We start from the raw sequence: 115343 nt of genomic DNA, 5'->3' as shown, positions 1-115343 counted from the left end.
TCGGCCACGAAGAAGAAATAGTTGATGACGTATTCCGGCTTGCCGGTGAATTTCTTGCGCAGTTCAGGATCCTGGGTGGCCACGCCCACCGGGCAGGTGTTCAGATGGCACTTGCGCATCATGATGCAGCCTTCCACGATCAGCGGCGCGGTGGCGAAGCCGAACTCGTCGGCCCCCAGCAGGGCGCCGATGACCACGTCGCGGCCGGTGCGCAGACCGCCGTCCACCTGCAGGGCCACGCGGCCCCGCAGACGGTTGAGCACCAGGGTCTGCTGGGTTTCGGCCAGGCCGATTTCCCAGGGGCTGCCGGCGTGCTTGATGGAGGTCAGCGGGCTGGCCCCGGTGCCGCCGTCGTAACCGGCGATGGTGATATGGTCCGCATGGGCCTTGGAGACGCCGGCGGCCACGGTGCCCACGCCCACCTCGGAGACCAGCTTCACGGAGATGCGGGCCTTGGGATTGGCGTTCTTGAGGTCGTGGATCAGCTGCGCCAGGTCCTCGATGGAATAGATGTCGTGGTGGGGCGGCGGCGAGATCAGGCCCACGCCAGGCGTGGAATGACGCACCCGGGCGATCTGGGCATTGACCTTGTGGCCGGGCAGCTGGCCGCCCTCGCCGGGCTTGGCGCCCTGGGCGATCTTGATCTGGATGTCGTCGGCATTCACCAGGTACTCGGTGGTGACGCCGAAGCGGCCGGAGGCCACCTGCTTGATGGCGGAACGTTCCGGGTTCATGGAACCGTCCGCCAGGGGCAGGAAGCGTTCCGGTTCCTCGCCGCCCTCGCCGGTATTGGACTTGCCGCCGATGGCGTTCATCGCCTTGGCCAGGGTGGAATGGGCCTCGTAGGAGATGGAGCCGAAGGACATGGCGCCGGTGGCGAAGCGCTTGACGATCTCGGCGGCCGGTTCCACTTCGTCCAGGGGAATTTCGGTGTCGGCGAACTTGAAGTCCATCAGTCCGCGCAGGGTCAGCAGGCGCTCGGACTGCTCGTCGATGAGCCGCGAGAACTCGGCAAAACTCCCGGCGTCGTTGGCGCGGGTGGCGTGTTGCAGCTTGGCGATGCTGTCCGGGGTCCAGATGTGGTCCTCGCCGCGGATGCGGAAGGCGTAGTCGCCGCCCACGTCCAGCTGTTTGCGGTAGATCTCCGCGTTGCCGTAGGCCTGCCGGTGCCAGCGCACCGCCTCTTCGGCCACCTGGGGCAGACCGATGCCTTCGATCTTGCTGTGGGTGCCGGAGAAGTACTTGTCCACGAACGGCGTGTTGAGGCCGATGGCATCAAAGATCTGGGCGCCGCAATAGGACTCCAGGGTGGAGATGCCCATCTTGGACATGACCTTGAGCAGGCCCTTGCCGATGGCCTTGATGTAGCGCTTTTGGGCCTCTTCGAAGCTCAGGCGCTCCGGCAGGCGCGGCAGCATGGACTGGATGGTGTCGAAGGCCAGGTAGGGGTTGATGGCCTCGGCGCCGTAGCCTTCCAGGGTGGCGAAGTGATGCACTTCCAGGGCGGCACCGGTCTCCACCACGATGCCCGAGGCGGTGCGCAGCCCCTTCTCGATCAAGTGATGATGCACGGCCGAGGTGGCCAGCAGCATGGGGATCGGGATCCGGTCCCGGTTGGTGTCGCGGTCGGACAGGATGAGGATGTTGAAGCCATCCAGTACCGCCTGTTCCGCCTGGGCACACAGGCGGTCCAGGGCGGCGCCCATGCCCTCGGCGCCTTCGGCGGCGGGATAGCACACGTCCAGGGTGCGGGTGCGGAAGGCACCGCCGGAGTGGTATTCGATGTGACGGATGCGCTCCAGGTCCTGATTGGTCAGTACCGGCTGAGGGGTCTCCAGACGCCAGTGCCGGCCGGCCTCGTTGATGCCCAGCAGGTTGGGGCGGGGACCGATCATGCACACCAGCGACATCACCAGTTCCTCGCGGATCGGGTCGATGGGCGGGTTGGTCACCTGGGCGAAGTTCTGCTTGAAATAGGTCGACAGGTGCTTGGGCCGGGCCGACAGCACCGAGGGCGGGTTGTCCGCGCCCATGGAGCCCACCGCTTCCTGGCCGGTGAGGACCATGGGGGTGAGCAGGAACTTCAGGTCTTCCTGGGTATAGCCGAACGCCTGCTGGTGATCCAGCAGGGTGGCGTCATCGGGGGCCATGGGGCCGACGCCGGTGGGCAGGTCTTCCAGGCGGATCTGGGTCTTCTTCAGCCACTCGCCGTAGGGGCGGGCCTCGGCCAGCTGGGTCTTGATCTCGTCGTCGCTGATGATGCGGCCTTCTTCCAGGTCGATCAGCAGCATCTTGCCCGGCTGCAGGCGCCACTTCTTGACGATCTGTTCTTCGGGGATGTCCAGCACGCCCATTTCCGATCCCAGGATCACCAGGTCGTCCTTGGTGACCAGATAACGGGCGGGACGCAGGCCGTTGCGGTCCAGGGTGGCGCCGATCTGGCGGCCGTCGGTGAAGGCCATGGCGGCGGGGCCGTCCCAGGGCTCCATCAGGGCCATGTGGTACTCATAGAAGGCGCGGCGCTTCTCGTCCATCAGGGTGTTGCCGGACCAGGCCTCGGGGATGAGGATCATCATGGCATGGGCCAGGGAGTAGCCTCCCATCACCAGCAGTTCCAGGGCGTTGTCGAAGCAGGCGGAGTCGGACTGGCCTTCCGGGATCAGGGGCCAGATGGTGTCCAGGTCGTCGCCCAGGATCTCGGAACGCATGGTATGGCGGCGGGCTGCCATCCAGTTGACGTTGCCCCGCAGGGTGTTGATCTCGCCGTTGTGGCAGATCATGCGGAACGGCTGCGCCAGGTCCCAGGTGGGGAAGGTGTTGGTGGAGAAACGCTGGTGCACCAGGGCCAGGGCACTGACGAAGGTCTCATCCTGCAGGTCCAGGTAGTACTGGCCCACCTGGCCGGCCAGCAGCATGCCCTTGTAGTTCAGGGTGCGGGAGGACATGGAGGCGATGTAGCAGGCCTCGAAGCCATGGCCGGCGTCGCGGATCTCGTTGTCCATGCGCTTGCGGATGACGAACAGCTTGCGCTCGAAGGCATCCTGGTCGGTGCAGTGGTCGCCGCGGCCGATGAACACCTGGCGCACCCTGGGTTCGCTGGGCAGCACGCTTTCGCCCAGGTCGCTGTTGTCGGTGGGCACGTCGCGCCAGCCCAGGACGGTCTGGCCGCTTTCCAGGATGTGCTTTTCGATGATGGCCTGCATCCGGGCGCGGATATCCGCGTCCTGGTGCAGGAAAATCATGCCCACGCCGTAGTCTCCGGTCTCGGGCAGGTCGAAGCTCACCTGGGCGCGCAGGAAGGCATCGGGAATCTGCACCAGGATGCCGGCGCCGTCACCGGCCTTGGGATCGGCGCCCACGGCGCCGCGGTGATTGATCCGCTCCAGAATCTCCAGACCCTGCTGGACGATCCGATGACTTTTCTGATTCTTGATATGACAGACAAAGCCGATGCCGCAGGCGTCGCGCTCGTGGGCTGGATCATAGAGGCCCTGCTCGGGCGGTAAGGCATGAAAGCTCATCATTGACCTCGCTGGTATCTGGTCGCTGGCCGGCATCCGCGGCGGTCTGGTGCCGGGGGATCGGGGCGGTGTTGCCGTCGCCGATCTCCTGCTATTGACTTTCCGTGAATACGCCGAATTCCGGCGGGTTGGGGAGATTAAAGCGAAAGTGTCCGAGACGCCAGAGGGCGGCGGGCGCTTCCATCAGGAACTTGCAAAAATGCACTGCTTTGGTGCGCTTATGAACTATTTTGGGGCGCTTTTTGAGCAATTTTTGTGCTTTTAACGGAATCCGGGGCCATTGGTGGTGCGTTTTTTCCGTCGTTCCTGTTCCATATCAAGCTACGTGCCAGATCCGTGCGGATTTCAGGGGGAAAGACACTGGAAGACGGGCGCGGACCGGGCATCGGTCATCGGGATGCACCAATGCCGGGCAATTCGTGCGTGATTCGGTGCAGGTGACAGGGCCTTCCATGGCCTTTTTCAACCTCGGCTCTTCCCGGTTGACCGAATGGGTTTACCTCCGACCGGCGTGGGGATCAATCGCTGCGCTCGCCCGGCTCGCTGCTTGCCGATGGTTCGGAACCCGACGGATCCGGTGCCGGTTCCGGCGCCTCCAGGCCCGGGTCCGGGTCTGCCGCGCTGCGTGTGCGGGGCGGCTGACCGGCGGTCGGCGACTGGGTGGGACCGCCGGGCATGGGGACGATGTCGCGTACATGCAGGTCCATCTGGGGGTAGGCGATCTCGATGTTCAGCGCCCGGAAGCGCTTGATGATGCTGGTGTGCAGTTCGCTGGTGGTCAGCAGACGCTCGCGCAACTGGCTCACGTAGACCCGCAGCTCGAAGTTCAGGGCACTGTCACCGAAGTGGATGAAGAACACGCTGGGGGCCGGTTCCTTGAGCACCTGGGGGTTTTCCGACGCGATCTTCAGCAGGGTTTCCCGTACCAGGTCCACGTCCGCCGAGTAGCTGACCCCCACCGGAATCACCAGTCGGGTCACCGTGTCGGATAGGGTCCAGTTGATCAGCCGTTCGGTGATGAAGTTCTTGTTGGGGATCACCACCTCCCGGTTGTCCCAGTCCACGATGGTGGTGGCCCGGGTGCGGATGCGGGCCACGGTGCCGCTGTATTCGCCGATGGTGATGGTGTCGCCCACCCGCACCGGGCGTTCGAACAGCATGATCAGGCCCGACACGAAGTTGGCCACCACCTCCTGCAGGCCGAAGCCCAGACCCAGGGTGAGGGCCGCGACCATCCATTGCAATTCGCTCCAGCGCAGCCCCAGCAGGGAGAACACGCTGATGATGGCCACCACGGTGAGGGCGTAGCGCAGCAGCATGGTGACGGTGTAACGGCCGGCGGCGTCCATCTGGGTGCTGCGGGAGAGCAGGATCTCCACCAGGCCGGGCAGGTTGCGGGCCGCCAGGGTGAAGACCACCCCCAGGAAGATGGCCATGAGGAAGTTCAGCAGGCTGACGCGGCTGAGCACCTCGGCCTCCCCCACCATGATGGTGCGCGACCACAGGGTGATGCCGTCCAGCCAGGTGAGGGCCGGCAGCACATCGGACCAGGCCCAGAACAGGGCCAGGACCACCGCCGCCCACACGGTGATGCGCATCAGGGTGCGGGTTTGCAGGTTCACGTCTTCCATACTCAGGTGGGGCTCGGGGATGTCCATGCCCCCTTCCGCACCGCCACCGGCACTGCTGCTTTCCATGGCCGCCGCCTTGGCCCGCTGCTCGCGCATGCGCCGTACCCGCAGCCGGGTTTCACTCAGGATCAGGGCCCGGGCGGAGAGGTTATAGCCCAGCCAGACGATGCCCACGATCACCAAAGTGTCGATGCTGCGACCCATGAGTTCGGCCACGGTCAGCAGGTAGCCGGCCAGGATCAGTCCGGTCAGTGCCAGCACCGCCACGCCGATCAGCATCCGCAGCAGGCGCCGGCGGCGTTCCGTCAGGGGCGGTTCCTCGCCTTCGGGGATGGGGCCGAGCAGCCACCAGCCGAACAGGGCACTGATCACCACCGCGGCCAGCAGGGCCATGCGGCCGAAGATGTCGAAGACCAGGTCCGCCGGATGACTGAAGGTCAGGGCCAGCAACAGGATCAGCAGCAGTTGGGTGGGCAGGAACCAGACCAGATGTCGACGCAGACGCCTGACCATGAGCGGGTTCCACTTGAAGTGGGCGGTGCCGACGCCGTTCCTGTGGGTGAGCAGGAGCAACAGGTGACCAGCCAGCCACCAGATGGAGGCGCTGAAGAAGATGGTGGCCAGGACCTCCACTCCGTGACCCACTTCCGGGATGGCCTCCAGGCGCAGGGAGGTGGCCATCAGCAGGACGGGGACCGGCAGCACCCGCAGCAGGCTCCAGCCCAGGGCCTGCAGGGTCAGCTTGACGCTGTCGGTGAAGCGATGTCGGGTGCGGGCGGCCAGGTCTTCCAGGTGGCTGGGGGTGCCCCGGCCCAGCCCGTAGAGTACCAGTGAGAGCAGCAGGGTCAGTCCCAGGGGGATCGGGCTGCCCAGGGTTACCTCCCGTAGCACATGGCGTACCTCCTGCCAGGCCGCCGGGTCCAGCAGGGCCAGGGTGGCGGAGGGGATGCGGGCGATCCAGTCCGTGCCCACGGCCACGTGGCTGGGCCACCAGAGCAGGGTTTCCCTCAGAATCTGGTCCAGTTCGTCCACCAGGGCCACCACCGCCCGCAGCCGCAGGTCGGTCTGGCGCAGCTGATCGGCCAGGTTTTCCTCGGCATGGAGCTGGATGGTCAGGGTCTGTTCCTGCAGTCGTCGCAGCTCAGCCTGGCCCAGGTCGTCGCCGTTGAGGGTCGGGGCGCCCGGCTGAACGCTCAGGTGCTCCCGCAGGGTGATGGCTCGCAGCCTGGACTGTGCCAGTTCCCGTTCGATGCCCCGGACCGCAAAGCGGGCCTCGTCCAGGTCCCGCAGCCGTCGCTGTTCCTCCAGGAACAAACTGCCCAGTGCCTCGGTGAGGCCGCCGACTTCCAGGCGTTCACGCACGTTCGCCAGGGTCTGGGTCAATTCCCGTTCGATACGGGTATAGCGATCCCGTTCCTGTTGCAGGGTGCGAATGCGGGTCTGGGTCTCGGCGATGCGGTCGAAACGATCCCGCAGGGCCTGTATCTCCCCGGCAAAGCGGGTTCGCGCCTCCGGTTCCCGTTCCACCAGCCGCTGCAGGCCCTGTTGCAGGGTCCGCAGTTCCTCCGATGCGCGTTCGTTGAGTTCCTGTTCCAGCGCGGAAAGCGTGGCCCGCAGCCAGCGTAGCTCCAGTTCCAGAGAAGGGATCTCATGGCGCAGGACTTCGATGCGGGGGGGCAGACCCTGGCCGTCCAGCTGGGCGGCGATGACGCGGGCATCGGCGCGCCGGGTGATGGCCTGCCGGGTGGCCTCCACGGCACTGGCCAGTTCGGCGTCTTCCGGATCGGGCGGCAGGGCCTCCAGTTCCTCGGCACGCTGGCGCTGCAGGCGCTCCAGGGTTTCGGCCTGGGTGCGGGACTGTTCTTCCAGGCGGGTGAGGGTGGCGCGTCTCTGATCCAGTTCCAGAGCGGTTTGGTCCCGGCGCCGCTCCAGCAGACCGATGTCGTCCTCGATCTGGCTGATGCTGCGTTCCTGACCCGGGGTGTAGGGCAGGCGCAGGTTCTGATCCAGCCGTTGACGGGCCTCCTGTAGACGCTCGACAGCCGACTTGGCGATGCCGGCACGATCCAGGGCGCCGCGCAGTCGCTCCGCCGCGGAGCGTTCCTGTTCCAGGGCTGTCTGCCAGAGGGCGCGTTCCGCGTCGGACAGTTCCCCGTCACCGGCTCGCTGGCTCAGGCGCTGTTCGGGGCTGGCCCTCAGCCAGGCCTCGGCCGGTCCGGTATCGATGGCCTGAACCTGAGGACGGACGCGGGTGATGCCTTGGTTAAGGGCTTCCCGCTGGGCATCCAGTTCCATCTGGGTGACCGGCGCCGAACCTGTCGGCGGCGCCACGCCGGCCTCCTGAGCCAGGACGGGCATTCCGAGCCCGAGACACAGGGCAAGCATGAGCAGTAGCCGGGTTGTCAGGCGCTGGTGGGTGGACATGAAAAGACGGACCTCTGGGTATCCTGCGAGGGTGCTGGATGTCGGGCTGTGTTCTGCCGGACAATGGCAGTAGGATCGGGGCGTGCACCCCTGAGTGCCTATTGTGCCCCAGTTGGGGGACTTGCGTCAGTGGTCAGGGCTTGAGCGGAACGTTCATGGTAGACAAAGACAAACAGGATCATCGCACCGTCTCGCTGGTACTGGGCTCGGGCGGGGCCAGGGGGCTGGCCCACATCGGCGTGATTCAGGAACTGGAGGCCCGGGGCTATGAGATCAAGGCCATTGCCGGCAGTTCCATGGGGGCGCTGGTGGGCGGGATTCATGCCTTGGGCGAACTGGGGACCTACACGGACTGGGTGACGGGACTGGATCAGACGGACGTGCTGGCCCTGGTGGACTGGTCCCTGTCGGGCGGAGGGATCATCCGGGGGGACAAGCTGATCCGCAAGCTCAAGGAGCTGGTGGGTTGCAGCGACATCGAGCACCTGCCCATCAGCTATACCGCGGTGGCGGTGGACATCGAGCGGGGCAAGGAGGTCTGGATGAGCGACGGTCCGCTGTTCGATGCCATCCGCGCCTCCATTGCCATCCCGGCGGTGTTCACGCCCCATCGTTACCGGGGGCGTACCCTGGTGGACGGCGGCCTGCTCAATCCGGTGCCGGTGGCGCCCACCCTGAGGACGCTGACGGACCTGACCATTGTGGTGGACGTGAACGGACCGGCGCCGGAAGCGGAGGAAGACACCCCCGAATCCGAGCGACTGGGCCGGGAGCCGGAGGCGGGGCAGTCCGGCCTGCTGCAACGCATGCGCGGCTACGTGGAATCCTTCGGCGGCGACAGCGGCGCCAAGGAGGACGGGCTGGCCCTGACCGAGGTGCTGATGCGTTCCCTGGAAACCATGCAGGCGGCCATCACCCGCCAGCACCTGGCGGTGTTCCGTCCGGACGTGGTCATCAGCGTGCCCAAGAACGTCTGCATGATTCACGAGTTCCATCGTGCCCGCCCCGTGATCGATCTGGGGCGGCGACTGGCGCGGGAGCGCCTGGATGCCTTGTCCGGAAAGGCGGACTAGGTTCCCCGCTCCCCCGGCCGTGGTTCGAGTTCATAGGGCTTCACCAGTTGCCACACGTGGTCCGGGATCATGTGTTTCATCCGTCCGGGCTGAGCCCGGCGCAGGTGCAGCACCGTCTCCACCGCCTTCATCTCCACCCGCGCCCGGGCAAATTCCAGACCCCGGGGTCCGATACGGGGCATGAGAAAGGCCGCCAAGGGGCGTGCCCAGTCGGGCATGCCGCGCAGGGGCAGGCCGCCCGCCGCCCGCTCGGTATTCTTCATGAATCCCTTCACCGGCCCCTGCCGCTTGCCGGCACTGGTGCAGGGCGCAGTGCGCACTTCATCACCCAGGAGATCCAGCAGGGCCTCGCCCTTTTCGTTGCGCACCACCAGCCATTGTTCTCCCCGTCCCGCCATGTAACCCACGGTGATGTCCGCCAGCACATTGGTGTAGTCCACACAGGTCTGGCAGGTGAGGGGGAAGAAATCCCGGGGCAGCTTGGAGATGGGGAGCTTGAGGAAGGGGATGGTCTGTACCCGGCCGTCCTCGAACCTCAGTTCCACATGGTAATCGGCACGGAATTCCAGGTAGGTCACCGTTTCCGGACGGTCCGCCAGCAGGGCCAGGAATTCATGGAAATGCTCGGTGGTGGTGTTGTCGGAGCAGGGGGTACCGATGACGTGGAGCGCATCCAGGTCCAGTTCGGGTTCGATGGCGCGCAGGGCATAGATCTGACAGGGCAGGCCGATCACCGCCAGACGCCGATAGCCCTGGGCCAGGGCCGGTTCCAGGTGGGCCAGCAGGGGGGCGTAGCCCATGCGCATGCCCCGGCACCGGGCCATGTCCTCGGCGCGGGTGACCAGCATCGGCTGGGGGCGCCAGCGGTCCTGGGGGTCGGCGGTCATGGTGAGCACCGCATCCACCTGACCGGTCTCCAGCAGGCGTTCGCCGATGCGGGTGGTAATGCCGGTCCACTGGGCGCCATCTCGCGGGGTGTTCATGGCCGCCTGCAGCATCCGGCGATAGGGGCCGAAGAACAGTTCGTCTTCCTGGTCCGGGTTCCGTGCCCGGCCATGAACCTGGGTCTCCAGCCGGTCATATCGGGGGTGGATGAACTGGCAGGCCCGGCCGCAACGCCGGGGATCGGCGGTGCGGGAGAGGCCGCAGTCGGTACACAGGTCGCGGTGGGGGATGGCGGCGGCTTCGGTCACGGCACTGGATCTCTGGATTTTCGTGTTTCGAAAAAAAACCGGGGGCGACGCATCAAACTCAAGGCAGAATGCGGTCAATGGTCAGCCTGACCTTCGGCGCGGGGGCGTCGGCACTGACGGTGACCGGCTCGCTGACGCCTTCCATGTCGCCGCTCTCGGCCTGGGCCATGCCGGTGCGGCTGAGGCGGGCCACCACTTGCACTTCGCCGAACTCGCGCATGGACATGCCCGCCACCATGCCGCCCTCGTCTTCCAGGCGCAGGGTCATGGGGAAGGCGTCCGCCCGGGCGCGGACGATGGCCAGGGGCATGCGGGAGCCCTGGGCCGGACGGGCGAAGACCATGATGAACTCCTCGCCGCTCACCCGCTCCGCCAGCGATTCGTCCAGCACCACTTCCACCTCGATGGCCAGGGTGTCGGCATCGGCACCCGCGTCGGCCGCATCGGTCTGATCACCGGCCGTGCCACCGGTCATGGCCCGGACATCACGCAGGGCCTCGGCCACGGAACGGGCGGAGTCGCTGTCTTCCGGCAACTGGCTCAGCAAACGATCCAGACGCAGGGCGGAGCGAGGGTAATCCCCTTGCTGAAAATCTGCGATGGCCCCCAGCCAAAGACCGTTCTGGTGGTCCGGGTCCAGTTCCAGGGCGCGATCCAGCAGACGGGTCACCTGGCGGGTCACCCGGCCGTCGGCAGCCATCATCAGGGCTTCGGCGTAGTCCACGTTCAGGTCCGGTTGGTCGCCCAGTCGCCGGTAGGCCTCGTCAAAGGCTGCCGCGGCGTCCTCGAACTGCTCGACGAAGCCGTAGGTGCGGGCCAGGAACAGCCAGTTCTCGGTATTGTCCGGGTCCATCTCCAGGCGCTCCCGCAGCTGCACGATCATGCGTTCGATGTCCATCATGTCGTGGCTGGGTTCCTGGCCCATGGCCAGGGTCTGGGTGGGCGACATGCGGGGGGCGGTGTCCAGCTGGAAATAGATCAGCAGGGCCGCCATGGGCACCAGCACGGCGGTGATGCCCAGCAGCACCATGCCCTGGCGCGGGGCGGGTGAGGGGGTGGCCGGGGTTTCCTCCGGCTGTTCCACATCGGTGATGAGGTTGTCTTCCAGCTCCGCCCTGGCGGCCTCGTACTGCTCGCGGGTGAGCAGGCCGTTGGCCAGTTCCTGGTCCAGCTCGGCCATGCGCTGGCGGTAGATGGTGAGGTTCAGGCCCCGGAAGGCCACGTCGGCCTGTTGTTGCCGTCGACGGATGAAGGGCCAGAGGATCACCAGGACCGCCAGGGAGGACAACAGGGCGGCACCGATCCAGAATCCAGTACTCATGCGTCTTTTCCTTCATTCAGCAAGCGGCGGGCACGCTCCCGCGCGGCGGCATCGGCAATGGGCTGCTCATCCCGCTGGCGGCTTTTGCGAGCGGTGAGATACAGGGCCGCCAGACCGATCAGGAGCAGGATGAACGGCCCGGTCCAGAGCAGAAAGGTGGCGGCGGAGAGGGGCGGGCGGTAGAGCACGAACTGACCGTAGCGGGCCACCATGTAGTCGATGATCTGCTCGTCGGTGGCACCGGCCCGGAGCTGGTCCCGTAGCTCCCGGCGCAGGTCCCGCGCCAGCCCGGCGTCGGAGTCCGCCAGGGACTGGTTTTGGCACACGGTGCAGCGCAGTTCGTGGAGCATGGCCCGGTAGCGCTGTTCCAGCACCGGATCGTCGAAATCGGTGGGATCCAGTCCACCGGCAAGACCCGGGCCGGACAGACAGAGCGCCAGACACAGACTCAGGGTGGTGAGCAGGGACTTCACAGGGACTCCCTCCGCAATTGTTCCACCATGGGCAGGATCTTGTTCTGGGCGTCCTGCCAGCTCAGGGGGCCTATGTGCTTGTAGCGGATCCGTCCCTGGCGATCGATGATGAAGGTCTCCGGGGTGCCGTAGACACCCCAGTCAATGCCCACCCGCCCTTCCAGGTCATGAGCGTTCCAGACATAGGGATTGCTCATGCTGCGCAGGTAATTCAGGCCGTCGCTGCGTTCATCCTTATAGTTGAGGCCGTAGATGGGGACACCCCGGTTGGCCATGGCCACCAGCACCTGGTGCTCCTGCCGGCAGGAGACGCACCAGCTGGCCCAGATGTTGAGCAGCACCACTTCGCCGTCGAAGTCGCTGCTGCCCACCAGCCGCTCGGGGTCCTCCAGGGCGGGCAGCTGGAACCGGGGTGCGGGTTGATCCACCAGCGGCGAGGGGACTCGGCGGGGGTCCAGGGTTAGTCCGACCATCATGAATCCCCCCAGGACCATGATGAGGATCAGGGGCAGCAGATAACGCAGACGCTTCATGAGGCGGAACTCCTACCGGCAGCTTCGGACAGGTCTTCGGTGCTTTCCCTGCCGGTGTCGTCGGCGCGGCTTTCGCTGGCGCGGCGGGCGAACACCCGGTAGCGACGGTCCGCCGCGGCCATCAGGCCGCCCAGGACGATGAGGGTGGCGCCGATCCACAGCCAGACCTGGAACGGGTTGTGATAGAGGCGCAGGGACCAGGTGTCGCCCGGCAGGGGCTCGCCCAGGGCGACGAAGATGTCGCGGGTGAAGCGGGTCTGATAGGCGGCCTGTGCCATGGGCTGGGTCTGTACCCGGTAGACCCGGCGTTGGGGGAAAAGCTCGGTGACGAACTCGCCGTCCCGGGTCACGACCACCCGGGCCTCAATGGCCTCGTAGTTGGGGCCGCGCACACCGTAGGTTTCCCGCAGTTCATAGGTGTAGCCGGCCAGGGTGTGGCTCTGGCCGTAACCCAGGCGCACGTCCTGCTCCTGTTCGAAGGCCATCAGCAGGGTGATGCCGATCACCAGGACGGCAAAGCCCAGGTGGCTGACGGTCATGCCATAGTAGCCGGCCGGGGTCTTGCGCAGGGCGGTCAGCGGGTTGCCGCCCCGGTGGGTGGCGCGACCGTAAAGGTCACGGGCGATGGTGAACAGGATCCAGAAGCCCATGGTGGTGCCCAGGATCACCATCAGGGTGACGCTCCCCTGCATGGCGAGGGGAAACACCACCCCGGCCACCAAGGCCGCCAGCAGGGTATGCCACAGGCGACGGGTCACCTCCAGGGGGGAGACATGCTTCCAGCGCAGCAGCGGCCCCAGGCCCACCAGGAAGATCAGCGGGACCATGAGGGGGGCAAAGACCGCATTGAAGTAGGGTGGACCCACGGAGATCTTGCCCATGCCCAGGGCATCCAGCAGCAGGGGATAGAGGGTGCCCAGCAGCACGGCGGCCAGGGCCACCATGAGGATGACGTTGTTGGCCAGCAGGGCGCCTTCCCGGGACACCGGGTCGAACTCCGCGTGACTTCGCACCGTGGGGGCACGCCAGGCGTAGAGGGCGAAGGAGATCCCCGTCACCGCCAGCAGCAGCATGAGGATGTAGACCCCGCGGGTGGGGTCGGTGGCAAAGGCATGCACCGATACCAGGACCCCGGAGCGGACCAGGAAGGTGCCCAGAAGGCTCAGGGAGAAGGCCAGGATGGCCATCAGCACGGTCCAGCTGCGGAAGGCGCCGCGCTTTTCCGTCACCGCCAGGGAGTGGATCAGGGCGGTGGCCGCCAGCCAGGGCATGAGGGAGGCGTTTTCCACCGGGTCCCAGAACCACCAGCCGCCCCAGCCCAGGGTGTAATAGGCCCACCAGCTGCCCAGGGCGATGCCGGCGCCCAGAAAGGCCCAGGCGGTGGTGGCCCAGGGGCGGGTCCAGCGTGCCCAGGCGGCATCCAGACGGCCGCCGATGAGGGCGGCCACGGCGATGGCAAAGGGTACGGCCAGGCCCACATAGCCCATGTAGAGCATGGGCGGATGGATCACCAGACCCGGGTCCTGCAGCAGGGGATTGAGATCCCGTCCGTCCGCCGGCACCGGGAAGATGGGCTCGAACGGGTTGGACGTGAACAGGGTGAAGGAGAGGATGCCCACGCTCACCAGGCCCATCACCGCCACGGTGCGGGCAGCCATCACCGCCGGCAGTCCCTTGCTGAACAGGGATACCGCCAGGGACCAGCCCGCCAGCATCAGCGCCCACAGGACCAGGGAGCCTTCATGACCGCCCCAGACGCCGGAGATGCGGTACACCAGGGGCAGGGCGGAGTTGGAGTGGTTGGCCACATAGGCCACGGAGAAGTCGTGGGTGATGAAGGCGTAGGTCAGCGCCAGGTAGGCGATGGCCAGGAACAGGAACTGCCCCGCCACCGCCGTGTGGGCGGTGGCCATCCAGGAGGTGGTGCCGCGATGGGCGCCGATGAGGGGGATGGTGCCCTGGACCAGGGCCATGAGCAGGGCAAGAATGAGGGCGAGCTGGCCGATTTCGGGCATCATGCTCAGTACGCCTTCTTGCCGGGATGTTCTTCGTAGCCCGCCGCCTTCAGGGCCGCGGCCACTTCCGGTGCCATGTAGTTCTCGTCATGGCGGGCCAGTACCCGTTCGGCGCGGAACACGCCGTCGGCGCCCATGCGACCGTGGGTGACCACCCCCTGGCCTTCGCGGAAGAGGTCGGGGAGCAGGCCCACGTATTCCACCGGGATGCTGTTCTTGGTGTCGGTGACGCTGAAGAAGACCGTCAGGCCCTCCTCGGCATGACGGATGGAGCCGTCTTCCACCAGGCCGCCCAGACGGATGATGCGCTCACCGGGGGCTTCGCCTTCCACCAGTTGAGTGGGGCCGTAGAAATACATGAGGTTTTCCCGGAAGGCGCTCAGGGCCAGGGCGGATGCCCCGGATACCGCCAGGACCACCAGCGCCACGCCGGCCATCCGTCTCTTCTGTCGAGGTGTCATTGCACTCTCCTGCCTGCTGAGGGGTCTTGCGATGGGAGCCTGTGCCCCGATTGCCGCCGGGGCGTCGGTGCAGGATTCACCGGCCCGACGGGTAGCGGGCCATTGATATCACCGATCCGGGTGGAGCCGCAACCGCGCCCACAAGGCCCGGCTACCGCTTCACGAGGCTGTTTTAGTGACACCCGAAAGTTGTTCCGGTTCTAAACCGCTGGACCGGTTCTTGATTTGCGTCAAGCCGCCGGGGCTGTCGCCGTCCACAATGAATTCACCCAAGGCAGCTCCTGTTTGTCTTAACATGGGTGCAAGTCCAGATCATCGGGAGTCTGCTCATGGCGGATCAGCACTGGGGGTCATCCCTGGAATCCAATCGGGTTGCCGGCACCCGTCTCGAGTTGCTGCTGTTCCAGCTGGAAGGGCGGCAGCTTTACGGGATCAACGTTTTCAAGGTGCAGGAAGTCATCCCCTACCAGCCGATGTCGCGGCTGGCGGGGGCACACCCGCTGGTGAAGGGGATCGCCACCCTGCGCGGCATCACCATGCCCATCATGGATCTTTCGCTGGCCATCGGGGGGCCGGCGCTCAGGGAACCGGAAAAGGGCAACATCATCATCACCGAGTACAACCGTTCCGTGCACGGTTTCCTGATTCGGCGGGTGGATCGGATCATCAATACCCAGTGGGACAAGGTGCAGCCCCCGCCCCGCGGTACCGGCCGCAATGCCTACGTGACCGCCGTGACCCTGGTGAATGACCAGATCGTCGAGATCCTGGATGTGGAGAAGGTGCTGGATCAGGTGGTGCATGCCAGTACGGAAGTCTCCCGTGACCTGAGCGAGACCGTGCGGGCGCAGGACTGCAAGGTGTTGGTGGTGGATGATTCCAGCGTGGCCCGCAACCAGATCCGGGCGTCCCTGGAGCAATTGGGGGTGCAGTGCAGCCTGGTGACCGACGGCAAGCACGCCATGGAGCTGATTCTGCGCCTGCAGGCGGACGGTGTGGACGTGGCCCGCTATTTCACCATGATCGTTTCCGACATCGAGATGCCGGAGATGGATGGGTATCAACTCACCACCCGCATCCGCCAGGACCCCAGGCTCAAGGATCTCTACATCCTGCTGCATTCCTCCATCAGCGGCGTCTTCAATGTGGACATGGTGCGCCGTACCGGCGCCAACAAGTTCATCCAGAAGTATCACCCGGATGATCTGGCCCAGGCGGTCCGGGATCGGCTGGGACAGATCGGCGCCGCTCCCGCGGAAGGCTGACAGCCCGGGGGGCTGCGTGTACCATCACCCGTTCGCCGAGTAACCCGTGCCGTCCATGAGTCATGCTTCCCATGTCGTCTTTCCGGCCCATCGGCTGGAAGTGGAAGGCCTCGTCGTTGAACGAGGTGAACGCCTGTTGATCCGGGATCTGGGGTTTTCCCTGGCGGGAGGTGAGCTGTTGCAGGTGGCCGGCCGCAACGGTGCCGGCAAGACCAGCCTGCTGCGCATCCTGTGTGGACTGTCCCGTCCCCTGGAAGGCCGTGTCTGCTGGGATGGTGTCCCGGTTCAGCATCAGGAAGAGGGGCCCACGGCCCACCTGGCCTACCTTGGACACGCCAACGCCCTCAAGGACGAATTGTCCGGCGAGGAGAACCTGCGCATCCAGTCGGCGCTGCAGGGGCGCGGGGTGGGAAGGGACGAGGCCTGGGAAGTGCTCGGACGCATGGGCCTTGGCGGGCATGAGGATCTGCCGGTGAAATTCCTTTCCCAGGGGCAGAAGCGTCGGGTGGCCCTGGCCCGCCTGTTGCTGGTGCGTCGTCCACTGTGGATCCTGGACGAACCCTTTGCCGCCCTGGACGTGCAGGTCATCGAGGTGCTGCGCTCGGCCCTGGAGGCCCATCTGGCCGCCAACGGCATGATCATCCTGACCACCCATCAGGCCGTGCCCATCGAGGGTCGGCAGCGTACCCTGACCCTGGGGAAAGCGGCATGAACGGTCTGGCTACCGCTCTGATCACCCTGCTCCGGCGTGACCTCATCCTGGCCCTGCGCCGGCGCCAGGACGCCCTGGTGGTGCTGGGCTTCTTCGTCGTCGTGGTGTCCCTGTTTCCCCTCGGCGTCGGCCCGGACCCTCAGCTTTTGCGCAGCATGGCCCCCGGCGTGCTGTGGGTGTCGGCCCTGCTGGCCACCATGCTCTCCCTGGAACGGCTGTTTTCCGACGATTTTCGCGACGGCTCCCTGGAACAGATCCTGCTGTCGCCCCAGCCCCTGAGCCTGCTGGTGGGGAGCAAGATCCTGGCCCACTGGTTGATCACCGGCCTGCCCCTGGTGCTGATCTCCCCGCTGCTGGGCATGCAGCTTGGCTTGGACGGCACGGAAATCCTCATCCTGATGACGGCGCTGCTGCTGGGGACACCCATCCTCAGTCTGGTGGGTGCCATCGGCGCGGCCCTGACCCTGGGGCTGCGGGGTGGCGGTGTCCTGATTTCCCTGCTGATCCTGCCCCTGTACGTGCCCGCCCTGGTGCTGGGCGCCGGGGCGGTGGATGCGGTCATGTACGGATCCAGTGCCCAGGCCCATCTTTCCCTGATGGCCGCCCTGCTGATACTGACCCTGTTGCTGGCGCCCTGGGCCATTGCCGCGGCGCTGAGAATCATGCTGGATTGACGGAGGAATAACGTGGCTGAACAGCGCGTGCAGTGGTTCAAGTTCGCATCGCCACCCAATTTCTATGACCTGGCCGGGCGTCTGGCCCCCTGGTTCGGTGGGTTGGCGGCCATCCTGTTCGTGGTGGGTCTCTATATCGGTTTTATCCTGGCGCCGCCGGATTATCAGCAGGGCAACAGCTACCGGATCATGTTCATTCATGTGCCCACGGCCTGGATGTCCATGTTCCTCTACGTGCTGATGGCGGTGTACGCGGCCATCGGCCTGATCTGGCGGGTGAAGACCGCCGAGGTGATGGCCAAGGCCATTGCCCCCACCGGCGCGATGTTCGCCTTTCTGTGCCTGTGGTCGGGTGCCCTGTGGGGTAAGCCCACCTGGGGCACCTACTGGGTCTGGGACGCCCGCCTGACCTCGCAATTGATCCTGTTGTTCCTCTATCTGGGTTACATGGCCCTGCACGCGGCCATCGAGGACCGCCAGCGGGCGGCCAATGCCAGCGCCATCCTGGCCCTGGCGGGGGTGGTGAACGTGCCGATCATCTATTTCTCGGTGGTCTGGTGGAACACCCTGCATCAGGGCGCTTCGATCACTGTGACCAGCGCGCCGACCATGGAGACGGTGATGTTCGTCGCCCTGCTGGTCATGACCTTTGCCTGCTGGATGTATGCCATTGCGGTGGTGTTGTGGCGGGCGCGACTGGAATTGCTGGAGCGTGAGCGACGGGCCGCCTGGGTGCTGGAACGGACGGGAGAGAAGGCATGATCGAGTTTCTTGCCATGGGGGGGCACGCCCCCTATGTGTGGGGTTCCTACGGGGTGGCCCTGTTGGCAATGGTGGTCGAGATGGTGCTGCTCCGGCAGCGCCGCAAGGCGGTGAACCGGCGTCTGGCGCGTCTGGCGCGACTCAACGGGGAAGAGGGCGGCGCGACGTCGCCGGATGTCTGAGCAGGCGGGGCGGCGGGGGCCGTCTCCCGCCTGCCGCGCGCGGTATCACTGGGTGTAGCGGGGGGCCTTGAAGCGCAGGGCCTGCAATGCCGGGTCATGGCCATTGTCGCCGTGACAGGTCAGGCAGGTGTAGCGCCCCCCCGCCATGATTTCGGTGTGCTCCCGGTAGAAATCCGGATCGTTTTCCCGGATGTAGTCACTCAGGTGGCAGGCACTGCAGTTTTCCGAGATCTTTTCCGGATGGGTCTGCGAGGGGGCGTCGTGGTGAGGGTTCACCTGACCGCTGAACATCAGGTAAACCTTGCGTGCGCCCTGGATCTTATCGGTGACGAAGCCCTTGGTGTGGCAGGCCAGGCAGTCCACCTGGGGGTGGCTACCATGGTCCCAGGAAACCTTCTCATAGGCATGGCAGGTGATGCAGAAGTCGTTCTGGGTGGAGACGTGATGCCCGCCCACGCCGCCGGCGACGACCAGGCCCAGGGCCAGCAGGATGATCAGGGTAATCCAGAGTTTGCCCATGGCGACATGCTCCCGGGGAACGTCTTGAGTGAAGCCGTGGACGGGCCTGTCCTTGAAACAACGGTCTGCCAGCCTGCCCCCGGATACTGTTAACTCTTACAAAATGTAGCAAAATTGCATGGGTATGGGAGGTGATGAAGTTGACCCAGTTCCGGAAAGTCTCATTTTTCAGGTGGCTTCCGTGGCAACAGGGTCTGGTTAGCCGACTCGGAAGGCTTCATGCTAATGTCAAGCCGGTTTCGATTCATCCGGAACATTGCCCGAACCGTACGCCCTATCCGGAAACACCATGGACATCACCCTGGGCCGCAAGGCGGTATTGATCATTGATGACTTCCAGAACATGCGGGCACAGCTGGTGCAGATGCTCGGGTCTCTGGGTGTTGAGCGCAAGCCTGACGTGGCCGCATCCGCCGAGGAGGCACTGGAGCATCTGCGTTCCCGGCGCTATGACATCGTCCTGTGTGACTACAACCTGGGTGAAGGGATGCACGGCCAGCAGATTCTCGATCTGGCCCGCCGCGAGGGGTGGGTGGACGTGGCCACCGTGTTCATCATGGTCACGGCGGAAAACTCCACGGAGATGGTCATGGGGGCCCTGGAAAGCGGGCCGGATGCCTATCTGGCCAAACCCATCAGCAAGGAACTGCTCCATGCGCGTCTGCTCAAGGCCCTGCGGCGGCGCATGCCCATGCTGCCCGTCGCCCGGGTGCTCAGGCAAGGAGATACCGGGCAGGCCCTTCAATTGCTGGATACCATGCTCTCGGCCGGGCGCGGAGAGCGTGCCGACATCCTGCGCCTGAAGGCGGAGCTGGCCCTGGACATGGGGGCTCTGGACCTGGTTCAGGAGGTCTGCGAAATCGTCATCAAGGAGCGACCGGTGGCCTGGGCCATCACTTCCCTGGGACAGGCGGCCATGGAGCGTGGTGAACTGCCCCGGGCAGAGACCCTGTTTCGGCAGGCGATTGTGGTGACACCGTATTTCATGGCGGCCTACGACCACCTGGCTGCCGTGCTGGAGCTGCGGGGCCGGTCCCGGGAGGCGATGGAAATTCTGGAGGAGGCAGTGGGTCGCTCCTCCCGTTCCCTACCCCGTCAGCGGCGTCTGGGCTGGTTGGCCATGCAGGTTCGGGAATGGGATCTGGCGCGCTGCGCCTGGCGTCAGGTGATCGAGCTGGGCAAACCCACGCAGACGGTGCGTGCCGAGGACTTCTTCAACCTCGTCTGTGCCCTGATGGAAATGGGTGAGTCGGCCAAGGCCGCTCAGGTGCTCGAAGACATGCGGCAGTCGGTGACGGCGGACCCCTTGGTACGCTGGTGGTCCATGCTGGGGCGGCTTCGGATCGCCGTGGTGAATCACGGCGACAGGGAGGCCGCCCTGGATGCCCTGGATGCCCTCATGCTCAAGGCGATACCCCCCATCGACATTCACCGGCAGTTGATCGAAGTCCTCGAGAGCCTGGGGGAGGTGACACGGGCGGAGCTGCTGCGTCAGCAGCTTCCGGACTGACGACGTAGAGCCAAGGAGGAGACTTGAGCAAGCTGGATTTCAGTACGGTGCTGGCCATCAGCATCCACGACATGAAAAACTCCCTCAATCTGCTCCTGGGTTCCCTGGATGATTTGATGCGGAGGGAGGAGCAGCGTCCCTCGATGGATGCGGAGCGACTGGCGATGCTGCGTTACGAGGCCCGTCGCGTCAATGACACACTGATCCAGCTGCTGGCCTTGTATCGCAGTGTCAAAGGCCTGTATCAGCCCCGTTTCATGCCTGTGCCCATTCATGACCTGCTGGAAGAATACTGGCTCAACAACAAGGTCCTGATGGACCACCGCGGGGTGGAGTGCCTCGTGCAGTGTGATACCGACCTGGTCTGGACCCTGGACCGCTATCTGGTGAACAGTCTGCTGGAAAACGTGGTCAACAATACAGTGCGCTATACGCGTCACAAGATCTGCATGTCCGCCCGTGCGGAGGGTGACTGGCTGCTGGTGCAGGTGACCGATGATGGTCCGGGTTTTCCCAGTGCCATGCTGGGGCGCCAGGCCATCCGGGATGGTGCCCAACTGGACCCCCAGCAGGGCCGTACCGGTCTGGGACTCTATTTCTGTGCCCTGGTTGCCGACATGCACGGCGGCGATGGTGAGCGTGGATACGTCGAGTTGTCCAACGGGGGGGAACTGGGGGGCGGCTGTTTCACCCTGCAGCTTCCCAGGCTGTCGTCCAACTGAAGTACCCCTGACCCTGGAGTGTCCAGCCATGTCTGATGACGATTTCATCAACAAGCTCTCGGAACTGGCCAGCTTTGTGGAATCCACCCGTTCCCTGGAAGCGGGACTGGAGCATCTCACCACCCTGGTGGCCCATGCCATGGCCTGCCAGCATTGTTCCATCATGCTGGTGTCCGACGAGGGCAACAGCACCGAACCCCATCTGCGGGTGGAGGCCCATTCCGGCGGCCTGCCGGCGGAGGTGAGGGATCATCGTCAGCCGCTGGGATCGGGAATCGCCGGTCAGGTGGCCGGTACCGGCAAGCCCCTGCTGATCCTGGATCTGCACCGCTCCGTCTATGCCGGTCTGGCCCGGCGTGAAGAGCCGGGGACGGTGGATGTGATCTCGGTCCCCATTCGTCTGGAGGCGCGGGTGATCGGCGTGATCAACGTGGACAGCCCGCTGGATCGGCCGCGATTGAGCATGACGGATCTGCGTCTGGCCACCATCCTGGCGCTGGTGGTTTCCAAGTCGGTGCAGATTCATCGGCTCAAGGGGTTGCTCAAGACCAACTTCATGCAACTCGCCCTGGCGCGGGAGGCTCAGCGTCATGATGGCGCCATCACCCAGGATCCGGCCAGGGTCGCTCGCCTCATGGCCCATACCCTGTATGACGAGATGATCCAGGCGGGTTTTGCCCGGGATCATGTCCTGATGGTGGCCACCGAGATCCTGTCCCAGGTCCACGATGCCCTGAGTCATCGCTGACTCTCCATCATTCCCATCATTCCCGCGCAAGCGGGAATCCAGTCGCGGGCCGGCATTCCGGACTCCCGCTTTCGCGGGAGTGACGGCAGGAGAGCGATTCGATGCCTCTCTGAACGGGGCGATATCCGTCCTGCTTCCCTTGTGGGCATGGCCTGTGTGTTCCCTCCGTGGGAGCGGCCCTCGGCCACGAAGGGGGGAAGCCCCCCGCCAGTCCCGCAGAGAGTACAATCCCCTCTTTTGTCGCCACAGGAATCTTCATGTTCAAGAATGCCCGCCTGTTCCGTCTCCAGGATGCCCTGGGCCAGGATGCCATGGCCCTGGAGCAGCAGCTCTCCACTCGCCGCTTCCAGCCTTGCGGTCCCCTGACACTGTCCACCATGGGCTGGTCCGAGCCCTTGGGCGGCGAGTCACAGGCCCTGGTCCATGAGGCCGCCGGCTGCCTGCTGATCTGCGCCAAGCGTCAGGAACGCCTGTTGCCCGCGTCGGTGGTGGCGGAGGTGCTGGAAGAACGGGTCTCGGACATCGAGACCGCCGAGGGCCGCACGGTGGGCCGCGCGGAGCGCCGTCAGCTCAAGGAAGCGGTGACGGCCGAACTGCTGCCCCAGTCCTTCACCCGTTCACGACGCATCCTGGCCTATGTGGACACAGTGGCCCACTGGGTGGTGGTGGATGCCGCCAGCGAGCGCATGGCCGAGGATCTGGTGAGCCTGCTGCGGGAGACCCTGGGCACACTGCCCGCCAGTCTGCTGCGTCCCTCGGTGCCGCCGCCGACCCTGATGACCCGCTGGGTTTCCGAAGGTCGCGGCGAGCAGGGTTTCGAGCTGGGAGATGCCTGTGAACTCAGGGATCCCAAGGACAAGCAGTCGGTGGTGCGCTGCCGGGGGCAGGACCTGGCCGGGGACGAGATCGCCACCCACTTGCAGGCCGGCAAGCAGGTGACCCAGCTGGCCCTGGAGTGGGAGCAGCGTCTGAGCCTGGTGTTGGCGGAAGATTTGTCCCTCAAGCGTCTGCGCCTGACCGATGAGCTGATCGAGGACAGCGGCGTGTTGGAGGCCGATGACCCGGCCGCCCGGTTCGATGCCGAGTTCACCCTGCTGATCCACGAGATGCGAGGGTTACTGGCGCGTCTGGACGGACTGTTCGGGCTCTCCGGGTCGGACAGCGCCGAAGTGCCCTGGTGACGGAGCCGGGTATCCGTGGGAGCCTGCCTGCCGGCGAATGAGATGCCGGCAGGCTTTCCGGTGATTAGAACGTGTACTCCACGTTGGCCCGCAGGAAGTGGGCGTCGGAAGTCCCGGACGGGTAGTAGTCTCCCGTATCCAGATACTCCGCCCACAGGTGGGCCCGAAGGCTGGGACTCAGGTTGATGCCCAGCACGGCGGTGAACAGATCGCCCCGGTGGTCGCCGTCGCCGCTGCCGTCCTTCTCGTCCGCGTACAGACGGTGGGCGCGCAGCTTCAGGGAGGTGTTGCCGGACGGGTTCAGGTCCAGGCCGATGAAGGGGGCCTTGAGGTTGGTCCAGCCGGCGATGCTGAACTGGGTGCCCACATAGGAGTAGACATACAGCTCGCTGAACTGGGGCCAGCGGGAGAACACTGGATACCAGGCTTCGTTGTCGCCGGTGCCTGCCTCATTGCCGGACAGGTAGTAATAGCCGGCGGTGAAGGCCGGGCGGGTCTGGCCCCAGATCGCCGGGCGCAGGGTCAACGAGGCATCCAGCAGCCGCCCCTTGAGGTTGGCATCGCCATGGCTGCCGTCCTGGGCCGCCAGCTCCAGGTTGGCCGAGATCGGGCCGTTGCGGGGCATGAAGCGGACACCCAGGGTATGGAAATCCGCGTCGGCCTTGCTTCCATCCGCTGTCCTGGAACCCAGTTCCTCCTTGTAGATCCAGTAATACTCGAACGGCATGGCTTCGGACTGACTGTTTCTGCCATAGACACCCATGGCCCGTTCATTGTGCTCGATGAGGCTCAGCCCGGACTGCCGGTTGATGGTCAGGGCATCCTGCCTGGCGTTGTAGATCGCCAGCAGGTCCAGGGTGTGGCCCTCGTTCACCGTCAGGCCGGCCTTGACCGCATTGAAGAACAGGGAGCGGGAACCATCCAGGGGGGTGCCGTTGAGGATGATGTTGCCGGTGCCGTAGATCAGCTCCTGACGACCCACGCGCAGATCCAGCAGACCGTCGGCCAGGTTGTTGAAGTCCATGTACAGCAGGTCGGGCACCACCTCGCTGAGGAACTTCTGATCTTCGTACCGTGACCGGTCCTCGCCCCGTTCATAGATGCGGAATTCGTTCATCAGGCGCCCGTGAAAGGCGACGTCCTCATTGAACTGATAACCGGCCCAGAGCCGGGTGCGGGTGCGGTTGAAGAGCAGGTCGAACTGGAAGCCGCCGGCTTGAGTGGGAATGCTGTCCAGGTCGGTGACCCGGACCCGCAGGTCCCCACCCCAGTCCCATCCGGCCTGCGCACTGCCCATCCCCATGAGCAGTGCCAGCGCGCCGGCCGATAATGTGGTCTTTTTCAGCATGACTCCCCCTGACAGGTTTTTGTGTATGACGGTTTAACCCCTGGAAAAGGAGGATTATCCCGTCTTTGCCGGTGGATGTCCTGAAAAAATTACCCTTGCGTCACGGTGTCATCGGCGGTCGGCAGCGGGATTTTGTTGCCCTCGTTGTCCAGGCGCACGAAGGTGATGCAGGTGGAAAAGATGGGTTCTTCCGTGCCGCTTTCCAGGTCATCGCAAAAGACGCTCACGGCGTACTGCACCGAGGTGTTGCCTCGTTTGTGCTCACGGGAGTTGAAGCGCAGCACCGCGCCCTGATGCACCCCGCGGTGGAACTCCACCCCGTTCATGGCCACGGTGACGAAACGGCAGCCGGGGTGGTCGCGACTGGCGGCAATCCAGGCGATCTCATCCACCCACTTGAGCAGGAAGCCGCCGAAGAGATAGCCGTAGTGATTCAGATGTTCGGGTCTTACCAGTTTGAAGGTATCCAAGGGTCACTCCTTGTGGAATCCGGTGGGGGGGCTCAGCCCAGCAGACGCCAGCCCAGCCAGACCAGGGAAAAGCTCAGCAGGAAGATCAGCCCTGTCCAGGCCAGGGCCAGCAGGCCCCGGCCCGGCTGGGCGGATATCGGGACGTGCTCGTGGGTGACCACCCGCAGGGTGAGCCAGGCCAGGATGGGGGCCGAGAGGAAGGAAACGGTGGTGGCAAAGTCGATGAATTGGGTAAAGCGTGCCCCGGCAAAGTAGATCATGATCAGGGCACCGCCCAGGACGGTGATCAGGGCCAGCAGATAGGGGACGCGCCGGTGTTCCTCGGGACCGGGGGTGCGACCCCGGTCGCCGGCCCGGGCGGCGTCGAACAGGGCGGTGATGACCCGGGGATAGGCATCCGTCACCGCCAGGGTAGTGCTGAACATGGCGGTCAGTGCCGCCACGGCGATGATGGGTCGGCTCCATTCACCCAGGGTGCCCGCATAAAGGTCCACCAGCTGGGCGGAAAAGCCCACCGCGGAATTGGCAAAGCCCACGCCGCTGGCGTGCATGGTCAGGGCGCCCAGCAGCAGGAATGCCGCGGCCATCAGGGTGGCGGCGATATAGCCGATGCGAAAGTCCGTCAGTGCATGGCGCAGACTGGGACGGGTCCGGGTTTCCCGGGCCCGTTCCAGGGTCCAGAGGGAGTGCCAGGCGGCCACGTCCAGGGGGATGGGCATCCATCCCAGCAGGGCCAGCAGGAAGGCGAAGCCGGCCGCGCTCCAGATCAGCCCCGCGTCCTGCCAGCCGGAGAGCCGGGACCAGTCCGGCTCTCCGCCGAAGGCCAGCGCCACGGTGGCCAGGGTGGACACGGTCAGGGCTGCCATGATGAGCTTCATGCCCAGGTCCACCCCCCGGTAATTGCCGATGGCCAGCAGCAGCAGGCAGGCCCCCATGATCCACGCCGACAGGGTGGCCGGCGAGGCATCCAGCCCGAACACCAGACCGAACAGGCCCGCCGTGACCACGGTGACCACGGCCTGGATGATGAACATGGTCCCCAGGGTGACCAGGGCGAACAGGCCCAGGGCCCAGCGCCCGAGCCGGCGGTAGCCCACCAGCAGGTTCTCTCCGGTGGCGGCGGCGTAGCGGGGGCCGAATTCGATGAAGGGATACTTGAGCAGACAGGCCAGCAGCACCACCGGCAGCAGCAACAGGCCGAATTCGGCACCGGCCCGAGTGGACTGTACCAGGTGGGAGACACCGATGGCCGCGCCGGCCATGAGCAGGCCGGGGCCGATGGCGTGGCGCAGGGTGCTGCCGCGAAGCTCGTTCATCAGGGGTGACCTCAATGACTCAGCAATCCGGACAGGGCAGGCCATTGCCCAGCAGGACCAGTACCGGGCCGTCATCTCCGGCGGGTTGATGGGGGAAGCAGTGCAGTTCCGGATGGACCTGTTGCAGCCAGGCGCGGATGGCTTCGAATTCCTCCAGGCCGCCGCTGTGGCCGCGATAGATCATCAGGCTGATGATCCCGTCCGGCCCCAGCACGGCGCGAGCCGCCTCCAGGGCGGCCAGGCTCGTCTCCGGCCGGGTGATGATGCCATGATCCCCCCCAGGCAGGTAGCCCAGGTTGAAAGTCACCGCCCTGATCCGGCCTCGGGCCTGATCGGGCAAGTGGCGCTCCAGGTGCTGGTGTCCGTCCCGGATCAGGGTGACCCGTTCCGCCACGCCGGCGGCTTCCAGGCGCTTGCGGGTGGCGTCCAGCGCGGCGGTCTGGATGTCGAAGGCCCAGACATGACCGGCATCACCCACCGTCCGGGCCAGGAACAGGGTGTCATGTCCATTGCCGGCGGTGGCGTCCACCGCCAGATCGCCGGGCTTGAGGATTTCGGCCATCTGCTCGTGGGCAAGGCGGGTGAGGGGCTTGGGGTGCATTGTCAGGTCCTTCTGGTGAGGGGTTCAAGGCGTACCGTGGTTTTCACAGGCCCGCAGCATGGTCTGCAGGGAGTCCGGGTCTGCCAGGCGGTGATCCGAGCCGACCGTGATCAGGGTGACGACCGCGGGCCGGCTGTTGTCGACCAGATACCGGGAATCGGTGAAGGGGATGACTTCGTCCGCCGGGGAATGGAGGATGAGGGTTCCCGTCTTCACCCGGTCGGCCGTACCCCAGAGTCGCCAGGCCGGGCAGAGCAGCACCAGCGGGATCCGGTGGCTGTTCAGGGCCATGGCCACGGCGCCGCCGCGGGAGGAACCGACGATGACCTGGGGACGATGGATCTCCAGGGCGGATTGCGCCGTGTCGACGGCGGCCTCGAAGTCGTCGTCGTCCAGCAACGGGTTGATGACTTCGTGACCCCGTGACAGCAGGTATGACGGCTTGAGCCCGCCGGGTCTGGACTGCCAGCCGTGGAGAAAGAGGATCTTCATCGGGTCGAATCCGTGCAGGGGACATGCATGTTGACCGGCCCGCGCCCGTGTCCCAGGCCGGGTGCGCTCTGGATGGCCCGGTGGATGAAGGACTTGGCTTGCCGGACGGCGCTTTCCACGTCCTTGCCCAGGGCCAGGCCGGCGGTGACGGCGGCGGCAAAGACGCAGCCGGTGCCGTGGGTGTGGGGCGTGTCTTGATGGACGGCGGGTAGTCGGGTGACCTGGCCGTTGCTGAACAGGATGTCCGTGGCGGCATCGACCAGGGCGCCACCGGTGATGACCACATGGGCCGCTCCCAGATCGGCCAGGGCCGCGGCGGCCTTGATCATGGTGGTTTCGGAATCCACCGTCAGGCCGGTCAGGGCGGCGGCTTCGTGCAGGTTGGGAGTGACCACGTCGGCCAGCGGGAGCAGCCGTCGGCACAGGGCCTGGCGGGCGGCATCATCCACCAGCGGAGCGCCATGCTTGCTGACCATGACCGGGTCCAGCACCAGGGGAAGACCCGCTGCGTCGGGCCGTGACAGGCGTTCGACCACGGTCTCCACCATGGCGGCACTGCCCAGGGCGCCGATCTTGACGGCCTTGGGCGGGATGTCCTCCAGCACCGCGTCGATCTGCCGCAGGACGAAGGCGGGGTCAATGCCCTGCACGCCGGTGACACCCCGGGTGTTCTGCACGGTCAGCAGGGTCACCACGCTCATGCCGTAGAGCCCGAACTGGTGGAAGGTCTTGAGATCCGCCTGCAGTCCCGCGCCCCCGGAAGGGTCGGAACCGGCGATGGTGAGGGCAGGCGCTTGCATGATGGTCACTCCTGGTCCGCCCGAGGCAGGTATGGGGGCCGGACCTGTTTACGCGGACGGTGGCCCGGGAATATCTTGCGGAATCATGCATCGGCGGGGGATGTGCCGGGAAGACCCGCGCCCCCTTGGGGCGCGGGTGGTCGGGACGATCAGAGACCGGCCGCGGCCTTGAGAGCGTCCGCCTTGTCGGTGCGTTCCCAGGGCAGGTCCACGTCCTCGCGGCCGAAATGACCGTAGGCCGCCGTCTGCCGGTAGATGGGACGCAGCAGGTCCAGCATGCTGATGATGCCCCAGGGGCGCAGGTCGAAATGCTCGCGCACCAGGTCGACGATCTGCTGGTTGGAAATCTTGCCGGTGCCGAAGGTGTCGACGCTGATGGAGGTGGGGCGGGCCACGCCGATGGCGTAGGAGACCTGGATCTCGCAGCGCTCCGCCAGGCCGGCGGCGACGATGTTCTTGGCCACGTAGCGGCCGGCATAGGCGGCGGAGCGGTCCACCTTGGAGGGGTCCTTGCCGGAGAAGGCGCCGCCGCCGTGACGGGCCATGCCACCGTAGGTGTCGACGATGATCTTGCGCCCGGTCAGGCCGCAGTCGCCCACGGGGCCGCCGATGACAAACTTGCCGGTGGGGTTGATGTGGATGTTCTCGTCACGGCAGGTGGCCAGCCATTCGGCGGGCAGCACCGGCTTGATGATGCAGTCCATCACCGCTTCGCGCAGGGCCTTCTGATCGATTTCCGGGGCGTGCTGGGTGGACAGCACCACGGCGTCGATGCCCACCGGCTTGCCGCCTTCATAGCGGAAGGTGACCTGGCTTTTGGCGTCGGGGCGCAGCCAGGCCAGTTCACCGGACTTGCGCACGTGGGCCTGACGGCGCACCAGTTCGTGGGCGTAGTGGATGGGGGCGGGCATCAGCGCGCTGGTTTCGTTGCTGGCATAGCCGAACATCAGGCCCTGGTCGCCGGCGCCCTGTTCCAGACGGTTGCTGACGTCGCGATCCACCCCCTGTGCGATGTCGGGGGACTGCTTGCCCAGGGCGTTGATGACGGCGCAGGTGTGACCATCGAAGCCGGTGTCGCAGTTGTCGTAGCCGATGTCGTTGACCACGTCGCGGACCAGGTTCTCGTAATCCACGTGCACCGGGGTGGTGATCTCGCCGGCCAGCACTACCATGCCGGTCTTCACCAGGGTTTCGCAGGCGATGCGGGCGTGGGGGTCTTCCGCCAGGATGGCGTCCACGATGGCATCGGAGATCTGGTCGGCCATCTTGTCCGGATGACCCTCGGACACGGATTCGGAAGTAAACAGATGGGAATCTTTCATGTTTTTCAGCTACTCCGGCTCTCGGGTGCCCGCCTGGCGGCCCACCCACGGATTGATGATGGTGATCCGCGCCGGATTTTACCCTGAATGCGGTGCTTGTGGTGCGTCGAGCCGGTTTGAGAAATCTCATTATTTATATGTATTTTGCCTTTCCTTATTCGATTTATCGTTGTATCTGAATACTTTATGGGGCAGTGCAGCAAAAAGCCCCCCGTTTCGCTCGGGCTTGCGACAAGCCCCCCTGTCAGGGAAAATGCAGGCCGATAACGCTGTGGTCAATGCATATTCCATGTGGTATTCATGACCGGATGATATGCCCGGGGATTGATTCAACTTGCTGTCCCCGAAGACTTTTTCAGCGACCAGTTTGAGGTGTGCCGCGTCTTTCCCAGTCGTCCGAATAACCAGAACACCGTTGAACGGTGTCAGCGCGGCAGACCATGAAGACCCTTATTTCCACCCTTGTCAGGAGATCTGCATGCCTTCCCGCAAAGAGCTAGCCAACGCTATTCGTGCGCTTTCCATGGACGCGGTCCAGAAGGCCAATTCCGGTCATCCCGGTGCGCCCATGGGCATGGCCGACATCGCCGAAGTGCTCTGGAATGATTATCTCAAGCACAATCCGGCCAATCCCCAGTGGGCGGACCGTGATCGTTTCGTGATGTCCAATGGTCATGGTTCCATGCTGGTGTATTCCCTCCTGCATCTGAGTGGCTACGACCTGCCCATCGAAGAACTCAAGCAGTTCCGGCAGTTCCATTCCCGTACCCCCGGCCACCCGGAATACGGCTACACCCCCGGTGTCGAGACCACCACCGGTCCCCTGGGCCAGGGCATCACCAACGCGGTGGGCATGGCCATCGCCGAAAAGGCCCTGGCGGCCCATTTCAACCGCCCCGGCCATGAGGTGGTGGACCACTACACTTACGTCTTCCTGGGCGACGGCTGCCTGATGGAAGGCATCTCCCACGAAGCCTGCTCCCTGGCCGGCACCCTGGGGTTGGGCAAGCTGGTGGCCTTCTACGACGACAACGGCATCTCCATCGACGGCGAGGTGGAAGGCTGGTTCACCGACGACACCCCCAAGCGTTTCGAGGCCTACGGCTGGCATGTGGTGCCGGGGGTGGATGGTCACGATGCCGAGGCGGTGAAGCAGGCCATCGAGCAGGCCCGGGCAGTGAAGGATCGTCCCACCCTGATCTGCTGCAAGACCATCATCGGTTTTGGCTCCCCCAACAAGCAGGGCAAGGAAGAGTGCCATGGCGCGCCCCTGGGCCAGGACGAGATCGCGCTGGTGCGCGAGACCCTCGGTTGGCCCCATGAACCCTTCGTGATCCCGGACGAGATCCGCGCCGGCTGGAATGCCCGTGACAAGGGGGCCCAGGCCGAAAACGCCTGGCAGGCCCGCTTTGCCGAATATGCCGAGGCCCACCCGGAACTGGCCGCCGAATTCACCCGCCGCATGAGCGGCGAACTGCCCGCCGACTGGGCACAAAAGGCCCAGGCCTTCATCGAGGAGACCGTGGCCAAGGCCGAGACCATCGCCAGCCGCAAGGCCTCCCAGAATGCCATCGGCGGCTATGCCCCGGCCCTGCCGGAACTGTTGGGCGGCTCCGCCGACCTGGCCGGTTCCAACCTCACTCTGTGGAAGGGCTCCAAGGGCATCAGCAAGGAGGACGGCGACGGCAACTACCTGTTCTACGGGGTGCGGGAGTTCGGCATGGCCGCCATCATGAACGGGATCGCCCTGCACGGCGGCTTCATCCCTTACGGCGGCACCTTCCTGATCTTCAGCGACTATGCCCGTAACGGCCTGCGCATGTCTGCCCTGATGAAGCAACGGGTGATCTACGTGATGACCCATGATTCCATCGGTCTGGGCGAAGACGGCCCCACCCACCAGCCGGTGGAGCAGGTCACCAGCCTGCGGCTGATTCCCAACATGCATGTCTGGCGTCCCTGCGATGCGGTGGAGACCGCCGCGGCCTGGAAGGCGGGCATCGAGCGCACCGACGGTCCCAGTCTGCTGAGCCTGTCCCGCCAGAACCTGCCCCACCAGACCCGTACCCAGGCCCAGTTGGCCGACATCGCCCGGGGCGGTTATGTGCTGCACGATGCCGGCGGTCAGCCGGATGCCATTATCCTGGCCACCGGCTCGGAGGTGGGGATTGCCATGGAGGCGGCCAAGGCGCTGGAATCCAAGGGCAAGCGTGTCCGGGTGGTGTCCATGCCCTGCCAGGAAGTGTTCGATGCCCAGGATGCCGACTACCGGGAGTCCGTGCTGCCAGGCGCCGTGCGCGCCCGCGTGGCCGTGGAGGCCGGTGTGACTGTCGGCTGGCTCAAGTATGTGGGTCTGGATGGTCGCGTGGTGGGCATGGACCGCTTCGGCGAATCCGCCCCCGGCGGCGAGTTGATGAAACATTTCGGCTTCACGGCGGACAATGTGATCAGTGCGGTGGAAGCCGTACTGGGCTGAATCCTCGCCCGATATTGAATTTTTCAAAGCAAAAGCTGGAGACAACAAACGATGACAATCAAAGTCGGTATCAACGGTTTCGGCCGCATCGGTCGCATGGTTTTCCGGGCCATTGCCAAGGAATTCCCGGAACTGGAAGTGGTGGCCATCAACGATCTGCTGGATCCGGAATACCTGGCCTACATGCTGCGCTATGACTCCGTCCACGGCCGCTTCGACGGCGAAGTCTCCGTGGAAGGCAACCACATGGTGGTCAACGGCAAGAAGATCCGCCTGACCGCCGAGCGCGACCCCGCCAACCTCAAGTGGAACGAGGCGGGTGCCGAGCTGGTGATCGAATCCACCGGCTTCTTCCTCACCGAGGAAACCTGCCAGAAGCACATCGATGCCGGTGCCCGGAAGGTCATCCAGAGCGCCCCCTCCAAGGATGCCACCCCGATGTTCGTGTACGGCGTGAATCACAAGGAATACGCCGGTCAGGCCATCATCTCCGCGGCCTCCTGCACCACCAACGCCCTGGCGCCGGTGGCCAAGGTGCTCAACGACAACTTCGGCATCAAGCGCGGCCTGATGAGCACCGTCCACGCCGCTACCGCCACCCAGAAGACCGTGGACGGTCCGTCCCAGAAGGACTGGCGCGGCGGCCGCGGCATCCTGGAGAACATCATTCCGTCCTCCACCGGTGCCGCCAAGGCCGTGGGCAAGGTGTTGCCCGCCCTGAACGGCAAGCTCACCGGCATGGCCTTCCGCGTACCCACCTCCGATGTCTCCGTGGTGGATCTGACCGTGGAACTGGAGAAGGGGGCCTCCTATGAAACCATCTGCCAGACCATGAAGTCCGCCGCCACCAGCGGTGACCTGCAGGGCGTGCTGGGGTATACCGACGAGAAAGTGGTGGCCACGGACTTCCGCGGCGTGAACCTGCCGTCCATCTTCGACGCCGAAGCCGGCATCCAGCTGGATGAGACCTTCGTCAAGGTGGTGGCCTGGTACGACAACGAGTACGGCTACACCTGCAACATGCTGCGCCTGGCGCGGCACGTGGGTGGTCAGTAAGCGGTCTGCCCCCGCCCCGACCCCTCTCCCCTTGGGGAGAGGGGCGTTTGCTCCCTGCAAGACCCAGAACAACAATCCGAAAACCATCCAAGGAGTTGCGCATGTCCGTCATCAAGATGACCGATCTGGACCTGAAGGGTAAGCGGGTGCTGATCCGCGAGGATCTCAACGTCCCCGTGAAGGACGGCAAGGTCACCTCGGATGCCCGCATCCGCGCCAGCCTGCCCACCATTGAGCACGCCATGAAGGCCGGCGCCCGGGTCATGCTGATGTCCCACCTGGGCCGCCCGGAGGAAGGCGTGTTCAGCGAGGCCGACTCCCTGGCACCGGTGGCCGCTCATCTTTCCGGTCTGCTGGGCAAGGAAGTGCGCCTGGTACGCGATTACCTGAACGGGGTGGAGGTGGCCGAGGGCGAGGTGGTGCTGCTGGAAAATGTCCGTTTCAACCCGGGTGAGAAGAAGGATGACGAAGCCCTGTCGAAGCAATACGCCGCCCTCTGCGACATCTACGTGATGGACGCCTTCGGCACCGCCCACCGGGCCCAGGCCTCCACCCACGGTGCCGGCAAGTTCGCCCCGGTGGCCTGTGCCGGCCCCCTGCTGGCAGCGGAACTGGAAGCCCTGGGCAAGGCCCTGGACAATCCAAAGCGCCCGCTGGTGGCCATCGTCGGCGGTTCCAAGGTGTCCACCAAGCTGACCGTGCTCGAATCCCTGTCCAAGGTGGTGGATCAGCTCATCGTCGGTGGCGGCATCGCCAACACCTTCATCGCCGCCCAGGGTCACGGGGTGGGCAAATCCCTGTGTGAAAACGACCTGATCCCCGAGGCAAAGCGCCTGATGGAAGCGGCACGGGCCAAGGGCGGCGACATTCCCGTTCCCACCGACGTCACCGTGGGCAAGGCGTTCTCCGAATCCACTCCGGCCACCACACGCAAGGTCAGCGACGTGGCCGATGACGACATGATCTTCGACGTGGGGCCGGACACCGCCGCCAGCTATGCCGAACTGCTGAAGAAGGCCGGCACCATCGTCTGGAACGGCCCCGTGGGCGTGTTCGAGTTCGACCAGTTTGCCGCCGGCACCCAGGCCATGGGCGAGGCCATCGCCGCCAGCGACGCCTTCTCCATCGCCGGCGGTGGCGACACCCTGGCCGCCATCGACAAGTACGGTCTGGCGGACCGCATTTCCTATATCTCCACCGGCGGAGGTGCCTTCCTGGAGTTCCTGGAAGGCAAGACCCTGCCCGCCGTCGCCATGCTGGAGGCCCGGGCCAAGGGCTGAGCGATCATCACCCACCACCTTCGGTACCTACCGAGCAAGGACAAGGCCCGACATGCGTAGAACCAAGATCGTAGCAACCCTGGGACCGGCCACGGACAGCCCGTCCGCCATGCGCGCGCTGGTGAAGGCCGGCGTGGACGTGGTGCGCATCAACTTTTCCCACGGCGATCCGGACGATCACCGCAAGCGGGTGGCCCTGTTGCGGGAGACCGCCCGGGAAGCCTCACGCATCATCGCCGTGCTGGGGGATTTGCAAGGCCCGAAGATCCGCACCGCCCGCTTTGTCTCGGGCAGCGTGGAACTGAAGGAGGGCGATGACTTCATTCTGGACGCGGACCTGGCTCCCAATGCCGGCACCCGGGACCGGGTGGGCATCACCTACAAGGCACTGCCCGGCGACGTCAGCCCCGGCGACAGCCTGCTGCTGGATGACGGTCGCCTGGTGCTGACGGTGGAACGGGTGGACGGGCCGCGGATCCATACCCGCGTGGCCGTGGGCGGCACCCTGTCCAACAACAAGGGCATCAACCGTCAGGGGGGCGGCCTGTCCGCCCCCGCCATCACCGACAAGGACCGGGAGGACATCCGCCTGGCCGCCGAGCTGGACGTGGACTTTCTTGCCATCTCCTTTCCCCGTAGCGCCGCCGACGTCAATCGCGCCCGGGAACTGTTGCGGGAGGCCGGCGGGCAGGGCGCCATCTGCGCCAAGATCGAACGGGCCGAGGCGGTGGACGCCATCGACGAGATCCTCACCGCCACCGATGTGATCATGATTGCCCGTGGCGACCTGGGGGTGGAGATCGGAGACGCGGAGCTCCCGGGGGTGCAGAAGCGCCTGATTCAGCAGGCCCGTACCCGCAACCGGGTGGTCATCACCGCCACCCAGATGATGGAATCCATGATCCAGAACCCGATCCCCACCCGGGCCGAGGTGTTCGACGTGGCCAATGCGGTACTGGACGGCACCGACGCGGTCATGCTCTCCGGGGAGACGGCCACCGGCAACTATCCCCACAAGGCGGTGGAGGCCATGGGGCGGATCTGCGAGGCGGCGGAGCGCCAGCGCAGCGCTCGGGTGTCCACCCACCGCATGGACAGCTACTTTGAGCGGGTGGACGAGGCCATTGCCATGGCCACCATGTACACCGCCAACCACCTGGATGTGCGCGCCATCGCCGCCATGACCGAATCCGGCTCCACGGCCCTTTGGATGTCCCGCATCAGTTCCGGCATCCCCATCTTCGCCATGACCCGTCACCAGTGCACCTGTCGACGGATGGCATTGTACCGGGGGGTCTATCCGGTCCTGTTCGAGAGCGACAATACCAGCCATGCGGCCAACAACCGTCAAGTGGTGGCCATGCTGCAGGAGGCCGGTATTGTCAGGGACGGGGATCTGGTCATCATCACCAAGGGAGATCTCACCGGCGTCATGGGCGGCACCAACGCCATGAAGATCGTCCAGGTGGGGGCATTGCAGGACTTTGCTCCGTAAGCGCCCTTGATTCTCGAACCCATAACGACAACGATACCGAACCGCATAGCGATTCGAAGACCACAACCCACAGGAGGTCCCTCATGGCCCTGATTTCTTTGAGACAGTTGCTGGACCATGCCGCCGAGCACGGTTACGGCATGCCCGCCTTCAACGCCAACAACATGGAGCAGGTGCACGCGGTCATGCAGGCCGCCGACGAGGTGGATGCCCCGGTGATCATCCAGGCCTCCGCCGGTGCGCGCAAATATGCCGGCGAACCCTTCCTGCGCCATCTCATCATCGCCGCGGCGGAACAGTATCCCCACATCCCCATTGTGCTGCACCAGGACCATGGCGGCGAACCGGCGGTGTGCCTGGCTTCCATCCAGTCCGGCTTCACCTCGGTGATGATGGACGGCTCCCTGATGCCCGATATGAAGACGCCTTCCACCTATGAGTACAACGTGGAAGTGACCCGCCAAGTGACCGAGATGGCCCACTGGCTGGGCGTGTCCGTGGAAGGCGAACTGGGCTGCCTGGGTTCCCTGGAGACCGGCATGGCCGGCGAGGAAGACGGTTCCGGCGCCGAAGGCCAGCTGTCCCATGACCAGCTGCTCACCGACCCGGACGAGGCCGCCGACTTCGTCAAGAAGACCGGCGTGGATGCCCTGGCCATCGCCATCGGCACCAGCCACGGCGCCTACAAGTTCACCCGTCCGCCCACCGGCGACATCCTGGCCATCAAGCGCATCAAGGAGATCCATGCCCGCATCCCCAACACCCATCTGGTGATGCACGGCTCTTCTTCCGTGCCCCAGGACTGGCTCAAGATCATCAACGAGCACGGCGGCGACATGGGCGAGACCTACGGCGTGCCGGTGGAAGAGATTCAGGAAGGCATCAAGCACGGCGTGCGCAAGGTGAACATCGATACCGACCTGCGCATGGCCTCCACCGGTGCCATTCGCAAGTTCCTGGCGGAAAACCCCAAGGAATTCGATCCTCGCAAGTTCCTCAAGGTCTCCACCGCCGCCATGAAGGACATCTGCAAGGCGCGCTACGAGGCCTTCGGCTGCGCCGGCATGGCCTCCCGGATCAAGCCCGTGAGCCTGGAAGCCATGGTCAAGCGCTACAAGTCCGGCGAACTGGCGCCCAAGGTGCAGTAAGTGCAGTAAGGTAAACGCCGCGCAAGCCCCTCTCCCCTCGCGGGAGAGGGGCTGGGGTGAGGGGAATGCGGTTCTGCTAAAGTACCAAACAATAGGCACGCCGTTCATTTCCACCCCTTCTCTCTCTTCGGGCGAAGGCTGTCGATATCCTTGGACCCCGCATGCACACACCCAGCCCTCGTTTCCTTGCCTGCCTTCTGCCGCTCCTGCTCCTGCCCGCCACGGCGCCGGCGACCCCGTTGGCTGAAGCCCTGCAGTCCTGCGCCGGCATCACCGATGCCGATGCCCGCCTGGCCTGCTACGACCGTCTGGCGGAACAGCCCGGCGCGGATGGTGACACCCCGGCAACAATGCCACGGGCCAGAACCCTGGCACTGCCCGGAGGGGCTGAGGCACGGGGCTCCGACCCGGCCCGCCGGTCCAGCTCTCGCATCGACGCCGTCTGGGGGTTTGCCCCGGACAGCAGCCGTTACGTGATCGCCTCCCACCGCCCCAGCTACCTGCTGCCGGCCCGTTACAGCGACCGGCCCAACGAACAGCCCTTCTCGCCCCTGGCGGAACTGGCCGATGCCGATCGGGTGGAGCTGGACTCGGTGGAGGCCAGGTTCCAATTCAGTTTCAAGACCCGGCTCTGGACCACGGATGACCGCCGCTGGGGCCTGTGGGGTGCCTATACCCAGCAGAGTCAGTGGCAGGTTTATAACGACCGGGAAGGGGTGTCGCGACCTTTCCGCGAAACCAACTACATGCCGGAGCTGATCCTGAGCTACCGGCCGGATCTGTCCCTGGGGGGCTTCCACTGGCGCCTGTTCAGCGTGGGTTACAACCACCAGTCCAACGGTCGGGCCGAGCCCCTGTCCCGCAGCTGGGACCGCCTCTTTGCCGAAGTGGGTGTGGAGCGGGGCGACCTGGTCCTCAATGCCCGGGTCTGGCACCGGGTCCAGGAAAGCGACACCCGGGACGATAATCCGGATATCACCGACTATCTGGGGTACGGCGACCTCACCGCCTTCTGGCAGCAGGGCGGCCACAGCTACACCCTGATGCTCAGGGGGCGTCCCGCCACCGGCAAGGGCGCCGTCCAGGCCACCTGGATGAGTCCCCCGATACTGGGGCCGCTACGGGCCTATACCCAGGTTTTCAGCGGCTACGGGGAGAGCATGATCGACTACAACTGGCGCCAGAACACCCTGGGTTTCGGGCTGGCCCTGAGTGATCTTTACTGACCCGTGCCATGGGAGCCGGCGGTGGAACCCACCCGGAACACGGGGACGTGTTCCGGGGGCAGCGGCGCCCGTTGCCGCATCCGGTCGGCGATCTTTTCCGCCATCATGATGGTGGGGGCGTTGAGGTTGCCGGTGATGATGCGGGGCATGATGGAGGCGTCCACCACCCGCAGGCCCTCCACCCCGAATACCCGTCCTTCGGCATCCACCACTGCCATGGGGTCCTGGGGCGAACCCATGGCACAGGAACCCGCCGGGTGGTAGGCGGTTTCACCGTGCTCGCGCACGAAGGCATCCAGTGCCGCATCCGAGCGGGCCTCGCTGCCGGGGGACAGTTCCCGTCCCAGATAGGGTGACAGGGACGGCTGGACCATGATCTCCCGGGTGAGGCTGATCGCATCCCGGAATTCCCGCCAGTCCTGGGGGTGGCTCATGTAGTTGAAGCGGATGCGTGGGGCCAGGCGCGGATCCTTGCCGGCCAGGCGGATCCAGCCCCGGCTGGGGGAGCGCATGGAGCCCACATGGGCTTGGAAACCATGGGCCTCCACCGCCTGGGTACCGTTGTAATTGATGGCGATGGGCAGGAAGTGGTACTGGAGATTGGGCCACTGGAAGGCGGGATCACTGCGGATGAAGCCCGCAGCCTCGAAGTGGTTGCTGGCGCCGATGCCCCGCCCCGAGAACAGCCACTGGGCACCGATCCAGGGCTGGTTCCACCATTTCAGGGCCGGATAGAGGGTGATGGGGCATTTGCACTGGTACTGGATGTAGATCTCCAGGTGATCCTGCAGGTTTTCGCCCACGCCGGGCAGGTCATGGACCACCGGGATGTCCAGGGCCTCCAACTCGGCGGCCGGGCCGATCCCCGAGCGTTTGAGCACTGTCGGCGAGAGGATGGCGCCGGCGCAGAGCACCACTTCTCGCCGGGCATGGGCATGTCGGCGCCGCCCCCGGTGGATGAAGCTGACCCCCCGGGCGGTATGCCTTTCGATGAGCACCTGCTCAGTGAGGGCACGGGTCATGATGTGCAGGTTGGGGCGCGGGCGTGCCAGGTCCAGGTAGCCACGTGCGGTGCTGGAGCGGCGCCCACGGGGGGTGGTGGTCCGGTCCATGGGGCCAAAGCCCTCCTGCTGGTAGCCGTTGACGTCCGGCGTATGGGGGTGGCCGGCTTCCTGGGCCGCCTGGATGAAGGCCTGATAGAGGGGGTTGTTGCCCGGCCGGGGTGTGGTCACCCGCAGGGGGCCCTGGTCGCCGTGATAGGCGTCGGCGCCGATATCCCGATGTTCCGCCTTCTTGAAGTAGGGCAGGCAATGGGCATAGTCCCAGCCCGGCAGGTTGAAGTCCGCGGCCCAGTGGTCATAGTCCAGGGCGTTGCCGCGGATGTAGCACATGCCGTTGATGAGGGACGATCCCCCCAGGCCCTTGCCCCGACCGCAGTCCATGCGGCGCCCGTTCATGTGGGGTTCCGGCTCGGTCTGAAAGCCCCAGTTATAGCGACGTCCTTGCAAGGGATAGGCGAGGGCGGCGGGCATCTGGGTGCGAAAGTCCAGTCGCCAGTCCCGTCCACCGGCCTCCAGCAGCAGTACCCGGGTGTCCGGGTCTTCGGTCAGTCGGGCGGCCAGTACGGCGCCGGCGGAACCGGCGCCGATGATGATGTAGTCGTAGGTCATGTCCTGCATGGGGCTCCTGGATCAGGTGGGGGAGGGAGGGTGGGGCGCCGGGCTAGAACACGCTGTCCACCCCGCCGAGTTCCACGTACACCGACTTGCGCTGGGTGTAGTGCTCCAGGGCGGCGCGACCGTTCTCCCGGCCCAGTCCCGACTGCTTGTAGCCGCCCACCGGCATCTCCACCGGTGACAGGTTGTAGGTATTGATCCAGCAGATGCCTGCCTGGAGTTGGTGGATCACCCGGTGGGCCCGGGCCAGATCCCGGCTGAATACGCCCGCGGCCAGGCCGTAGCGGGTGTCGTTGGCCCGCTGGATGACGGCCGCTTCATCCTCAAAGGACTGCAACACCATCACCGGGCCGAAGATCTCCCGGCGTACCAGGGGGTGGTCATCCGGGCAGTCGGCGAACACGGTGGGTGCCACGAAAGCCCCCACCGGGGCGTCGTCGGGGCGCAGTCGTTCCCCGCCGATCAGGCAGTGCAGGCCGTCTTCCCGGGCCTGTCGGATGCGGTCCATGACCTGCTCGCAGTGGGCCTCGCTGATGACCGGTCCCAGGGTGGTGGCCGGGTTCAGCGGGTCCCCGGCGCGGATGCGCCGGATGCGTTCCAGCAGCCGGGCCTGGAAGGTCTGGCGGATGGAGGCCTCCACGAAAACCCGGGTGCCATTGGTGCAGATCTGGCCGCTGCTGTAGAAGTTGGCCATCAGGGCCGCGTTCAGGGCCTGCTCCAGATCCGCGTCGGCAAAGATGATCAGTGGCGATTTGCCCCCCAGCTCCATGGTGACCTGCTTGAGGCTGCTGCGGGCGGCATCGGCCATCACCGCCTTGCCGGTTTCCACCTCTCCGGTGAAGGAGACCTTGGCGATATCGGGATGATGGGTCAGCGCCCGACCCACTTCCCCGTCTCCCTGCACCACGTTGAAGACGCCCGGCGGCAGACCTGCCTCGGTGAAGATGTCCGCCAGCGCCAAGGCGCTCAATGGGGTGAGTTCGCTGGGCTTGAAGACCATGGCGTTGCCGCCGGCCAGGGCCGGGGCCGCCTTCCAGCATGCGATCTGCAGAGGGTAGTTCCAGGCGCCGATGCCGGCGCATACCCCCAGGGGTTCGCGGCGGGTGTAGATGAAGGCCTGCTCGCCCTGGGGGATCTGTTCCCCTTCCAGTCCCATGGCCAGTCCGGCGAAATATTCCAGGGCGTCGGCGCCGGTCTGGATGTCCACGCTGGCGGTTTCGCTGATGGGCTTGCCGGTGTCCCGGGTTTCCAGGGTGGCCAGGGCCTGGTTGCGGTCCCGCAGCAGATCCGCCGCCCGGCGCAGGATACGACCTCGGGCCATGGGGGGCATGGCAGCCCAGGTTTTCTGACCCCGCGCCGCCGAGCGCACGGCCTCATCCACCAGGGCCTGGTCTGCCGCCTGAATACGGGCGATGGTCTGTCCGGTGGCCGGGTTGATGGTCTCGAAATGGGGGGTATCCGGAGACTGGACAGCGCGTCCATGGACGTAGCTGCCCTGAAGGGGAGCGGTGGTGGGCTGGGTATGGGGCATGGGATCTCCCGGTGATTCGCGGGTGGAATGGGGCCTGCTCAGGTTCCGGTGGGCCGGTGGCTCTCCAGCCAGGCCCGGGCGTTGTCCCGGGCCAGCCGCCGACAAGCTTCGATATCAATGCCTTCCGGTGTCAGGGCGCCCCGCAGCCACAGGCCATCAATCAGGGCAGCCACGGATTGGGCGGCATCCCGGGCCTGATTCGCCGGCAGGACCTGGCGGAACTGGTGGCACAGATTGGCGTACAGGCGCCGTTCGTTGACCCGCTGCAGGCGACGCAGGGCCGGTTGATGCATGCTGGCGGCCCAGAATTCCAGCCAGGCCCGCATGGCGGCCACATTGGTCTGGCTGGAGTCGAAATTGCCGTCGATGATGGCGTCCACATGACCGGCAACATCCTCCGGAGGGATCTTGCGGCGCCGCTCCGCTACGGCGTCTCCCAGCTGCTGGAGCAGGTAGCGCATGGTGGCCTCCATCAGCCCCGCCTTGTCCCCGAAATAATGGCTGATGATGCCGCTTGAGACCCCGGCCAGCCGTGCAATACGCGCAATGGTGGCATCCGCCATGCCGTACTGGTGAATCGCCGTGAGTGTGGCTCTGATCAGTTGTCGGCGCCGTCCGGACGCCATGGGGGAAGGTTGCATTCTGTTCTCCATCGGGCGCTTGTGTTTCACTCTAAATCAGATTGAACAATCGTTCAATTATAGTTTGATTGATCGTTCAATCAGGGTTGATTTGTCGGCGGTGACTGGGCATCCTGAAAAGGAAATACTGAATCAGTCAGCCGCTATTACTCCTGTGATCTACAGTCACGAATTGCAGATCTAGTGTGACGGGTTGCGATCTATTGTTACGGATTGCGATCTATTGTCACACTCGCGGACTTCCGTCACTCCCGCGAAGGCGGGAGTCCAGAATTACGATTCTGTGACTGGATTCCTGCCTTCGCGGGAGTGACTGACTCGGAACATCCCGAATGTCATGCCCGTTCCGGGGCGAATGAGGAGAAGAGTCGACATGCATCGTTTGCTGAGCGCAATCACCGTATCCGCCATGAGCCTGACCGGTATCGCCCACGCCGCCGAACCCGATGAATGCGGGCAGGTGCGGTTCGCCGAGGTGGGCTGGACCGACATCACCGCCACCACGGCGACGGCCCAGGTGGTTCTGGAAGGCATGGGTTACGACACCCGCAGTCTCACGGTGTCCGTTCCCATCGCCTATGCGGGGCTGGAGAACCAGGATTTCGACGTCTTTCTGGGCAACTGGATGCCGAGCATGGCCAGTATCATCCAGCCCTATCTGGAGCGGGGGACAGTGGAAACCATTGCCACCAACCTGGAGGGCGCCAAGTACACCCTGGCGGTGCCCCGGTATGTGCATGATGCCGGCGTGACCCATTTCAGTGATTTGGCGGAGCACCGCCGCCGATTCGGCGGACGCATCTACGGCATCGAATCCGGTAACGACGGTAATCAGATCATTCAGCAGATGATGGATGACGATGCCTATGACCTGGGGCGTTTCCGCCTCATGGAGTCCAGTGAAGCCGGTATGCTGGGGGAAGTGCGTCACAGCACCTCCCGTGAGGAATGGATCGTCTTTCTGGCCTGGGAGCCCCATCCCATGAACACGCGCTTTGACATCGCCTACCTGGAAGGTGGAGAGGCGTATTTCGGTCCGGATTTCGGTGCCGCCACGGTACACACCAACGTACGTACCGGCTACGCCGAGCAGTGTCCCAACGTGGGGCGTCTGCTGAGTCAGCTGTCCTTCACCCTGGAGATGGAAAACCATCTCATGGATCAGATCATGAACCGGGACGTGGACCCCAAGGTGGCGGCACGCGTCTGGCTGCAAGACAATCCTGATATCCTGAAAGACTGGCTGGACGGTGTCACCACCCGAGAGGGTGAAGATGCTTTCAACGTCGTGACCCAGGCCATCGCCGCGACGCCGGCCGAGTAGTTCTCCCTGCCCGCCGGAAAGCAGCGATGCGGTCGGGTGCAGACGTTCCGGGGGTAATCGGCTATCTTCAGCCTCCATGACACTGTCCCGACGCATCGCCCATCTGGACATGGATGCCTTCTATGCTTCCGTGGAACTGCTGCGTCACCCGGAGCTGCGTGGCCGGCCCGTGGTGATCGGCGGCCGTCGTCGCGCCTTGGGGGAACCCGGGCAGGCCGTCGCCGCGCGGTTGGGAGAATATGCCGGACGCGGAGTGATCACCACGGCCACCTACGAGGCCCGGGCGCTGGGTGTGTCTTCGGGCATGGGGCTGATGAAGGCGGCCCGGAAAGCCCCTGAAGCCATCCTGTTGCCGCCTGACTTCGAGGCCTACCGGGACTATTCCCGTCGCTTCAAGACGGCGGTGGCCGCCATCGCCCCCTGCATCGAGGACCGGGGCATCGACGAGATCTATATCGACCTCACCCACGTTCCCGGCGCATCCGGACCTCTGGGGCAGCGGCTCAAGCAGGCCGTGCGTGATGCTACCGGCCTGACCTGCTCCATCGGCATCGCCCCCAACAAGCTTCTGGCCAAGCTCTGTTCCGAACTGGACAAACCGGATGGTCTCACCCTGTTGACCACGGATGATGTGCCGACCCGTATCTGGCCTCTGCCGGTGGGAAAGGTCAACGGCATCGGACCCAAGGCCGCCGCCCGGCTGGAAGCCCTGGGTATCCTCACGGTGGGAGATCTGGCCGCCTGCGGCCCCGGTCTGTTGCGGGAGCAGTTCGGCCCCACCTACGGGGCCTGGTTGCATCAGGCGGCACGGGGCATCGATGATCGGCCGGTGGAAACCGTTTCGGTACCCCGTTCGGTCAGCAGGGAGACGACCTTCGAGCGGGATCTGCATCCTCGTCAGGACCGGGCCGAGCTGTCGGAGATCTTCACCGCCCTGTGCATGCGGGTATCCCAGGATCTGGCCCGCAAGGGCTGCCGGGGCCGCACGGTGGGTATCAAGCTTCGCTACGAGGACTTCCGCACCCTTACCCGTGACATTACCCTGGCGCGTCCGGTGTTCGCGGCGATGGATATCCGCCGGGCGGCAGGGGAATGCCTGCGCCGGGTGCCCCTGGAGCAGCGGCTTCGCTTGCTGGGAGTGCGTGTGTCGGGACTGAGTTTCGGTGACGGGGATGCGCCGGCCGACGGGGGCATGCAGATGGAACTGCCGCTCTGATGATGTTGAGCCAATACGACCGAACGAGAAAACGATGCTGCTGACCCTTGCCGTGATGCTGTTGATCCTGTTGTTGGGCTTGGTACTGCTGCTATGGCATGCCCGTACCGCCTTCGTCATCACGCTGGAGAAGGGCAGGGCGCGGACCTTGCGGGGGACCGCGCCACCCGGTTTCCTGCGTGGCTGCGATGAGGTGGCGCGAATGTATCGTCTCACCCAAGGGCGCATCAGCGGCGTCCGGACCGCCCACGGGGTGCAACTGCGCTTCTCCCGGGAGATCCCGGCCCATGTACACCAGCCCTTTCGCAATGTCTGGACACCGCCCACGGACGGCGGCGGTGGCGGTGGTCATCGGGCCGCCGGGTAAGACCGTTTCGGCTCAGGGTGCGGTGTCCCAGACCTCCTGCAGAAAGCCGGTGCCGCCCAGATACCCCATCTGGCGTTCTATCCAGGCCTGCCGGGCACGGACGTAATCCGAGGGGGCGGCCACCCGGTATCGCACCGGTCCGGGCAGTACTGCCGCCAGCAGTGCCGCTTCCCCGGCCGTGAGCTCCGCCGCCGGTTTGTCGAAATAGATCCTGCTGGCAGCCCCCACCCCATAGACGTTGGGTCCGAACTGGGCCACGTTCAGATACACCTCCAGGATGCGTTCCTTGGGCCAGAGGGCCTCGATCAGAACGGTCAGGTAGGCCTCGGTCACCTTGCGGGTCATGCTGCGCTCGGGCCACAGGAACACGTTCTTGGCCACCTGCTGGGACAGGGTGCTGGCGCCACGCAGACGCCCCCCGTCCCGGTATTCGTCGATGGCGGCACGGATGGAGCGAAAGTCGAATCCCCGGTGATCCAGAAAACGCTGATCCTCCGCGGCGATCATGGCCAGGGCCGCATGGGCGGAAATTTGCTGCCGGGGCACCCACTCGTGGTTGACCGGGATGGTGCCGATGGCGGGGCGGGAAGACCACTGATGCTGCAGCATGAAGGCGGTGGTGGGGGGATCCACCCACCGCAGGCTGCCCACGATCAGGGCGCTGAGCAGCACCAGCGCCGCCAGGCTCGCCAGGAGCCAGCGCAGCAAGCGCCCCCACAGGGACCGGCGACGGGGTTTGGACGGGTATTTTCGCACCCGGGAACTATCTCAATTTCCAGCCCGGATCGGAAGCCGTGCGTGCCGATATCCCACTTACCGGCGGCAGCTCATGGGAATTCTCCCGCGAAGCGGCTAACTGCTCGGCGTCAGAGGGAAAATGCCGACTATCCACAAAAGCTGTGGATAAGTCTGTGGAGAGGATGTCGGAAACCGGGTCAAGAGCGCATGAGAGCAGGGGGCGGCTGAATTGGTCATGAAATGACCAGGTCTTTAATTGATTGATTTTAAAGTTTTTTAATTTCGTTTACGGTTCTACCCGAGCAGAGCTTAGGGTTGTCATGTCGCTGCATCAGGTATTTCCCATGCTGTGCATATTCCTGGGTATATCCGCGCCTGTCATTCGATTTTCATCCTTTATTGATCTGTCTTTAACGATGAGGAAAGACACTCCTCATTTTTTGAGGAGATACCGACCATGCAACGCACCCTGTTAGCTTCTGCCCTGGCGACGATCATGGGCTCTACCATGCTGATTTCCGGTTGTGACTCATCGTCCAATACTGCAGATGATCAGCCGGGTCATGGCACGGTAGAGCTGTCGGTGCTCGGCCAGTATCAAAGTGGAGAATATGCCCGCAGTGCAGCCGAGATCGTGACCTATGATCCACAAAGCCGTCGCGCCTTCGTGATCAATGCCGCCAGCGGCCAAGTGGACGTGCTGGACATGAACGATCCGGCCAATCCGGCCCTGCTGTTTTCCATCGATGTCTCGGATATCGGTGCCGACGCCAATAGTGTGGCGGTGAAAAACGGCATTGTCGCCGTGGCCGTGGAGGCCAATGTGCGCACCGACAATGGATCGGTTGCCCTGTTCGATACCGACGGCACTCGGCTGAATGTGTTGGAAGTGGGCGCCTTGCCGGATGCGTTGACCTTTTCTCCCGATGGCCGTCATGTGCTGGTGGCCAACGAAGGTGAGCCCAACGATGACTATACGATCGATCCCGAGGGGTCCGTGTCCATCATCGATCTGGGTGACGGCGCGGATGTGGCCACTGTGCGCACGGCGGATTTCAGGGCTTGGAATGGCCGCGAGGACGAACTTCGCGCCGACGGTGTGAGGATCTTCGGCCCCGGCGCCACCGCTGCCCAGGACTTCGAGCCGGAGTGGGTGGAAGTCAGTGCCGACTCAAGCACGGCCTATGTGTCCTTGCAGGAGAACAATGCCATCGCCGTGGTGGACATTGCCACGGCGACGGTCACGGACATCTTCCCTCTGGGGTTCAAGGACTGGTCGGAAAGCGGTGAATGGGCCGGTAACGGTTTTGATGCCAGCGACCGTGACGGCGGTATCAATATCCGTCACTGGCCCGTCCTGGGCATCTATCAGCCGGATACCATCCGGTTTTACGAAACCGGGGGCCATACCTATATCGTGACGGCGAACGAGGGGGATGCCCGGGACTATGGCGGTTGGACCGAGGAGTTCAGGGTGGGTCAGCTGCAGCTCGACCCGGCAGCTTTCCCCAACGCGGCGGAGCTGCAGCAAAATGAACAGCTGGGACGCCTGCGGGTGACCTCCACCCTGGGAGTGAGCAATAACTGCGATCCGTCCAGCAAGGCAACCAACGTGCGTCAGGATTGCGTCTATGACACCCTCTACGCCTTTGGTGCGCGCTCCATGTCGATCTTCCGGGTGACCGAGACGGGACTGGTCAAGGTGTACGACACCGGATCGCAGATGGAGGAAACCACCGCGGCGCGGTATCCCGACGATTTCAATTCCAACAACAGCGAAAACAACAGCTTCGATACCCGTTCCGACGACAAGGGGCCGGAGCCGGAAGGGATTGCCATTGGCGAGGTGGATGGTCGGGTCTATGCCTTTGTCGGGTTGGAGCGCATGGGCGGGGTGATGGTCTATGACATCACCGAGCCGGAGCAGACCGTTTTCGTCCAATACATCAACAACCGGGACTTCAGTCTGCCCAATACGCCGGAGGCCCTGACCACCACCGATCTGGGTGCCGAAGGCCTGCATTTCATCCCGGCTGCCGACAGCCCGGATGCCGAGGGCCGGGCACTGCTGCTGGTGGGCAACGAAGTCAGCGGTACAACGACGGTCTTTGCCATCGACGTGGTTCCCGCCGCCCGGTGATTCCGTACCTGGGGGGATCCAGCGCGGATCTCCCCTTCTCTCTGGCCACCCCCTTGGAACCTGGCACGGTTTAGGCTATCCTGCGCCACCTTGCCGCAGTCGAAATTTCCCGCATCGGCAGGCGACGTTTCCCAGCGCACATTCGCCCTGAAACGTGCTAACATCCTTTTTCACGCGCCCGTAGCTCAGCTGGATAGAGTACTGCCCTCCGAAGGCAGGGGTCACTGGTTCGAATCCAGTCGGGCGCGCCATAAAATAGATAGTAAAAACAGCCGCTTACGGGATGCTCTGGGCGGCTTTTTTTGGTCCTGAATCAGGCTGCTGAGGTGCCGTGTTACCGGAATCAGTGCCGCAAAATGCGAGTTGACCGGCTTCCGGGCGGATCGTGATATCTTTTGCTCAAGGCTTGCACCCAGCCTGGGATTCGGTAAAAGGGTTGACCGATGAGCAAGCCCGTTCAAGAGTTGGGTCTGTGGTCAATGCGCGACAGGCTGCACTGCTGAATCCATTCATGGCACCAGGGACGTGAACGACACCACCCATTACTACAACCAGCACGCCGGCCAGTTCATCGCCGACACCCTGCACGTGGACATGGAGCCCCTGTACCAGTGCTTTCTGCGCCATTTGCGGGCCGGTGCACGGGTGCTGGATGCCGGTTGCGGTGCCGGGCGCGACGCCCTGGCCTTCCAGCAGCGGGGCTATCAGGTCAGTGCCTTTGATGCCAGCGCGGCGCTGGCGGAGCATGCCTCACAACTGCTCGACCAGCCGGTGCCCGTGCAGCGGTTCGATGAGGTGGAAGAGGTCGAACGGTATGACGGCATCTGGGCCTGCGCCAGCCTGCTGCATGTGCCCGTCGCCGAGATGCCCAGCAACTTCCAGGCACTGTGGCAGGCCCTGAAGCCCGGTGGCGTCCTCTACTGCAGCTTCAAGCGGGGCACGGGTGAGCGTGATCACAACGGCCGACACTTCACCGATGCCAATGAAGACCAGATCCGCGTCTGGACTCAGGAACTCCCCGGACTGGCCGGGCTGGAATGCTGGCTCACCGAGGATCGACGCCCGGATCGGGAGGAGCAGTGGCTGAACTGTCTACTGCACAAGGCCACCCGTCAACTCATTACCGGTGGTGACGACAACCCCTTCCTGCCTCATCTGTGCAGCAGCATTCACCGGGCCGATGCCATCGACATGGCGGTGGCCTTCATCAAGCACACCGGCCTGCGCCTGTTGCTGCCTGATCTGCAGGCGGCGCTGGACCGCGAGGCGGCCGGCCGCCGTCCCGCGCGTATCCGCATCCTCACCAGCGATTACCTGGACATCACCGATCCCCAGGCGCTGCGGGCCCTCATGCTGCTTCAGGAGCAGGGGGCGCAGGTGCGGGTTTACCAGAGCCGGGGCGGCAGTTTTCACCTGAAGGCCTACCTGTTTGCCGGTTCGCAGGATAGCGATGCCCACTGGGGCTGCGCCTTCATCGGCTCCAGCAACATCAGCCGCCAGGCCCTGCAGCAGGGGCTGGAATGGAACTACCGGATCAACTATCCGGGTGACAAGGGCTTTCTGGAAACCCGGGCGCGCTTCCAGGCCCTGTTCAGTGATCCGGCCACCGTGCCGCTGTCGGATGAGTGGATCGACGCCTACGAAGCCCGCCGCATCCCGCCGGAGCGTTCATGGGAGCCGGGCAGCACCGAGTCGGAGCCGCCGCCTACGCCCTCGCACATCCAGGCGCAGGCCCTGGAGGCACTGGCGCAGACACGCCTGGACGGCTACCGGCGTGGTCTGGTGGTCATGGCCACCGGCCTGGGCAAGACCTGGCTCGCCGCCTTCGACACGCAGCAGATGGGCGCCCGCCGGATCCTGTTCGTGGCCCATCGTGAAGAGATCCTCAACCAGGCCGCCGCCACCTTTGCCCGCATCCGCCCCAGCACTCGGATCGGCTTCTATCACGGCCGCCAGCGGGACGCCCGGGTGGATATCCTCTGCGCCTCCATCCAGACCCTGGGCCGGGTGGATCACCTGGAGCGCTTTGGGCCGGGGCATTTCGATTACATCGTCGTGGACGAATTTCACCACGCCGCCGCGCCCACCTATCACCGCCTGCTAAACCACTTTGCGCCCGCCTTCCTGCTGGGCCTCACCGCCACCCCCGACCGCACCGACAACGCCAGCATCCTTTCCTTGTGCGATGACAATCTGGTGTTCGAGAGTGATCTGTTCACCGGGGTGAACGAGGATCTGCTGGTGCCGTTCCACTACTACGGCGTTTTCGACGAGGACGTGGACTACCAGAGCATCCCCTGGCGCAATGGGCGTTTCGACCCGGACCTGCTGGGCAACCGGCTGGCGACCCTGGCTCGTGCCCGTCATGCCCTGAACACCTGGCGGGAACGGGCGCAGCGGCGCACCCTGGCCTTTTGCATCTCCATCCGCCACGCCGATTACATGGCCGATCAATTTGTTCGGCAGGGCGTCAGGGCGGCGGCGGTCTATGCCGATTCCAGGCTGTCCCGGGGTGAGGCGCTGGAACAATTGGCCAACGGCCAGTTGCAGGTGCTGTTCTGCGTGGACCTGTTCAACGAGGGGGTGGACCTGCCGGCCATCGACACCGTGATGATGCTGCGCCCCACCGAATCCCGCATCCTGTTCCTGCAGCAACTGGGTCGGGGCCTGCGGAAGGCCGAGGCGAAGGAGAGACTGGTGGTGCTGGATTTTGTGGCCAATCACCAGAGCTTTCTGCACAAGCCCATGGCGTTGATGAACCGGACCATGACCCATGATGATCTGGCCCGGTTTGCCCGCGATCTGGAAAACGAGAGCCTGGATCTGCCCACGGGCTGTTACGTCAACTACGATCTGCGGTTCATCGATTTTCTCAAATCCCTGGGCGGCAACGACCTTCAGGATCAGTACCACATCCTGCGCGACACCCTCGGCCGTCGGCCGACCCTGACCGAGTTCTACCGCGCCGGTGCCAGCCTGCAGGCCGTGCGTCGCCAGTATGGTCACTGGTTCGGGCTGATCGCTGCCCTGGATCCCAATCTTCAGGCCGAGGAGCGGGCGGTGATTGAGCGGCAGGTGGATTTGCTCCGGGAACTGGAGACCACCGCTATGACCAAGAGCTTCAAGATGGTCCTGCTGGAGGCCTTCCAGGAGTTGGATGGCTGGCGGGAGGCGCCCACCCTGACGGATCTTGCTACCCGCTCCTGGCAGGTGTTGCAGCGTCGACGCCCGCTGCTGGCCGACCTGCCGGACGCCTATCAGAACCTCACCGAACCACCGGATGACTGGTTGGGCTATTGGCGAAAGAATCCGGTGTCGGCCTGGGCCGGAGGGTCTTTTTTCACCCTTGAGGGAGATCGTTTCATCGGCGTCACGACGGTGGCTCCAGACCACATTGCCACTCTGACAGCCCTGGTACAGGAAGGGGTGGATTACCGGTTGGCCACCTATGAGGTCAGGCAGGGTCTGGGTGGCGCCACGGTCACGGCCTTGTCCAGCCGCAGGCCGGAACAGGTCTCGCTGCCGTATTTCCCCAACCTCAAGATCGCCTGCGGCCACTTCAAGACGGGCACCGCCGATTGTGAGGAATACCGCAGTCTGCCGCTGGAAGGCTACGGCCGCCTGGATCCCGGTCGGCACTTCATCGCCCGCGCCTCCGGCAACTCCATGAACGGCGGCAAGCAGCCGGTGGAGGATGGGGACTATCTGCTGCTGGAACTGGCCAGTGCCGAGAGTGCGGGCCGGATCACCGGCGACATCCTGGCCATTGAGCGCCAGGATGGGGCGGGCGACAACCAGTACCTGCTGCGCAAGGTGCTCAAGGATCCCAACGGGCAGTACCGGCTCCGGGCCAACAATCCGGATTATGAGGACATCGTGGTCACGCCGGAGCTGCAGGAGCAGTTCCGCACCTTTGCCCGACTCAAGGGCGTGCTGGATCCGTTATCGATGGTGGTGGGGGAGCGGTTTGCCCGAGAGGAGATACCCGGCCTTTTCAACGCGGAGTTCAATCCGGGCAGTTGGAACACTGGTCATGTGGTGCTTGGAGACCAAAAGGTCCATGTGCTGTTGGTGACGCTGAACAAGCAGGGCAAGGCGGCCGATCATCGCTATCTGGACCATTGGGTGGACGACACCCGGTTCCACTGGCAGACCCAGAATCAGACAACGCCCCAGAGCAAGCGGGGCCGGGAGATCCTCCATCATGAGGAGATGGGCATCGGTATCCATCTCTTTATCCGGGAAAACAAGCTGGAGCAGGGGAAGGCCGCGCCATTCACCTATTACGGGTCGGTGCGGTATCTCAAGCACCAGGGCAGTGGACCAATGAGTGTGGATTTTGAGGTGATCCAGCACCCAGGTGGATTTCGATCCGCACAGCAATTGGACGGGTGAAGAGCACTGGTCGGCTGTCTTGACATCCTTCCCTCCCTCTCGGTGAAGAAACGGCTGGGAATATCAGTCCAGCGGCAACGCTGGGTGCAAGCATGACCAGGCCAACACAGGTGACGGCGTCCCCAAGATACATTGGGTGGCGCGTGGAAGGGAACAGACCACCGCTGCGAACCAGCCGAACCGGGTCCTGCGGCTCAGTGCAGGTCACACCTTTGCGGCGAAGTAGGGCGTAGTGCGCCAGCGTGATGCAGCCACCGAAGACCACCAGTAACTGGGCGAGGGGGATAGCTGGACTCGGCCAACCTGGTAGCCCACCCGCTAAGAAGCGCTCAATCACCAATCCGATGAGTACGCTAATGGCTGCCACCTTTGTCCACCACGCTGCTGAATCTTTCAGAGTCATTGTTTCGACTTCCCGATATGGATGCCTGATTTCGGCCCTGAGCGGACATCGGAGGGCTTGGATCTGAGCGGCTGAAGTCGATTCTCTAACGGACACGCCGAACCAGCCTGATCCACATGGGGAGCGCTTCGGGAAGGCCTTCGAGGTTGAAGGGTGAAGGTTTTACGGGTTTCACAAAGTTGGTCTCAGCAGTCGGAATCAGGTGTGGATGAAACTTGGTGCGTCAAGTGATGGACGTCATTGCATGGCGTATACCGATGCTATACGATCAGGAGCGTGATCAAGAGCTTCCGGCACAAAGGCCTTCAAAAATTCTTCGAGACTGGGTCCAAGGTGGGTATCCAGAGTGGGCATGCTGCCAAACTGTCCCGTCAACTCGCTGTGCTGAATCGGGCTAGCACCCCGGAGGACATGAATCTGCCGGGCTGGGCTTTGCACCCACTCAGAGGCAACCTGTCGGAGCATTGGTCCGTTTCGGTCAGCGGCAATTGGCGGCTGACCTTCAAGTTCGATAACGGTGATGCAATCCTGGTCGATTATCAGGACTACCACTGAGGAGGGTCATGATGACGATGCACAATCCACCGCACCCCGGAGAAATCCTGCGAGATGACGTGTTGCCAGCGCTGGGGCTTTCGGTGGCGGCCGCGGCTCGCGAACTGGGCGTCACGCGGGCAGCGCTGTCCCGTGTGCTTCACGGTCACGCGGGTATTTCACCAAAGATGGCTTTGCGCATCGAGCGCTGGCTGGGTGTGGAGCGAGGCGGACGTGCCGAAGTCTGGGCGGGAATGCAACTCGATTACGATCTTTGGCGTGAGCGCCACGGCAAGGCGGCTTAGTGTTGGGACTGCGGGGTATGCGCCCGAAATAACGCGGTACCGGATGGTAAGTTGACCAGTGGATCACCCGACCGCCCCGGCGCTGGTCGACATACGCAATCATCAAGTCACAGTTCATCCCGCAGGGGGCTTGATCTGTGGTCTTCAATCCCATCGCATCCGGGGTATTTCGAGTGGCAGCTGTGAGTACGACTGGAGTCTCTCTACACTTCCACAGACCGTCCGCTATGGGCCGAGTGCCGACCTTCGTCACCTGGCGCCTCCTACCGCTATGCTGTTGTGGAGCGCCCGCGCTCAGTCTCCAGCATGTGGGTACCCAGGGCGGGAGTACCTGCCCGGTAGCCCCCGTATTCCATAGTCCCCACTGATCCTCCATCGTCACCGGTACGATCTCAAGCAATAAGGGGATGTGGCGGATGAGCAGAGGTGTCCGACAGCGCAAGCGTGCTTTCTGGAAGGATCTGGTCCAGCAGTGGGCGGCCTCAGGCCAGAGCAAGGCGGCCTTCGCCCGTCAGCATGGGGTCACGCCCAGTTATCGCAATGGGCGGCGCGATACCCGGAGTGGGTGCTGGGCGAGGCTGAGCCAGGGCGCGCGCCTTCGAAGCCGACAGCCGTGCCGCAGCGGTTTTTGGCGGTCCGCACGGTGGAGGACAAGCCCGATCCCGTGGCCCTGTCGCTGCAACCCGGGGTTGGACCGGTGGTCGTGGCGCTGGGCAATGGCCGATGGTTGGAACTGTATCCGGGGTTCTGCGCGCAGACCTTGAAACGGGCCATGCAGGTGCTGGAGGCATGATCGGCTGGCCCACGGGGATGGCCATCCACCTGGCAGTGGCGCCGGTGGATTTCCGCAAGGCCTTCGATGGCCTGTGTATCGAGATTGTTGAGGTGCTGGAGCGGGATCCGCTCAGCGGCGAGCTGTTCGTCTTCCGCAACCGGGCCGGCGACAAGCTCAAGGCCCTGTACTGGGATGGTCAGGGCTTCGTGATGATCTACAAGCGCCTCCGGGTCACGCCGCTGATCCAGCCATCGTGCCAACCCCAACAACGCTTTAGAGGTAACCTCGAAAAATACGTTCTGCTCAGTCATGATACAGATCAAGGGTGAGCTTGACCCGCCCGGTCCTGCCTGAACCAGCTACCCCCGGGGTTAGCTGACCCACCCATGCGCTATACTTGTATGACATCTACCCTCATAGGAACGTCCCCATGCTGGCAGTACGCCTCCCTCCTGAAATTGAGCAACGCCTTGAGGCGCTGGCCAAGGCCACCGGTCGCACCAAGAGCTACTACGCCCGCGAGGCCATCCTGGAACACTTGGACGACCTGGAGGACATCTACATGGCCGAGAAGGCCTTGACCCAAGTTCGACGCGGGGAGATGAAGACGCACAGCCTCGAGGACGTGGAGCGCGATCTTGGCCTGGCGGATTGAGCTCACCGACGACACCCTGAAGCAGCTGAAGAAGATCGGTCATGCAGATGCCAAGCGCATCCGGGACTTTCTGCGTCATCGTCTGCAACCGTTGGAGGATCCCCGGCAAATCGGGAAGCCGCTGACCGGCCAGCTGGGAGACCTATGGCGCTACCGGGTGGGCAACTACCGAGTCATCGCGAGCATCGAGGATCATGAATACGGCTTCCCCGCCTGTTGTTTCCCAGATTATTCCACCCTCCTTTTCTCACACGGATTCTGGCTGCAGGCCGAGGGTTTTTCCGGATTATGCCCTCGGCCTTCACCGATGCGTTTGCGCAGATGGCAGATGTTATATTGCCGGGTGGTTTTGAACGGCCCTCGTCCGCCCAGTGATTTCGGGTGCGCGAAAGCCCGGACGACGAATCCCCCTCTGGAGGCTGAGCGATGGACAGACAGCGTGCCCTTGACCTGCTAAGCCGCAGCAAGCCTGAGTTGCAGGCCCGTTTCGGCGTGACCCGACTGGCCCTGTTCGGCTCCACTGCCCGTAATACGGCGAGCAGTGGCAGCGATATCGATGTGTTGGTGGCCTTCGACGGCCCTGCCACCTCCAAACGTTACTTCGGCGTGCAGTTCTACCTGGAGGACATGTTTGGCTGCCCGGTCGACCTGGTCACAGAAAAGGCCCTGCGGCCGGAGCTTCGCCCCTACATTGAACAGGAGCGAGTCAATGTCTGATGCCAGGCAGCGCGAATGGCGTTTCTACCTCGACGACATGATCGATAGCCCCTCCTGGCGCCAGCGTTCCTCTCCATTGTAGAGCACCACCGGCAGGACAGGCGGCAGCTTGCCGCTGGGCGTCAGTTTGTTCTGGCGGATCAGGTCCTGGTAGAGCAGTCCCACATAGTTCATGGCTCATGATGCGCACCGCCATGAACCGGTCCACGCTGCTTTGAAATTCCAGCAGCAGGTACACATACAGCCAGTCCTTTCCCCAGCGGATGCGCCAGATGATGTCATCCTCGCGATCACGCAGTTCGTCGGTCACATAGGAGCCGCTGACCTTCTCCAGGGCTGAATCATTGGCCCGAGGTCAATATCCCGTTGCCCTCAGTTCAATGATGTCGGTGATCCTTTCGCCATCCCATCGATATTGCAGGTGCCTGCCCTGACGGGTTGGCCCCAGGGCGGGTGGTCTCAGGACACCCGCACACAGACCGCCCTCGGCATCCCTTACACTGGGATAGATGAATCCGTAACGACCTGCTTGTCGGGCCTGAAGTCCCAGATGCTGCGAAGGCCGCCAATCGTGGGGGTCGAGGTAGGGAGTGCCAGTGGGGGCGCAGAGGTCGAGCAGCGGCGCCCGCAACTCTGCCAGATAAACCCGCATTTCCAGGTTGATCGAGGGTTCCGACGATTCACGGAGGAAACGCTCGCGATGATGACGGGTTTCGGCCACCGCGGTGTGCTCATCTCGGGCGCAGTAATACACGCCGTAGGCCCCATCGGAAAAACGGCTCTCGGCCGGGTAGGTAAAGGCGGCCATGACCGGCGTGTAGCCGGGTCCGAATCGGCGATCCTGTTCGGGTACCAGATGGATCTCGCCGGCCGCCTCGCGCAGGCGATTCGAGGTCAGGCCCTCAAGCTCACTGAGGGCCACCAGATCGCCGGCTTGTCCGGCAACACCCTCGAAGAGGTCTATGGGTGGGAAACGGGAAGGTACGATCCGGTAGCTCTTGGGCCAATGCACCTCCACCTCTGAAAACTGGGCGAGAAGATCAGCCTCGGGCGGCATCCAGATGCTCCCGCACAGCCACCAGGTCTGCTACATGCCCCCCAAGCATGCGTTCAAGGGGGGGGTGTCCGCCAAAGCGGGGGTTGGTGTTCGGTCGTCTCACCCAGCCATGCGCGGATTCGGGCCTTGGCAGCAGGATATGCAGCGCTTTGTAGATGCCGAGAATCAGGGAGAGACGCTCCAGCAGGTTCACATCCGCCTGTACCCGTTCCGGGTCACGCTTCCAGCGTCGATAGGTTGGGCCGGAGACCCCCAGCAGTCGCGCTGCCTCCTGCTCCTTGAGCCCCCATGCCCGGGCAATGTTTGGATAAGCCCGCAAACCGGCGGCAGCCAGTGTCTGGCGTTGCTCCGTCGTCATCGTCTGCATGGGGCACCTCCTGGGAAATGGCCTGTTTCGTTATGGAACACTTGATCGTTCTTTTAATTATAGCGCTCAAATGATCTGTCTGTCTTTCTGGTTCGCGAAGCGCACCATGTGGTGTAAACCATGACCCATGACCCATGACCCATGACCCATGACCCATGACCCATGACCCATGACCCATGACCCATGACCCATGGTCGATGTTGTCACGAAACGTAATTGCGTCTATCAAACGGCGTACCATGTGATCTGGTGCCTGCGAATATCTGGCTTTTGCCGACCCGAACCGGACATCCGGTCTCTGCGGATGAAGGTCTCCAGTGGTGCCCCAAGCGGACCGTCCTGGAAACCACTGGTGCTAAGGCAAGACTGAGTTTGCCGGTGTCGCTGGGTTTAGTCCCAGGCTCTGCCTGGTGTCATGATCACTTGGTCAATTGGCCGTCGAGGGGAGGGTGGCGGTCGCTTTCTCGTGTAGCCCAGGCGTATCAGCAACAGGGGTTGTTCCCCGCTATTCAGTGCCAGGTGAGCGGCGAGCCGCCCGCGAATCGGCTCGACTTCGCAGGGCATGTTGACATGAGCGTGGGCGATGCCCAGGGAGGTCGCAACCAGCGCCACCCGTTCGAAACTGCGGCCCAGGTCAACCCAGTGACGCTTGTCGTGATCCCGGACGATAAAGAGCAGCAGCGCGGAGGCACTGCGGATGGCCTTCTCCTGCCGGGCGGCCTCACTTTCCGGTTTGACCCGCTTCGTCATGATCCAGTATCCAAGCCAGCGGGGAATCGCAGGAAACCCCAAAGCTTGTGCGGTCAGGCCATCCCTTTGCTCCGATGCCTCTCGCCGGGAAAACCGGATCCACGACACGAGTTCCCTAACGAAGGCCGGTTCGTTGAACTGGGCGATGTTGCCCTCCCGGACAAAACCGATGATCGGTTCGATATCCGGATGACCGACCCGGAAGGATCGCACCATCACTGATTCGCAAGGATTGGCCTCCAGAAGCCTTTCAAGATCCGATTCATTGATCGCGCGACCATCGTAAATTCCGCGGTTCGACTGCCGGGCGGGAATCGCCCGGAACAGTGCCTCCACATTCTCCTGAGCCCCCTCACACAGACGAACCCGCAGGCATTCCTTGGGCTCGTCGGGAGGAAAGTAGTCAGTTCGGGCTGAAAGCCCTTGATGTGCGGCCGCAATGCTCAGGTTTTCGAGCGCGCAACCCAGGCTGATGAACAGCGCGTGATTGTCCGGGTCGACGACGGACAGGTGCCGGGACAGGTCGGGGTAGATCCTGATGATGTCTCGATCCACCGAAAACTGCCACGGTTGGGTGTTATGGCCTGACGGGGCACGCACGGCGAACGAGATCAATTCCCGGGCAAGGTGGTTCATCGTCGCAGGGGCTCCCCTCAGTCGGTGTGTGGCCCTGACCAGCTTGTCCATGGAAACGGGCGTTCGTCAGACTCGCCGGTCAGAAAACGGGCGGTGACCGCCAGCCAATGGGCGATGCCTTGGCCGAACCAGGCGATACCCGCGTTGCGCTCGTTGGTGAACAGCATCCAGAAGAACTGGAGGATGGCGCAAATACCGAGCACGGTTTGGGCGAGATTCACCAGGAGCACCAGGATCAGCATGATGAGACCATGAAACCAAAGGTTCTTCGGCGGGGGCGGCACGGTATGGGGCGGCGAGTTCATGGGGCTGGCTCCTGGAGGATGTGGGTAGGGGCGGCGGCACGAGACACGTTCACCGTGTCGGCCTGATACCAAAGATAGCCGTTGTCGCTGCCGAGTGCTTGGCAAAAGAGGATGACTCGCCGGTGCTTTCGAGCGCATGCCGCTCAATCCTGTTCTGGTCACAAGCGCATATAGGCGGACTGGTTTTTCGCTGGGCTCAAAACCAGCCGTGAATGCGGGCGTTATGACGGAAGCGCGGGATAAATTGGGCAGTTGAAACCGCGATCAACTTTGATTCGTGGGGTGCTTTGGACGTGCCCGGAATCGTATTCCGACCGGCCGCTCAGGATGAGGGGCAGGGCTGGGGCTGCTCGCGGTTCTCGGAATCGGCCTCCCGCTCGACGAAGGCATCTGGGTCGGGGCGATCGCACTGTTCGCGGTGCTGACGGCGCTGGCGGTCGTGCACGGGTTCCGCCGCCACCGCGGGGTCAGTTTGTCGCTGCTGGCTGCCGCCGGCGCGGTGGGCTGGGATATCTGGCTGCGCCGACGGCAAACAGGCAAGGCTGCTGGGGCTCAGCCGTGGCAGGGCAAACGTGTTGAGAGCCAAGGATCCTGCAGGCGGACGCAAGCGACGCGCGGGGCTTGGGAGGAGTGGCCGCTAATGACCGACTGCAGACTCTTCCCCATATCGGATGGGGCACTATGTTTGCTGATGGCACGGGGAACCTTCGGAAGCTATCCCAAAGACCTCGACGTTTCCGATCAATGGATCGGTGAATCCATCTCCCTTCCCGAATGACCATTTTTCCCCGATACGAATCATTTACGAAACGCGACGCAGTTCCCGGATGCGGGACCCGCAGGCGTGCTACATCCTGCTCAGGACGGCTCACCCCCGGTAATACCACATCGCCTGTGGCAACCTTCGCCTGAGCGAAGATTGCGGGAACACCTGCTCACTTCACAAGGAGGCTGTTTCATGAACAAGTCACTCATCCTTGGATTGACCCTCGTCCTGCTGCCCGGCTTCGGTGCGGCCCAGACGACACCGGAGCTCCCCATCTACGGCAGCCAGCTCATGACCCAGGAGGAACGAAACGAATATCGTGCCCGGATGCGGGCCGCAACCACCCCCGAGGAACGGGCCCAAATTCGGGAGGAACATCATGACCGCATGAAGGCCAGGGCCGAGGAAAGGGGCATTGAATTGCCGGACGCCCCCCCGGGCCAAGGGGGGCGCATGGGACCCGGCGGCGGCATGGGGCCCGGTGCAGGGGGCATGGGTCCGGGTAACGGCATGGGGCCTGGCGGTCGCTGGGATAACTGACTGAGAAAGATCTGCACAAGCCCATGCGGAAAGGCTCCCCTTACTTTAATGCCACCAATTTTTCCGCCACCTCGGTAAGGGTCTTGCCGGTGACGTCGGCGGGCAGGAAAACGTCGCCAGGTTGAAGTTCAAGGCGGGCACACCAGCCGGCAAGCGCGCCGGCCCGCTTGGCGCCGTGGCAGTCCCAGGCATGCACGGCAACGAGCGCCATGCGGCCTATCGGTGTTCGCATCTGCTCCGCGGCGAAGTGGTAGATTCTCGGGTGAGGCTTCCACATGCCGGCCGCTTGCGCGGTGATCACGTGATCAACACACTGAAGCAGTCCGGCACCCTCAAGGAACGATCGCGTGTTATCCGGGCTGCCGACCGTAAGGCAGCCGACGGTGATCCCTGCCTCCGACAAAGTGCGGAGGGCCGGTGCAGCGTCATCGAAGGTGGGCAGCGAGGCGAAGCCCGCGAGGATGTAGTCGATATCGGCTTCGCTGAGGGTCTGCCGCGACTCGGTCCGCAGGGCCTGACGGGCAACCGGCTCGAAGGGGGCGGCATCGCCGGCAAGGCTCAGTGCCATGGCATCGCGTTGGAATCGCATGAACCACGGACCCAGCATGGCTGCCGGTTGGCCTACCTTTTTGAAGCGTTCCGCCAGTGGATCAAGGTCAAGCAGGGTTTCTAACACATCGAAAACGACGACATTCGGTCGAACTGGCATTTGGGGTGCCTCCGTGTCGGCGATTGCGGTAACGTCGGTATGACTCCTGGCATTCTTCCGGCAGCCTACGCTCTCCTCCGGGATGCGTCCAGCGCCGCGCACCGTGGCCTATGCCCGCGTGTCCAGCTTTTGCGCTTCGGGGCCGAGTGGGTCTTTGCCATCTGCGAAGCCAGGGAGGTCGAGGTGGTGATTCTCAACCAGGGTGAAGATACGACCTTTGAGGAGGATTTGGCGAAGGATGTGCTGGAGATCATCACCGTGTTCAGCGCCCGACTCTACGGCAGCCGCTCGCGCAAGCAAAAAGGTTCCAGCAACCGGAACAAGGCCAAGGCAAAACTGGCACGACTGCATGCCCGCATTTAGACACTTATGAGCAGGTTTGGGTAGGCATGAGGGAACGGTTGTGATTGCCGTGTTGATGGGTGATGGCATATGCCCAGGTTTTTAGTGGCTCGGTATTGGTCTGGTCGAGTCGGGTCTGTGCCCAAGTGGGAATTGCACCGTACTTCTTGACGATCTGTCGGGCAAGCATGCGCCGGGTATCTTCCTCGCGCCCTTGCTCAAGGGCCCCTATTTCCGGAGAGATTCGCAATGCACGGCATGTTCTGGTTGGTGCTATTGGTGGCGGCAGGGGCGTTCTTGTCGTTCTCGGAGATCGCGTTTGCGGCGGCTCGGCGGACGCGCTTGGAGATGCGCGTACGTCAAGGTGATTGGCACGCGCGTCTTGCGTTGCAGCTACGGGAGCAGCCGGGTCGCTTCTTCACGGTCATCCTTGTTGGTGTGAATGTTCTTGGCGTGCTCGGAGGGATGCTTGCAGAGGCGGTCTTGGCGCCTTGGTTTCAGTCGCTGATGGGCGGCGCCGAGCCGTGGCGTCTGTCTGGCGGCTTTGAACTCCAGACCAGTCTTGTGGCCTCAATTGCAGCCTTCTTGCTGGTCACGCTGGCCTTTGTTCTGTTCTCTGACTTGATCCCCAAGCGCATTGCATTGTCAGCTCCCGAGGGCGTTGCGGCGTACACTGCCCGGCCGATGCGCATACTGATCTGGGTACTGCGTCCGGTCGCATGGGCGATCGACGGTCTCGCGACGGCCATCATTCGACGCCTGGGGATCCAACTCACGCAAAAGGAAGCCGTCACCGCGGACGAAATCATCGCGATGACCGAGGCCGCGGCGCAGTCCGGCGAGGTGCTCATTGAAGAGCAGACATTGATTTCAAAGGTGTTTGCACTGGATCAGCGATTGGTTACCTCGTCGATGACGAGTCGCGACGACATTGTTTGGCTGGACCAGCAAGCCCTGCCGGAGCGGCTGTCGGAACTGATGCGCAAGCATCCGCGGCGCCGCTTTCCGGTGTGCGAAAAGTCGCTCGATCGCCCCGTGGGCTATGTCGAGACACACGATCTGCTCTCCCGTCTGCTGGCGGGTGAACCCATGGCCCTCACCCCCGAGACGATCCGGCGGGACCTGTTGGTTTTTCCCGATACGCTGACCCTGCTCGAAGCGCTGGAGGCGTTTCAGGGCGCCGGCCAGGATTTCGCCCTGATCATCAACGAGTACTCGATGGTCGTGGGGCTGATCACGTTACGCGACGTGATGGATACCGTCATGGCCGCGAGCAATTGGGCCGTGGAAGAACGCATGATTGTCCGTCGCGACGGCGACTCCTGGCTCATCAATGGCCTCACCCCGGTGGATGAGGTCTGCTCGGTGCTTCAGATCGAACGCTTCGAAGAAGACGAGAATTTCGAAACGTTGGCCGGGTTCCTGATGTGGAAGCTGCGCAAGATTCCTCGCCGCGCCGACGCCGTCGAGCATGCTGGTTACCGCTTCGAAGTCGTCGCGGTGGAACACTTCCACATTACACAAGTTCTTGCCACCCGCCTAACGCCGCCCGAACCACCTCCACAGTCCAATCTGTAGGTGGAGGGCGAGAATGCGATTGATCGCTTTCAGCCGTGATGATGCTCAACGGGCATCGGGCCTATGAATAGCATCATGGCTAATCCAAGCAAGATGAGCACCACGCCACTATCCGCAGTGGCACCCGGCGTTCTTCTCCATGTCCGGGCTATCTCTTTGTTCCAGCGATGGCTGTCGTTCCGTGCGAAGTGCGTGTGTGCGATGTTCAGGAAGATCACCGTCAGCGCGATATGTTCGAAACCGCGGCCGATGTCGACCCAGTGCCGCTCAGGAAAAGGCAGCGAGTTGTCTGTGGGGCCGCGGCTCGCCAAAGAGATGACCCTGGCCGTAGTCACATCCCGCCGCGATCAACAGGTCCCGTTGCTCGGGTGTTTCCACCCCCTCGGCGATCACCCGCAGACCCAAGCGATGGGCCATGCTGATCATGGTATTCACGATGGTTCGATCCGTCGCGTGATGGGGCATGTTCTGCACGAAGCCCTGGTCAATCTTCAGCAGGTCGATGGGATAGCGCTGCAGACAGGGGATGCCCGTGCGGCTGATGCCGAACTGGCTCAGGGCAATCTTCATTCCGCTGTCGTGAACCTGAGTGATCCAGTCGTAAATCCGCTGGCCGTCTTCCTGCAGCAGACGCTCGGTGATCTCGATGACCACGCATTCCGGTGCCACGCCAAAGGAACGTAACTGTGCTTTCCATTCATCCACGCCCTGGACATCCCCCAGGCATTGAGCCGACTCATTGATGGCCACTTGCAAGGGGGGGGCGCCACGGCCGGCGTTGAATTGCTTGATGACGGCCAGGGACTCCTTGAATACCCACTGATCGATCCGGTGTAACAGGCCGCATTCCTGGGCCAGACCCAGGAACTGCCTGGCATGGAGTATGCCGAGTTCGGGGTGATCCCACCGCAGCAGCGCCTCGATCATGGCGGTTCGGGTCGTTGCCAGCTCGACAATGGGTTGGAAATGCAGGGAGAACTGGCCCCGCTCCAGGGCCCGAGGCAGATCGATCATCAAGGCATTGCGAAGCGCCAGGGCAGCATTACCCTTGCCTGAGTAATGCTTCAGACGGTGTCCTCCCTCCTGCTTGGCGGCGTACATGGCCTGGTCCGCGGCCCTGAGCAGATCCCTGATCTCGATGCCGTCGGTGGGGCAAAGGGCAATGCCGATACTGGTGGACAGGCTGAGTGTGTGGCCCTCCACGACAAAGGGTTGCTCCATGGCTGTGAGGATCTTGCCGGCCAAATCATCCGCACCGGCATCACCGGCCAGATCCTCCACGATCACCGTGAATTCATCACCGCTGAGACGGGCCAGGGTATCGCTCTTGCGCATGCTCCGGCTGAGGCGCTGGGCGACTTCCACCAGCAGGGCATCACCGACGTCATGGCCAAAGCGGTCATTGACCTCCTTGAACTTGTCCAGATCGAGGAAAAGCAGGGCCAGAAAGTGGCCGTGACGCCGTACCCGCGCGATTCCCTGGCGCAGTCGGTCCTGAAACAGCAATCGGTTGGGCAGGCCCGTGAGCGAGTCATAGTTGGCCTGACGCCAGATGGCTTCTTCGGCGCGGCGCTGTTCGGTAATGTCCCGGAATACGGTGATGTATCGCAGCGGGTGGCCCTGTTCGTCCTTGAGCAAGTGGATCGTGGTCCAAGCGGTGTAATGCACGCCATTCTTGTGACGATGCCCGATTTCTCCCTGCCAATGGCCGATCGTGCTCAAAGTGCGGTCAAGATGCGCATCAAAGCCCTCCGGCTCCTGGTGGGCGCGAATGAGATCGGTGGTCTGTTCGCAGGTCTCGTGGGTGGTGTAACCGGTCAGGCGGGTAAAGGCGGGATTGACCGACACGATCCGCCGGCGATCGTCGGAGATCATCACGGCCTCATCCAGGGCCTCATAGACGGAGGCCGCCACGGCCAGGGTCCGACGGGCTTCCGCCATGGCGGTCACATCCGTGCCGGTCAGCAGACAGTGGGTGGCTTCGACGGGGTGGATCCCGGCCTCGATCTGGAGCACCCGTTGGCCCCCGCCCACGGGGTGAATGGTCACTTCCCGGCGCTGGGTGAACTCACCGGCAAAGGCTCGGCGCAGCAGGTCAATGAGTGCGCCGCGCTGGTCCTGGGTGACGAACAGCCCAAGCCGGCGTCCGACCAGTTGCTCACGGGGGATGCCCAGCAGTTGGGACGCGGCCAGATTGGTGTTGAGGATCGTCCCCTCCGGATCCAGGCTGAAATAGGCCACCGGGGCATGGTCATAGAGTTGCTCAAACAGATCCCGGGTGCGCTCCGCCTCTTTCCAGGCCTGTTGCAGGGCTTCGTTTTGCATCTCCAGTTCGATCTGGTGCACCCTTAGCTCGTGAATCAGGGCCTTGAGACTGGCTTGGTCGAGAGTCGGGTCCGCTGGAGGCTGTCTTTGTGCGAGCACCTCCTCTGCCTTGCGTCGCAACTCATCGGCATCTCCGGAGATGTCAGTGCTCATGTTTGCCGGCCTCTTCGTTGGTGCCCGAGCACGACGTCAGAGCCCGGAGTCTTGATTCCAGTGTTTTGGCCTTGGTGATGTCCGAGAAACTGATCACGACACCGGCAATCACGTCATCCAGGGTGCGATAGGGCATGATCTTCACCTGATACCAGCGGCCGTCGCGGGTGGGGATTTCTTCCAGTGAGAACGTCAGCGTTTGCAAGACTTCCCGGGCGTTTTCAAACAGGTCGGGGTAGTCCAGGTCGGTGACGATGTCGCTCAGCGGTCTCCCCACGTCGCCGGGGAGCAACTTGAAGATCTGCTGGGCCGGACTGGTGAAGCGTCGGATGGTCAGGTTGCTGCTCAGGAATATCGTGGCAACGTCGGTGCTGTTAAACAGGTTGTTCATATCGCTATTGGCTTCGGTGAGTTCCTCCAGCTTGGCTTGTAACTGCGCGTTCATGGTCTGCAGTTCCTCGTTCAGGGACTGCATTTCTTCCTTGGAAGTGGTCAGTTCCTCGTTGGTGGATTGAAGCTCTTCATTGGCCGACCGGAGTTCCTCCTGAGAACTCTGCATGGATTTTCGTGTCAGGCGCAGTTCATCCCGGGTCTGCTGAAGGGCGTGCTGCAACTCCCGAATCCGCCGGCTTTCGCCGTGAACGGGGTCATGGGCCTGATCCCGGTAAAGCGCCGGAGGCAATTCCAGAAAGGCGATCAGTAGCATGCCGGCCAGTTCCCGCGGCGCCTGAATCGGTTGGAGGGTCAGGCGAATGACACGAGCCTGACCCTGATCGGGGTTCTGGAAGACAATACGTGTCATGCCGGCCCCTTGGCTGGCGGCTTGAGGGATGGCCATGGCCAGTTCCTGGGCGAGTGCGCCACGGGCCATGACGTGGATGTTCCAGTTGGCCTTACCGGCGGCGGGCTCGAGGAAATCCCCGGTACGGCCGAAGATGTAGAGGATATCGCCATCGGCATTGATCAGCACCGCGGGGGGCGCGAGGGCGTCCAGTATCAAGCGCTCTGCCTGTGCCTGCAGACTGCTGTCCGTCGTTGCGGTGGGGATGGAGGGATAGGCCAAGGGTTTATGACTGTCCCGAGTCAGGGAGAGAAAGTCCTTGAAGGGTGCATCGGCGAGGCTGGGGCGCGCCTCGCCCCGGCGGAACAGATGCACGTCCTGGTCCACCGGCAGGAACAGGTCACCGACGCGGCCGGTGCCTTCGGCATTCCCCAGCAACAGGATGCCGCCGGGTCGGAGGCTGTAGTGGAAAAGTCGCAACAATCGATTCTGCAGTTCGCCATCCAGGTAGATCAGCACATTGCGGCAGATCAGCAGGTCCAGTTTGGTGTATGGCGGGTCCATGATCACGTTTTGGGTGGCAAACACCACGGTCTCACGGATCGCCCGATTGACCCGGTAGCCGCTGTCGTCCCGTTGGAAATACTTGTTGAGACGCGGTTCGGAGACATCGGCGGCGATGCCGGCCGGAAAGATCCCCCTTCGGGCACGCTCGATGGCCTGTTCATTGAGATCCGTGGCGAAGATCTGCAAGGTCACCTGGCCGGTGGGGGCAACCGTTTCCAGTGCCTCGCGAAAGGCAATGGCCAGAGAATAGGCCTCCTCGCCCGTGGAGCACCCCGCTACCCAGGCCCTCAAGGTACTTAAGGGGCCGGCTCTTTGGATCATGGGGATCAGGGCCTGCTTGATCAGGGCCTCCCAGGCAGGGGGATCCCGGAAAAAGTGGGTGACCCCGATGAGCAGTTCCTGGAATAGCAGGTCCACCTCCTGGGGGTTGTTCCTGAGGTACTGGATATAGCCCGGCAGACTGTCCAGTTGGTGCAGGCCCATGCGCCGTTCGATGCGCCGGCACAGCGTTTTGGTTTTGTAGTGGGTGAAGTCATGGCCGGTACGTGCGCGCAGAATAACGATGATCTCCTCCAGTCCGATGCCCAGGTTCCCATCGCGGGGATGCCATGGCGCCGAGTCACCCTGATGATGTCGCCCCAGGAAGTGGGTGATGCGCTCAAACATGGCACTGGCCGGCAGGACCAGGTCCACCACGCCGGCGTCGATCACGCTGCGTGGCATGTCGGGGAAGCGAGCCTCCTCCGGACTCTGCGCCAGAGTGATGCCACCGTGCTCGCGAACGGCCCGCAGTCCCAAGGTGCCGTCACAGCCGCTACCGGAGAGGATCACGCCAACGCTACGGGCCTGTTTATCCGTGGCCAGGGAATGCAGAAAAAAATCGATGGGTAGCTTGGTGCCCCGTCCGGCGGGTGGCTCCAGCAGGTGCAGCTGTCCGTGCTGCACGGATAGGTTCTTGCCCGGCGGGATGACATAGACCTCGCCCGGCCGCACCGGCATGTGATCCTGTGCCTCCCTTACCGGCAATGGCGTGGCCTTTTGCAGGAGTTCCGGAAGCAGGCCGCCGTGATCGGGGAGTCGGTGTTGTACCACCACGAAGGCCAGCGGACAGTCTGCCGGCACGGGTGTGAGAAAGTGCTCAAGGGCCTCCAGGCCGCCGGCCGAGGCGCCGATGCCCACGATCACGGTCGGGGCGGGGGAAACCATGGGTTCCGGGGGGGGTGCGCCATCCGTCGAGGGGTGGCTGGTGGGTGGAATTGTGCTCTGTGGCAAGGGGTCCTTCCTCGTGCGGTGGCAACACTTGGAAGCATATACCATGGGTGCGAGGATGAAGGAACCGGGAGGGGCAGGGTCACGGTGCCCCGCGCCCGGACTCATACCGCCGCCGGGTCCCAGGCACCTCTCTTGGGTCGGGGGACGCCGGCAGTTCGATGCCTCTTTCCCCAAAACCTCTCAATTAGGGCGGAGCTGGATTAGAATCGACAGCCTTGGCGCCCCGCTCGGCGCCGTTGAGCCCAAGCCGTCACCTCCGTGGCGAACAACCAGGAGTAGAAACCCGCAATGATCATCAAACCCCGTGTCCGCGGCTTTATGTGCGTTACCACCCATCCCCTGGGCTGTGAGGCCAACGTCAAGCAGCAGATCGACTACGTCAAGGCGCAGGGCCCGGTCGCCGCTGGGCCGAAGCGGGTCCTGGTGATCGGGGCCTCCACCGGCTACGGCCTGGCTGCGCGGATTACCGCTGCCTTCGGCTCCGGCGCCGCGACCTTGGGGGTGTTCTTCGAGCGTCCAGGCAGCGAGAAGAAGCCTGGTACCGCCGGCTGGTACAATTCCGCCGCCTTCCACAAGTTTGCCGAGGCCGAGGGGCTGTACGCCAAGAGCATCAACGGCGATGCCTTCTCCGACGAGATCAAGGCCAAGACCCTGGAGACCATCAAGCAGGACCTGGGCCAGGTGGACCTGGTGGTCTACAGCGTCGCCGCGCCGCGCCGCACCCATCCCAAGACCGGCGAGATCTTCAGCTCCACCCTCAAGCCCATCGGCAAGACCGTCACCCAACGTGGTTTGGACACCGACAAGGAAGTGGTGAAGGATTTCACCATCGAACCGGCCAGCCAGGAGGAGATCGACAGCACCGTGGCCGTGATGGGTGGCGAGGACTGGCAGATGTGGATCGATGCCCTGGACGCCGCCGGCCTGCTGGCCGAGGGCGCCCAGACCACCGCCTTTACCTACCTCGGCGAAAAGGTGACCCACGACATCTACTGGAACGGCACCATCGGCGCCGCCAAGAAGGATCTGGACCGGCGGGTACTGGACCTCCGCCGGCAGCTGGCCGCGCGCGGCGGCGATGCCCGGGTGACCGTGCTCAAGGCGGTGGTGACCCAAGCCAGTGCGGCCATCCCCGTCATGCCCCTTTACCTGGCGCTGCTGTTCCGGGTCATGAAGGAGAAGGGCACCCACGAGGGCGTGATCGAGCAGATCGACACCCTGTTCCGCGAAAGCCTGTACGGCAGCGCCCCGGTGCTGGACGACGAAGGTCGCATCCGGGTCGACTACAAAGAGCTGGATCCGGAGGTACAGGCGCGGGTCGAGGCGCTGTGGGGCCAGGTCGAGGACGACAATATCTATCAGCTGACCGATCTGGCCGGCTATAAGCACGAGTTCCTGCGTCTGTTCGGCTTCGACGTCGAGGGCGTGGACTACGATGCCGACGTCAATCCGGACGTGGAGATCCGTGGGCTGGTCTGACCCGCCACTGTGCCGGCCCACACGCAGCGGCGATGAGGGCGAGAGCGATGTCAAAAAATAAGAAGCCCAAATGTTGCAAGAAGTACAAAGACAAAGATCGCAAACACTGCAAGGATTGCCCTAAGCGCAAGGGCTGATCCATGGATGGTGTGGTCAGTGGGGCCCGGGCAGACAGCTGCTGGGATTTTAAAGGCAATGGGGCACCATCAGGTGCCCCATTCGACTCTGATACAGTCGAAACTACTCACTCCGCCACGAGGCGACCCTCAACTGCCCGGGTGACCGGGGAATGGTTCTCAAATTCAGCGATGAAGGCATCAAGCATCAGAAAGAAGGTGTCCTCGCAGAAATTACCGGAGCGTTTGCAGGCCTGTGCGAGGGATTCATAGAAATCGCCACCGCTCGCCAGGAAGTTATTGGTTACGATGCGGTAGGTCTGATCGAGGGTAACCTCCTCACCACCGATCTCCACACGTGTCACCACGCCGCCATCACGCAGTGAATCCGCGCACGAGGCCGGAGGCAGAACCGCCGGGTCGGCCTGAATGTCCGCAACCGTTGCCAGGCAGTAGGTGACCGTCATGCCCGCGACTTGAGGCCAGGCACCGGTTGAGCGAATACGGTTTTCGCCGGCGTCGTAGGCATGGGTCAGTCCGTTGTCGAGTGCGGCCACCAGCTCCTCTCCAGTGACATCCATTACAACCAGTGAGTTGCCGAATGGCAAGACCGAGAGCGCGTCGCCGTAACTGACATCTCCCGAATCGATCGAGGCCCTGATGCCGCCCCCGTTGGCGAGGGCTGCGTCGACGTTCAGGGGTGCGATCTGATCGAAGTTCAGCATGGTGTCGGTCACCAGGTTGCCCAAGGGCATTTCCTCGTAGCGCATGCGGTTACGGTTACCGTCGAAGACCATCCCAGAGGAGCCGATGATCACATCGGCAAACGCATTCACAGGGACCCGGTAATCCGCCACCTTCTGCGCCAGGTCGGGTTCCTCCGCGATACTCAGTTCAGTCATGATCGGGCCACCGGACCAGTTGACGACCCGACCGCGGTCATCGAATTCCACATCAAGACGCCCAACAGCCCGTGTCCACTCCCATGCGCTGACCACGAGTGTCGTGTTGCCGTCGAGGTCTTCGACCACTGCCGGGTAGGGACCCCGGATATGGCGATGCGTCCACTCCGGCAAATCGTTTTCGTCTCCCAGCAACACATGGTCATGGCCAGATACGATGATGTCGACGCCAGAGAGCTGTCCGGCAAGACGAAGGTCATCGGTGTAGTTGACGTGTGAGAGCAATACGATGTGCCGAACACCGTCGTTGTGTAACCGGTTGACCTCTGCTTGCACGCTGTCGACGTAATCAAGGAACACCACGTCGGATCCCGGGCTGGAAATGTTCTGTGTCGTGTCGGTGATCAGACCAACGATGCCGATCCGGACTCCCGCCTTGTCCACAATCGCGCTGGGCTGAACGCGAGCATCCAGTTCAGGAACACCGGAAAGATCCAGGTTGGTCACCACCACAGGCATTGCAGCTGCTTCGGTGGCATAGTCCACACCCGCGATGGTCACGGGCAGCCCCTCAAGGCGGGCCGCCAAGTTAGCCGGACCCAGATTGAATTCGTGATTGCCCAGCGTGATGGCGTCGTACCCGATGTCGTTCAGGAACATGATCGCATCGGAGGTCTTCCAGGCGTTCCAGAAGATCGTTCCCTGCGAGTAGTCGCCGGCATCCACGAGCAGCACGTTGTCGTCACCGACTTCGGAACGGACCTGGTTGACCACGGTTTTCACGCGGGCCACGCCACCATGTTCGGGGTCGCCGTCAAACGTCGCGGAAACAGGTTCGAGACGGGCATGAATGTCGTTCGTGTGTAGCAAGGTGAGAGTGGCGCGTGGAACCGTATCTTGGTCATTGCTCGAAGAATTTGACGAGTTGCACCCGATCAGCCAGATGGGTAGGCCCGTCAGGAGTAGAGTGAAAATCACCTTTCTCATTGGAAATCAACCCCCTAGGTCTAGTCCCTTCAATGATAAAGTCAGTGTGCCAAGGCTAAGGTCGAGACACGAAGGGGCTCTCTGCACGGGATATGTCGCATGGCAGCCTCTCCGTAAAGTCACCGGATGCAATGCTAGCGTCAGGGTATGACAGCGAAGTGATGGAGGCATGAAGCTCCTCGGACGAAACAATGACAGGGGGCGGCGCCCGCTGTCACGACAACAAAACCGAGCCCTGGTGATGGTCGAACCGCTCATCGTGCTGTCTGAGAGTCGACTGCATGCCCGAGTAAACGGTTGATGAGAAAGAAGTTTGCAGTGGCCGCCGTGCTTGATCCCTTATGCGGGATTGAACATGATGGGTTGGACTCCAAGAACAGGCAAAATAGGCATTCCGGATGTTAGGGGATCAAGGACGCAACATGGCGCACCTGCTACGCATCGTGATGATTCATGGCCATCTCGAAGGGGTGGTCGAGCTGGATGTGGATGGTCACACCAATATCTGCGGCACCAATGCCTCGGGCAAGACGACCCTGCAGCGGCTGGTGCCGGTGTTCTACGGCGAGTTGCCCAACAAGGTGGTGCCCCGGACGCGGCTCAAGTTCGACCTTTTCTACCTGCCGCACCGCAATAGCTACCTGGTCTATGAGTACCGTCGCGAGGCGGGTGATGTCTGTCAAGCGGTCCTCACCCGCAAGAGCGAGGGTGGGGTGGAATATCGCTTCGTCGGTGCTCCCTATCGCCCCGAGGATTATCTGGTCGTGAGCGAGGGGGGTGTGACCGCGCTGGATTACGTCCAGTGGGCCACCGGCCTGCGCCGCCAGGGCATCGAGGTATCGCAGAAACTCGGTGCGAGTTCCGAATACCGCGCGGTGATCCAGAACGATTTCACCCAGCAATACGGCAACAGCCGCGAATCGCTGCGCCTGCGCCAGATGGCGGCCCGCTTCAGCCTGGTGGGTACCGGGCATCGCATCCGCCACATGGAGAAGCTGGTCTCGGCGGTGCACGCCAAGGAGGGCAAGATGGACACCCTCAAGACCATGCTGGCGGCCATCTTCGAGGAAGATGGCGTCGAGCTGCCGGTGACCCGTATCCGCAATACCAAGGCCCGGGAATGGATCGCTCGCATGCGCCAGTCCATGCGTCTCGCCCCCCTGCAACGGGCCCTGGAAGACCTGCAGCGCCTCGACCGCGAGATGGCCGATCTGGAGGCTGCACTGTCTCGGCTACAGCCCAGGCTCAAGGCAGACCTCCAGGGTGCCGAGCGCGCAGGCGCTGACCTTGAGGCTCAGCTCAATGCGCTTCGGCGTGAGTTCCAGGCCCGCGAAGACGCCCATGAGGAGGCCCGCGGTGCCCTCAACGACCGCATCAGCGAACTGGACAGCGAACTGGATCAGACTCGACGCGTGCTCGACGACCTGCAACGCCAGTTTGAGGCCTTCAAGGCAGCCGATATGCCCGGGCTTGAGCGCGACCTTGAGGCACTGCCCCATTGGCGTGAAGCGTTGCAGCAACTACGTGATCATCTGGAGTTGATGCAGCAGGCGGCGCAGGAGAGCAGGGCACGCCTGAATGCCCGGCTGGTGGAGCTTGGCGATCTGCTCGAACGCCGCGGCGATGAGGCTCAGGCCCGCATCGACGCCCTCGACAAGGAGAAGGAAGCCTGTCGCGAGGCCCGGAGTGAACAGGAACAACGCCTGGAGGCCGACCATCAGGAACGCCGAAGGGCAGTGGATGATGGCTACCGCAGCCGCCTGGATGAGGGGGCCAACCGGCTTGCCGAGCTCAAGGCCCAACTGGCCCATGACGGCCAGACGACCGAGGAGGTCCACGAGGCCCAGCAGGTCCAGGCCCGGGTCGACCAGGCCCAGAGCGAACAGGGAGCGGCCGCCGCCGCGGTGGAGGCGATTCGCGGCGAACTCGAAGCGTGCAAGCGTGAACGGGATCATGCCGAGCAGGATCTGGAGCTTGCCCGTCAGCAGCGCTCCCGGGCCGAACGGCGCCTTGATGGGTTGCTGATCCAGCGTGATCCCGCCCAGGGTAGCCTGCGCCATTTTCTGCGCCACCAACGCCCGGGTTGGGAGCAGAGCCTTGGCAAGGTGATCGCCCCGGAACTGCTTGATCGTCGCGACCTGGCCCCGCAGTTCAACGACGCTGCCAGCGACGATCTTTATGGCTTGGTGGTGGATCTCGCTGCCATCCCCCTGCCTGATCACGCCTGGGATGAGGCCACCTTGCTGGCCGAGATCGAGACTGCCCAGCAGGCGCTGGATCAGGCGGGTAAGGCCGAAGACTCTGCCGAGAAAGCCCTCAAGGCCCGCCATGACAAGGTAAAGGAGGCCTCCGCACGGCTCGATCGTGCCCGCGCCGCCCACCGCCGCGCCGCTGAAGACGTGAACTATGCCCTGCAGGCGCGCAACCAGTGCCACCAGCGCCACGAGGCGGCCCGTCAGGCCCGGCGGGCCGCCTGCCGCGAGGCCCTCAAGGAACAGGAGAGCCTGCAGCAGGCACTGAATGAGGAGCGGGAACAGGCCCTGCAGGCGCTGGCCGAAAGCCACCACGCCCAGCGCCAGGCACTCAACGACGAATTCCGCGGGCGTTTCGCCGGTTTCGATGAGCAGATCGCCCAGCACCGGCGCCAGTTGGCCGAGTTCAAGAACGAAAACCGTCGTCAGCGCGAGGAACTCGAGGCCGCCTTCGAACGTGAACTGGCCGAGCAGGGCGTGGACACCGCCAGTCTCAACGAGACCCGCTCACGCTCAAAGGCGCTGGCGCAACGCATTCGTCAGACGGAGGGCCGTCGTGAGGAACTCGAAGCCTACGCGCGTTTCATGCGGGTGGACTGGGGCGAGCGCAAGCCGCATCTGCTGACCCGGCAGACCGAGTTGGGCCGCGAGCACCAGAGTGTCGTGCGCGAACGGGAACAGCTCAAGCAGCAGTTCGAGACGGCCCGAAAGGCACATGGGGCAGCGGTTGCCGATCTTGAGAAGCGGCGCGGTGCTGAACGGCAACTGGTCGAGACCCTTGCACCACTGCTCACCCGGCTTGACGCCTTGCACCTGGAGCCGGCACCGGCCTCCCAGGGCGAGGCTCCGGGGGATGTCGGCGAGCGCATCGAACGTGTCCGTCAGGCGCTGGCGGATCACACCCGCACCCAGGACGCGCTGCGTCAGGGCTGTCAGAACATGGAGTCTGACCTGATCAAGGGTGCCAGTGCGGATTTTCACGAGACCCTGGCTGCAGAGCGCGCCCGGCTCGACGACACCGGCCCCCGTCGCATGCTCGGTGTGCTGGCCGGCATGCTCCAACTGCTCGAGAGCCGACAGGAGCAGCTCCAGCAGGAAGGACGCAACATGGGCGACGACCTGGACAAGTTCTTCACCGTGTTCCGCGACCTCAACCGACGCATCAACGCTCAGAGCCGACGCCTCTCCGACGAGGTGGCCGATGACCTCAAGCTGGAGGGCATTGGTCGCGCCGAGGTGAAGATCCAGTCCACCATCGACGAGCTGGGGTTCTGGGAGCCGCTCAAGCGCTTCAACCATCGCTACCGGGAGTGGCGTGATTCGGGCCAGCCGCTGCCCGGAGACGACTATCTGGATGCCCTGGCCGACGTGGTGGAGTTGCTGCGCAGTGATCAGCAGTACAGCTTCGAGAGCCTGCTGCGCCTGGAACTGCACCTGAGTGAAGGCGGCACGGACCTGGTGATCAAGAGTGACCGCCAGTTGCTGGAGTCCTCCAGTCACGGCATGGCTTACCTGATCCTGTGCAAGTTCCTGCTGGCCTTCACTCGCCTGTTGCGCGGCCAGGCTCAGGTGGCCGTTCACTGGCCCATCGACGAGATCGGCACCCTGGCCTATCACAACGTGGAGAAGATCTTCGACGCCTGCGACAACAACGATATCCATATCGTCGGTGCCTTCCCCAACCCGGAGTCGGACGTGCTGCTGCTGTTCCACAACCGCTACCTGATTGACCGCGATGAGTCGGATCCCGGCAAACGCCGTCTCAAACGCATCGAACCGCGTCTGAGCCGCCTGGCCCAGCGTCTGCAGGCGCGCGCCGAGGAGGTGTCCCCATGATCGAACAGGGCCCGCTGCTGGAGCGTCTGCTGGCCGGCGAATTCCTCTGCGCGGTGAGCGATGAAACCGCCTTCCGCCACCTTCAGGATGAGACGGTCCGTGAGCAGATCGACGCCTACCTGCGTCCGCTCAATCGTCGTTTGGCCACCAACACCGATGGGAATGTGTATTTCCTGGCCTGGCTGCGGATCGATGAGGCCGCCCGTGAGCAGCTTTCCCGGCAACTCAGCGACACGGTGGGCAGCCTGCTGCCGATGCTGGAGTGGCTGCAGCTGGTGCAGGAGACATTGGGTCGCGACGGTCTGGCGGCCCCCGGGGACGTACTCAAGCCCGCCGACTTCAGCTCCCGCTGCGAGGATCACCAGGGCCTGCGGGATCGCCTGGATCGGCTGGCCTCCGATCCCTTTTTCGGCTCCCAGAGTGACCAGCTGGATGCCCAGCTCAAGCAGGTCTTCAAGCGTCTCAAGGAGCATGGCTACCTGCTGCAGCCCCATGCCGACCGGCAGTACTACGTGGTGACCGGCAAGATCGACTACCTGATTGATCTGGTACGCTTCATCCGCGACGAGGAGCATCTGCCCATTAAGGATCAGTCCTCGTCCAGTCAGCAGAGTCTGCTATGAGCAGCGGTGATCCTCATGCCCTGGAGAGTCGGCTGATCAGCCTGGGTATTGACCGCCTGGGGCTGCTGGGCAGGCACGCCGAGACGCTGATGGCGGGCTACGCCCGCGACGAGGTACCGCTGGAAGGTCTGAGCACCCAGGCCCTGAACCGTCTGCTGGGTGCGCGGATCCTGTGGCGCCCCGACGAACAGGGCGGGGTGAAGCTGGCCCCCAAGGTGCGCGAGCTGATCGCCGAGATGCTGGCCGACGAGACCCGCCGTCACGTCAATGCCGATGTGGCCGAGACTCTGGAGCTGATGCGCAGTCTGGTGCAGAGCTACCGCGAGGCCCGCGACGCCGGCGAATATTGGCGCCAGGAACAGCAGCTTCTGCGCCTGCGCCAGGAGGTGGATGACCTGAACGGTCGTTTCGCCGACGCCATCGACAGCCTGTGGCGGCGCCTCAACAGTGACTTCGGTTTCGTCAGTCGCCTGGGCGACAAGATCCGCGAGAACGAGCGCGCCCAGAAACAGATCGTGCGCCTGCTGGACGGCCTGGAGCTGATCAAGTTCGACGAACTGATCGAACTGGTGGGCAGCGACGGTGCCCTGCGCAAACTGCTGGTCAGCGGCCTGCAGCAGCAACTCACCCACCATTACACCAGCCTGCGGGAGGTGCAGCGGCGGCTGATCGAATTGATGGCGCGGTTCCGTCAGCAGCAGTCGCGCAGTCGGCTGGTGGCCGGCATGGTGGGTTTCCTGCGCGAGCACCCAGGCTTCGTGCCTGGAAACTACGCTCGACGCAGCGAGGTGCCCGAACTGATCAACCGGGCGGCACCCATCAGGCCCGCCGGGGCGGTTGCCCTGGATCACGATGCCGACGCACGCCTGATCACCGAACTGCTGCACTGCCTGCCACGGTCGGTGTCGCGCCCGGAACCGGTCACCGCCGCCGGTGCCGCCGAGTGGCCGGAGGACACCCGGGTGGCCGCTCGCCGGCAGGCCCTCAAGGAAGATGTGGAGGGATTCTATCTGGCGGTGGTGGATCAGGACGGCGAGGGGGTGAGCGCCCTGGAGTATCTGCAGGGGAGCGATCTGGACTGGGACGAGGAACTCTGGCTCTTCCAGGTGATTGCCGAGTATCAGGCGCTGCCGCGAAGCGAGCAGCGTGCCTTCCGGCTGCACCGGGTGGAGACCGAGGCCAGCCCCTTCAACCATCTGCGCCTGATTCACGATGTGCACTTACGGCTGGCGCTACCCGCATGAGCCTTTCAGCGAGTGCCTACCGGCTGTTGCGTGATGTGCGCAGGAAGCTGCGCCAGGAAACCCGCGTCGACAAGTCCCGCGGTGGCAAGGTTATGGCGGAGATCGAGGCCTGGTGCCATGCGCATGACGTGGAATTGGGCATGCGCTGCGCCGGCCGCACCTTTCGCTTCGACCAAGACCTGCTGGCGCAGATCGATACGATCCTTGAGGCATCGAGTTTGCCGACCCTTGCGGTCGATCTTGGCGGCCTGACCACTGCCGAACAGGCCCGTCATGGCAATCTCGAAGAGAAGGGCCTGCGGGAAAGCCCGCGCCACCACCGTGTGCTGGTCAGCCTGCCAGCCGGAGAATCCCGGCCCGGCATCACTCCGGCGCCCCGGGACATCCAGGATCTCGACTGGCGCCATATCGATCTGTCCGCCTTCGATGTCCTCGTTCAGGTGGAGAACCTGGACAGCTTCTACGATCTGCAACCCGACCTTCCCGGGCTGGAGCGTTGGTCCCGTCCACTGGTGCTCTATCGCGGCGACAGTCATTATGGTGGCGGCTTTGGCAGGCTGGCCCAGGCCTGGGCCAGCACGGGCAGGGCGCATGTCTACTTCGGCGACTTCGATGCGGCGGGTGTCCGCCATGCCCTGAGTAGTGGCGCGACCGATCTTTTGCTGCCGCCTATCGCCTGGCTGGCCGAGCGGGCCACCGCCGGGCATCTGCCCGCAGAGCAGCAACCCTGCCAGGCAATCTTGCGTGACCATGCGGCACGCCTGCCCTCGGGGCATCCGCTGGCCGATTACCTGGCCCTCATGCTTGGGCAGCAGCGCGGCCTGCGCCAGCAGTGGTTTGGTGCCCAGCTGATGGTGGTATCACTGGCGCCATCTTCCGCCCCGGACCGTTGATTCATCCAGCCCCGGCTTCTCGTGGCTTCGAGAGAGCAATGTTCGCGGCCCGTCGAATGGCATGTCTGAAGCCGCCGATTCCGCTAGGATATCGGCTATTTTTTCGCTCCTGCCCGTCGATGGCGGGCCTTAGCCAAGGATTCGTGGCCATTTCAGTTCAGTTTTTATGGTCATTCTTCTGTAAACAACCCGCGACTGAAGTCGCAGGCTTTATCGTAGGACGAGACAATGCCTATCCCCGACATTAGGCCGGTTTACAGCAGCCCTTGGCGAGACGGCAGTCTCGCCAATCCGCCGATATTAGCGCCTCGGTGGAGAACGGCTACAGATCCTGTGCTCCCACCGCTTTGCGGTAACCTGGGATGCCGGCCACCGGGAACCCCGGTGCGCACCATTGGATTGGGAGCCATGCACAGCGACTTGAACGCAAGTGGCTTGATTTTACCACAGGGTGCGCTTCGCCCAACCGCAATTCCTCCCGCGATTGAAATCGCGGGTTTCCTTGCGGAGGTTCTATGAAAATGCTTGTCAAACCCCTGGTCATTGCCGGCCTGCTTGCGCTGGGCGGCTGGTATTACTATGCGCCTTACTACACGGCTTCCCAGATGCAGGCGGCAGTGGAAGCCCGGGATGCGGACAGGCTGGCCCGCCATGTGGACTTTCCGGCCCTGAGGGAAGATGTGCGTCAGAGCCTCAATGAGGTTCTGGCCCAGGAACTGGCGGATTTTCGCCGGGACAACCCGTTCGGCGGGCTCGGTGTGGCGGTGGCGGGTGCGCTGCTCAAGCCGCTGGTGGATGCCGTGGTTTCTCCGGCCGGGATAGCCACCATCATGGAGGGATACATCCCCGAGCCGGATGGTCGCGGCATGAGCTTTACTTCCCAGGGCGAGACCCGCATCCGCATGGGGTATGCGGGTCTGGACCGGTTTGTGGTCACCATCGAAAGCGAGCGTGATCCGGTTCAGCAAGTGGATCTGATCCTGCATCGACAGGGGAATTTTTCGTGGAAACTGGCTTCCCTTGGCCTCCCCTGGGCTGCCGAGGTCCGGCCCTAGGGAGGCGGGGACGGCCTCAGTCCGCTTTGTTGCGCTCTTCCATGGGCAGGTAATGGGCGTTTGTGGTCCCCGTGTAGATCTGCCGCGGCCGCGCAATCCGGCTACCCGGCGCCTGGTGCTGTTCCCACCAGTGGGCGATCCAGCCGGGTAGCCGTCCGATGGCGAAGATCACCGTGAACATGTTGGTGGGTATGCCCATGGCCCGCAGGATGATGCCGCTGTAGAAGTCCACATTGGGGTAAAGCTTGCGATCCACGAAGTAGGGGTCCGACAGGGCGATCTCCTCCAACCGACGGGCAATGTCCAGCAGGGGATCGTTGCGGTTGAGTACCGGCACCAGTTCCTGGGCGATCTTCTGCAGCATCTGGGCGCGGGGATCGAAGTTCTTGTAGACCCGGTGACCAAAGCCCATCAGCCGCACCTTGCTGTCCTTGTCCTTGGCCAGCTTGACGTATTCCTCCGGCGTGATGTTGCCCTGGTGGATCTGCTCCAGCATGTTGAGCACTTCCACATTGGCGCCGCCGTGCAGCGGTCCCCACAGGGCACAGACCCCGGCGGCACAGGAGGCGAACAGATTGGCGCCGCTTGAGCCCACCATGCGCACGGTGGAGGTGGAGCAGTTCTGCTCATGGTCCGCGTGCAGGATCAGGATCAGGTTCAGGGCCTTGCTGACGATTTCCGGACAGACGTACTGCTCGTAGGGCTGGGAGAACATCATGTGCAGGAAATTGGGCACGTACCGCATCGCCGGATGGGGATACATGTAGGGCAGGCCCTTGGAATGCCGGTAGGCGTAGGCGGCGATGGTGCGCACCTTGCTGATGAGGCGGGCCGAGGCCTGGCGGAACTGCTGCTCGTCTTCGAGTTCGTGCAGTTCCGGATAGAAGCAAGAGAGGGCGTTGATCATGGCGGACAGGATGGCCATGGGCGGCGCGGCCCGGGGGAAACCCTGGAAGTGATACTTCATGCCCTCGTCGATGTTGGCGAAGCGGGTCAGATCCGCCGAGAAGGAGGCGTATTCCTCGGCCGTGGGCAGGGTGCCGTTGATCAGCAGCATGGCCACTTCGATGAAGGAGGGACTGTCGGCAAACTCCTCAATGGGGATGCCGCGGTAGCGCAGGATGCCCTTATCGCCGTCGATGAAGGTGATGCCGCTCTCACAGCTGCCGGTATTGCCGTAGCCGGGGTCCAGGGTGATGTGGTTGGTCTGGCCGCGCAGGTTGGAGATGTCGATGGCGCGCTCGCCCTCGCTGCCTTCCACCACGGGGAGGCTGATGGTCTGCCCATCCAGTGTCAGGGTGGCGTTGCCTCGGGATGTGGATGGGTTAGGGCTGGTCATGGAAGGACCTCCAGGGCGGGTGAGGGACAAAGTGACGGCCGAGCCGTAAAAGACTCAAGATATGCAATGCGGGCATCACAGTGCAATGGGTCATGCAGGTACCTAAGGCGCTTTCTGCAGACGCTTGAGTCGTTCCATGAGGCCGATGCCTTGTTGTCCCAGTTGTCTGAGCTGATCGGCCAGCTGTTCCTGCGGACCAAAGCGGGCTTCATCGTAGCCATGGCGACGGGTCGGCAAGGGCAGTTCATGCTCACGCATCGTGACGGTATCGTCTCGGCTGAAAAGGGCCTCCGAGCGTGGAGTCGGGGGTGATGGGGATTCTGCCGACGGCATTGTATCGGGTTCATCCCGGGGTGTTTCAGTCTCATCCGGTACCTTGTCAGGCGCCCTGGTATCAAGCCAGCACTGGCTGAACCGACGGCCGGGAGTCTCGACCGGCGGTGCATTTTCCAGGGCATCGGCCATGCGCTGGAATGTCCTGTGGGAAGGGTCATGCTCGGGGAACAGGGCCACGGGATACTGTAGCAGTACGGCGTTGCGCAGGCTCTCATCCCGCTGGATGAAGCTCAGAAAGTTGACTCGGGCCTTGAGGTATTTCTCAACCGCGCCACTGAAGCGCTGAAAGACATTGCGGGCCTCATGCACATCACCGACCATGTTGACCAGAACTTGGCAGTTCACGTCGCCCTGCCGCAGGGCCAGACGCAGCAGGGAATAGGCGTCCGTCAGGGAGGTGGGCTCCGGGGTCAGCACCAGCAGCATGCGGTGAGCGGCACCGATGAACGAAAGGGTGGTCTCGGAAATGCCCGCCGCGGTATCCAGCAGCAGGTAGTCGAACTCGTCCTCGATGCGGGCCAGCTCCCGGGCCAGGTGCTGTTTTTGGTGGATATCCAGGTCCACGCACTCGGAGATGCCATGGGCACCGGGGATCAACTTCAGACCATGGGGGCCTTTCTGGATGACCGCTTCAATGGTGTGCTTGCCCGAGAGTACGTGCTCCAGGCTGTATTCCGGCCTCAGTCCCAGCAGGAGGCTGACATTGGCAAGCCCTGTATCCGCGTCCAGGATGCAGACGCTGTGTCCGCGCATGCAAAGACACAAGCCCAGGTTGACCGCGATGCTGGATTTGCCCACGCCGCCCTTGCCGCTGGTAATGGCGATGACCTGGGGGCGCCGGTACTCCGCTTTGTTTGCCGATCGGGGGTGCGCCGGCGCTTGAGCGGCCTTGGCGTGAGGTTTGTCGAGGAACATACTTTATCTCAAAATCCACACTATATTTGTGATCAAACAGAGTTTAAGTATTCTCCTCTGATCAAGTCATTCCCGCGCGGGCGGGAATGACGGTGGGGAAGCTTTCTTGACGTTATCATTCATCGGTCGGCCGGTCCGACCGGGGGCGTTTGCCACCAGGGGGAGAGCCAGCGGTATGCGCGTAACGACCCGTCGGGCCATTGGATAGTCATGGCCCAGGAAAATTTGCTGATGGAGACGATGCCGAGCCTGCCGCAGGTTCTGCTGAACATTCTGGATGCGATTCAGGACGAGCAGGCCGATCTGCGCAGTTTGGGCGAGATCATCCTGCAGGACCCGGCCATGACCGCACGCCTGGTGGCGGTCGCCAATTCCGCCCACTATGCCAGGGCCGGAGGCTGCCATTCCCTGGATCGCGCCGTCATGATCCTGGGACAGCGCACGGTGAAGAACGTGGTCATGACGGCGGCAATGAAGCAGGTGTTCGATGAATTTGGCCGTCGTCACCGTCGTTTCCTGAAGGAATCCTGGCGTGGCACCCTGGTCACCGCCGCCCTGGCCCAGGCCCTGGCCGCCCTGACCCGTTACCCCCGTCCGGAAGAGGCCTATCTGTGCGGCCTGTTGGTCAATCTGGGACGTCTGGCCCGATTGACTCTGGATGAGGCCCGTTATCCCGCACTTCTGGAAGCGGCAGAGAACGATCAGGACCTGATCCGCCGGGAACAGGCCACCTACGGCGGTAGCCATTGCGAGCTGGCGGCCGGTCTGATGGAGCAATGGGGACTGAGCCCCTTGCTGGCCGATGCGGTTCGCTATCATCTGGAACCGGCGCTGCAGGTGCGGGATGCCCATCACCTGGTGAAGTTGGTGAATCTGGCCCATGGGCTGGGGGCGGGCGAGAACCTCCGTGATGGTGCTCTGGAGGCCGCCGACATCCTGTTCGGGCTCAACGAGGGCTTGAGCACTGAACTGAGGGCCGGGGTGCAGGGAGATGTCCGGCGTCTGGCGGCGGCCCTGGAAATCGATCTTGATGGTCAGGACCGGACGATGTCCGATCGCCACGCCGAGCGGCGGTTGGGCGAGTGTCTGAGCGACCTGGGTCAACTTGACAGGGTGCAGGCGGAGTTGAGTCGGGTGCGGGATGTCAGGCATGGCTGCCAGGCCGTGCAAAAGGTCCTGTTCATGACCCTGGGGGTGGAACACAGCCTGCTGTTTCTCATGGATGCCCGTCAGGGCCTCATGAGTGCATGGATGGATCCCGCCGATGACGCCGCCTTCGTGTTGCCCCTGGAGCGTGGCAGGAGTGCCGTGATCGATACGAGCCTTGATCGCCGCCCGCGGGTATTGTCCCGTTCGGAAGAGGAAAGCCTTCCCGTGGTGGATCGTCAGCTCTTCAGGGCCTGTCATGCCGATCTGCTCTGGCTGTTGCCCCTTGTCGGCGGGGATCGTAACGTGGTCGGCGTGCTGGTGCTGGGTGTCCCCGGCGCCCAGTCGGCCCGCCTGGAAGGGCGCCGCGGTTTTGTGTTGGCCCTGGCAGGGGAAATCGCCCGGTTACTGGCCGATGATCTGCAACCTCCCGGGGTTGATGGATCCGATCTGCAGAAGCATGTCCATGAAATCATCCATGAAGCGGGCAATCCCCTGACCATCATCCAGAACTATCTGGCCATGCTGCGCATCAAGCTGGGAGAGACCCATGAGTTGCAGCAGGATCTGGATCTGATCCGTGAGGAGATCGACCGGGTGGGACGGATCCTGCTGCGAATGAAGGACGTGCCGGCGCCGGGCAGGGCCGAGGACTTGCCTCTGGATCCACTGGTGCAACAGGTGGCCGAGATTTTCAGTAATTCCCTATGTCAGACCCGCGGGATACGGCTGTCCCTGAGTCTGGCCGCGGGTGAAGCGGGTACCCTCGGTCACGCCGATCACCTGCGCCAGATCCTGACCAATCTGTTGAAAAACGCCATTGAGGCATTGGGAGAGGGCGGGGAAATCCTGCTTGGGACCCGCGCTCCGGTGAATCTCAACGGCTGTCCATACGCGGAGCTGACAGTCCAGGATGATGGTCCCGGCATTCCGGACTCGATCCAGTCGCGGCTGTTCTCTCCGGTGACCTCCACCAAGGGGGAAGGGCATTCCGGCCTGGGTCTGAGCATCACCCGGCGCCTGATCGACGAGATGGGCGGGAGCATTGTCTGTGCCAGCGGCACGCAGGGTACCCGCTTCCAGATTCTGTTTCCGCTCGATGGTCAGGGATGATGCGACCATGAACATTTCCCGGACCCCGACAGATGAATTCAGCACCGCCTTTTCACGAACCGCAAGACCCTGCCTCCGCCCGCATTCTGCTGGTGGATGACGATCTTCGTCTGTTGTCGAGTCTGCGCTCACTGCTGGAACTGCATGGTTTTCGGGCGGACACGGCGGGAGGCGGGCGGGAGGCCATGGAAAAGCTGCGGGAGCGCAGCTATGACCTGGTGTTGCTGGATCTGGGCATGCCCGAGGTGGGGGGGCGGGATGTGCTGCGCTTCATGGCCGCCGAGCAGCTACCCTGCATCACGGTGGTGGTCAGTGCCAACAGTTCGATCCAGGACATGACGGGGGCGCTTCGGGATGGTGCCTATGATTACCTGAAGAAACCCTATGTCTCGGAAGAGCTGTTGGCGACCGTCCACAATGCCCTGCGTCGAAAGCATCTGGAGGAAATGAACCGCTGCATGCGAGGGCGCCTGGAGCGTTCGGAACGCCTGCACCGGCTGATCGTGAACAATTCTCCCGATATCGTCTTCATTCTGGACGAGGCGGGACATTTCAGTTTCATCAATTCCCGGGTGACGGATCTGCTGGGCTACGAGCGCGAAGCCCTGCTGGGATGCCCGCTATTGTCTCTGGTGGACGAGGAAGACCAGGAAAAGGCGCATTATTTCCTGGGTCAGGTGATGCGCCGGCACCGGGATGTCCGTTCCGTGGAATTGATGCTGCGCCCTTCCGGCAGGGTCCACGGCCGACGGCATTTCGAGGTGGCGGTCTGGCCCCAGCAGGAGGCCCTGGAGCATGGCCCCTTCGGTGACATGGCCCACTCCATTTACGGGACCGCCCGGGATATCACCGAGCGCAAGGAGTCCGAGGCCTTCATCACCTTTCAGGCCTATCACGACCTGCTCACCCGCCTGCCCAATCGGGCTCTGTTCAAGGATCGGGTCAGCCTGGCCATTGCCCAGGCCAGGCGCAAGGGGGTGCGGCTGGCCGTCATGTTCATCGACCTCAACCGCTTCAAGATCATCAATGACTCCCTGGGGCATACCCTGGGTGATCGACTGCTGCAGGCAGTGAGCCAGCGTTTGCTGGCTTCCATCCGCGAGGGCGATACCTTGTCCCGCTTCGGTGGTGATGAATTCACCCTGTTGCTGCCGGAGGTGCAGGATGCCGATGCCGCCGGGCAGGTAGCGCAAAAGATCCTGGATTGTCTGAGTCGCCCCTTCCAGATCGGTGGTCACGAACTCTATGTGGGAGCCAGCATCGGTATCGCCCTGTATCCGGAGCAGGGACAAGGGTTGGATGAACTGATCAAGCATGCCGACATTGCCATGTATCGGGAAAAACGTTCCCGCAGGAACGGGTTCCGTGTTTTCGATCCCGAGATGGGTTGCGATGCCCAGCCCCTGCGGCTGGAACAGGATTTTCGCCGGGCGCTGGAGCGGCGTGAGTTTCAGATTCTCTACCAGCCCCAGGTGGATGCGGATCAAGGTCGATTGGCCGGTGTCGAGGCGCTGGTGCGTTGGCCCCATCCCGTTCACGGTATGCTCGGACCCGCGGATTTCATCCCACTGGCGGAGGAAACCCGTCTGATCATCGACCTGGATCATCTGACGCTGCGTTCGGCCCTGGAAGAAGTGGGGCAGCATCGCCAAAGGGGCTGCACCGACATGAGGCTGGCGGTGAATCTCTCGGCCATCGTGGTCGAGCACGATGATTTTGTGGCACGCATCAGCGAGACGTTGGCGGACACCCGTTTTCCACCCCATCTACTGGAGTTGGAAATTACCGAGAGCCTGCTGATGAGTGATGCCCATGCCACGGTGGAGAAACTCGCCGCCCTGAGTCGCCAGGGGATACGGATCGCCATTGATGACTTTGGTACCGGCTATTCGTCCCTGAGCTACCTACAGAAACTGCCGGTGCATACCCTGAAGATCGATCGTAGTTTTACCCAGGGGATCAGCGCCCGTGAAGATGAGGCCTGTCTGGTGAATGCCATCGTGTCCATGGCCAAGGGATTGCAGATGGGGGTGGTTACGGAAGGGGTGGAGACCCAGGTGCAGATGGATTACCTGCGCAGCCTGGGATGTCCGATGATGCAGGGTTATCTGTTCGGTCGGCCGGCTCCCCTGTCGGACATCGTGGGTCGGCCCTTGCCGCTGCCGGCCAGGTGGCCTGTCAACGGCGTGTCACAGTGACCGATTAAAGTGACGTACTTATTGCGCCCCGGGATCGGGCGAACCTCCCTCGTTCCGGATCTGCACCGTGACTACCTGTCAGACCATAGAATGCATCCTTGCCCGTGGTGAACTGCACGCCTTGTTCCAGCCGGTCGTGGCCCTCCATCCCGGTGGGATCATGGGTTATGAAGGCCTGATTCGCGGCCCCTCCGACAGCCCCTTGCATGCCCCGCAGAAGTTGCTGGCCGAAGCAGCCCGCGCGGGCTGCTTGTTTGAACTGGATCTGCTCTGTCGTCGGGTAATTCTGGCGCGCTTTGCCGAGCTGGGACTTCCGGGGCGCCTTTTTCTGAATGTCAATCCGGATGTCCTGGCGGACCGCAATGCGGTTCACGGCATGACGCTGCAACTCCTGCAGGAGAACGGTATCGCCGCCGAGCAGGTGGTGATCGAACTCACCGAGCAGCAGCCCATCCATGAGTACGACATCATGCGCGAGGCGGTGCGGCATTACCGGGAAATGGGGTTCGCCATTGCCCTGGATGACCTGGGAGCAGGTTACAGCTGTCTGCGACATTGGTCGGAGCTGCGACCGGATTACGTGAAGATCGACATGCACTTTGTGCAGAATGTGCATAACGATCCGGTCAAGCGCCATTTCCTGCATTCCATCCGGGAGATTGCCCACAGCCTGGGGACCCGTCTGATTGCCGAAGGCATTGAGACTGAGGCCGAGTATGAGGTGGTGCGCAACCTGGAGATTCCCTATGGGCAGGGGTATCACTTTGCCAGACCGGCCGCCAATCCGCCGCGGGAGCTGCATTGTCTGGTCCGGTCCCGGGGAGGCGAAGTATCCCGGTTGCGACACCGGGGCGAGACTGTGGCGGTGCTGGCCCAAACCAATCCGACCACATCTCCCGAGCAGCCCTTGGGGAACACGGTCAGTCGCTTCCAGGCGGAGCCCGGCCTGCATTGTCTGCCGGTCATTCACGATGGCCGTCCCGTGGGCATCATCCGTCGCCACGACATTCTTGCGCTTTATTCACAGCGATTCAGCCGTGAACTCCATGATCGCAGCCCCATCCGTTTCTTCATGAAACGGGACCCGCTGCTGGTTTGTCAGGACCAACCCCTTGAGCAGTTGAGTGAAACCCTGACCGCTCGGGATACCGTCGATGATGAGTTCATCATCATCGACGGAGAGGGCCAATACGTGGGTGTCGGTCGACTGTTGGAGTTGTTGCGCCGGATCACCGCCCTGCAGGTACGTTATGCGCGCTATGCCAATCCCCTGACACAGCTTCCCGGCAGCGTCCCTGTCAATGAGCACGTGGATCGCCTCATCGAGCTGGGCGTGCCCTTTGTGGTGGCCTATTGTGATCTGGATAACTTCAAGCCCTTCAACGATTACTATGGTTATGCCCGGGGGGATCAGGTCATCTGTGCACTGGGAGACATATTGCGGTCCGTGCAGGAGGAAACCGAGGACTTCCTGGGGCATGTGGGGGGAGACGATTTCATCCTGGTGCTGACCGGGGACCAATGGCGCCGTCAGTGCAGGGAGGTGCTGGACCGTTTTGCGGTTTCCGTCACGGGTTTCTACGATGAAGCGGAGCGACGCATGGGAGGAATCCATACTCTGGACCGGCGGGGTGAGGAGCGATTTTTCCCGTTGCTGAGTCTATCCATCGGGGCCGTTCAGGTGTGTCCGGGTGGCTTCCGTTCCCATCTGGAGATCTCTCAGCGCGCTTCCGAGGTCAAGTGCCGGGCCAAGGAAGAGGCAGGCAATACCCTGTTTCTGGACAGGCGCATGGCAAGGGGTGACACCATGACCGGATTCGCCATCGAATCCGCCTGCCGATCGGAATCGTTGGTGCAGCCATGACCGCTTCACCCGTTCAGTGTCAGGATGGGGACAATCTTCCCTCGGCCCTTTCCCGCCATTTCATCGGGTCTGCCCAGGATCTGCTGATTCACGTGGATCCCGTAACCCCGGGCCATACCAACGAGCAGATTGCCCAGATCTTCAGCCTCAAGCGCCAGCTACAGAATCTGCCGGTGGTGCATGGAGAGCGTCCCATGGGGCTGATCAATCGCAGCCTGTTTCATAACATGATGGCCAAGCCCTATTACCCTGAACTCTACAGCCGCCAGAGCTGCATCGCCTTCATGGACAAGAATCCCCTGGTGGTGGACGTGGATACCTCCATCGACACCCTGACTGCCCTGGCGGTACAAACGGGAGAGAAGGTGTTCGCGGATGGGTTCATCCTGGTGGAGGATGGTTGCTATCGGGGCGTGGGGCATGTTCTGGACCTGATGCAGGCCATGAACGATCTACAGGCCCGGCAGCACCGCCAGCTGGTGGACAGTATCGATTACGCCAGCCTGATTCAGTCCTCCCTGCTCAAGTCTTCCCGCCAGGCCCTGGCGGACCGCTTTCCAAATGCCCATTGGGTGCTGTGGCAGCCCAGGGACACGGTGGGCGGCGATATCTTTCAGTGCTTCAACCTGGCGGATGGCTTTCTTGTCGCCGTGTTCGACTGCACGGGCCACGGCGTGCCCGGTGCCTTCATGACCCTGATTGCGGGGGCCGCCCTGGAACGGGCCATAGCAAGCCATGGCCATGATGATCCGGCGCTGCTCCTGGCCTCCATGAACCGTTACATCAAGCAGACCTTGAGCCAGCATAGCGCATCTTCCCGGAGTTCGGAGCATCCGGACAACTCTGATGACGGCCTGGAGGGGCTCATAGTGCGCGGGTTTCCCGACGCCGGTCATGTTCTGCATGCGGGGGCGCGGATGCCATTGATCCGTATCCGCCCGGAAGGCGGGGGGCATGGCGAGGTGATCCGCTCCGAGCGTCGCGGGGTGGGCTACGCGGCTACACCGGTGGATCACGAGTGGCGCAACCAGCGGCTGGACATGGCCCCCGGGCAGCGTCTCTATCTGGCCAGCGATGGGGTGATCGACCAGATCGGTGGTCGTCGACGGATTGCCTTCGGCAAGAAACGGCTTGTCCAGACTCTGTTGGAGACTCGCGCACTGGACATGTCCGGTCAGAAGCATGTCTTCATGCAAGCCTTCAACGAATATCGCGGCCGACAGGTGCTGCGGGATGACCTCACCTTACTCGCCTTGTTGTGGCCTGGTGTCTGAGCGGATGACCCACATGAATCAGTATCTTTCTCCCTGTCACGATCGCCAGGCGTGCATCACTCGGAACCAGGGGCTGGTGTTTTATTACGTCGGCTATTTCTCCCAGAACATCATTAACGCCATCGGTGATGCGGTGCGCCTGCGGCTGGAATGTTCCGAGACTCCGGGTAGTCTGCGCCGCAAGATCTTTTCCATCTTCATCGAAATGGCGCAGAACATCGTCCATTACTCCAGCGATCAGCTGACCCTTGAGTCGGACCGGACGCATGAGATGCGGGCCGGCTCGGTGTGTATCACGCAGGAGTCGGGGCACTTTCTCATTATCTGCAAGAACCCGGTGACCCCTGAGTGGGCACAGCAGCTGCGCCAGGAGCTGGAGGCCTTGCGAGTCATGTCCGTGGACCAGATACGGCAATCGTACCGGGAGCAGCTGCGCCGGGAAGCACCGGAGCACAGCAAGGGGGCGGGGCTTGGGCTTCTGACCATCGCGCGTGACAGCAGCGGACCCATCGAATATGCCCTGGAAACCAATCCTTGCGGGGATGTGCTGTTCACCCTCAAGGCTACCCTCTAAGGTCCGATTCGCAGGAGCGACTTCATGGAAACCAGACTCTATATTCCGCCTTCCCCCAATACCCCCGAAGTGGACTTCGATTTTGCCGCTCGCCGTCTATGCATTCGGGGGGAGTCCTATCCCGAAAGTGCGGTCGGCTTCTATCACGAGATCCTGCAACGTACCCGGGATTTCCTGGGCTCCCTGGAAGAGGGTGAGGTACAGGTGATCATCGAGCTCCGGTATTTCAACAGCTCCAGCACCAAGATGCTGTTCAATCTGGTGGACGAACTCAACGCCGCTGCCAAGCTCGGCAACCAGATTACCTTGGACTGGTACCACGACGCCGAGGACGACACCATGCTGGAGTTTGGCCAGGAGCTGGCGGATGACTTTCCTGAGATCCACTTTCGGACTCTCCCGATAGAGACTTCATGAGCATCGGAACCCCTGCAGATTTTGCGGATGGTGGCCGGGACGGGCGAGGGAAGCCGCCGGATCTCTTTGAGTCCGAAATCCGAGCCCTGGAGACTGCTTGCCAAGCCCTTGACAACGGTAATCATCAGGATCATCGGCGCGCTCTGGAGGCGCTGATCCGGGAGTTCGACCGGGTCATCAGGGACATGCGTCGTCTCATCAACCATGCCGATCGCACGGAGCGGGAGCTGAGCCGGGCCAATCAGCGCCTCACCGAGCTGACCCGCGGCTTGGCCTACCGGAACCGGCACGACGGCCTCACCGGCCTGCTTAATCGGGAGACCCTCATTGACGAGGCGGAAGCCTTGCTGGCGGTCCAGGCAATGGCCTTGATTCTGATGGATATCGACCATTTCAAGCAGGTCAACGACCGCTATGGACATCCGGTGGGTGACCAGATTCTAAGGGATGTGGCCGGGGCCATGCGCACCCTCGCTCCCGAGGATGGCCTGTGCGGCCGACTGGGGGGCGAAGAGTTCGCGGTGATTTTGCCCGGGCAGATCGCCGGTAAGGCGCTGGGCTGCGCAGGTTGCATTGCCGATGCCATTCGTGCCGTGCGCCGGGATGGTCATCCCGGACTTCGGGTGACGGCTTCCTTCGGTATTGCCCTTGCCTCGGCCGGTACTTCCTTTGATCGGCTCTACATTTGCGCCGATGACGCCCTCTACAGGGCCAAGCATAGTGGTCGGGATCGTATCGAGGTGGTGGCAGACTGTATTCGGGGCCTTCCATAACAGCCAGGCCTTCTCCGCCGTGACGGCGGAGAAGGCGCGCAATGAGACTCGGGGGCTCAGCGGGGGAAGCGGTCTCCCAGTCTTTCAGACAGTCTTTCCTGAACCCGGTCGCGGATGCTCTGACCCAGGTTCGGCAGGTGACTGCCGCAGTGGCGCTGCCACTGATTGGAGTTTTGCATCAGCTCGATGGCCTGGGCCGGAACGAAGGCGCGGCCCTGATTGTTGGCCGCCCGGGGCACATAGACCGCCAAGCCCTCCATCTGGCAGCTCTGGTCATTCCGGTAGAGCAGGTCGGTGCCGGAGGACATGTGCCATTCCCCCATGCGGATGACCGGCTTCTGCGGATTGGAGCGGTCAACCACGGCCTCGGGGAAGTGTTCGTGCACATCCACGAAGAGACGCTGATTGAGGCCGGCGGGGTGGGTCAGGGACAGGTTCAGGCCGAAGGCCTTGGCCACCGCCTGGGCGATTTCCGTGTTGTCCAGGTAACCTCTGGGGGCGCCGGGGCCGAAGCTCCACAGGGGAACGTCTTCACCGGTGTGACCATGGGTGCTCCAGCCGAAAATGGTGTGGCGCTCACTCACCACGCGGCCGATGGCATAGGTCATGCCGACGCTGGCGGCGGCACTGCGGATGGCGTTCGCATCGTCTTCGGTCAGGCTAATGCCCCAGTAGTTCTGTACCGCTTGACGGATGTCGTCATTGCCCGGGTTGCGGGGCAACTGAGCGGCAATGAAGCCTGCCGTCACCTTCATGCCCTTGAGCGGGTCGATCACCTTTTCCACGGAGGTGCTGGTGTAGTTGCTGGAAGTGGCGAAATTGCCCAGGGTGAGGGCGCCGGTATTATGGTCGGGGACCACAATGATCATGGTCTGGCGGTCTTTCTCGGCGAAGTCCAGGGCGACCCGTACCGCATCGTCAAAGGCCAGGAAGTCCTGCAGCTTGTAGGCCGGATCGGTGGCATGGCCGGCCCAGTCTACCTGACTGCCTTCCACCATGAGGAAGAAGCCGGAGCGATTCTGGGAGAGCAGTTCGATGGCCTTGGCGGTCATCTCGGCCAGGGACGGCTCGGCCTGAGCCTGCTCGGCGGCATTGCCGGGGTAACGATGGCCGTTTTCAAGCAGGTAGCGCCGGTCCAGGTCGGGCATCATGTGACTGGAGGCAAACATGCCCCATACCGGTGTGGTGCGCACGGTGGCCAGTTCCTGGGCGGTTTCCACATACGCATAGCCACGATCCAGCAGGACCTGCCTAAGGTTTTCCCCATCGGTGCGGCTGCCGCCGGCGCTGTTGGGCAGTAGGTGGCGGCTGCCGCCACCGAAGGCCACGTCCAGATTCTGATAGACCAGGTGACGGGTGATCTCGTTTTCGTTATTGCGGTTGTCCACATGCGCCCCGAAGGCAGCCGGGGTGGCATGGCTGATGCGGCTGGTGGCCACCAGGCCGGTGGACTTGCCCTTGAGTTTGGCGCCCTCGAGCACCGTGGCCAGGGGGCGATAGGCCAGCCAGTCCCAGCGATCGGCTTCCGACGCCCCGGGCACGTCCATCGGCAGGGTGTAGTTGCTGATGGCGTCGTCCGGGCGCGGGGCCAGCCCGATGAAGGGTTCAGTGGTCTTGTAACCGGTGGAGAAGGCCGTGCCGGCGGCGGCGGAGCCGGTGATGATCGAGTTGGCCATGCTGGTATTGACCATGCCGCTGGCGATCTCGTCCAGGGCGAGGTTTTCTCCTCGATACAGGCGTCCCAGGGTGACGACGGACTGGGACATGCCGTCCGGGATGAGGACGATGACATTGCGGACCTGGGTGGCATGGGCCGGCGTAGCCAGCCACATGGCGGTCAGGAGCATGGCGGCCGCCGCCGCTGGGCGGGTGGATTTCTTGCGCAGGATCACGGGTCTTGCCTCCCTGAAATAATAAAAGTTCTGGCGTGTTTTCGGATGACCGTCGGTTATTCGCGATCCGACGGATGACATGACCCCATGGGTTCAGTGTCATGAGTCGGAAGCTAGAACTCAGGGATGACAGGGGGGTTCTTTTTTTTTGACGTTGTTTTGAAGGGATGGGGTTTTGTGGCGTGGTTATCAGTCCTGGGCTCCCGCTTTCGCGGGAGTGGCGATGCGGTATTTCGCGGGAGTGTCCCGGAGAATCGGGCCACTGGGCCTGTTTGAACTCAGAAACTCAGCCTGATTTGTCCATAGAAACCGCGACGGGTCTGGGTCGGCAGGAAGGTGGGGGTCAGGGAATAATATTCCGTGCGTTCGGAATCCAGCAGATTCTGGGCTACCAGGGCCAGTTCCAGTTGCCTCTCCGGTCGCCAGGCCAGTCTCAGGTCCATCGTGGTATACGCGTCCAGGGGGGGGAGAAAAGGCTGGTGGCGCCTGTCCACGTGCCTGATCCAGAGGTCCATGTCCATCTGGTGACCGATGTTCCATGCGCTGCGCAAGGATGCGATATGCCTGGGGATGAAGCTGGAAAACAGGCGATCGCCGCCGGTGAATTCACCGATATCGTTGAAGCTGTAGGCAAGCTGGAAACGCAGGGCTTCACCGGCACGCCAGTCACCCGATAGTTCCACCCCCGTGACGGTGAGTTCTCCGCGATTGATGAATTGGGTGGGGGCGATCAGATAGGCATCGTTTTCACCCATCAACAGCATGTCAGGGTCCGTCACCGTCGTTGCTGACCTGAGATTGTCATAGCGATGCACGAAAGCGGTCAGATCCAGGTAGAGACCGGGAGAGGGGTGGCCGCGGTAACCTGCTTCGAAGGCCGTCAGACGTTCCGAGCCGTAGGCATCGTTGCCGCGCACCTCACCCTGTATCGGCAGGTTTGCCAGGGCGTCATCCACCGGTCGATCGAGCCGGAACTGACCCGGACGGGCCACCGTCAGGATATAGTCCGCCGTGCGCTCGCCCCGGGATGGGATGCGTTTGGCACGGGACAGGGATGTCCAGAGACTGTGCCGGGGTGTCACGTTCCACAACATGCGGATCGTCGGCTGGAATTCCGTGCTCGTGTAGCTGTTGTGATCAAGGCGGCCGCCCAGACTCAGGCGCAGCCCCTGATTCAGCAGGATTTCATTTTGTGCAAACAGGCTGGCGATATGGAGTGTTTCCCGGGGCCGATCAAAGCGGGTGGTCAGACCGCCGGAGATGCTGTCGTCGTACCAGCGATAGCCGGCCCCCCAGGTGATGGCATGCCGGTCGGGAACATCCAGGCGCTGCTGGAACTCCAGGTCGACGATGTGCTGTTGCTGATCCGCCAGCATGATCGCCTCCACGTCGGAGTAACTCCAGGAGGCATTGAACCTGATCTCTGAATGTTCCGAGGTCTGCCGGATCAGCTCCCCCTGCAGATCCACGCCGGAGAAGCGGTCGGTGATGGTTTCCACCCGCCGGTAGGTGGGTGGGGAGAGCGGGTCACGGACAACGCCGATACCATCCGAGTCGGCTCGAAACAGACTCCCCGCCATCATCCAATTGTCGCCTGTCTGTCCTCCATCCAGGCGGAAACCGGCGGACAGATGATCCGACCGATCATGGTGATCATCGCCGGTCTCGGTCAGGGAGTCGCGGCCCTCCCGGGTTTGCAGATACACGTTGAAACTCCGGTCTTCTCCCCAGGGGCCGCCCTGCCTCAACAGGGCGAACGGACCGGTATCGTTGCCGAAGCCCGCGCTGACCAGGGTGCCGTGAGCGGCGTGTGAGGAGCGGGTGATGATATTGATGACCCCGTTGACGGCATTCACGCCCCAGACCGCGCCTCCGGGGCCTCGGATGACTTCAATGCGGTCGATGTTTTCAAGAGGGATCTGCAGGGTATTCCACAGTACGCCGGAGAAACTCGGGCTGTAGGCGTTGCGTCCATCCACCAGCACCATGAGCTTGTTGGACAGATACTCCGTGTGACTGCGAATGGAAACGGCCCAGCGATCCTCGCTGACGCGAGCAACGTCCACCCCCGGGGACAGTCGCAGTGCTTCCGGTAGGGAACGGGCTCCCGAGCGGCGGATGTCTTCGGCCGTGATGACATGCACGGCGGCGGCGACATCGGACAGACGCTGGGATCGACGGCTGACGGAGATGACTTCCTGCTGGAGGAGATCTTCCAGGGACAGTTCCAGAAAGTGTTCGATGGCCGCGGCCTGGGAGGGCGGCAGGACACAGCCGAGCATCAAGACGGGGAGTACCATGGAGGGCATTCGTCTTGGGTTTGCCGGTCTGTCCATGATGCGCTCACTCGGTGAATGATGCCGCTGTCGGCCTCGGATTGCGGCTTGTCTCAGATCGAGGCCGGCCCGTCGTTTTTCTTGTGCTTGTCCAGTAGTGCAAGAATCCGATCCGACGATACGGGTTGGCTGAAATAATATCCCTGCAGGGCATGGCAGGATTGCTGTTTCAGTATTTCCGCCTGCGCCAGGGTTTCGACTCCCTCGGCGGTCACCGTGAAACCCAGGCTTTCCCCCAGGGAAATGATGGCTTTTATGATGGCCAGGCTCTCCGTGTCATGGGGCAGGCCGCTGACGAAACTGCGATCCACCTTGAGATTATGCAGGGGGAGTCGCTTGAGGTAGCTCATGGATGAATAGCCGGTGCCGAAATCATCCAGGGAAATCTTCAGGCCCATTTCATGTAGATCGCGCAGGGTCTGCAGGGTGGTGGCGCTTTCGTCCATCAGGGTGCTTTCCGTGATTTCCATTTCCAGATGAGCGGCCTTCAGGCCGGTGTCCTGAAGGATATCCCGAACGATGTCCGTCAGGACGCCGTGTCTGAACTGTGCCGGGGAAAGATTGACCGCAACCCGCAGGGGATGTCCCCGGGCATGCCAGTGCGCGACTTCCCGGCATGCCGTTCTCAACACCCACTCACCGATGGGGATGATCAGCCCATTGCTTTCAGCCAGGGGAATGAATTCCATCGGCGAGATCATGCCCTGCTGGGGATGTGCCCAGCGGATCAGGGCTTCCACCGACAGGATCCGCCCCGTGCTCAAGTCCAGTTGAGGCTGATAGACGAGATAAAACTCCTGGGCTTCCAGGGCGCGACGCAGTGCCGTTTCCATGTTCAGACGCCGCATGGCCTGATGCGTGAGGGACGGGCTGTAAAACTGAATGTTGTCTCGTCCCAGATACTTGGCATGATACATGGCGGTATCCGCATGCTTGATCAGGGTATCGGCATCCTCGCCATCATCCGGATACACGGCGATACCGATGCTGGCGGTCAGCACCATTTCCCGTCCCGTGATGAAGAAGGGCTGGCGCATGAGTTCCTGTATCCGATGGGCCACCGTCAGGGCATCTTCGGGGTGGATCATGTCCGGAATGATCACGGTAAATTCGTCACCGCCGAGGCGCGCCAGATTCATCCCCCGGGATTCATGCGATGGGCGGGATACCGTATCAGTGGGGCGGACGCCCAGTCGCAGGCGCTGGGAGGCATGTTGCAGCAGCATGTCACCGGTGGCGTGGCCGAGGGTGTCGTTGATGTGCTTGAATCCATCCAGGTCCAGGAACAGCACCCCAAGCTGACTGTGGTTGCCGCTGGCGCGGCGAATCTCGCCCTCCAGTCTTTCCATGAGATGTTGGCGGTTTGCCAGCCCTGTCAGGGTATCGAAGTAGGCCAGCCGGTATATCTCGGAGTCGGCTTCCTTGCGCGCCGTGATGTCACGAACCAGACAGAGCGTTTCCTGGCTGTCGATGAGCACGATCCGGGTTTCGAAGTAGCGGGAGGACTGATCCTTCCCCGGGAGCGTGTATTCGATATGTTGCAATCCCCCTTCCGCGCGCACCTGCCTGACCGCGTCCAGATAGGCCTGGGTAACCTCGGTGGGCAGATTGTGTTGCAGGTGGGTGCCGGGCTGGGGGTGGGTATGGTCATCCTGACCGGCCAGCCTGTCCAGTACCATGCCGTCATTGGTGAGACGGAACATGATGTCCGGCAACGCGCTCAGGATGGCCGCGTTGCGGGCATTGGCCCGATGCAGGGCAAGGCGTGTCAGATGGGCACGCCACAGGTATTTCACCCGGTGTCCGATGAGGTTCCAGTGGATGGGCTTGGAAAGGAAGTCCGTAGCACCCGCCTCGAAGGCCCGTGCGATGGAGTCCAGGTCGTCCATGCCGGTGACCATGACGATCGGCAACTCATCACCGGCCTGCCGACGCAGGTGGATACAGACCTGGAAGCCGTCCATGCGGGGCATGTCCACATCCAGTAGCACCATGTCGCAGCGTGTCTGTTCAAACGCGGCCAGGGCCTCCGCCCCATCCTGCACGCTGAACGTGGTGAAGCCGGCCTTTTCCAGGGCGGCACCCATCAGCATGAGTGCAGTGATGTCATCATCAGCCAGGAGAATCCGAGGCATCTCGTTCATGTTGCCGCCCGGATACGATGACTGATCTCATCCAGAGTCGCGTGCGAGAGCGGCTGGAACTCTCCCAGCAGTCTGCCCGCGGCATCCATGCGCTGGTCGCGGGCGCAGGCCTCCAGTTGTCGGCAGATGTTTGCAAGGCGCATGGCGCCGACATTGCCCGAGCTGGATTTCAATGCGTGTGCGGCGCGGCGTAACGACTCGGCATCTTCCGCCGCCACGGCGGTCTTGATCTGTTCTGCCAGCGAGGGGGCGGTGTCCAGAAAGGCCTGAAACACCTTGATGAGCAGATGATGGCCCGTGGATTCATTCAGGCTCCGCAGTTCGGCAAGGGTCCGCGGGTCAAGGAGAGGACCGTCATCAGGCGACTCCGGGGAAAGTGCTGCCTCCGCGCCGCCCATGGCAGGGCCGCCGCCGGCGGGAAGCCATGGTTGCAGGATGTCGTGGAGTTGCCGGAGGGTATGGGGTTTTGACAGGCAGGCCTGCATGCCTGCGGCCAGGCAGTGCTGCTGCTCCTGCTTCGACGTGTTGGCGGTTAGTGCGATGATGGGTACATCCCGGTAACCCGATACCCGTCCCCGGCGTATCGCCGCGGTGGCCTGATAGCCGTCCATCACCGGCATCCGGCAATCCATCAGGATCAGATCCGCCTTGATTGCATCCAGCATGGACAGCGCCTCTTTTCCATTATTGGCAATGCTGTACCTGAGTCCCAGTTGTTCCAGCATGCTGCCGGCGACCAGCTGATTGACCGGGTTGTCTTCCACCAGCAGGATGCGACCAGCCAGCGTCCCGATGTCGTGACTGTCCCGAGCCGGCGCTATCCCATCGGGGAGGTGTTCCGAGACGGCGGGCCCGTCGCTTGCCTGCAGCTTCAAGTGGACAATAAATGTCGAGCCTTGTCCAGGGGTGCTTTGCATGCTGAGGCTGCCCCCCATGAGCTCCACCAGACGGTTGCTGATGGCGAGTCCCAGGCCGGTGCCCCCGTAACGCCGCGTGGTCGATCCATCCGCCTGGGCGAACCGATCGAAGACCTTTTCCCTGGCCTCGGCTGCGATCCCGATGCCGGTATCCTTCACCATGAGAACAATCGTGTCCGCCTGACCGGATACCCTGTCGACCTCGACACGGACCTGAACCTCGCCCTGATGGGTGAACTTGATGGCATTGCTCAGCAGATTGGTCACCACTTGTCGCAGCCTTAATGGATCGCCCTGAAACCATAGCGGCCGATCCGCTGGAGAGAAGTCCATCGACAGTTTCAGGCCTTTCCCTGCTGCCGATTCATGGAACAGCTTCACGCAATCCCGGACCAGCGCGGTGAGTTCGAAGTCCAGCAACTCCAGATGCATGTGGCCGGATTCGGCCTTGGAGAAGTCCAGGATGTCGTCAATAATGCTCAGTAGCTGGCGACTGGCCTGGATGGCGGTTTCAGCATAGCGGCGTTGCCTGGCATCCAGTGGTGTGTTAAGCAGCAGCTCGGTCAGGCCCAGCACCCCGTTCATCGGGGTTCTGATCTCATGGCTCATGGTGGCCAGAAACTCGCCTTTTGCCCGATTGGCCGCCTCGGCCGCTTCCTTGGCCTGGAGCAACTCGAAGGTTCGGGCCGCCACTTCTTCTTCCAGATATTCCTTTTGCCGGCCAAGCCTCTGGTCCCGCTCCTGAATTTCTTCCAGCATGCCGTTGAAACCCTGGGCCAGGGTGCTGATTTCAAGGATGTCATATTGTTCGGCCCGAACACCGAGGTCCGCGTCCTGGGTGACACGTCCCATCAGTTCGGTCAGATCCGCAACCGGCCGGATCACCAGCGTTCCCAGGCGGGTCATCAGCATTCGGCTGGCCAGCAGGGCAAGCGCGGCGGCCAGTGCGGTGATCAGGATCAGCACCAGCATCTGCGCATAGAGTGATCGCAGGCCGATGGCGATCTGAATCGCCCCCAGCGTTCTGCCTTCCATCGTAATTGGTTGGGTCAGCCTGACCGTGGTCAGCCCATAGTCCGTGTATTCCCGCAGCCTGACCTGATCATTGATCCGGATAGCGGTGGTGGACTGATAGCGGGCGAAGGGACGGCCATCCCCGTCGTAGATCACTGCCGCCCGAGCATCGGGGGAGTGGCGCAGGGAGGCCAGCAGGTCAAGCGCGGCCTTTTCGTCACCGAACAACAGGCTGGCGGCGGCGTTTTCCGCCAGAACCCGGGTCTGGACGCGGTTGGCATCCACCAGACTGAGGAGATTGACGGTCAGGGCGCCGAGGATGGTGATCACGACCATGATCGTGATTGAGATTCCCAGGGCCGCACCATTGATGCGGCGCAGCCGTTCCGCCAGGGTAAGAGGGCGGTTGCCGGTCGATGAGGTGGGTTTCATTGTTCCACCTCCGTCGCCAGGCGAAGCAGCCTGGAACTCAGGTTCAGGCCTTGTGCCCGTGCCGCCGTCAGATTGGCTTCAAAGGCAATCCGGTTATGCTGCCTGACCATGTTGAGCGCCACGCCCTGACGCATGGCGCCCGGGGTATCGGCCACCGTCAGCACGGGTATGCCTTCCAAGGCTTCCAGTATCCGGGAAAGTTGGCCGATGGCGGTATTGCTGATGAACACCATGTGGCAGCTTTGAACTTCGTTCAGCGTCAGGGTGTGGCGGGTGAGGATCGTGCGTGTCCCCACCTGTCTGTGATCGAGCTTGGCCAGGTCCTCACCGAAGGGGTCGCGGCCATGGATGCAGAGGTAAAGGGTGTCTCCGACCTGGTCGGGCCATTCGGTGAACAGGGCAAAGTTGTAAAGAAAGGCGGCCTTGAGCTGGTACTCGGACGGGGGGGCTGACGTGCCGGGTATGGGTAGGCAAAAAAAGAAACACAGAAGGCACAGCGACCGGGTGAGTATTCCCATCTGCCGCGCCTCACCCTTGTGTGACCGCATGTCTCTCCGTGTGCATCGTCCAGGATCAGGGTTGAAAAGGCCCGCCTCGCCAAGTGTTATCGAGTGCGGCAGCCGTCATGAGTGTAGGCTAAGGCGGCTTGCTTGTCTGCTCTCGGTCGGGGCGATAGGCTTGACCCCCTCCTTACTTACACCGGATTCCAGCCATGTTTGCCAGCCAGAGCCGAGAGCAGCTCAGACAGATGTATTGCCAGGCCTGGAGAAAATCCCGGGCCGGGGAACCCTTGCAGCCGTTGGAACAGCAAATCGCCAGGGTGGTTCGGGATCATCCGGAGTATCAGGCCATGCTGGAGGCGCCGGAAGCCGCCTTGGCGGCAGAGTTCACGCCGGAGCAGGGTGCGGTCAATCCCTTTCTGCACATGGGCATGCATCTGGCCATCCGGGATCAAGTGGCCACGGATCGCCCCCACGGGGTTCGCGCGGCCTACGAGCGCCTGCTGCCCCGGCTCGGTCCCCTGGAGGCGGAGCACGCCATGATGGACTGCCTGGGACAGGCGTTGTGGGAGGCCCAGCGGTCGGGGCGGCCGCCTGATGAGGCCGCCTATCTGGAATGCCTTCGCCGCGTCTCCACCCAGGGGGTATGACGCCGCCACCCGGTCGCCCGGCGGGGTCGGATGTAGACAATTTTTCTGCGCGTCATGTGAGTTCGCGGCCCGTGCCCGGCGACGGCGGCTGACTGTCCGAATCTGGGGGCGGCACGGGCGAATGAGAACCGGTCACGCTCTATCTCCCTGTAGAAACTGAGTTTATGGCGCTCATGACTGGTTCCGGAATATCCCTGTAACCCTTGTGAATTCGCAAATCCCCTGCCGAAAAAGCGATTTTTCATCGCCTTTGGTCTTTAATCCGCTTGACCCCGTCAGCGGCGCAAGGTACGTTTTGTCATCAATTGTTCACTGCACAAAAGCCTGGTTATTCACTAAGAAATGTGTTCACCGTGACTTCTCCGATCCTGCAAATAGCGCTGGCAAGCGGTTTCATGGCTGGTCTGGGCATACTCCTGGCCGGCATTCTGGCCATTGCCAATCGACGGCTCTACGTCTTCGAGGACCCGCGCATCGACCAGCTGGAAGACCTGTTGCCGCGCGCCAACTGCGGTGCCTGCGGCGTGGCCGGCTGTCGCCCGTTTGCCGAGGCCCTGCTGGAGGGCCGTCTGGAGCCGGCCCGCTGCACGGTGAACTCCACCGACATGAACCAGCAGATTGCCGACATGCTGGGTGTGGCCCTGGGCAGCCACGAGCGGCAGATTGCCCGCCTGGCCTGCGCCGGTGGTTCCCACGTGGCCGCCACCCGTGCCCGTTATCAGGGCCTCAAGTCCTGTCGTGCCGCCGCCCTGGTTTCCGGCGGCGGCAAGGGCTGCACCTGGGGTTGCCTGGGGCTGGGTGATTGCGAGGTGGTCTGTGATTTCGATGCCATCCGCCTGGACCGCTACGGCCTGCCGGTGGTGGATCCGGTGCGCTGTACCGGTTGCAATGACTGTGTGGATGTCTGCCCCAAGAATCTATTTACCCTGCAGCCGGAAAGTCATCGGCTTTGGGTGGCCTGCCTCAACCAGGATCCTCAGGACGAGGCCATGGCCCACTGCCAGGTGGTCTGCACCGCCTGCGGTCGCTGCGCCGCCGATGCGCCGGAGGGGCTGATCCGGATGGAGTCCAACCTGGCCGTCATTGATTACACCAAGAATGCCCTGGCCTCCCCCGTGGCCATCCAGCGCTGCCCCACGGGGGCCATTGTCTGGCTGGAAGGGCAGGCGCCCCGCAAGGGTTCGGGCGCCCGCAAAGTCACCCGCAAGGAACCACTGCCTCGCATGGAGCCCCTGCCGCGCGTCTGACCGCACGCACGGCAGCACCAGGGCTCGCCGGTCGACATGGCGTCGACCGGCCCTTTGGCATCCCCGCATGGAAGGCGCAGATACCGATTACAAAAACGTGACGGCCAGCGAGCCGGCAGGAGAGAAACGACATGCTGTTCAAGCGCAAGTCATCGCAGGGCTTCAAGTATCAGGGTACCCGCGCGGCCCTGGACGGCAATACCGCCGTCATCTATTGCGAGCGTGAGTCTTCCGATGCGGCGGGGGCCTACCCCATCACCCCGTCCACCCAGATGGGCGAGATGTGGGCGGAAGAGGTGTCCAAGGGGCACATCAACATCTCCGGCCGTTCCCTGGTGTTCATCGAGCCGGAATCCGAGCATGCCGCCGCTGCCGTCACCGCCGGTCTGGCCATGACCGGCATGCGGGCGATCAACTTCTCCTCGGCCCAGGGCGTGGCCTTCATGCACGAGTCCCTGTACGCCGCCGCCGGCAAGCGTCTACCCTATATCCTTAATATCGGTTGCCGTGCCATCACCAAGGCGGCGCTGAACGTGCACGCCTCCCACGATGACTACCACTGCGTGGACGACACCGGCTTCTTCCAGGTATTCGCCAAGAATGCCCAGGAAGCGGCGGACCTGAACATCATCGCCCACAAGGTGGCCGAGCTGGCTCTGAACCCCGGGATCGTCGGTCAGGACGGCTTCCTCACCACCCACCTGATCGAGTCCATGAAGGTACCGGAACGGGAACTGATCGCCGAGTTCCTGGGCCGTCCCGATGACATGATCGAGTGCCCGACCCCGGCCCAGAAGATGATCTTCGGCGAGAAGCGACGCCGCATCCCGGCCACCTGGGACGTGGACAACCCCATGGTGTCCGGTGCCCTGCAGAACCAGGACGCCTACATGCAGCAGGTGGCGGCCCAGCGGCCCTACTTCTACGACCATGTGGCCGAACTCACCGATCAGTGCATGGAAGAGTTCTATCAGCTCACCGGCCGTCGCTATGCCCGTGCCTCCGGCTATCGCACCGACGATGCCGAGTACCTGATCGTGGGGCAGGGCAGCATGGTGGCCACCGCCGAGGCCGTGGCCGATTACCTGCGCGAAACCCGGGGCATCAAGCTGGGCGTGGTGAACATCACCATGTTCCGTCCCTTCCCCGGCAATCTGCTGGCCGCCCTGCTCAAGGGCCGCAAGGGCGTGGCCGTGCTGGAGCGCACCGACCAGCCTCTGGCGGAAGACCTGCCGCTGATGCGCGAGACCCGCGCCGCCCTGGGCAAGGCCATCGAGAACGGTCTGGCCGGCAAGGGCGAGGCCCTGCCGTATCCCGACTATCCGGCCTTTGATCGCAACGGCGACATTCCTCGCCTGTACTCCGGTGCCTTCGGCCTGGGTTCCCGCGACCTGCAGCCCGAAGGGCTGATCGCCGCCGTGGAGAACATGCTGCCCGAGGGCGGCAAGCGCACCTTCTTCTATCTGTCGGTGGATTTCATCCGCGACCAGGCCGCCAGTCCCAAGCAGGAACTGCACCAGCAGGCCCTGCTGGAGGCCTATCCCAACATCAAGAGCATGGCCCTGCGGGGTTCCGAGAATCCGAGCCTGATGCCCGAGGGCGCCATCGCCGTGCGCCTGCACTCCGTGGGCGGCTGGGGTGCCATGACCACCGGCAAGAACCTGGCCATGACCCTGTTCGACCTGCTGGACTTTCACATCAAGGCCAACCCCAAGTACGGTTCCGAGAAAAAGGGGCAGCCCACCACCTACTACCTCGCCGCGGCGCCGGAGCCCATCCGCATCAGCAACGAGCTCAAGCAGGTGGACGTGGTGCTGTCCCCCGATCCCAATGTGTTCGATCACTCCGATCCCCTGTCCGGTCTGAACAAGGGTGGCGTGTTCATCATCCAGTCTTCCCTGGAGAACCCGGAAGCGGTATGGCGCAGTTTCCCGCCGGCCGCCCAGCGCTATATCCGTGACAACGAGATCCGCGTCTTCTATCTGGACGCCTTCAAGATCGCTCGCGACGAAGCCTCCAACGCCGATCTGCAGTTCCGCATGCAGGGCATCGCCTTCCAGGGTGCCTTCTTCGCCGCTTCCCCGGTGATGCAGCGCAAGAACCTCACCGAGCAGACCCTGTTCAAGGCCATCGAAGAGCAGTTGCAGGAGAAGTTCGGCAGCAAGGGCGCCCGTGTGGTGCAGGATAACCTGCGCGTGGTGCGGCGTGGTTTCGAGGAACTGGTGGAAGTCACCGAGAAGCAGCCCACCACCGACAACCTGCCGGCCCTGGCGGATCGCAGTGCACCGGAAATGCCGGTGATGCTCAAGCGCATGCCTCAGTCTCTGAGTGCCTCCGGCGACATCCATCGCTTCTGGGAGCAGACCGGCAGCTTCTATCTCTCCGGCCAGGGTAATGACAATCTGGTGGACCCCTTCATCGGCATGTCCCTGATCCCGGCCTCCACCGGCATCTTCCGCGACATGACCCAGATCCGCTTCGATTATCCGGAGTGGCTGCCGGAGAAGTGCACTGCCTGCGGCGACTGCTACACCGTTTGCCCCGACAGCGCCATCCCCGGCCTGGTCCACACCCTGGGCGAGGTGTTCGAAACCGCCGTGCGCCGTATCGAGATCGGCGGCAAGCCCACCCGTCACCTGCGCCGTGCCGTGCGTGACCTGGAAAAACGTCTGCGCAATGCCCTGACCCAGGCCGGCGACGGTGCCGACGTGCGCGCCGAGCTGGACTTTGCCATCACCCATCTGCTGGCCGAAACCGACCTGCAGGGTGATGACAAGAGCCGTCTGGAAAAGGAACTGGGCTGGCTCAAGGAGTCCATCGGCGACTTCCAGTTCGCCGCCACCCGTCCCTTCTTCAGCGCCATGGAAAAGCGTGCCAAGGGTAGCGGCGGTCTGTTCTCCTTGACCCTCAACCCCTACACCTGCAAGGGCTGCATGGAATGCGTGCGCATCTGTGAGGACCAGGCCCTGGTGGTGACCCCCCAGACCCCGGAAAGCGTGGACACCATGCGCCGCAACTGGGATTTCTGGATGGATCTGCCCACCACCCGTCCGGACTACATCCGCATCGAGGATCTGGACGAGGGCATCGGCGCCCTGGAAACCCTGCTGCTGGACAAAAAGGCCTACGGTTCCCTGAACTGCGGCGATTCCGCCTGCCTGGGTTGCGGCGAAAAGACCACCGTGCATCTGTTCACGGCCACCGTGACCGCCCTGATGCAGCCCCGCGTCAAGGCTCAGCTCAAGAAGCTGGATGATCTCATCGGCCGGCTGGAACAGCATGTGCGCCTGAAGCTGGCCGAAGGCATGGATCTGTCCAATGTCCAGGCCGTCAACCAGGTGATCGGCGAGCATGCCGACAAGGATCTGACCCTGGCCCGCCTGTCCACCGCCCTGGATGCCGGCGGCAGCCACACCGTCGATCCGGACTGGCTGCAGTGGATCACCGGCGTGCTGGCCAAGCTCAAGGACCTGCGCTGGCGTTATCTGGAAGGGCCTTCCGGTCGTGGCCGTACCGAGATGGGTGTCATCAACGCCACCGGCTGCACCTCCGTGTGGGGTTCCACCTTCCCCTACAGCCCGTATCCGTTCCCCTGGGCCAGCCATCTGTTCCAGGACACCCCGTCCATGGCCATGGGCATCTTCGAAGGTCACATGGCCAAGATGGCAGAGGGCTTCAAGGCCATCCGCATGGCGGAGCTGGAGCTGGCCGGTACCTACAACCCGGTGGAGCATGAGCCCTTCTTCGCCCAGTTCAACTGGGAGCAGTTCAGCGACGAGGAATTCCACCTCTGCCCGCCGGTGGTGGGGATCGGTGGTGACGGCGCCATGTACGACATCGGCTTCCAGAACCTGTCCCGCGCCCTGATGTCCGGCATGCCCATCAAGGTGCTGGTGGTGGATACCCAGGTGTACTCCAACACCGGCGGCCAGGCCTGTACCTCCGGCTTCATCAGCCAGGTGTCCGACATGGCTCCCTACGGCAAGGCCTGGAAGGGCAAGGAGGAGATCCGCAAGGAGATCAGCCTGATCGGCCTGGCCCACCGTACCAGCTACGTGATGCAGGGTGCCATCTCCCATGTGACCCACCTGCTGGAGAGCTTCATCGAGGGCCTCAACGCCCGTCGTCCGGCCCTGTTCAACGTCTATGCCGTGTGTCCGCCGGAGCATGGGGTGGGTGACGATGTGGCCTTCGCCCAGTCCAAGCTGGCGGTGGAGTCCCGTGCCTATCCGTTGTTCCGCTACAACCCGGACAAGGGCGTGACCTTCCGTGAGTGCTGCACCCTGGAAGGCAACCCGGCCATCGATCAGGACTGGCCCACCTACACCCTGAAGTATCAGGAAGAGGACGGCGGCGAGGCCACCATGGAACTGCCCATGACCTTTGCCGACTTCGCCCTGACCGAAGGTCGCTTCCGCAAGCACTTCCGCAAGGCGCCGGTGGAGACCTGGAACGACGACATGGTCCCCATGGCTGAGTTCCTGAAGCTGTCCGAGGACGAGCGGGAAGGTCGCTTCCCCTATGTCTGGGCCGTGGATGCCAAGAACCGCCTGACCCGGGTGCTGGTGTCCGAGGAACTGGTGCGTTCTGCCGAGGAACGACTGGAATTCTGGCATCAGCTCAAGGGGTTGTTGGGACTGGATCACGAGGTGGTGGATGTGGACGCCGTGGCGGCCCAGACCCGTGCCGACATGGCCCAGCGTCTCTCCAGTGCCCTGCTGTCCCTGGTCAGCGGCGAGGGCGCCGCGAAGCTGGCGGATACCCTGCAGGCACCGGCACCCGCCGTGTCGGCGGCGCCGGTCAATGGCAGCAACGGCAACGGTCATGCCGCCCAGGGCAATGGACTGGAATACGAGCCGGTCTGGGTGGAGACTACCGAATGCACCGCCTGTGACGAGTGCGTGCAGATCGCTCCCGGCGTGTTCGCCTACGATGACAACCGCCAGGCGGTGGTGACCAACCCCCAGGGGGCGCCGTACAAGGACATCGTGCGGGCCGCCGAGAAGTGCACCGTGATGGCGGTGCATCCGGGCACCCCCTTCAACCCCAACGAGCCCGACGCTGAAAAGCTGATGAAGCGGGCCATGAAGTTCAACTGACCATGGGCCTCCTGTCATTTCTGACGGGGCTCACCTTCCCCCGGGGGGTTCATCCCCCCGGGCTGAAGGAAGACACCCGTGACAAGCCCATTCGTCGGTTGCCCTTTGCGCCCCGCATGGTGGTGCCCCTGCAGCAGCATTTCGGCCGGCCTGCCCGGCCCCTGGTGGTCAAGCATCAGGAAGTGCTGCGGGGACAGCCCATTGCCGAGGCGGATGGTTTCGAGTCCGTGCCCCTGCATGCCCCGGTGACCGGGGTGGTGGAGGGGATCGAACTCATGGCCACATCCCGGGGACCCAAGACCGAATCCATCCTGATCCGTACCGCGCCCGGCGACAGCCAGGCCATCCACTGGGCCCGGCCCCGGGATCTGGAACGGCTCAATCGCCCACAGCTGATCCAGGCCATCCAGGAGATCGGCCTGGTGGGGCAGGGTGGGGCGGCCTTCCCGACTCACATGAAACTGTCGGTGCCGGATGGGTACGATATCGATACCCTGGTGGTCAACGGGTGCGAGTGCGAGCCTTATCTCAGCGCCGATCACCGCATCATGCTGGAGCAGACCGATGCCGTCATCGCCGGTATTCGCATCGCCATGAAGGCTTTGGGTGCCACCCGCGCCGTCATCGGTGTGGAGGATGACAAACCCGATGCCATCGCGGCCCTCCAGGCCCGGCTGGACAAGGAAGGCCCCATCGCCGTGGACAAGGTTCGGAGCAAATACCCCCAGGGCTCGGAGAAGATGCTCATCAAGGCCCTGCTCAAGCGGGAAGTCCCTTCCGGGCATTTCCCGTATCACATCGGTGTGGTGGTCAACAATGTGGGCACCATGGCCCAATTGGGGACGCTGTTGCCCCGGGGCGAGGGCCTGGTGGAGCGGGTGGTGACCGTGGCCGGTCCCGGCATTACCCGTCCGGGGAATTACCGGGTGCCCATCGGGACTCCGCTGCGCTATCTGCTCCAGCACGTGGGGTTCACGGGCAATGACGCCAGCCACATCATCCTGGGCGGACCCATGATGGGTAATACCGTCTCGTCCCTGGACGTGCCCATCACCAAGGGGGTGTCCGGCGTGGTGGTGTTGCCCGACCCGGAGGACGAGGACATTCGCATCCAGCCCTGCATCCGCTGCGGCCGTTGCGTGGAGGCCTGTCCCGTGGGCCTGAACCCCTCCGATCTGGGCAAGCTGGCCGCGGTTCGCCGGTACGAGGTGATGGAGGAGCGCTACCATCTCAATGACTGCTTCGAGTGTGGTTGCTGCAGCTATGTCTGTCCTTCCAACATCCCCCTGGTGCAGTACTTTCGCATCGCCAAGTCCCTGAACCGGGAGCGCCTCAAGTGACCCCGCTGAAAATCGAACTCAAGACCTCGCCGCACTTGAAGCAGGCGGGCAGCGTGGAGCAGATCATGCGCCACGTGACCTACGCCCTTTTGCCCATCTGCGCCTTCTCGGTCTATCACTTCGGCATCAGTGCCCTGGCACTGATCATCACCACCGTGGTGACCTGCGTGCTGACCGAGCACTTGTTCGCCAAGCTCTCCGGCAAGCGCAGCAGCGTGTCCGATTTCAGCGCCGTCATCACCGGTTTGTTGCTGGCCCTGACCCTGCCGCCATCCTTCCCCCTGTGGATGGCGGCCCTGTCCGGTTTCATCGGCATCGCCCTGGCCAAGGTGATGTTCGGCGGCATGGGCTACAACCTGTTCAACCCGGCCCTGGTGGGGCGGGCGTTTGCCCAGGCCGCCTTTCCGGTCTCCGTCTCCACCTGGACGGTGCCGGGTCATCCGGATCGGTTCACCGAATTCCTGCCATCCACCCTGGCCATGCCCTTCACCACGCCGGCGCCGGTGGATGCCTGGACCACGGCTACGCCGCTGGCCCAGTGGAAGTTCGAAGGTGTCCATGTGGAGACATGGTCCTTGTTCACCGGCATGACGCCGGGCTCCGTGGGCGAGACTTCCGCCATCCTCATCCTGCTCTGCGGCCTCTATCTGATCGCCCGGGGCATGATGAACTGGCGCATCCCGGCAGCGGTGCTGGGCAGCGCCTTCGTCACCGCCTCGGTGTTCTACTGGATGGATCCCACGTTTTACCCCACACCCTGGTTCGTGCTGCTGTCCGGCGGCCTGATGCTGGGGGCCATGTTCATGGCCAGTGACATGATCGCCTCGCCCATCACCCGTTCCGGTATCTGGATCTACGGCATCCTGATCGGCTTCCTGGCGGTGATCATCCGCTTCTTCGGTGGTCTGCCGGAGGGGATCATGTACGCCATCCTGCTGGGTAACGCCATGGCGCCGTTGATCGAGCGCATCACCCAGCCCAGGCCCTACGGTACTCGCAAGCGGAGGGACGCGGCATGAGCACGACTCCCCAGACCACTGCCGCGGAACGCCCGGCACCCACCTCCAGCTTCAAGCTGGTGGCCACCCTGGGTCTGATCGCCTTGTTCTCGGGGTTGCTGGTGGTGAGCGTGTTCGAGTTCACCAAGCCCTATATTGCGGAAAACCAGCGTCGTGCCCTGGAGGCCGCGGTCTTCCGGGTGGTGCCCGGCGCGGTGACCCGCCAGGACTTCGTGCTCACCGCCCAGGGTCTGTTCCCGGCGGCGGAGGCACCAGCCCCGGGACAGCGGGTGTTTGCCGCCTACGATGCCGAGGGGAACCTGCGGGGCATTGCACTGCAGGCCTCTGCCCGCGGCTATGCGGATGTGATCCGCGTCCTCTACGGCTATGACCCCTCCTGTCAGTGCATTGTCGGCATGACCGTGCTGGAAACCCGGGAAACCCCCGGCCTGGGCGACAAGATCGAGACCGATGCCCGGTTCGTGGCCAACTTCGAGCGTCTGGATGCTCGCCTCAACCCGGCTGGTACCGGCCTGGCCAATGCCATCGTTACGGTGAAGCAGGGTGACAAGGAACATCCCTGGCAGATCGACGGCATCACTGGGGCCACCATTTCCGCCAATGCCATCGGACGCATGCTGAATGACAGTGCCGGTACGGTACTGCCACAACTGGCGCCGTACTGGACCCTGCTTGAAGGAGGCGCCTGAACATGGCGGCCAATACCGAAAAACCCATCAGTCTGGATACCTTCCTGATCGGTCTATGGCGGGAGAATCCGGTGTTCGTCATGCTGCTGGGCATGTGTCCGGTGCTGGCGGTGACCAACTCCGTGGTCAATGCCCTGGCCATGGGGTTGGCCACCACCTTCGTGCTGTTGTGCTCCACCGCTCTGGTGGCGCTGCTGCGGCGGCACATCCCCAAGGAGGTGCGCATTGCCTCCTACATCGTGATCATCGCCACTTTCGTGACCGTGGTGGACTACCTGATTCATGCCATCAGCCTGGAGATCTATCAGGCGCTGGGTGCCTTCATCCAGCTCATCGTGGCCAACTGCATGATCCTGGGCCGGGCCGAGGCGTTTGCCTCCCGCAACCGGGTGAGCACCACCCTGGTGAATTCCCTGGGCATGGGGGTCGGCTTCACCATTGCCCTGTTGTGTCTGGGGTCGGTGCGTGAACTGCTCGGAGCCGGTACCCTGCTGGGCATCCCGGTGTTCGGCGAAGGCTTCGAGCCCTGGGTCATCATGCTGCTGCCGCCGGGTGGCTTCTTTGTCCTGGGGGCCTGGTTGCTCCTGTTCGCCTGGGTCAAGGAACGGCAGCTCAAACAGAAGACGGCCGGCGCCGGGGAGGCGGGTGTCCATGCACGCTGATTCACTGACCTACATCTTTCTGAATGCGGCCATCATCAACAACTTCGTGCTGGCCCTGTTTCTGGGGATCTGCCCCTTGCTGGGGGTATCCGGCAAGATCAGCACGGCCTTTTCCATGGGGCTGGCCACGGCTTTCGTGATGCTGATCAGCTCGGTGTCGGCCTGGTTGATCAATGAATTCCTGCTGCACTTCAACCTGGAGTTTTTGCGCCTGATCGCCTATATCGCGGTGATCGCCTCGGCGGTGCAGTTGGTGGAGATGACCATCAAGAAGTTCAGTCCGCCCCTGTACCGGGCGTTGGGGATCTTCCTGCCCCTGATCACCACCAACTGCGCCATCCTGGGTGTGGCCCTGTTCCAGACCAACTACGAGTACAGTTTCAGCCAGTCCCTGGTGTACAGCCTGGGAGCCGGCGCGGGCTTCATCATCGCCATCGTGCTGATGGCGGGGCTGCGGGAGAAGCTGGAACTGGCGGATGTGCCGGCCATCGCCCGGGGCGCGGCCATGAGCCTGATGCTGGCGGGTATCCTGTCCCTGGCCTTCATGGGCTTTGCGGGGCTGGGCGGCGGCACCGCATGAAGACCTATCTGCTGGCGGTGGGCCTGATCTTCCTGATGTTCACCGGCTGGGTGCTGGTACAGGCGGCGGCCCGCCGCCTGGCCCGGCGTCACCCGGAGCTGGGTCCGTTTCGGGAGGGGGGCGGTTGCGGCACGGGACAGTGCGGCTGCGGCTCCCCTTGCGACAAGGCCCGGGACGCGCGCGACACCCGGTGAACCACCCCGCCCGCGGGCCCACGGAACTCAGGCGGTAAACTGGGTCTCGATCTCGGCCGCCGCCACCGGGCGACTGAACAGGTAACCCTGCCCCACCGGACAGCCGTGTTTCAGCAGGAAGTCCCGCTGGGCGGTGGTCTCCACCCCCTCGGCAATGACCTCAAGTCCCAGGTTTCCGGCCAGGCCGATGATGGCCCGGATGATGGCGGCATCTTCCGGATGGGCGGCGGGATCGTTCGCCAGATCCTTGACGAAGGACTGATCGATCTTCAGGCTCTGTACCGGCAGGCGCTTGAGATAGTTCAGGGAGGAATAGGCGGTGCCGAAGTCGTCGATGGAGATGCGAAAGCCCATGCGGGTCAACTGGGACAGGATGTCGATGGTCTGTTCCACCGAACTCATGGCGGCGCTTTCGGTGATCTCGAATTCGATCAGCCGGGTGTCCACCTCATACTCCTCCATGATCCCCATGATCCGTTCCAGCAGATCCGTTTGATGGAACTCCCTGGGAGACAGGTTGATGGCCAGGGGCAACAGGGGGCGGCCACTGGACTGCCAGGACTTGAGCTGCAGGCAGGCCTGTCTGAGCACCTCGGACCCCAATTCAATGATCAGTCCGGTCTCTTCCGCCAGGGGAATGAACCTGCCGGGCATCACCATCCCCCAGTCCGGATGTTGCCAGCGGATCAGGGCTTCCATGCTGAGCATGCGGTTGTCCCGCATGTCCATGCGGGGTTGATAGTGAAGCAGGAATTGCCCCCGTTCCAGACCCCGTCGCATGGCCTGTTCCAGTTGCATGCGCTCATGGAGTTGTTCGTCCAGGTCGCGGGTATAGAAGTGATAGCTGCGCGGTCCCTGTGCCTTGGCCCGTGACAGGGCGATATCCGCGTGTCGGATCAGGTCTTCGGCACGATGGCTGTCGGTGGGGTACATGGCCAGGCCGATGCTGAAGCCGGTGACCAGCGGGATCTGACCCAACGTAATGGGCTGGGTAAAGGCCATCTGCAGCTTTTCCACCACGGGTATCACATCCCGGGGGGCGTGGAGTTGGGTCAGCATCAGGATGAATTCGTCACCGCCAAAGCGCGCCACCGTATCGCCTTCGCGCAGCAGCCCCTTCAGACGCTCGGCCACCATGCGCAGTAACTGGTCTCCCTGTCCGTGGCCGAGGGAGTCGTTGACGGTCTTGAAATCGTCCAGGTCCAGAAAGGCGACGGCGAGCAGGGTCCTGTCCCGGCGGGCCTGAACCAGGGCCTGGCCCAGGCGATCCATCATGAGACTTCGGTTGGGCAGCCCGGTGAGCGTGTCATGGAAGGCCAGGAAGTCCAGTCGATCCGTGAGCTGCTTGCGGTCGGTGATGTCTTCCGCGAGCTTGATGTACTGGACGATGGTGCCGTCCTCGTCGCGCACCGGGTAGATGCGGGCCTGTTCCCAGTAGGTTTCCCCCGATTTCTTGCGGTTGCGGAATTCACCTTCCCAGGTATGCCCTTGTCGCAGGGTGAACGCGAGGTTCTGCTGGATCACTTCCTCAATGGGCGTCTGGGCCAGGGCGCGGGCGTTGACGCCCAGCATTTCCTCCGGGGCGAACCCCGTGACCTCGCAGAAACGCCGGTTGACGTACTGGATGGCGCCGTCCGGGTCGGTGATGACGACGATGCTCGGACTCTGATCCACGGCAAAGGCCAGGCGTTGCAGATGCCCTTCGGTGCGGCGGCGTTCGGTGATGTCCAGGTGTGAGCCCACCATGTGTGACGGTCGACCGTCCGGCCCATGGATCAGCGAGCCCTGGGCCAGAATCCAGCGGTAGGAACCGTCCTTGTGGCGCATGCGAAACTCCATGACATAGCGTCGTCCATCGGCGCATTTCAGGTACTCGGCCACCTGCTTTTCCGTGGCTTCCCGGTCATCGGGATGCAGCAATGTCCACCAGGAGGCGTAATCGCTGCCGATCTCTTCCTGGGCGTAGCCCAGTTGCGTCTTCCATTCCTGCGAGTAGTACACCTCGCCGGTCTGTAGGTCCCAGTCAAACAGGCCGATGCGCCCGCCCTTGATGGCTTCCTGAAGACGCAACTGATCCCGGAGCCTTTCCTTGCGTTCCGTGACGTCCCGCAGATAGACCACGGAGACTTCCCAGCCTTCCATGCGCATGGGAACGGCCCGCAGATCGGCGGACAGCATGCCCCGGGTGGCATGGGCGATCTCGATCTCGGTGGGTTCGTCGGGGGCCACCACGAAACCGAAGGTTTCTCCACGCAGTCGCTCAAGGGGGCACCCGAACAGGTGGGCCGCCGCCTGGTTGGCATACTGAATGACACCCTGGGCGTTCAGCAGCAGGATGGCATCGGAGGCCTGTTCCACCATCTGTTCGAAGTGCTGGGCGGCGGGTGCGTGGAGGGTTGCCGGGGTGTGTTCGGTGGATGGCTTGTCGGCCGGAGACTGGGGGGGCTGGCTCATGGACGTGGAGATGACTCGGGTGATCTCGCGGACTCTGGGTAGCCGGGACCTGAATCAAGTCCATTTCAGGTGGCTGGAGGTATGTCGGGAAGCAGACTCCATGGTCGGACGATCATAACACGATGACACGTCCCTGTTGGCGGGGACCGGTGGCTTCAATGTCGCCCGCAGGAAAATACTGTAGAATCTCGGCCGGTCGAATCATTCAGAATGCAGTGATCCCCTGAGTGATGATGGCAGGTATTCTCCGCCGTATCCCGGCGCTTCGGCCCCTGAGCCATTTCAATCAAACCTTTCCCGCCAAATGACTCAGAACTCCTCGACGATCATCCGTAACAGAAAGCGCCAGAACAGCATTTTTATCGCGCTGAAGCAGAGTCGGGCGCTGCTCATGATGCATGCCCCGGAACGCAAGCAGCAGGGGCTTACGCAGATCATCGCGTCGGATCTTGAGGGTGAGGCGTTGCTGTTCGACATTCCCAACGATGAAACCTTGGTGAAGGGACTTGAAGAGGGCGTGCGTCTGACGGTGAGAGGCGCTCTGCAGGGGGTGCCGGTGCGCTTTGACACCTATCTCATGGGTCTTGATCGCCATGAGGGAGAGGCGGTGCTGGTCTGTCGGTGGCCCGAGGAACTGGATTACCAGCAACGTCGCAATGCCTTCAGGGTGCAGATTCCCCGCGGCATGGACAGCCATGTTCTGTGGGTGCGGGAGCGACATGGGCAGAACCCGCCCACCGGCGAGATGCCGGGGGAAGTGGCAGAGACCCTGGTCCATGAAAGCCGTCCTTCGGACCTTTCCATCCAGGGTTTGTGTCTGGAGTGCGATTTGTCGGAAGAGATGTGTCCCCAGGTCGGCGATGCCGTGCTGATCCGGGAGCTGCGCATCGGCGGCCAGCAGTGGTCGGATCTTCGCGCCGAAGTCCGCAGCATCAAGCCGGTGGACGGCAGGTCACTGCTCAGGTTGGGCGTGCTGTTTCTGGATCTCAGCCCCAGTGCGGATCGTTCCCTGAACCGACTGTTGATGGAGCTTCAGTACGACGCCGCCCGGCGGTCATGACGACTCGGAGGTCGGCAGGCCCATCAGCTCCCCCCAGCTCATGGGCTGTCCGAACAGATAGCCTTGGAAGATACGGTATCCCATCTTCTCCAGAAAGGCCTTCTGCGCCGGGGTTTCCACGCCTTCGGCCAACACTTCCAGACCAAGCCCCTCGCCCAGGGACAGAGCCATCCGCATCAGGGAGGCATCATCCTCGTGATCCAGTGCCCGGTGCAGGAAGCTTTCGTGGACCTTGATCTGGTCCAGGGGCAATCGGTGCAGAT

The 115343-nt window shown here is 63.3% G+C and carries 91 protein-coding genes, 1 tRNA gene and 4 pseudogenes (2 of these 96 cut by a window edge); 57 read left to right on the top strand and 39 right to left on the bottom strand.

The window, feature by feature from the left end; all coding sequences use genetic code 11:
* A protein-coding gene (gltB, locus tag LQD11_RS12670) for a glutamate synthase large subunit (RefSeq protein WP_238617861.1) crosses the window boundary here: on the bottom strand, window positions 1-3521 show its 5' portion. The gene continues 1153 nt to the left of window position 1, outside the view; 3521 of the gene's 4674 nt are visible here — the first part of the coding sequence; its start codon is at window positions 3519-3521; its stop codon lies beyond the left edge, outside the window.
* A 518-nt stretch (window positions 3522-4039) separates the two neighbouring features.
* Window positions 4040-7576 carry a mechanosensitive ion channel domain-containing protein gene (locus LQD11_RS12665; RefSeq protein ID WP_238617860.1) on the bottom strand — a complete coding sequence of 1179 codons (3537 nt, stop codon included), beginning with the start codon at window positions 7574-7576 and terminating at the stop codon, window positions 4040-4042.
* 155 nt (window positions 7577-7731) lie between these two features.
* Between LQD11_RS12665 and LQD11_RS12660 the strand changes: the two genes are divergently transcribed.
* Window positions 7732-8649: a patatin-like phospholipase family protein gene (locus LQD11_RS12660; RefSeq protein ID WP_008932493.1), complete on the top strand. Its 918-nt coding sequence runs from the start codon at window positions 7732-7734 to the stop codon at window positions 8647-8649.
* Here LQD11_RS12660 and LQD11_RS12655 read toward each other — a convergent pair.
* The 6 genes from LQD11_RS12655 to ccmE are packed head-to-tail and all read right to left on the bottom strand — an operon-like array spanning window position 8646 to window position 14645.
* A complete protein-coding gene (locus tag LQD11_RS12655; protein WP_238617859.1) occupies window positions 8646-9842 on the bottom strand; it encodes a Coenzyme F420 hydrogenase/dehydrogenase, beta subunit C-terminal domain in 1197 nt (398 codons plus the stop codon). The two genes, LQD11_RS12660 and LQD11_RS12655, sit on opposite strands and share 4 nt — an antisense overlap.
* A gap of 58 nt (window positions 9843-9900) precedes the next feature.
* A complete protein-coding gene (gene ccmI / locus LQD11_RS12650; protein WP_238617858.1) occupies window positions 9901-11163 on the bottom strand; it encodes a c-type cytochrome biogenesis protein CcmI in 1263 nt (420 codons plus the stop codon).
* Window positions 11160-11636, bottom strand: a complete 477-nt coding sequence (locus LQD11_RS12645) for a cytochrome c-type biogenesis protein (protein ID WP_238617857.1) — start codon at window positions 11634-11636, stop codon at window positions 11160-11162. The genes ccmI and LQD11_RS12645 overlap by 4 nt, the downstream gene beginning before the upstream one ends.
* On the bottom strand, window positions 11633-12169 hold the full coding sequence (locus LQD11_RS12640) for a DsbE family thiol:disulfide interchange protein (protein ID WP_238617856.1): 537 nt from the start codon (window positions 12167-12169) through the stop codon (window positions 11633-11635). Before LQD11_RS12640 ends, LQD11_RS12645 begins: the two co-directional genes overlap by 4 nt.
* The gene (locus tag LQD11_RS12635; protein WP_008932498.1) at window positions 12166-14187 is read right to left on the bottom strand and encodes a heme lyase CcmF/NrfE family subunit; all 2022 of its coding nucleotides are present in this window, start codon (window positions 14185-14187) and stop codon (window positions 12166-12168) included. Before LQD11_RS12635 ends, LQD11_RS12640 begins: the two co-directional genes overlap by 4 nt.
* 2 nt (window positions 14188-14189) lie before the next feature.
* Complete coding sequence (gene ccmE, locus LQD11_RS12630) at window positions 14190-14645, bottom strand: cytochrome c maturation protein CcmE (protein WP_040405702.1); 456 nt, start codon at window positions 14643-14645, stop codon at window positions 14190-14192.
* Between the two features lie 329 nt (window positions 14646-14974).
* Here ccmE and LQD11_RS12625 point away from each other — a divergent pair, with 329 nt between their 5' ends.
* The 5 genes from LQD11_RS12625 to ccmD are packed head-to-tail and all read left to right on the top strand — an operon-like array spanning window position 14975 to window position 18240.
* Complete coding sequence (locus LQD11_RS12625; protein ID WP_238617855.1) at window positions 14975-15910, top strand: chemotaxis protein; 936 nt, start codon at window positions 14975-14977, stop codon at window positions 15908-15910.
* A gap of 55 nt (window positions 15911-15965) precedes the next feature.
* Window positions 15966-16622, top strand: coding sequence for a cytochrome c biogenesis heme-transporting ATPase CcmA (gene ccmA, locus LQD11_RS12620; protein WP_238617854.1), 657 nt, complete (start codon window positions 15966-15968; stop codon window positions 16620-16622).
* Window positions 16619-17296, top strand: coding sequence for a heme exporter protein CcmB (gene ccmB / locus LQD11_RS12615; protein ID WP_008932502.1), 678 nt, complete (start codon window positions 16619-16621; stop codon window positions 17294-17296). The genes ccmA and ccmB overlap by 4 nt, the downstream gene beginning before the upstream one ends.
* A 12-nt stretch (window positions 17297-17308) precedes the next feature.
* Window positions 17309-18058, top strand: a complete 750-nt coding sequence (ccmC, locus tag LQD11_RS12610) for a heme ABC transporter permease CcmC (protein ID WP_008932503.1) — start codon at window positions 17309-17311, stop codon at window positions 18056-18058.
* On the top strand, window positions 18055-18240 hold the full coding sequence (gene ccmD / locus LQD11_RS12605; RefSeq protein WP_008932504.1) for a heme exporter protein CcmD: 186 nt from the start codon (window positions 18055-18057) through the stop codon (window positions 18238-18240). The genes ccmC and ccmD overlap by 4 nt, the downstream gene beginning before the upstream one ends.
* Window positions 18241-18285: 45 nt before the next feature.
* Here the strand turns inward: ccmD and LQD11_RS12600 are convergent, their stop codons facing one another.
* Entirely contained in the window at window positions 18286-18759 is a 474-nt protein-coding gene (locus LQD11_RS12600; protein WP_008932505.1) for a NapC/NirT family cytochrome c, read from the bottom strand.
* Between the two features lie 289 nt (window positions 18760-19048).
* On the opposite strand from LQD11_RS12600, the gene LQD11_RS12595 reads away from it, so the two are divergent.
* The 4 genes from LQD11_RS12595 (at window position 19049) to LQD11_RS12580 (ending at window position 22920) form a co-directional block, all read left to right on the top strand.
* Window positions 19049-20269, top strand: coding sequence for a response regulator (locus tag LQD11_RS12595; RefSeq protein ID WP_238617853.1), 1221 nt, complete (start codon window positions 19049-19051; stop codon window positions 20267-20269).
* Between the two features lie 23 nt (window positions 20270-20292).
* Window positions 20293-20991 (top strand): sensor histidine kinase, encoded by a 699-nt coding sequence (locus LQD11_RS12590; protein ID WP_238617852.1) that lies wholly within the window; start codon window positions 20293-20295, stop codon window positions 20989-20991.
* Window positions 20992-21019: 28 nt separating this feature from the next.
* Window positions 21020-21739: a GAF domain-containing protein gene (locus LQD11_RS12585; protein ID WP_238617851.1), complete on the top strand. Its 720-nt coding sequence runs from the start codon at window positions 21020-21022 to the stop codon at window positions 21737-21739.
* Between the two features lie 257 nt (window positions 21740-21996).
* On the top strand, window positions 21997-22920 hold the full coding sequence (locus LQD11_RS12580) for a recombination-associated protein RdgC (protein WP_238617850.1): 924 nt from the start codon (window positions 21997-21999) through the stop codon (window positions 22918-22920).
* A 64-nt stretch (window positions 22921-22984) separates the two neighbouring features.
* Here LQD11_RS12580 and LQD11_RS12575 read toward each other — a convergent pair whose 3' ends face one another.
* From LQD11_RS12575 to metK, 7 genes are all read right to left on the bottom strand, one after another.
* On the bottom strand, window positions 22985-24268 hold the full coding sequence (locus LQD11_RS12575) for an alginate export family protein (RefSeq protein WP_238617849.1): 1284 nt from the start codon (window positions 24266-24268) through the stop codon (window positions 22985-22987).
* Window positions 24269-24357: 89 nt separating this feature from the next.
* Window positions 24358-24738, bottom strand: a complete 381-nt coding sequence (locus LQD11_RS12570) for an acyl-CoA thioesterase (RefSeq protein WP_238617848.1) — start codon at window positions 24736-24738, stop codon at window positions 24358-24360.
* Window positions 24739-24770: 32 nt separating this feature from the next.
* Window positions 24771-26054, bottom strand: coding sequence for an NRAMP family divalent metal transporter (locus LQD11_RS12565; protein ID WP_238617847.1), 1284 nt, complete (start codon window positions 26052-26054; stop codon window positions 24771-24773).
* A 19-nt stretch (window positions 26055-26073) separates the two neighbouring features.
* Window positions 26074-26655, bottom strand: coding sequence for a tRNA 5-(aminomethyl)-2-thiouridylate-methyltransferase MnmM (mnmM, locus tag LQD11_RS12560; RefSeq protein WP_238617846.1), 582 nt, complete (start codon window positions 26653-26655; stop codon window positions 26074-26076).
* 24 nt (window positions 26656-26679) lie between these two features.
* Complete coding sequence (locus LQD11_RS12555; protein WP_238617845.1) at window positions 26680-27147, bottom strand: alpha/beta hydrolase; 468 nt, start codon at window positions 27145-27147, stop codon at window positions 26680-26682.
* Window positions 27144-27947 carry a bifunctional hydroxymethylpyrimidine kinase/phosphomethylpyrimidine kinase gene (gene thiD / locus LQD11_RS12550; RefSeq protein ID WP_238617844.1) on the bottom strand — a complete coding sequence of 268 codons (804 nt, stop codon included), beginning with the start codon at window positions 27945-27947 and terminating at the stop codon, window positions 27144-27146. Before thiD ends, LQD11_RS12555 begins: the two co-directional genes overlap by 4 nt.
* 149 nt (window positions 27948-28096) lie before the next feature.
* Entirely contained in the window at window positions 28097-29269 is a 1173-nt protein-coding gene (metK, locus tag LQD11_RS12545) for a methionine adenosyltransferase (RefSeq protein WP_008932518.1), read from the bottom strand.
* On the opposite strand from metK, the gene LQD11_RS12540 reads away from it, so the two are divergent.
* The 7 genes from LQD11_RS12540 (at window position 29268) to LQD11_RS12510 (ending at window position 37950) form a co-directional block, all read left to right on the top strand.
* On the top strand, window positions 29268-29573 hold the full coding sequence (locus LQD11_RS12540) for a hypothetical protein (protein ID WP_238617843.1): 306 nt from the start codon (window positions 29268-29270) through the stop codon (window positions 29571-29573). The two genes, metK and LQD11_RS12540, sit on opposite strands and share 2 nt — an antisense overlap.
* A gap of 174 nt (window positions 29574-29747) precedes the next feature.
* The gene (gene tkt / locus LQD11_RS12535; RefSeq protein WP_238617842.1) at window positions 29748-31745 is read left to right on the top strand and encodes a transketolase; all 1998 of its coding nucleotides are present in this window, start codon (window positions 29748-29750) and stop codon (window positions 31743-31745) included.
* Between the two features lie 51 nt (window positions 31746-31796).
* Complete coding sequence (gap, locus tag LQD11_RS12530; RefSeq protein WP_238617841.1) at window positions 31797-32801, top strand: type I glyceraldehyde-3-phosphate dehydrogenase; 1005 nt, start codon at window positions 31797-31799, stop codon at window positions 32799-32801.
* A gap of 101 nt (window positions 32802-32902) precedes the next feature.
* Window positions 32903-34081 carry a phosphoglycerate kinase gene (locus LQD11_RS12525; protein WP_238617840.1) on the top strand — a complete coding sequence of 393 codons (1179 nt, stop codon included), beginning with the start codon at window positions 32903-32905 and terminating at the stop codon, window positions 34079-34081.
* A 52-nt stretch (window positions 34082-34133) separates the two neighbouring features.
* A complete protein-coding gene (pyk, locus tag LQD11_RS12520; protein ID WP_238617839.1) occupies window positions 34134-35576 on the top strand; it encodes a pyruvate kinase in 1443 nt (480 codons plus the stop codon).
* Window positions 35577-35659: 83 nt separating this feature from the next.
* Window positions 35660-36724, top strand: coding sequence for a class II fructose-bisphosphate aldolase (fba, locus tag LQD11_RS12515; protein WP_200173831.1), 1065 nt, complete (start codon window positions 35660-35662; stop codon window positions 36722-36724).
* A gap of 161 nt (window positions 36725-36885) precedes the next feature.
* Window positions 36886-37950, top strand: coding sequence for a phospholipase A (locus tag LQD11_RS12510; protein WP_238617838.1), 1065 nt, complete (start codon window positions 36886-36888; stop codon window positions 37948-37950).
* Here the strand turns inward: LQD11_RS12510 and betA are convergent.
* Genes betA through betI form a run of 3 tightly spaced genes read right to left on the bottom strand, consistent with a single transcriptional unit; the run spans window position 37944 to window position 41798 of the window.
* The gene (gene betA / locus LQD11_RS12505; protein WP_238617837.1) at window positions 37944-39629 is read right to left on the bottom strand and encodes a choline dehydrogenase; all 1686 of its coding nucleotides are present in this window, start codon (window positions 39627-39629) and stop codon (window positions 37944-37946) included. The two genes, LQD11_RS12510 and betA, sit on opposite strands and share 7 nt — an antisense overlap.
* Window positions 39630-39672: 43 nt before the next feature.
* A complete protein-coding gene (betB, locus tag LQD11_RS12500) occupies window positions 39673-41157 on the bottom strand; it encodes a betaine-aldehyde dehydrogenase (protein ID WP_238617836.1) in 1485 nt (494 codons plus the stop codon).
* A 38-nt stretch (window positions 41158-41195) separates the two neighbouring features.
* Entirely contained in the window at window positions 41196-41798 is a 603-nt protein-coding gene (gene betI, locus LQD11_RS12495) for a transcriptional regulator BetI (protein WP_238617835.1), read from the bottom strand.
* A gap of 373 nt (window positions 41799-42171) precedes the next feature.
* Here betI and choX point away from each other — a divergent pair, with 373 nt between their 5' ends.
* The 3 genes from choX (at window position 42172) to LQD11_RS12480 (ending at window position 44705) form a co-directional block, all read left to right on the top strand.
* Window positions 42172-43122, top strand: coding sequence for a choline ABC transporter substrate-binding protein (gene choX, locus LQD11_RS12490; protein ID WP_238617834.1), 951 nt, complete (start codon window positions 42172-42174; stop codon window positions 43120-43122).
* A 76-nt stretch (window positions 43123-43198) separates the two neighbouring features.
* Entirely contained in the window at window positions 43199-44338 is a 1140-nt protein-coding gene (gene dinB, locus LQD11_RS12485; RefSeq protein ID WP_238617833.1) for a DNA polymerase IV, read from the top strand.
* A 34-nt stretch (window positions 44339-44372) separates the two neighbouring features.
* Window positions 44373-44705 (top strand): DUF3634 family protein, encoded by a 333-nt coding sequence (locus LQD11_RS12480; RefSeq protein ID WP_008932526.1) that lies wholly within the window; start codon window positions 44373-44375, stop codon window positions 44703-44705.
* A 12-nt stretch (window positions 44706-44717) separates the two neighbouring features.
* Here LQD11_RS12480 and mtgA read toward each other — a convergent pair whose 3' ends face one another.
* Window positions 44718-45413 carry a monofunctional biosynthetic peptidoglycan transglycosylase gene (mtgA, locus tag LQD11_RS12475; protein WP_238617832.1) on the bottom strand — a complete coding sequence of 232 codons (696 nt, stop codon included), beginning with the start codon at window positions 45411-45413 and terminating at the stop codon, window positions 44718-44720.
* A 487-nt stretch (window positions 45414-45900) separates the two neighbouring features.
* Here mtgA and LQD11_RS12470 point away from each other — a divergent pair, with 487 nt between their 5' ends.
* The 3 genes from LQD11_RS12470 to LQD11_RS12460 all read left to right on the top strand — a co-directional run bounded on the left by LQD11_RS12470 (window position 45901) and on the right by LQD11_RS12460 (window position 51978).
* Window positions 45901-47583, top strand: coding sequence for a choice-of-anchor I family protein (locus LQD11_RS12470; protein WP_238617831.1), 1683 nt, complete (start codon window positions 45901-45903; stop codon window positions 47581-47583).
* 174 nt (window positions 47584-47757) lie between these two features.
* A tRNA-Arg gene (locus tag LQD11_RS12465) sits at window positions 47758-47834 on the top strand.
* A 274-nt stretch (window positions 47835-48108) separates the two neighbouring features.
* Complete coding sequence (locus LQD11_RS12460; RefSeq protein WP_238617830.1) at window positions 48109-51978, top strand: DUF3427 domain-containing protein; 3870 nt, start codon at window positions 48109-48111, stop codon at window positions 51976-51978.
* On the opposite strand, the gene LQD11_RS15775 is transcribed toward LQD11_RS12460, so the two are convergent.
* Complete coding sequence (locus LQD11_RS15775; protein WP_420828267.1) at window positions 51887-52381, bottom strand: methyltransferase family protein; 495 nt, start codon at window positions 52379-52381, stop codon at window positions 51887-51889. The two genes, LQD11_RS12460 and LQD11_RS15775, sit on opposite strands and share 92 nt — an antisense overlap.
* Window positions 52382-52657: 276 nt before the next feature.
* Here LQD11_RS15775 and LQD11_RS12455 point away from each other — a divergent pair, with 276 nt between their 5' ends.
* The 8 genes and pseudogenes from LQD11_RS12455 (at window position 52658) to LQD11_RS12425 (ending at window position 55367) form a co-directional block, all read left to right on the top strand.
* Window positions 52658-52936, top strand: a complete 279-nt coding sequence (locus LQD11_RS12455; protein ID WP_238617829.1) for a type II toxin-antitoxin system RelE/ParE family toxin — start codon at window positions 52658-52660, stop codon at window positions 52934-52936.
* Window positions 52937-52947: 11 nt separating this feature from the next.
* Window positions 52948-53220: a HigA family addiction module antitoxin gene (locus LQD11_RS12450; protein ID WP_025281655.1), complete on the top strand. Its 273-nt coding sequence runs from the start codon at window positions 52948-52950 to the stop codon at window positions 53218-53220.
* A gap of 407 nt (window positions 53221-53627) precedes the next feature.
* Window positions 53628-53738: pseudogene (tnpA, locus tag LQD11_RS15770) on the top strand (IS66 family insertion sequence element accessory protein TnpA); the annotation flags it as partial.
* 95 nt (window positions 53739-53833) lie between these two features.
* Window positions 53834-54013 carry a hypothetical protein gene (locus tag LQD11_RS12445; RefSeq protein ID WP_238617828.1) on the top strand — a complete coding sequence of 60 codons (180 nt, stop codon included), beginning with the start codon at window positions 53834-53836 and terminating at the stop codon, window positions 54011-54013.
* The gene (gene tnpB / locus LQD11_RS12440) at window positions 54010-54324 is read left to right on the top strand and encodes an IS66 family insertion sequence element accessory protein TnpB (RefSeq protein WP_238617827.1); all 315 of its coding nucleotides are present in this window, start codon (window positions 54010-54012) and stop codon (window positions 54322-54324) included. The genes LQD11_RS12445 and tnpB overlap by 4 nt, the downstream gene beginning before the upstream one ends.
* A gap of 101 nt (window positions 54325-54425) precedes the next feature.
* On the top strand, window positions 54426-54650 hold the full coding sequence (gene relB, locus LQD11_RS12435; protein WP_025281197.1) for a type II toxin-antitoxin system RelB family antitoxin: 225 nt from the start codon (window positions 54426-54428) through the stop codon (window positions 54648-54650).
* Complete coding sequence (locus LQD11_RS12430; protein ID WP_084307075.1) at window positions 54634-55107, top strand: type II toxin-antitoxin system RelE family toxin; 474 nt, start codon at window positions 54634-54636, stop codon at window positions 55105-55107. Before relB ends, LQD11_RS12430 begins: the two co-directional genes overlap by 17 nt.
* Window positions 55077-55367 carry a nucleotidyltransferase family protein gene (locus LQD11_RS12425; RefSeq protein WP_008933016.1) on the top strand — a complete coding sequence of 97 codons (291 nt, stop codon included), beginning with the start codon at window positions 55077-55079 and terminating at the stop codon, window positions 55365-55367. Before LQD11_RS12430 ends, LQD11_RS12425 begins: the two co-directional genes overlap by 31 nt.
* 60 nt (window positions 55368-55427) lie before the next feature.
* Here the strand turns inward: LQD11_RS12425 and LQD11_RS12420 are convergent.
* From LQD11_RS12420 to LQD11_RS12400, 5 genes and pseudogenes are all read right to left on the bottom strand, one after another.
* Window positions 55428-55701: pseudogene (locus LQD11_RS12420) on the bottom strand (Rpn family recombination-promoting nuclease/putative transposase); the annotation flags it as partial.
* Between the two features lie 21 nt (window positions 55702-55722).
* Window positions 55723-56424, bottom strand: a complete 702-nt coding sequence (locus LQD11_RS12415; protein WP_238617826.1) for an RES family NAD+ phosphorylase — start codon at window positions 56422-56424, stop codon at window positions 55723-55725.
* Window positions 56408-56791: an MbcA/ParS/Xre antitoxin family protein gene (locus LQD11_RS12410; protein ID WP_238617825.1), complete on the bottom strand. Its 384-nt coding sequence runs from the start codon at window positions 56789-56791 to the stop codon at window positions 56408-56410. Before LQD11_RS12410 ends, LQD11_RS12415 begins: the two co-directional genes overlap by 17 nt.
* Before the next feature lie 390 nt (window positions 56792-57181).
* On the bottom strand, window positions 57182-58177 hold the full coding sequence (locus LQD11_RS12405) for an Acg family FMN-binding oxidoreductase (RefSeq protein ID WP_238617824.1): 996 nt from the start codon (window positions 58175-58177) through the stop codon (window positions 57182-57184).
* Between the two features lie 17 nt (window positions 58178-58194).
* On the bottom strand, window positions 58195-58482 hold the full coding sequence (locus LQD11_RS12400) for a DUF4389 domain-containing protein (RefSeq protein WP_238617823.1): 288 nt from the start codon (window positions 58480-58482) through the stop codon (window positions 58195-58197).
* A 958-nt stretch (window positions 58483-59440) separates the two neighbouring features.
* On the opposite strand from LQD11_RS12400, the gene LQD11_RS12395 reads away from it, so the two are divergent.
* Complete coding sequence (locus LQD11_RS12395) at window positions 59441-59788, top strand: hypothetical protein (protein ID WP_238617822.1); 348 nt, start codon at window positions 59441-59443, stop codon at window positions 59786-59788.
* A gap of 40 nt (window positions 59789-59828) precedes the next feature.
* Here LQD11_RS12395 and LQD11_RS12390 read toward each other — a convergent pair whose 3' ends face one another.
* Entirely contained in the window at window positions 59829-60497 is a 669-nt protein-coding gene (locus tag LQD11_RS12390) for an HAD-IA family hydrolase (protein ID WP_238617821.1), read from the bottom strand.
* Window positions 60498-60620: 123 nt separating this feature from the next.
* Here LQD11_RS12390 and LQD11_RS12385 point away from each other — a divergent pair.
* A pseudogene (locus LQD11_RS12385) lies at window positions 60621-60860 on the top strand (recombinase family protein); the annotation flags it as partial.
* A 228-nt stretch (window positions 60861-61088) separates the two neighbouring features.
* A complete protein-coding gene (locus LQD11_RS12380) occupies window positions 61089-62417 on the top strand; it encodes a hemolysin family protein (protein WP_238617820.1) in 1329 nt (442 codons plus the stop codon).
* A 267-nt stretch (window positions 62418-62684) separates the two neighbouring features.
* Here the strand turns inward: LQD11_RS12380 and LQD11_RS12375 are convergent, their stop codons facing one another.
* Window positions 62685-64895: a putative bifunctional diguanylate cyclase/phosphodiesterase gene (locus tag LQD11_RS12375; protein WP_238617819.1), complete on the bottom strand. Its 2211-nt coding sequence runs from the start codon at window positions 64893-64895 to the stop codon at window positions 62685-62687.
* Window positions 64885-67449 carry a chemotaxis protein CheB gene (locus LQD11_RS12370; RefSeq protein WP_238617818.1) on the bottom strand — a complete coding sequence of 855 codons (2565 nt, stop codon included), beginning with the start codon at window positions 67447-67449 and terminating at the stop codon, window positions 64885-64887. The genes LQD11_RS12375 and LQD11_RS12370 overlap by 11 nt, the downstream gene beginning before the upstream one ends.
* A gap of 354 nt (window positions 67450-67803) precedes the next feature.
* On the opposite strand from LQD11_RS12370, the gene fabV reads away from it, so the two are divergent.
* Entirely contained in the window at window positions 67804-68994 is a 1191-nt protein-coding gene (gene fabV / locus LQD11_RS12365) for an enoyl-ACP reductase FabV (protein WP_238617817.1), read from the top strand.
* Window positions 68995-69238: 244 nt separating this feature from the next.
* On the opposite strand, the gene LQD11_RS12360 is transcribed toward fabV, so the two are convergent.
* On the bottom strand, window positions 69239-70999 hold the full coding sequence (locus LQD11_RS12360; RefSeq protein ID WP_238617816.1) for a bifunctional metallophosphatase/5'-nucleotidase: 1761 nt from the start codon (window positions 70997-70999) through the stop codon (window positions 69239-69241).
* 422 nt (window positions 71000-71421) lie between these two features.
* On the opposite strand from LQD11_RS12360, the gene LQD11_RS12355 reads away from it, so the two are divergent.
* The 5 genes from LQD11_RS12355 (at window position 71422) to LQD11_RS12335 (ending at window position 78902) form a co-directional block, all read left to right on the top strand.
* Entirely contained in the window at window positions 71422-75087 is a 3666-nt protein-coding gene (locus LQD11_RS12355) for an ATP-binding protein (protein WP_238617815.1), read from the top strand.
* Window positions 75084-75710, top strand: coding sequence for a condensin complex protein MksE (locus LQD11_RS12350; RefSeq protein WP_238617814.1), 627 nt, complete (start codon window positions 75084-75086; stop codon window positions 75708-75710). The genes LQD11_RS12355 and LQD11_RS12350 overlap by 4 nt, the downstream gene beginning before the upstream one ends.
* Window positions 75707-76954, top strand: a complete 1248-nt coding sequence (locus LQD11_RS12345) for a hypothetical protein (RefSeq protein WP_238617813.1) — start codon at window positions 75707-75709, stop codon at window positions 76952-76954. The genes LQD11_RS12350 and LQD11_RS12345 overlap by 4 nt, the downstream gene beginning before the upstream one ends.
* Window positions 76951-77847 carry a DUF7281 domain-containing protein gene (locus LQD11_RS12340; RefSeq protein WP_238617812.1) on the top strand — a complete coding sequence of 299 codons (897 nt, stop codon included), beginning with the start codon at window positions 76951-76953 and terminating at the stop codon, window positions 77845-77847. Before LQD11_RS12345 ends, LQD11_RS12340 begins: the two co-directional genes overlap by 4 nt.
* A gap of 521 nt (window positions 77848-78368) precedes the next feature.
* A complete protein-coding gene (locus LQD11_RS12335) occupies window positions 78369-78902 on the top strand; it encodes a DUF2939 domain-containing protein (RefSeq protein WP_238617811.1) in 534 nt (177 codons plus the stop codon).
* 16 nt (window positions 78903-78918) lie between these two features.
* Here LQD11_RS12335 and LQD11_RS12330 read toward each other — a convergent pair whose 3' ends face one another.
* Window positions 78919-80241 (bottom strand): citrate synthase, encoded by a 1323-nt coding sequence (locus tag LQD11_RS12330; protein ID WP_008933002.1) that lies wholly within the window; start codon window positions 80239-80241, stop codon window positions 78919-78921.
* 399 nt (window positions 80242-80640) lie between these two features.
* Window positions 80641-81492: pseudogene (locus LQD11_RS12325) on the bottom strand (MinD/ParA family protein); the annotation flags it as partial.
* 210 nt (window positions 81493-81702) lie between these two features.
* Here LQD11_RS12325 and LQD11_RS12320 point away from each other — a divergent pair.
* The 7 genes from LQD11_RS12320 (at window position 81703) to LQD11_RS12290 (ending at window position 90851) form a co-directional block, all read left to right on the top strand.
* Window positions 81703-83751: an HDOD domain-containing protein gene (locus tag LQD11_RS12320; RefSeq protein ID WP_238617810.1), complete on the top strand. Its 2049-nt coding sequence runs from the start codon at window positions 81703-81705 to the stop codon at window positions 83749-83751.
* 32 nt (window positions 83752-83783) lie between these two features.
* Window positions 83784-85949, top strand: a complete 2166-nt coding sequence (locus tag LQD11_RS12315; RefSeq protein WP_238617809.1) for an EAL domain-containing response regulator — start codon at window positions 83784-83786, stop codon at window positions 85947-85949.
* A gap of 67 nt (window positions 85950-86016) precedes the next feature.
* Complete coding sequence (locus LQD11_RS15715; protein ID WP_238617808.1) at window positions 86017-87813, top strand: EAL domain-containing protein; 1797 nt, start codon at window positions 86017-86019, stop codon at window positions 87811-87813.
* Window positions 87810-89087 (top strand): SpoIIE family protein phosphatase, encoded by a 1278-nt coding sequence (locus tag LQD11_RS12305; RefSeq protein WP_238617807.1) that lies wholly within the window; start codon window positions 87810-87812, stop codon window positions 89085-89087. The genes LQD11_RS15715 and LQD11_RS12305 overlap by 4 nt, the downstream gene beginning before the upstream one ends.
* 13 nt (window positions 89088-89100) lie before the next feature.
* Window positions 89101-89661, top strand: a complete 561-nt coding sequence (locus LQD11_RS12300) for a SiaB family protein kinase (RefSeq protein ID WP_008933284.1) — start codon at window positions 89101-89103, stop codon at window positions 89659-89661.
* 24 nt (window positions 89662-89685) lie between these two features.
* Window positions 89686-90078 (top strand): DUF1987 domain-containing protein, encoded by a 393-nt coding sequence (locus tag LQD11_RS12295; protein WP_238617806.1) that lies wholly within the window; start codon window positions 89686-89688, stop codon window positions 90076-90078.
* Window positions 90075-90851: a GGDEF domain-containing protein gene (locus LQD11_RS12290; protein WP_238617805.1), complete on the top strand. Its 777-nt coding sequence runs from the start codon at window positions 90075-90077 to the stop codon at window positions 90849-90851. The genes LQD11_RS12295 and LQD11_RS12290 overlap by 4 nt, the downstream gene beginning before the upstream one ends.
* Window positions 90852-90907: 56 nt before the next feature.
* Here LQD11_RS12290 and LQD11_RS12285 read toward each other — a convergent pair whose 3' ends face one another.
* The 5 genes from LQD11_RS12285 to LQD11_RS12265 form a co-directional block, all read right to left on the bottom strand.
* Window positions 90908-92743, bottom strand: coding sequence for an alkaline phosphatase (locus tag LQD11_RS12285; RefSeq protein WP_238617804.1), 1836 nt, complete (start codon window positions 92741-92743; stop codon window positions 90908-90910).
* Window positions 92744-93021: 278 nt separating this feature from the next.
* Window positions 93022-95043, bottom strand: a complete 2022-nt coding sequence (locus LQD11_RS12280) for a TonB-dependent receptor plug domain-containing protein (protein ID WP_238617803.1) — start codon at window positions 95041-95043, stop codon at window positions 93022-93024.
* A gap of 89 nt (window positions 95044-95132) precedes the next feature.
* Window positions 95133-97223, bottom strand: a complete 2091-nt coding sequence (locus LQD11_RS12275; RefSeq protein ID WP_238617802.1) for a putative bifunctional diguanylate cyclase/phosphodiesterase — start codon at window positions 97221-97223, stop codon at window positions 95133-95135.
* A complete protein-coding gene (locus LQD11_RS12270) occupies window positions 97220-99586 on the bottom strand; it encodes an ATP-binding protein (RefSeq protein ID WP_238617801.1) in 2367 nt (788 codons plus the stop codon). The genes LQD11_RS12275 and LQD11_RS12270 overlap by 4 nt, the downstream gene beginning before the upstream one ends.
* The gene (locus LQD11_RS12265; RefSeq protein WP_238617800.1) at window positions 99583-100134 is read right to left on the bottom strand and encodes a YfiR family protein; all 552 of its coding nucleotides are present in this window, start codon (window positions 100132-100134) and stop codon (window positions 99583-99585) included. The genes LQD11_RS12270 and LQD11_RS12265 overlap by 4 nt, the downstream gene beginning before the upstream one ends.
* Before the next feature lie 164 nt (window positions 100135-100298).
* On the opposite strand from LQD11_RS12265, the gene LQD11_RS12260 reads away from it, so the two are divergent.
* The 9 genes from LQD11_RS12260 to LQD11_RS12220 all read left to right on the top strand — a co-directional run bounded on the left by LQD11_RS12260 (window position 100299) and on the right by LQD11_RS12220 (window position 111566).
* Window positions 100299-100736, top strand: coding sequence for a DUF1841 family protein (locus LQD11_RS12260; protein ID WP_238617799.1), 438 nt, complete (start codon window positions 100299-100301; stop codon window positions 100734-100736).
* A 395-nt stretch (window positions 100737-101131) separates the two neighbouring features.
* On the top strand, window positions 101132-101983 hold the full coding sequence (locus tag LQD11_RS12255; protein ID WP_238617871.1) for an RnfABCDGE type electron transport complex subunit B: 852 nt from the start codon (window positions 101132-101134) through the stop codon (window positions 101981-101983).
* 131 nt (window positions 101984-102114) lie between these two features.
* A complete protein-coding gene (locus LQD11_RS12250; protein WP_238617798.1) occupies window positions 102115-107082 on the top strand; it encodes a 2-oxoacid:acceptor oxidoreductase family protein in 4968 nt (1655 codons plus the stop codon).
* A gap of 2 nt (window positions 107083-107084) precedes the next feature.
* Window positions 107085-108422, top strand: a complete 1338-nt coding sequence (gene rsxC / locus LQD11_RS12245; protein ID WP_238617797.1) for an electron transport complex subunit RsxC — start codon at window positions 107085-107087, stop codon at window positions 108420-108422.
* A complete protein-coding gene (locus tag LQD11_RS12240) occupies window positions 108419-109441 on the top strand; it encodes an RnfABCDGE type electron transport complex subunit D (protein WP_238617796.1) in 1023 nt (340 codons plus the stop codon). Before rsxC ends, LQD11_RS12240 begins: the two co-directional genes overlap by 4 nt.
* Window positions 109438-110130, top strand: coding sequence for an RnfABCDGE type electron transport complex subunit G (locus LQD11_RS12235; protein WP_238617795.1), 693 nt, complete (start codon window positions 109438-109440; stop codon window positions 110128-110130). The genes LQD11_RS12240 and LQD11_RS12235 overlap by 4 nt, the downstream gene beginning before the upstream one ends.
* A 2-nt stretch (window positions 110131-110132) precedes the next feature.
* Entirely contained in the window at window positions 110133-110792 is a 660-nt protein-coding gene (gene rsxE / locus LQD11_RS12230; protein ID WP_238617794.1) for an electron transport complex subunit RsxE, read from the top strand.
* Complete coding sequence (locus LQD11_RS12225) at window positions 110782-111372, top strand: electron transport complex protein RnfA (RefSeq protein WP_238617793.1); 591 nt, start codon at window positions 110782-110784, stop codon at window positions 111370-111372. The genes rsxE and LQD11_RS12225 overlap by 11 nt, the downstream gene beginning before the upstream one ends.
* The gene (locus LQD11_RS12220; protein WP_238617792.1) at window positions 111369-111566 is read left to right on the top strand and encodes a hypothetical protein; all 198 of its coding nucleotides are present in this window, start codon (window positions 111369-111371) and stop codon (window positions 111564-111566) included. The genes LQD11_RS12225 and LQD11_RS12220 overlap by 4 nt, the downstream gene beginning before the upstream one ends.
* Window positions 111567-111593: 27 nt before the next feature.
* On the opposite strand, the gene LQD11_RS12215 is transcribed toward LQD11_RS12220, so the two are convergent.
* Complete coding sequence (locus LQD11_RS12215) at window positions 111594-114020, bottom strand: sensor domain-containing protein (protein WP_238617791.1); 2427 nt, start codon at window positions 114018-114020, stop codon at window positions 111594-111596.
* Between the two features lie 304 nt (window positions 114021-114324).
* Here LQD11_RS12215 and LQD11_RS12210 point away from each other — a divergent pair, with 304 nt between their 5' ends.
* Window positions 114325-115080 carry a flagellar brake protein gene (locus tag LQD11_RS12210; protein ID WP_276315702.1) on the top strand — a complete coding sequence of 252 codons (756 nt, stop codon included), beginning with the start codon at window positions 114325-114327 and terminating at the stop codon, window positions 115078-115080.
* Here LQD11_RS12210 and LQD11_RS12205 read toward each other — a convergent pair.
* Window positions 115075-115343, bottom strand: partial view of an EAL domain-containing protein gene (locus LQD11_RS12205; RefSeq protein ID WP_238617789.1) — the 3' end only. The gene runs 2386 nt beyond the window's last position; only the last 269 of its 2655 coding nucleotides appear in the window; its start codon lies beyond the right edge, outside the window; it ends in the stop codon at window positions 115075-115077. The genes LQD11_RS12210 and LQD11_RS12205 overlap by 6 nt on opposite strands.

This window comes from Ectothiorhodospira shaposhnikovii (genome assembly GCF_022227765.1).
Classification (GTDB): domain Bacteria; phylum Pseudomonadota; class Gammaproteobacteria; order Ectothiorhodospirales; family Ectothiorhodospiraceae; genus Ectothiorhodospira.
The sequence above is the reverse complement of the archived record's forward strand: the minus strand, read 5'-3'. Positions and strand labels throughout refer to the sequence as shown.

Excerpts from the sequence above, each read along its gene's own strand:
- LQD11_RS12665 (WP_238617860.1), bottom strand. The coding sequence starts at position 7,576 with ATGTCCACCCACCAGCGCCTGACAACCCGGCTACTGCTCATGCTTGCC.
- LQD11_RS12660 (WP_008932493.1), top strand. The coding sequence starts at position 7,732 with ATGGTAGACAAAGACAAACAGGATCATCGCACCGTCTCGCTGGTACTG.
- ccmI (WP_238617858.1), bottom strand. The coding sequence starts at position 11,163 with ATGAGTACTGGATTCTGGATCGGTGCCGCCCTGTTGTCCTCCCTGGCG.
- LQD11_RS12640 (WP_238617856.1), bottom strand. The coding sequence starts at position 12,169 with ATGAAGCGTCTGCGTTATCTGCTGCCCCTGATCCTCATCATGGTCCTG.
- LQD11_RS12635 (WP_008932498.1), bottom strand. The coding sequence starts at position 14,187 with ATGATGCCCGAAATCGGCCAGCTCGCCCTCATTCTTGCCCTGCTCATG.
- ccmE (WP_040405702.1), bottom strand. The coding sequence starts at position 14,645 with ATGACACCTCGACAGAAGAGACGGATGGCCGGCGTGGCGCTGGTGGTC.
- LQD11_RS12625 (WP_238617855.1), top strand. The coding sequence starts at position 14,975 with ATGGCGGATCAGCACTGGGGGTCATCCCTGGAATCCAATCGGGTTGCC.
- ccmA (WP_238617854.1), top strand. The coding sequence starts at position 15,966 with ATGAGTCATGCTTCCCATGTCGTCTTTCCGGCCCATCGGCTGGAAGTG.
- ccmB (WP_008932502.1), top strand. The coding sequence starts at position 16,619 with ATGAACGGTCTGGCTACCGCTCTGATCACCCTGCTCCGGCGTGACCTC.
- ccmD (WP_008932504.1), top strand. The coding sequence starts at position 18,055 with ATGATCGAGTTTCTTGCCATGGGGGGGCACGCCCCCTATGTGTGGGGT.
- LQD11_RS12600 (WP_008932505.1), bottom strand. The coding sequence starts at position 18,759 with ATGGGCAAACTCTGGATTACCCTGATCATCCTGCTGGCCCTGGGCCTG.
- LQD11_RS12595 (WP_238617853.1), top strand. The coding sequence starts at position 19,049 with ATGGACATCACCCTGGGCCGCAAGGCGGTATTGATCATTGATGACTTC.
- LQD11_RS12585 (WP_238617851.1), top strand. The coding sequence starts at position 21,020 with ATGTCTGATGACGATTTCATCAACAAGCTCTCGGAACTGGCCAGCTTT.
- LQD11_RS12580 (WP_238617850.1), top strand. The coding sequence starts at position 21,997 with ATGTTCAAGAATGCCCGCCTGTTCCGTCTCCAGGATGCCCTGGGCCAG.
- LQD11_RS12575 (WP_238617849.1), bottom strand. The coding sequence starts at position 24,268 with ATGCTGAAAAAGACCACATTATCGGCCGGCGCGCTGGCACTGCTCATG.
- LQD11_RS12565 (WP_238617847.1), bottom strand. The coding sequence starts at position 26,054 with ATGAACGAGCTTCGCGGCAGCACCCTGCGCCACGCCATCGGCCCCGGC.
- mnmM (WP_238617846.1), bottom strand. The coding sequence starts at position 26,655 with ATGCACCCCAAGCCCCTCACCCGCCTTGCCCACGAGCAGATGGCCGAA.
- LQD11_RS12555 (WP_238617845.1), bottom strand. The coding sequence starts at position 27,147 with ATGAAGATCCTCTTTCTCCACGGCTGGCAGTCCAGACCCGGCGGGCTC.
- thiD (WP_238617844.1), bottom strand. The coding sequence starts at position 27,947 with ATGCAAGCGCCTGCCCTCACCATCGCCGGTTCCGACCCTTCCGGGGGC.
- LQD11_RS12540 (WP_238617843.1), top strand. The coding sequence starts at position 29,268 with ATGTTTTTCAGCTACTCCGGCTCTCGGGTGCCCGCCTGGCGGCCCACC.
- metK (WP_008932518.1), bottom strand. The coding sequence starts at position 29,269 with ATGAAAGATTCCCATCTGTTTACTTCCGAATCCGTGTCCGAGGGTCAT.
- tkt (WP_238617842.1), top strand. The coding sequence starts at position 29,748 with ATGCCTTCCCGCAAAGAGCTAGCCAACGCTATTCGTGCGCTTTCCATG.
- gap (WP_238617841.1), top strand. The coding sequence starts at position 31,797 with ATGACAATCAAAGTCGGTATCAACGGTTTCGGCCGCATCGGTCGCATG.
- LQD11_RS12525 (WP_238617840.1), top strand. The coding sequence starts at position 32,903 with ATGTCCGTCATCAAGATGACCGATCTGGACCTGAAGGGTAAGCGGGTG.
- pyk (WP_238617839.1), top strand. The coding sequence starts at position 34,134 with ATGCGTAGAACCAAGATCGTAGCAACCCTGGGACCGGCCACGGACAGC.
- fba (WP_200173831.1), top strand. The coding sequence starts at position 35,660 with ATGGCCCTGATTTCTTTGAGACAGTTGCTGGACCATGCCGCCGAGCAC.
- LQD11_RS12510 (WP_238617838.1), top strand. The coding sequence starts at position 36,886 with ATGCACACACCCAGCCCTCGTTTCCTTGCCTGCCTTCTGCCGCTCCTG.
- betA (WP_238617837.1), bottom strand. The coding sequence starts at position 39,629 with ATGCAGGACATGACCTACGACTACATCATCATCGGCGCCGGTTCCGCC.
- betB (WP_238617836.1), bottom strand. The coding sequence starts at position 41,157 with ATGCCCCATACCCAGCCCACCACCGCTCCCCTTCAGGGCAGCTACGTC.
- betI (WP_238617835.1), bottom strand. The coding sequence starts at position 41,798 with ATGCAACCTTCCCCCATGGCGTCCGGACGGCGCCGACAACTGATCAGA.
- choX (WP_238617834.1), top strand. The coding sequence starts at position 42,172 with ATGCATCGTTTGCTGAGCGCAATCACCGTATCCGCCATGAGCCTGACC.
- dinB (WP_238617833.1), top strand. The coding sequence starts at position 43,199 with ATGACACTGTCCCGACGCATCGCCCATCTGGACATGGATGCCTTCTAT.
- LQD11_RS12480 (WP_008932526.1), top strand. The coding sequence starts at position 44,373 with ATGCTGCTGACCCTTGCCGTGATGCTGTTGATCCTGTTGTTGGGCTTG.
- LQD11_RS12470 (WP_238617831.1), top strand. The coding sequence starts at position 45,901 with ATGCAACGCACCCTGTTAGCTTCTGCCCTGGCGACGATCATGGGCTCT.
- LQD11_RS15775 (WP_420828267.1), bottom strand. The coding sequence starts at position 52,381 with ATGACTCTGAAAGATTCAGCAGCGTGGTGGACAAAGGTGGCAGCCATT.
- LQD11_RS12450 (WP_025281655.1), top strand. The coding sequence starts at position 52,948 with ATGACGATGCACAATCCACCGCACCCCGGAGAAATCCTGCGAGATGAC.
- tnpB (WP_238617827.1), top strand. The coding sequence starts at position 54,010 with ATGATCGGCTGGCCCACGGGGATGGCCATCCACCTGGCAGTGGCGCCG.
- relB (WP_025281197.1), top strand. The coding sequence starts at position 54,426 with ATGCTGGCAGTACGCCTCCCTCCTGAAATTGAGCAACGCCTTGAGGCG.
- LQD11_RS12425 (WP_008933016.1), top strand. The coding sequence starts at position 55,077 with ATGGACAGACAGCGTGCCCTTGACCTGCTAAGCCGCAGCAAGCCTGAG.
- LQD11_RS12415 (WP_238617826.1), bottom strand. The coding sequence starts at position 56,424 with ATGCCGCCCGAGGCTGATCTTCTCGCCCAGTTTTCAGAGGTGGAGGTG.
- LQD11_RS12410 (WP_238617825.1), bottom strand. The coding sequence starts at position 56,791 with ATGCAGACGATGACGACGGAGCAACGCCAGACACTGGCTGCCGCCGGT.
- LQD11_RS12405 (WP_238617824.1), bottom strand. The coding sequence starts at position 58,177 with ATGAACCACCTTGCCCGGGAATTGATCTCGTTCGCCGTGCGTGCCCCG.
- LQD11_RS12400 (WP_238617823.1), bottom strand. The coding sequence starts at position 58,482 with ATGAACTCGCCGCCCCATACCGTGCCGCCCCCGCCGAAGAACCTTTGG.
- LQD11_RS12395 (WP_238617822.1), top strand. The coding sequence starts at position 59,441 with ATGAACAAGTCACTCATCCTTGGATTGACCCTCGTCCTGCTGCCCGGC.
- LQD11_RS12390 (WP_238617821.1), bottom strand. The coding sequence starts at position 60,497 with ATGCCAGTTCGACCGAATGTCGTCGTTTTCGATGTGTTAGAAACCCTG.
- LQD11_RS12380 (WP_238617820.1), top strand. The coding sequence starts at position 61,089 with ATGCACGGCATGTTCTGGTTGGTGCTATTGGTGGCGGCAGGGGCGTTC.
- LQD11_RS12375 (WP_238617819.1), bottom strand. The coding sequence starts at position 64,895 with ATGAGCACTGACATCTCCGGAGATGCCGATGAGTTGCGACGCAAGGCA.
- LQD11_RS12370 (WP_238617818.1), bottom strand. The coding sequence starts at position 67,449 with ATGGTTTCCCCCGCCCCGACCGTGATCGTGGGCATCGGCGCCTCGGCC.
- fabV (WP_238617817.1), top strand. The coding sequence starts at position 67,804 with ATGATCATCAAACCCCGTGTCCGCGGCTTTATGTGCGTTACCACCCAT.
- LQD11_RS12360 (WP_238617816.1), bottom strand. The coding sequence starts at position 70,999 with ATGAGAAAGGTGATTTTCACTCTACTCCTGACGGGCCTACCCATCTGG.
- LQD11_RS12355 (WP_238617815.1), top strand. The coding sequence starts at position 71,422 with ATGGCGCACCTGCTACGCATCGTGATGATTCATGGCCATCTCGAAGGG.
- LQD11_RS12350 (WP_238617814.1), top strand. The coding sequence starts at position 75,084 with ATGATCGAACAGGGCCCGCTGCTGGAGCGTCTGCTGGCCGGCGAATTC.
- LQD11_RS12345 (WP_238617813.1), top strand. The coding sequence starts at position 75,707 with ATGAGCAGCGGTGATCCTCATGCCCTGGAGAGTCGGCTGATCAGCCTG.
- LQD11_RS12340 (WP_238617812.1), top strand. The coding sequence starts at position 76,951 with ATGAGCCTTTCAGCGAGTGCCTACCGGCTGTTGCGTGATGTGCGCAGG.
- LQD11_RS12335 (WP_238617811.1), top strand. The coding sequence starts at position 78,369 with ATGCTTGTCAAACCCCTGGTCATTGCCGGCCTGCTTGCGCTGGGCGGC.
- LQD11_RS12330 (WP_008933002.1), bottom strand. The coding sequence starts at position 80,241 with ATGACCAGCCCTAACCCATCCACATCCCGAGGCAACGCCACCCTGACA.
- LQD11_RS12320 (WP_238617810.1), top strand. The coding sequence starts at position 81,703 with ATGGCCCAGGAAAATTTGCTGATGGAGACGATGCCGAGCCTGCCGCAG.
- LQD11_RS12315 (WP_238617809.1), top strand. The coding sequence starts at position 83,784 with ATGAATTCAGCACCGCCTTTTCACGAACCGCAAGACCCTGCCTCCGCC.
- LQD11_RS12305 (WP_238617807.1), top strand. The coding sequence starts at position 87,810 with ATGACCGCTTCACCCGTTCAGTGTCAGGATGGGGACAATCTTCCCTCG.
- LQD11_RS12300 (WP_008933284.1), top strand. The coding sequence starts at position 89,101 with ATGAATCAGTATCTTTCTCCCTGTCACGATCGCCAGGCGTGCATCACT.
- LQD11_RS12295 (WP_238617806.1), top strand. The coding sequence starts at position 89,686 with ATGGAAACCAGACTCTATATTCCGCCTTCCCCCAATACCCCCGAAGTG.
- LQD11_RS12290 (WP_238617805.1), top strand. The coding sequence starts at position 90,075 with ATGAGCATCGGAACCCCTGCAGATTTTGCGGATGGTGGCCGGGACGGG.
- LQD11_RS12280 (WP_238617803.1), bottom strand. The coding sequence starts at position 95,043 with ATGGTACTCCCCGTCTTGATGCTCGGCTGTGTCCTGCCGCCCTCCCAG.
- LQD11_RS12275 (WP_238617802.1), bottom strand. The coding sequence starts at position 97,223 with ATGAACGAGATGCCTCGGATTCTCCTGGCTGATGATGACATCACTGCA.
- LQD11_RS12270 (WP_238617801.1), bottom strand. The coding sequence starts at position 99,586 with ATGAAACCCACCTCATCGACCGGCAACCGCCCTCTTACCCTGGCGGAA.
- LQD11_RS12265 (WP_238617800.1), bottom strand. The coding sequence starts at position 100,134 with ATGCGGTCACACAAGGGTGAGGCGCGGCAGATGGGAATACTCACCCGG.
- LQD11_RS12260 (WP_238617799.1), top strand. The coding sequence starts at position 100,299 with ATGTTTGCCAGCCAGAGCCGAGAGCAGCTCAGACAGATGTATTGCCAG.
- LQD11_RS12255 (WP_238617871.1), top strand. The coding sequence starts at position 101,132 with ATGGCTGGTCTGGGCATACTCCTGGCCGGCATTCTGGCCATTGCCAAT.
- LQD11_RS12250 (WP_238617798.1), top strand. The coding sequence starts at position 102,115 with ATGCTGTTCAAGCGCAAGTCATCGCAGGGCTTCAAGTATCAGGGTACC.
- rsxC (WP_238617797.1), top strand. The coding sequence starts at position 107,085 with ATGGGCCTCCTGTCATTTCTGACGGGGCTCACCTTCCCCCGGGGGGTT.
- LQD11_RS12235 (WP_238617795.1), top strand. The coding sequence starts at position 109,438 with ATGAGCACGACTCCCCAGACCACTGCCGCGGAACGCCCGGCACCCACC.
- rsxE (WP_238617794.1), top strand. The coding sequence starts at position 110,133 with ATGGCGGCCAATACCGAAAAACCCATCAGTCTGGATACCTTCCTGATC.
- LQD11_RS12225 (WP_238617793.1), top strand. The coding sequence starts at position 110,782 with ATGCACGCTGATTCACTGACCTACATCTTTCTGAATGCGGCCATCATC.
- LQD11_RS12220 (WP_238617792.1), top strand. The coding sequence starts at position 111,369 with ATGAAGACCTATCTGCTGGCGGTGGGCCTGATCTTCCTGATGTTCACC.
- LQD11_RS12215 (WP_238617791.1), bottom strand. The coding sequence starts at position 114,020 with ATGAGCCAGCCCCCCCAGTCTCCGGCCGACAAGCCATCCACCGAACAC.
- LQD11_RS12210 (WP_276315702.1), top strand. The coding sequence starts at position 114,325 with ATGACTCAGAACTCCTCGACGATCATCCGTAACAGAAAGCGCCAGAAC.